Annotated in this window: 101 protein-coding genes and 1 pseudogene (2 of these 102 only partly in view); 58 read left to right on the forward strand and 44 right to left on the reverse strand. The window is 61.2% G+C overall.

Going from position 1 to position 114,655, the window contains the following annotated elements:
* A protein-coding gene (locus ACILSE_RS09095; protein ID WP_395717064.1) for an ATP-dependent 6-phosphofructokinase crosses the window boundary here: on the reverse strand, window positions 1-726 show its 5' portion. Its footprint begins 579 nt before the window's first position; only the first 726 of its 1,305 coding nucleotides appear in the window; its start codon is at window positions 724-726; the stop codon falls past the left edge of the window.
* An 85-nt stretch (window positions 727-811) separates the two neighbouring features.
* Here ACILSE_RS09095 and ACILSE_RS09100 point away from each other — a divergent pair, with 85 nt between their 5' ends.
* Genes ACILSE_RS09100 through ACILSE_RS09115 form a run of 4 tightly spaced genes read left to right on the forward strand, consistent with a single transcriptional unit; the run spans window position 812 to window position 5,460 of the window.
* Complete coding sequence (locus ACILSE_RS09100; RefSeq protein ID WP_395717065.1) at window positions 812-1,471, forward strand: bifunctional 4-hydroxy-2-oxoglutarate aldolase/2-dehydro-3-deoxy-phosphogluconate aldolase; 660 nt, start codon at window positions 812-814, stop codon at window positions 1,469-1,471.
* The gene (locus tag ACILSE_RS09105; RefSeq protein WP_395717066.1) at window positions 1,468-2,499 is read left to right on the forward strand and encodes a PfkB family carbohydrate kinase; all 1,032 of its coding nucleotides are present in this window, start codon (window positions 1,468-1,470) and stop codon (window positions 2,497-2,499) included. The genes ACILSE_RS09100 and ACILSE_RS09105 overlap by 4 nt, the downstream gene beginning before the upstream one ends.
* A gap of 11 nt (window positions 2,500-2,510) precedes the next feature.
* Window positions 2,511-3,629, forward strand: a complete 1,119-nt coding sequence (locus ACILSE_RS09110; RefSeq protein ID WP_395717067.1) for a hypothetical protein — start codon at window positions 2,511-2,513, stop codon at window positions 3,627-3,629.
* 34 nt (window positions 3,630-3,663) lie between these two features.
* Entirely contained in the window at window positions 3,664-5,460 is a 1,797-nt protein-coding gene (locus ACILSE_RS09115; protein ID WP_395717068.1) for a M3 family oligoendopeptidase, read from the forward strand.
* 121 nt (window positions 5,461-5,581) lie between these two features.
* Here ACILSE_RS09115 and ACILSE_RS09120 read toward each other — a convergent pair whose 3' ends face one another.
* On the reverse strand, window positions 5,582-6,736 hold the full coding sequence (locus ACILSE_RS09120; protein WP_395717069.1) for a M20 family metallopeptidase: 1,155 nt from the start codon (window positions 6,734-6,736) through the stop codon (window positions 5,582-5,584).
* A gap of 144 nt (window positions 6,737-6,880) precedes the next feature.
* On the opposite strand from ACILSE_RS09120, the gene ACILSE_RS09125 reads away from it, so the two are divergent.
* Window positions 6,881-7,657: a c-type cytochrome gene (locus ACILSE_RS09125; RefSeq protein WP_395717070.1), complete on the forward strand. Its 777-nt coding sequence runs from the start codon at window positions 6,881-6,883 to the stop codon at window positions 7,655-7,657.
* 13 nt (window positions 7,658-7,670) lie between these two features.
* On the opposite strand, the gene ACILSE_RS09130 is transcribed toward ACILSE_RS09125, so the two are convergent.
* Together ACILSE_RS09130 and ACILSE_RS09135 are read right to left on the reverse strand one after the other, a co-directional pair.
* Window positions 7,671-8,960, reverse strand: coding sequence for a DUF1501 domain-containing protein (locus ACILSE_RS09130; RefSeq protein ID WP_395717071.1), 1,290 nt, complete (start codon window positions 8,958-8,960; stop codon window positions 7,671-7,673).
* Between the two features lie 113 nt (window positions 8,961-9,073).
* On the reverse strand, window positions 9,074-10,735 hold the full coding sequence (locus ACILSE_RS09135; RefSeq protein WP_395717072.1) for a DUF1549 domain-containing protein: 1,662 nt from the start codon (window positions 10,733-10,735) through the stop codon (window positions 9,074-9,076).
* Window positions 10,736-10,841: 106 nt separating this feature from the next.
* On the opposite strand from ACILSE_RS09135, the gene ACILSE_RS09140 reads away from it, so the two are divergent.
* The 6 genes from ACILSE_RS09140 to ACILSE_RS09165 all read left to right on the forward strand — a co-directional run bounded on the left by ACILSE_RS09140 (window position 10,842) and on the right by ACILSE_RS09165 (window position 17,918).
* Window positions 10,842-12,005, forward strand: a complete 1,164-nt coding sequence (locus ACILSE_RS09140) for a hypothetical protein (RefSeq protein WP_395717073.1) — start codon at window positions 10,842-10,844, stop codon at window positions 12,003-12,005.
* A gap of 67 nt (window positions 12,006-12,072) precedes the next feature.
* The gene (locus ACILSE_RS09145; protein ID WP_395717074.1) at window positions 12,073-12,840 is read left to right on the forward strand and encodes a sulfite exporter TauE/SafE family protein; all 768 of its coding nucleotides are present in this window, start codon (window positions 12,073-12,075) and stop codon (window positions 12,838-12,840) included.
* A 21-nt stretch (window positions 12,841-12,861) separates the two neighbouring features.
* Complete coding sequence (locus ACILSE_RS09150; RefSeq protein ID WP_395717075.1) at window positions 12,862-15,633, forward strand: PVC-type heme-binding CxxCH protein; 2,772 nt, start codon at window positions 12,862-12,864, stop codon at window positions 15,631-15,633.
* A 127-nt stretch (window positions 15,634-15,760) separates the two neighbouring features.
* Window positions 15,761-16,765: a UDP-glucose 4-epimerase GalE gene (gene galE / locus ACILSE_RS09155; RefSeq protein ID WP_395717076.1), complete on the forward strand. Its 1,005-nt coding sequence runs from the start codon at window positions 15,761-15,763 to the stop codon at window positions 16,763-16,765.
* Between the two features lie 53 nt (window positions 16,766-16,818).
* Entirely contained in the window at window positions 16,819-17,559 is a 741-nt protein-coding gene (locus ACILSE_RS09160; protein WP_395717077.1) for a fibronectin type III domain-containing protein, read from the forward strand.
* Window positions 17,560-17,594: 35 nt separating this feature from the next.
* Window positions 17,595-17,918 carry a hypothetical protein gene (locus tag ACILSE_RS09165; RefSeq protein ID WP_395717078.1) on the forward strand — a complete coding sequence of 108 codons (324 nt, stop codon included), beginning with the start codon at window positions 17,595-17,597 and terminating at the stop codon, window positions 17,916-17,918.
* Window position 17,919: 1 nt separating this feature from the next.
* Here ACILSE_RS09165 and recN read toward each other — a convergent pair whose 3' ends face one another.
* Together recN and ACILSE_RS09175 are read right to left on the reverse strand one after the other, a co-directional pair.
* Complete coding sequence (recN, locus tag ACILSE_RS09170; protein ID WP_395717079.1) at window positions 17,920-19,581, reverse strand: DNA repair protein RecN; 1,662 nt, start codon at window positions 19,579-19,581, stop codon at window positions 17,920-17,922.
* Between the two features lie 48 nt (window positions 19,582-19,629).
* On the reverse strand, window positions 19,630-20,490 hold the full coding sequence (locus ACILSE_RS09175) for an AraC family transcriptional regulator (RefSeq protein ID WP_395717080.1): 861 nt from the start codon (window positions 20,488-20,490) through the stop codon (window positions 19,630-19,632).
* Window positions 20,491-20,593: 103 nt separating this feature from the next.
* On the opposite strand from ACILSE_RS09175, the gene ACILSE_RS09180 reads away from it, so the two are divergent.
* The 4 genes from ACILSE_RS09180 to ACILSE_RS09195 all read left to right on the forward strand — a co-directional run bounded on the left by ACILSE_RS09180 (window position 20,594) and on the right by ACILSE_RS09195 (window position 24,533).
* Window positions 20,594-21,499, forward strand: coding sequence for a dihydrodipicolinate synthase family protein (locus ACILSE_RS09180; protein WP_395717081.1), 906 nt, complete (start codon window positions 20,594-20,596; stop codon window positions 21,497-21,499).
* Between the two features lie 11 nt (window positions 21,500-21,510).
* Entirely contained in the window at window positions 21,511-22,566 is a 1,056-nt protein-coding gene (locus ACILSE_RS09185) for an exo-alpha-sialidase (RefSeq protein ID WP_395717082.1), read from the forward strand.
* 29 nt (window positions 22,567-22,595) lie between these two features.
* On the forward strand, window positions 22,596-23,030 hold the full coding sequence (locus ACILSE_RS09190; RefSeq protein WP_395717083.1) for a YybH family protein: 435 nt from the start codon (window positions 22,596-22,598) through the stop codon (window positions 23,028-23,030).
* Between the two features lie 63 nt (window positions 23,031-23,093).
* Window positions 23,094-24,533, forward strand: coding sequence for a Gfo/Idh/MocA family oxidoreductase (locus ACILSE_RS09195; RefSeq protein ID WP_395717084.1), 1,440 nt, complete (start codon window positions 23,094-23,096; stop codon window positions 24,531-24,533).
* 65 nt (window positions 24,534-24,598) lie between these two features.
* On the opposite strand, the gene ACILSE_RS09200 is transcribed toward ACILSE_RS09195, so the two are convergent.
* Window positions 24,599-25,624 (reverse strand): alpha/beta hydrolase, encoded by a 1,026-nt coding sequence (locus tag ACILSE_RS09200; RefSeq protein WP_395717085.1) that lies wholly within the window; start codon window positions 25,622-25,624, stop codon window positions 24,599-24,601.
* Between the two features lie 192 nt (window positions 25,625-25,816).
* Entirely contained in the window at window positions 25,817-26,932 is a 1,116-nt protein-coding gene (locus tag ACILSE_RS09205) for a serine hydrolase domain-containing protein (RefSeq protein ID WP_395717086.1), read from the reverse strand.
* A 133-nt stretch (window positions 26,933-27,065) separates the two neighbouring features.
* Between ACILSE_RS09205 and ACILSE_RS09210 the strand changes: the two genes are divergently transcribed.
* From ACILSE_RS09210 to ACILSE_RS09220, 3 genes are read left to right on the forward strand one after another with little or no spacing between them, the layout of a single operon-like run.
* Window positions 27,066-28,043, forward strand: coding sequence for an alpha/beta hydrolase family protein (locus tag ACILSE_RS09210; RefSeq protein ID WP_395717087.1), 978 nt, complete (start codon window positions 27,066-27,068; stop codon window positions 28,041-28,043).
* 22 nt (window positions 28,044-28,065) lie between these two features.
* Window positions 28,066-28,848 (forward strand): alpha/beta hydrolase family protein, encoded by a 783-nt coding sequence (locus ACILSE_RS09215; protein WP_395717088.1) that lies wholly within the window; start codon window positions 28,066-28,068, stop codon window positions 28,846-28,848.
* A gap of 8 nt (window positions 28,849-28,856) precedes the next feature.
* Window positions 28,857-29,300, forward strand: a complete 444-nt coding sequence (locus ACILSE_RS09220; RefSeq protein WP_395717089.1) for a nuclear transport factor 2 family protein — start codon at window positions 28,857-28,859, stop codon at window positions 29,298-29,300.
* Window positions 29,301-29,309: 9 nt separating this feature from the next.
* Here the strand turns inward: ACILSE_RS09220 and ACILSE_RS09225 are convergent, their stop codons facing one another.
* From ACILSE_RS09225 to ACILSE_RS09245, 5 genes are read right to left on the reverse strand one after another with little or no spacing between them, the layout of a single operon-like run.
* Window positions 29,310-30,818, reverse strand: a complete 1,509-nt coding sequence (locus ACILSE_RS09225) for a sulfatase-like hydrolase/transferase (RefSeq protein ID WP_395717090.1) — start codon at window positions 30,816-30,818, stop codon at window positions 29,310-29,312.
* A gap of 48 nt (window positions 30,819-30,866) precedes the next feature.
* Window positions 30,867-33,257 carry a hypothetical protein gene (locus ACILSE_RS09230; RefSeq protein WP_395717091.1) on the reverse strand — a complete coding sequence of 797 codons (2,391 nt, stop codon included), beginning with the start codon at window positions 33,255-33,257 and terminating at the stop codon, window positions 30,867-30,869.
* 33 nt (window positions 33,258-33,290) lie between these two features.
* Window positions 33,291-34,154, reverse strand: a complete 864-nt coding sequence (locus ACILSE_RS09235) for a hypothetical protein (RefSeq protein ID WP_395717092.1) — start codon at window positions 34,152-34,154, stop codon at window positions 33,291-33,293.
* 11 nt (window positions 34,155-34,165) lie between these two features.
* Window positions 34,166-35,125, reverse strand: coding sequence for an alpha/beta fold hydrolase (locus ACILSE_RS09240; RefSeq protein ID WP_395717093.1), 960 nt, complete (start codon window positions 35,123-35,125; stop codon window positions 34,166-34,168).
* Entirely contained in the window at window positions 35,122-35,880 is a 759-nt protein-coding gene (locus tag ACILSE_RS09245) for a M14 family metallocarboxypeptidase (protein WP_395717094.1), read from the reverse strand. Before ACILSE_RS09245 ends, ACILSE_RS09240 begins: the two co-directional genes overlap by 4 nt.
* A 284-nt stretch (window positions 35,881-36,164) precedes the next feature.
* Here ACILSE_RS09245 and ACILSE_RS09250 point away from each other — a divergent pair, with 284 nt between their 5' ends.
* The 9 genes from ACILSE_RS09250 (at window position 36,165) to ACILSE_RS09290 (ending at window position 46,964) form a co-directional block, all read left to right on the forward strand.
* On the forward strand, window positions 36,165-39,317 hold the full coding sequence (locus ACILSE_RS09250; protein WP_395717095.1) for a PSD1 and planctomycete cytochrome C domain-containing protein: 3,153 nt from the start codon (window positions 36,165-36,167) through the stop codon (window positions 39,315-39,317).
* A 66-nt stretch (window positions 39,318-39,383) separates the two neighbouring features.
* A complete protein-coding gene (locus ACILSE_RS09255; RefSeq protein ID WP_395717096.1) occupies window positions 39,384-39,704 on the forward strand; it encodes a nucleotidyltransferase domain-containing protein in 321 nt (106 codons plus the stop codon).
* Window positions 39,640-40,065 (forward strand): HEPN domain-containing protein, encoded by a 426-nt coding sequence (locus tag ACILSE_RS09260; protein WP_395717097.1) that lies wholly within the window; start codon window positions 39,640-39,642, stop codon window positions 40,063-40,065. The genes ACILSE_RS09255 and ACILSE_RS09260 overlap by 65 nt, the downstream gene beginning before the upstream one ends.
* A gap of 99 nt (window positions 40,066-40,164) precedes the next feature.
* Entirely contained in the window at window positions 40,165-41,571 is a 1,407-nt protein-coding gene (locus tag ACILSE_RS09265; protein WP_395717098.1) for a DUF1501 domain-containing protein, read from the forward strand.
* Window positions 41,572-41,637: 66 nt separating this feature from the next.
* A complete protein-coding gene (locus ACILSE_RS09270) occupies window positions 41,638-42,423 on the forward strand; it encodes a ThuA domain-containing protein (RefSeq protein WP_395717099.1) in 786 nt (261 codons plus the stop codon).
* A gap of 20 nt (window positions 42,424-42,443) precedes the next feature.
* Window positions 42,444-43,766, forward strand: a complete 1,323-nt coding sequence (locus ACILSE_RS09275; RefSeq protein ID WP_395717100.1) for a polysaccharide deacetylase family protein — start codon at window positions 42,444-42,446, stop codon at window positions 43,764-43,766.
* Window positions 43,763-45,217 (forward strand): hypothetical protein, encoded by a 1,455-nt coding sequence (locus ACILSE_RS09280; protein WP_395717101.1) that lies wholly within the window; start codon window positions 43,763-43,765, stop codon window positions 45,215-45,217. The genes ACILSE_RS09275 and ACILSE_RS09280 overlap by 4 nt, the downstream gene beginning before the upstream one ends.
* Before the next feature lie 55 nt (window positions 45,218-45,272).
* A complete protein-coding gene (locus ACILSE_RS09285) occupies window positions 45,273-46,061 on the forward strand; it encodes an SDR family NAD(P)-dependent oxidoreductase (protein WP_395717102.1) in 789 nt (262 codons plus the stop codon).
* A 45-nt stretch (window positions 46,062-46,106) separates the two neighbouring features.
* A complete protein-coding gene (locus tag ACILSE_RS09290; RefSeq protein ID WP_395717103.1) occupies window positions 46,107-46,964 on the forward strand; it encodes a fumarylacetoacetate hydrolase family protein in 858 nt (285 codons plus the stop codon).
* A 53-nt stretch (window positions 46,965-47,017) separates the two neighbouring features.
* Here the strand turns inward: ACILSE_RS09290 and ACILSE_RS09295 are convergent, their stop codons facing one another.
* The 5 genes from ACILSE_RS09295 to ACILSE_RS09315 all read right to left on the reverse strand — a co-directional run bounded on the left by ACILSE_RS09295 (window position 47,018) and on the right by ACILSE_RS09315 (window position 55,195).
* Complete coding sequence (locus ACILSE_RS09295; RefSeq protein ID WP_395717104.1) at window positions 47,018-50,953, reverse strand: LamG-like jellyroll fold domain-containing protein; 3,936 nt, start codon at window positions 50,951-50,953, stop codon at window positions 47,018-47,020.
* A 49-nt stretch (window positions 50,954-51,002) separates the two neighbouring features.
* Window positions 51,003-52,541 carry a sialate O-acetylesterase gene (locus ACILSE_RS09300; RefSeq protein WP_395717105.1) on the reverse strand — a complete coding sequence of 513 codons (1,539 nt, stop codon included), beginning with the start codon at window positions 52,539-52,541 and terminating at the stop codon, window positions 51,003-51,005.
* Window positions 52,542-52,650: 109 nt separating this feature from the next.
* Window positions 52,651-53,922, reverse strand: a complete 1,272-nt coding sequence (locus ACILSE_RS09305; protein ID WP_395717106.1) for an amidohydrolase family protein — start codon at window positions 53,920-53,922, stop codon at window positions 52,651-52,653.
* Window positions 53,923-53,934: 12 nt separating this feature from the next.
* Entirely contained in the window at window positions 53,935-54,726 is a 792-nt protein-coding gene (locus ACILSE_RS09310; protein WP_395717107.1) for a helix-turn-helix domain-containing protein, read from the reverse strand.
* A gap of 106 nt (window positions 54,727-54,832) precedes the next feature.
* Complete coding sequence (locus tag ACILSE_RS09315; RefSeq protein WP_395717108.1) at window positions 54,833-55,195, reverse strand: hypothetical protein; 363 nt, start codon at window positions 55,193-55,195, stop codon at window positions 54,833-54,835.
* A 195-nt stretch (window positions 55,196-55,390) separates the two neighbouring features.
* Between ACILSE_RS09315 and ACILSE_RS09320 the strand changes: the two genes are divergently transcribed.
* Window positions 55,391-55,528: a hypothetical protein gene (locus tag ACILSE_RS09320; RefSeq protein ID WP_395717109.1), complete on the forward strand. Its 138-nt coding sequence runs from the start codon at window positions 55,391-55,393 to the stop codon at window positions 55,526-55,528.
* On the opposite strand, the gene ACILSE_RS09325 is transcribed toward ACILSE_RS09320, so the two are convergent.
* From ACILSE_RS09325 to ACILSE_RS09340, 4 genes are all read right to left on the reverse strand, one after another.
* On the reverse strand, window positions 55,529-58,006 hold the full coding sequence (locus ACILSE_RS09325) for a tetratricopeptide repeat protein (RefSeq protein ID WP_395717110.1): 2,478 nt from the start codon (window positions 58,004-58,006) through the stop codon (window positions 55,529-55,531).
* 41 nt (window positions 58,007-58,047) lie between these two features.
* Window positions 58,048-58,491 (reverse strand): ExbD/TolR family protein, encoded by a 444-nt coding sequence (locus tag ACILSE_RS09330; RefSeq protein ID WP_395717111.1) that lies wholly within the window; start codon window positions 58,489-58,491, stop codon window positions 58,048-58,050.
* Window positions 58,492-58,630: 139 nt separating this feature from the next.
* Window positions 58,631-59,440: a MotA/TolQ/ExbB proton channel family protein gene (locus tag ACILSE_RS09335; RefSeq protein WP_395717112.1), complete on the reverse strand. Its 810-nt coding sequence runs from the start codon at window positions 59,438-59,440 to the stop codon at window positions 58,631-58,633.
* 64 nt (window positions 59,441-59,504) lie between these two features.
* Window positions 59,505-60,947, reverse strand: coding sequence for a DUF1501 domain-containing protein (locus tag ACILSE_RS09340; protein WP_395717113.1), 1,443 nt, complete (start codon window positions 60,945-60,947; stop codon window positions 59,505-59,507).
* 107 nt (window positions 60,948-61,054) lie between these two features.
* Here ACILSE_RS09340 and ACILSE_RS09345 point away from each other — a divergent pair, with 107 nt between their 5' ends.
* Window positions 61,055-61,855, forward strand: a complete 801-nt coding sequence (locus ACILSE_RS09345; protein ID WP_395717114.1) for a rhomboid family intramembrane serine protease — start codon at window positions 61,055-61,057, stop codon at window positions 61,853-61,855.
* On the opposite strand, the gene ACILSE_RS09350 is transcribed toward ACILSE_RS09345, so the two are convergent.
* Window positions 61,852-62,481 carry a cyclase family protein gene (locus ACILSE_RS09350; protein WP_395717115.1) on the reverse strand — a complete coding sequence of 210 codons (630 nt, stop codon included), beginning with the start codon at window positions 62,479-62,481 and terminating at the stop codon, window positions 61,852-61,854. The two genes, ACILSE_RS09345 and ACILSE_RS09350, sit on opposite strands and share 4 nt — an antisense overlap.
* A 70-nt stretch (window positions 62,482-62,551) precedes the next feature.
* On the opposite strand from ACILSE_RS09350, the gene ACILSE_RS09355 reads away from it, so the two are divergent.
* Window positions 62,552-63,898 (forward strand): Gfo/Idh/MocA family protein, encoded by a 1,347-nt coding sequence (locus ACILSE_RS09355; protein WP_395717116.1) that lies wholly within the window; start codon window positions 62,552-62,554, stop codon window positions 63,896-63,898.
* Here the strand turns inward: ACILSE_RS09355 and ACILSE_RS09360 are convergent, their stop codons facing one another.
* A complete protein-coding gene (locus ACILSE_RS09360; RefSeq protein ID WP_395717117.1) occupies window positions 63,899-65,320 on the reverse strand; it encodes a DUF1501 domain-containing protein in 1,422 nt (473 codons plus the stop codon).
* 143 nt (window positions 65,321-65,463) lie between these two features.
* Here ACILSE_RS09360 and ACILSE_RS09365 point away from each other — a divergent pair, with 143 nt between their 5' ends.
* On the forward strand, window positions 65,464-67,443 hold the full coding sequence (locus ACILSE_RS09365; protein WP_395717118.1) for a sulfatase-like hydrolase/transferase: 1,980 nt from the start codon (window positions 65,464-65,466) through the stop codon (window positions 67,441-67,443).
* A gap of 136 nt (window positions 67,444-67,579) precedes the next feature.
* Here ACILSE_RS09365 and ACILSE_RS09370 read toward each other — a convergent pair whose 3' ends face one another.
* Window positions 67,580-69,142 carry a sialate O-acetylesterase gene (locus ACILSE_RS09370; RefSeq protein ID WP_395717119.1) on the reverse strand — a complete coding sequence of 521 codons (1,563 nt, stop codon included), beginning with the start codon at window positions 69,140-69,142 and terminating at the stop codon, window positions 67,580-67,582.
* A gap of 85 nt (window positions 69,143-69,227) precedes the next feature.
* Here ACILSE_RS09370 and ACILSE_RS09375 point away from each other — a divergent pair, with 85 nt between their 5' ends.
* The 11 genes and pseudogenes from ACILSE_RS09375 to ACILSE_RS09425 all read left to right on the forward strand — a co-directional run bounded on the left by ACILSE_RS09375 (window position 69,228) and on the right by ACILSE_RS09425 (window position 79,497).
* Window positions 69,228-70,649 carry an alginate export family protein gene (locus ACILSE_RS09375; protein WP_395717120.1) on the forward strand — a complete coding sequence of 474 codons (1,422 nt, stop codon included), beginning with the start codon at window positions 69,228-69,230 and terminating at the stop codon, window positions 70,647-70,649.
* Between the two features lie 77 nt (window positions 70,650-70,726).
* The gene (locus tag ACILSE_RS09380; protein ID WP_395717121.1) at window positions 70,727-71,272 is read left to right on the forward strand and encodes an RrF2 family transcriptional regulator; all 546 of its coding nucleotides are present in this window, start codon (window positions 70,727-70,729) and stop codon (window positions 71,270-71,272) included.
* A gap of 6 nt (window positions 71,273-71,278) precedes the next feature.
* Window positions 71,279-71,470 (forward strand): YezD family protein, encoded by a 192-nt coding sequence (locus ACILSE_RS09385; protein ID WP_395717122.1) that lies wholly within the window; start codon window positions 71,279-71,281, stop codon window positions 71,468-71,470.
* Window positions 71,471-71,561: 91 nt separating this feature from the next.
* Window positions 71,562-73,007, forward strand: a complete 1,446-nt coding sequence (locus tag ACILSE_RS09390; RefSeq protein ID WP_395717123.1) for an alginate export family protein — start codon at window positions 71,562-71,564, stop codon at window positions 73,005-73,007.
* A 44-nt stretch (window positions 73,008-73,051) separates the two neighbouring features.
* Complete coding sequence (locus ACILSE_RS09395; RefSeq protein WP_395717124.1) at window positions 73,052-74,038, forward strand: sulfate ABC transporter substrate-binding protein; 987 nt, start codon at window positions 73,052-73,054, stop codon at window positions 74,036-74,038.
* A gap of 36 nt (window positions 74,039-74,074) precedes the next feature.
* Window positions 74,075-75,037 (forward strand): cysteine synthase A, encoded by a 963-nt coding sequence (cysK, locus tag ACILSE_RS09400; protein WP_395717125.1) that lies wholly within the window; start codon window positions 74,075-74,077, stop codon window positions 75,035-75,037.
* A gap of 4 nt (window positions 75,038-75,041) precedes the next feature.
* Complete coding sequence (locus ACILSE_RS09405; RefSeq protein ID WP_395717126.1) at window positions 75,042-75,821, forward strand: succinylglutamate desuccinylase/aspartoacylase family protein; 780 nt, start codon at window positions 75,042-75,044, stop codon at window positions 75,819-75,821.
* 76 nt (window positions 75,822-75,897) lie between these two features.
* The gene (gene cysT / locus ACILSE_RS09410; RefSeq protein WP_395717127.1) at window positions 75,898-76,722 is read left to right on the forward strand and encodes a sulfate ABC transporter permease subunit CysT; all 825 of its coding nucleotides are present in this window, start codon (window positions 75,898-75,900) and stop codon (window positions 76,720-76,722) included.
* A gap of 136 nt (window positions 76,723-76,858) precedes the next feature.
* Window positions 76,859-77,713: a sulfate ABC transporter permease subunit CysW gene (gene cysW / locus ACILSE_RS09415; protein WP_395717128.1), complete on the forward strand. Its 855-nt coding sequence runs from the start codon at window positions 76,859-76,861 to the stop codon at window positions 77,711-77,713.
* Window positions 77,710-78,426 (forward strand): annotated as a pseudogene (locus tag ACILSE_RS09420) (sulfate/molybdate ABC transporter ATP-binding protein); the annotation flags it as partial. The gene cysW and the pseudogene ACILSE_RS09420, both read left to right, overlap by 4 nt.
* A gap of 444 nt (window positions 78,427-78,870) precedes the next feature.
* Complete coding sequence (locus tag ACILSE_RS09425; RefSeq protein ID WP_395717129.1) at window positions 78,871-79,497, forward strand: HNH endonuclease; 627 nt, start codon at window positions 78,871-78,873, stop codon at window positions 79,495-79,497.
* Window positions 79,498-79,674: 177 nt separating this feature from the next.
* Here ACILSE_RS09425 and ACILSE_RS09430 read toward each other — a convergent pair whose 3' ends face one another.
* Window positions 79,675-80,829, reverse strand: coding sequence for a pyridoxal phosphate-dependent aminotransferase (locus ACILSE_RS09430; RefSeq protein ID WP_395717130.1), 1,155 nt, complete (start codon window positions 80,827-80,829; stop codon window positions 79,675-79,677).
* 58 nt (window positions 80,830-80,887) lie between these two features.
* Between ACILSE_RS09430 and ACILSE_RS09435 the strand changes: the two genes are divergently transcribed.
* Both ACILSE_RS09435 and ACILSE_RS09440 read left to right on the forward strand, forming a co-directional pair.
* Entirely contained in the window at window positions 80,888-81,718 is an 831-nt protein-coding gene (locus ACILSE_RS09435) for a hypothetical protein (RefSeq protein WP_395717131.1), read from the forward strand.
* Between the two features lie 12 nt (window positions 81,719-81,730).
* Entirely contained in the window at window positions 81,731-82,828 is a 1,098-nt protein-coding gene (locus tag ACILSE_RS09440) for a DNA alkylation repair protein (protein ID WP_395717132.1), read from the forward strand.
* Window positions 82,829-82,886: 58 nt separating this feature from the next.
* On the opposite strand, the gene ACILSE_RS09445 is transcribed toward ACILSE_RS09440, so the two are convergent.
* Together ACILSE_RS09445 and ACILSE_RS09450 are read right to left on the reverse strand one after the other, a co-directional pair.
* Window positions 82,887-83,474, reverse strand: coding sequence for a c-type cytochrome domain-containing protein (locus ACILSE_RS09445; protein ID WP_395717133.1), 588 nt, complete (start codon window positions 83,472-83,474; stop codon window positions 82,887-82,889).
* Window positions 83,475-83,539: 65 nt separating this feature from the next.
* Window positions 83,540-84,373 (reverse strand): hypothetical protein, encoded by an 834-nt coding sequence (locus ACILSE_RS09450; RefSeq protein WP_395717134.1) that lies wholly within the window; start codon window positions 84,371-84,373, stop codon window positions 83,540-83,542.
* A gap of 169 nt (window positions 84,374-84,542) precedes the next feature.
* On the opposite strand from ACILSE_RS09450, the gene ACILSE_RS09455 reads away from it, so the two are divergent.
* The gene (locus ACILSE_RS09455; protein WP_395717135.1) at window positions 84,543-86,339 is read left to right on the forward strand and encodes an NADPH-dependent assimilatory sulfite reductase hemoprotein subunit; all 1,797 of its coding nucleotides are present in this window, start codon (window positions 84,543-84,545) and stop codon (window positions 86,337-86,339) included.
* 70 nt (window positions 86,340-86,409) lie between these two features.
* On the forward strand, window positions 86,410-86,769 hold the full coding sequence (locus ACILSE_RS09460) for a hypothetical protein (protein WP_395717136.1): 360 nt from the start codon (window positions 86,410-86,412) through the stop codon (window positions 86,767-86,769).
* A 15-nt stretch (window positions 86,770-86,784) separates the two neighbouring features.
* Here the strand turns inward: ACILSE_RS09460 and proC are convergent, their stop codons facing one another.
* Window positions 86,785-87,588, reverse strand: a complete 804-nt coding sequence (proC, locus tag ACILSE_RS09465; RefSeq protein WP_395717137.1) for a pyrroline-5-carboxylate reductase — start codon at window positions 87,586-87,588, stop codon at window positions 86,785-86,787.
* Window positions 87,589-87,689: 101 nt separating this feature from the next.
* On the opposite strand from proC, the gene ACILSE_RS09470 reads away from it, so the two are divergent.
* Complete coding sequence (locus ACILSE_RS09470; protein ID WP_395717138.1) at window positions 87,690-89,273, forward strand: protein kinase domain-containing protein; 1,584 nt, start codon at window positions 87,690-87,692, stop codon at window positions 89,271-89,273.
* A 69-nt stretch (window positions 89,274-89,342) separates the two neighbouring features.
* Complete coding sequence (locus tag ACILSE_RS09475) at window positions 89,343-92,273, forward strand: PSD1 and planctomycete cytochrome C domain-containing protein (RefSeq protein WP_395717139.1); 2,931 nt, start codon at window positions 89,343-89,345, stop codon at window positions 92,271-92,273.
* 48 nt (window positions 92,274-92,321) lie between these two features.
* On the opposite strand, the gene ACILSE_RS09480 is transcribed toward ACILSE_RS09475, so the two are convergent.
* The 4 genes from ACILSE_RS09480 to ACILSE_RS09495 form a co-directional block, all read right to left on the reverse strand.
* Complete coding sequence (locus tag ACILSE_RS09480) at window positions 92,322-93,596, reverse strand: ATP-binding protein (protein ID WP_395717140.1); 1,275 nt, start codon at window positions 93,594-93,596, stop codon at window positions 92,322-92,324.
* Window positions 93,597-93,743: 147 nt separating this feature from the next.
* On the reverse strand, window positions 93,744-95,066 hold the full coding sequence (locus tag ACILSE_RS09485) for a DUF1552 domain-containing protein (RefSeq protein WP_395717141.1): 1,323 nt from the start codon (window positions 95,064-95,066) through the stop codon (window positions 93,744-93,746).
* A gap of 26 nt (window positions 95,067-95,092) precedes the next feature.
* A complete protein-coding gene (locus ACILSE_RS09490) occupies window positions 95,093-98,083 on the reverse strand; it encodes a DUF1592 domain-containing protein (protein WP_395717142.1) in 2,991 nt (996 codons plus the stop codon).
* A gap of 66 nt (window positions 98,084-98,149) precedes the next feature.
* Window positions 98,150-99,451 carry an ABC transporter permease gene (locus ACILSE_RS09495; RefSeq protein ID WP_395717143.1) on the reverse strand — a complete coding sequence of 434 codons (1,302 nt, stop codon included), beginning with the start codon at window positions 99,449-99,451 and terminating at the stop codon, window positions 98,150-98,152.
* 95 nt (window positions 99,452-99,546) lie between these two features.
* On the opposite strand from ACILSE_RS09495, the gene ACILSE_RS09500 reads away from it, so the two are divergent.
* A complete protein-coding gene (locus ACILSE_RS09500; RefSeq protein ID WP_395717144.1) occupies window positions 99,547-100,215 on the forward strand; it encodes a DUF4412 domain-containing protein in 669 nt (222 codons plus the stop codon).
* An 87-nt stretch (window positions 100,216-100,302) separates the two neighbouring features.
* On the opposite strand, the gene ACILSE_RS09505 is transcribed toward ACILSE_RS09500, so the two are convergent.
* Entirely contained in the window at window positions 100,303-101,058 is a 756-nt protein-coding gene (locus ACILSE_RS09505; RefSeq protein ID WP_395717145.1) for a phosphodiester glycosidase family protein, read from the reverse strand.
* Between the two features lie 49 nt (window positions 101,059-101,107).
* Here ACILSE_RS09505 and aroC point away from each other — a divergent pair, with 49 nt between their 5' ends.
* Both aroC and ACILSE_RS09515 read left to right on the forward strand, forming a co-directional pair.
* Complete coding sequence (gene aroC / locus ACILSE_RS09510; RefSeq protein ID WP_395717146.1) at window positions 101,108-102,193, forward strand: chorismate synthase; 1,086 nt, start codon at window positions 101,108-101,110, stop codon at window positions 102,191-102,193.
* A gap of 4 nt (window positions 102,194-102,197) precedes the next feature.
* The gene (locus tag ACILSE_RS09515) at window positions 102,198-102,896 is read left to right on the forward strand and encodes a hypothetical protein (RefSeq protein WP_395717147.1); all 699 of its coding nucleotides are present in this window, start codon (window positions 102,198-102,200) and stop codon (window positions 102,894-102,896) included.
* Here ACILSE_RS09515 and ACILSE_RS09520 read toward each other — a convergent pair.
* From ACILSE_RS09520 to ACILSE_RS09530, 3 genes are read right to left on the reverse strand one after another with little or no spacing between them, the layout of a single operon-like run.
* Complete coding sequence (locus tag ACILSE_RS09520; protein WP_395717148.1) at window positions 102,878-103,729, reverse strand: C39 family peptidase; 852 nt, start codon at window positions 103,727-103,729, stop codon at window positions 102,878-102,880. The two genes, ACILSE_RS09515 and ACILSE_RS09520, sit on opposite strands and share 19 nt — an antisense overlap.
* Window positions 103,730-103,744: 15 nt before the next feature.
* Complete coding sequence (locus ACILSE_RS09525) at window positions 103,745-104,347, reverse strand: hypothetical protein (protein WP_395717149.1); 603 nt, start codon at window positions 104,345-104,347, stop codon at window positions 103,745-103,747.
* 43 nt (window positions 104,348-104,390) lie between these two features.
* A complete protein-coding gene (locus ACILSE_RS09530) occupies window positions 104,391-105,701 on the reverse strand; it encodes a glucose-1-phosphate adenylyltransferase (RefSeq protein WP_395717150.1) in 1,311 nt (436 codons plus the stop codon).
* A 124-nt stretch (window positions 105,702-105,825) separates the two neighbouring features.
* Between ACILSE_RS09530 and ACILSE_RS09535 the strand changes: the two genes are divergently transcribed.
* The 6 genes from ACILSE_RS09535 (at window position 105,826) to ACILSE_RS09560 (ending at window position 109,829) form a co-directional block, all read left to right on the forward strand.
* A complete protein-coding gene (locus tag ACILSE_RS09535; protein ID WP_395717151.1) occupies window positions 105,826-106,791 on the forward strand; it encodes a c-type cytochrome domain-containing protein in 966 nt (321 codons plus the stop codon).
* A 20-nt stretch (window positions 106,792-106,811) separates the two neighbouring features.
* Window positions 106,812-107,339 carry a peroxiredoxin gene (locus ACILSE_RS09540; protein ID WP_395717152.1) on the forward strand — a complete coding sequence of 176 codons (528 nt, stop codon included), beginning with the start codon at window positions 106,812-106,814 and terminating at the stop codon, window positions 107,337-107,339.
* A gap of 92 nt (window positions 107,340-107,431) precedes the next feature.
* Window positions 107,432-107,866, forward strand: coding sequence for a hypothetical protein (locus ACILSE_RS09545; RefSeq protein ID WP_395717153.1), 435 nt, complete (start codon window positions 107,432-107,434; stop codon window positions 107,864-107,866).
* Between the two features lie 6 nt (window positions 107,867-107,872).
* Window positions 107,873-108,712 (forward strand): alpha/beta hydrolase, encoded by an 840-nt coding sequence (locus ACILSE_RS09550; RefSeq protein WP_395717154.1) that lies wholly within the window; start codon window positions 107,873-107,875, stop codon window positions 108,710-108,712.
* 68 nt (window positions 108,713-108,780) lie between these two features.
* Window positions 108,781-109,392: a plastocyanin/azurin family copper-binding protein gene (locus ACILSE_RS09555; RefSeq protein ID WP_395717155.1), complete on the forward strand. Its 612-nt coding sequence runs from the start codon at window positions 108,781-108,783 to the stop codon at window positions 109,390-109,392.
* A gap of 20 nt (window positions 109,393-109,412) precedes the next feature.
* On the forward strand, window positions 109,413-109,829 hold the full coding sequence (locus ACILSE_RS09560; RefSeq protein WP_395717156.1) for an OsmC family protein: 417 nt from the start codon (window positions 109,413-109,415) through the stop codon (window positions 109,827-109,829).
* A gap of 7 nt (window positions 109,830-109,836) precedes the next feature.
* Here the strand turns inward: ACILSE_RS09560 and ACILSE_RS09565 are convergent, their stop codons facing one another.
* Window positions 109,837-110,085, reverse strand: a complete 249-nt coding sequence (locus ACILSE_RS09565) for a hypothetical protein (RefSeq protein ID WP_395717157.1) — start codon at window positions 110,083-110,085, stop codon at window positions 109,837-109,839.
* A gap of 27 nt (window positions 110,086-110,112) precedes the next feature.
* Between ACILSE_RS09565 and ACILSE_RS09570 the strand changes: the two genes are divergently transcribed.
* Window positions 110,113-110,853 carry a dienelactone hydrolase family protein gene (locus ACILSE_RS09570; protein WP_395717158.1) on the forward strand — a complete coding sequence of 247 codons (741 nt, stop codon included), beginning with the start codon at window positions 110,113-110,115 and terminating at the stop codon, window positions 110,851-110,853.
* A 238-nt stretch (window positions 110,854-111,091) separates the two neighbouring features.
* Here ACILSE_RS09570 and ACILSE_RS09575 read toward each other — a convergent pair whose 3' ends face one another.
* The 6 genes from ACILSE_RS09575 to ACILSE_RS09600 form a co-directional block, all read right to left on the reverse strand.
* The gene (locus tag ACILSE_RS09575; RefSeq protein ID WP_395717159.1) at window positions 111,092-111,922 is read right to left on the reverse strand and encodes a hypothetical protein; all 831 of its coding nucleotides are present in this window, start codon (window positions 111,920-111,922) and stop codon (window positions 111,092-111,094) included.
* 142 nt (window positions 111,923-112,064) lie between these two features.
* Entirely contained in the window at window positions 112,065-113,354 is a 1,290-nt protein-coding gene (locus ACILSE_RS09580) for a DUF6602 domain-containing protein (protein ID WP_395717160.1), read from the reverse strand.
* Between the two features lie 66 nt (window positions 113,355-113,420).
* Window positions 113,421-113,636, reverse strand: coding sequence for a biotin/lipoyl-containing protein (locus ACILSE_RS09585; protein WP_395717191.1), 216 nt, complete (start codon window positions 113,634-113,636; stop codon window positions 113,421-113,423).
* Complete coding sequence (locus ACILSE_RS09590) at window positions 113,566-113,763, reverse strand: hypothetical protein (protein WP_395717161.1); 198 nt, start codon at window positions 113,761-113,763, stop codon at window positions 113,566-113,568. Before ACILSE_RS09590 ends, ACILSE_RS09585 begins: the two co-directional genes overlap by 71 nt.
* A gap of 17 nt (window positions 113,764-113,780) precedes the next feature.
* Window positions 113,781-114,449 (reverse strand): hypothetical protein, encoded by a 669-nt coding sequence (locus ACILSE_RS09595; RefSeq protein ID WP_395717162.1) that lies wholly within the window; start codon window positions 114,447-114,449, stop codon window positions 113,781-113,783.
* Window positions 114,450-114,462: 13 nt separating this feature from the next.
* A protein-coding gene (locus tag ACILSE_RS09600) for a pyruvate carboxylase (RefSeq protein WP_395717163.1) crosses the window boundary here: on the reverse strand, window positions 114,463-114,655 show its 3' portion. It continues 3,344 nt past the right edge of the window; 193 of the gene's 3,537 nt are visible here — the last part of the coding sequence; its start codon lies off the right edge, out of view — the gene reads right to left on this strand; the stop codon is at window positions 114,463-114,465.

The following is a 114,655-nucleotide window of genomic DNA, read 5'->3' on the forward strand; positions in this document are numbered from 1 at the left end:
CACGCCGTTCACCGCTCCGGTGGCCTCCACATAGGCGCACTTCACCGCCTGCACCGCCGCGTCGAAAGCGGTCTCGAAGCCGAAGCTCTTTTCCAGGTAGCGGATGTCGTTGTCGATGGTCTTCGGGATGCCTACGACGGCCTTTTTCAGTCCGCGCCGCTCCACCTCCTTCACGATCTCCGCGGCGCCGCGCAGTGTTCCATCACCGCCGATGACAAAGAGGATGTCCACGTTCATCTCCTCCAGCGTGTCCACCATCTCGCCGATGTCCTGCTTCCCGCGCGAACTGCCCAGCATCGTGCCGCCGAAATGATGCGCCTGCTCCACCGATGACGGCTTCAGCAGCAGCGGCGTGTGCCCGAAGCGCTGCACCAGCCCCTCGTAGCCGTAGCGGAAACCATAGACGCGGGACACGCCGTACTGCAGATGGCAGCGCATCACGATGCCGCGGATGATGTCGTTCAGGCCGGGGCACAGGCCTCCGCAGGTCACGATGCCCACGGTGGTCTTCGCCGGTTCAAAATAGATCATTTCACGCGGGCCGGCTTCCTCGTAGCTCGGCGTCGAGACATCCCGCCCGCCCTCCAGCAGATGACTGTGGTAGAGGATACGGTCCACGGCGTCTTCTTTGAAAGGCGCCTCCATCCCGCCGATGCGGTGCAGCGGCGAGGGAAAACGGCAGGGGCCGAGCGTCTGGATGCTCGTATCTGGCGGGGCTGGGGTCATGTGGGGATTTCCTCATAGCAGGACGGATGCCATCGCAGTCACACATGCCGGTTGCAAAAATGACCATCTCGTCCTGCTTGCCCTGATGACCAGCGCCTTCCCTGCCCTGCTTCGTGAAAAACTCCACCGCTCCGGCGTCATTGCCGTTTTGATGATCGACCGTATCGAGGACGCCGTGCCGCTGGCGCGAGCACTGCTGGCCGGGGGCGTGAATGGTATCGAACTCACCCTGCGCACGGCGGCCGCGCTCGACTGCGTGCGGCGCATCCGTGCGGAGGTGCCGGAAATGACCGTGGGCGTGGGCACCATCCTCACGCCAGGCCAGGCAAACGACGCGAAGGAGGCCGGGGCGAGCTTTGGTGTGGCTCCGGGCATGAATCCGCGTGTCGTGGCCGAGGCTCGGAGCATCGGCCTGCCCTTCGCGCCGGGCGTTTGCACGCCGACGGACATCGAGATGGCTCTCGAAGCCGATTGCCGCCTGCTCAAATTCTTCCCCTGCGAGCCCTGCGGCGGTCTGCCGTATCTGCGGACGATTGCCGCGCCCTTCATGCACCTCGGCGTGCAGTTCATCCCGCTCGGCGGTGTGAATGCCGCGAATGCCGCCACGTATTTGAAGGAGCCTTCCGTGCTCGCTCTCGGCGGTTCCTGGCTCGCACCGAAGGAACTCATCGCCAAAGGCGACTGGGCGGCGATCACCGCACTTGCGCGTGAGGCCACCAGCATCATTCAACAAGCCCGCCCATGAGCCGCGTTGTCACCGTTGGCGAAATCATGATGCGCGTCGCCACACCAGGGCATGCGCGCTTCCAGCAGGCCATGCCGGGCAGCGTCCATGCCACCTTTGCGGGCGCGGAGGCCTCGATTGCCGCCTCGTTGGCCTACCTGGGGGTCGATGCGGCGTTTGTGACCGCCTTGCCCGATCACGTCATCGCCGATGCCTGCGTGGCTGATCTGCGCAGCCTCGGCGTGGAGACCCAACACCTCTTGCGCACGTCGGAAGGCCGGCTGGGCATCTACTTTCTCGAACACGGTGCCAATCAACGCGGCGGCAACGTCATCTACGACCGCGACGGTTCAGCCATGGCCATCACACCGGCCTCGGCCTATGATTGGGAGGCCATTTTCGATGGCTGCGAGTGGTTCGTGATCTCTGGCATCACGCCCGCGATCTCGCGGAATGCCAGCGAGGTCGCCTTGTGTGCCGTGCAGGAGGCTCAAAAGCGCGGCATCAAAGTCGTGTGCGATATGAACTACCGCACCAAGCTCTGGCGCTGGGAGCCACCGCTTAGCGCTCGCGAGCTGGCCACCCGCACGATGCGCGAACTGCTGCGGCATGTGTCCCTCTTCGTCGGCGGCATCAACGATGCCACTGCCATGCTCGGCATCGAGTTCAACGGCGATTTGAAGGCGTTGGCGAAGCAAATCGTCGCTGAGTTCCCCCATCTTACGCATGCCGCCTTCACGCTGCGCGATGGCAGCACCTCCGCCGCTCAATGTTTCAGCGGCGCTCTTTACGAGGCCGCCACCGACACGCTGCACAGCGCCCCGGCCTACACCATCACGCAGGTCATCGACCGCCTCGGCGCAGGCGATGCCTTCACCGCCGGCCTCGTCTTTTCATTTCTCCAGCACTCCAATGCTCCAACGGCGATCTCCTTCGCCACCGCCGCCGGCTGCCTGGCCCACTCCATCGAGGGTGACTACAACTACAGCACACGTGCCGAGATTGAAGCCGTGATGCACGGCGATGGCGGCGGGCGTGTGAGCCGCTAAAGGCACGCCATATGAAGCATTTCCTCCTTTCACTCGCTCTGATCACACTGGGGGCCACGTTGGCGATCACTGGCCATCGCCAATGGAGCGCTGCTCCGGAGCGCGGCTATCAGAGAGTGAAGGCCAGGGTGCTGGGCCACGAGGTGCGGCTGAATCAACAGCGTTGGGATGACGATGTGCCTCTGGCCGTGGAATTGGTGACTCGCGTGAACGTTGAGCCCAGTGATGACGCTTCTCGCAGCGAGGCAATCGTGCAGTCTTTTTTCTCCAACAGCGATCAGGCGTGGAAGTCCGCCCTCTCACGACCCGAGGGCACCGTGGTGTCTTGTCTCGTGGCCCCCGACCTGAAGCAGGGTGTTTTCGATGGCTTCACACCCTCCGCAGACATGCTGACGGTCATCATCGGCAGTGTTCTCCTGCTCATCGGCATCACCCGGCTGCTGCCGATGCGTCCACCATCGTGGGCGCAATCCGCCGTCGTCATGGGCGTTCTGCTCCTGTTTTTCAGCGCGGGTGTATTCATGGCCTCTCAATTCTGGCCCGCCGTCGTCCAGCATGTCCAAGCGGCGGACTGGGATCTTGTGCCGTGTGAGGTGGCAGCCCATCGCAGTTTCCGGTCGAGAAAGTCCACCACCCGCGAGTTTCTGGTTCGCTACACTGCCGGAGGCAGACAACGCGAAGCCGTCTTGAACGGTGCCTTCTTCGGAATGGGCACGGAGAATGACGCCGCGCGTCAGTGCCGCGTGAATCCGGAAAAACCGTGGCAGATCACCTTGCGCTGGGGCTGGCGTCCGGGGCTCGGTGTGGCGTTGTTTCCGGTGCCGTTCATCGCTGTCGGTCTTTTGGGATTGTTGATGCCGTTTTCCCAGCAAATGCGGCATCAAGCTCAATCGGGACAGACCATCAAAACCCTGCCACGAAGTCGTTGGGGTGATTCGGCCGGGCTCGGACTGGTTCTTGTCTTCGTGGGCTCTATCGTCGGCGTGTTTGTGTCTTTCTGCGCCGAGATGTGGTTGGAAGCTCACGAGGCGCGCTGGTTCCTCACGCTTTTTCTCATCCCGTTTGTCGTCTGGACGTTGAAGATCGCCGTGACTTTCGTCGGCAGCATCCGCAAAGCCATGCGCTCGTGATTTGCACGGTGGTCAATCCATCGTATCGAGCTGCATGGCAGCCACCACCCCAAACACACCCGACCGCTGGTCCCTCGCATCCTGGTTCTCCGGCTTCGGAAAGCCTGATTACACTGATTTCAAAGCCACGCTGGCCCGTGACATCGAAACAATGAAGGCCCGGACGGGAGCCCTGGGCGCCGACACGGCACAGATCGCGAAGACGATCCACGACATCGAGGCTTTGAGCGATCGGCTCGGTCATCTGTCGGCTTATCTCGGCTGCTTGTCGGCGGACGATGCCAACAACGAGGCTGTCAAAGCGGATGAAGCCTGGCTTTCGACGCTCGAAGCCGAAAGCACCAAGCTGATGGCCTCCCTCCGCTCCACACTGGCCGCGTTGAGTGATGACGCGTTCGCTTCGATGCTCGCCGAGCCCTTGCTCAAGAACGCGACGCATGCTGTGAAGCGCCTGCGTTACGAAGGCCAGCATCAGATGAGCGCTGAGATGGAATCGCTGGCCGCGGATCTGAATGTGAACGGCCTCCATGCCTGGGGCCGCCTGTACGACACGCTCACGGGCAAGATGGAGTTCCAAATGACTTTCCCGGATGGTCACAAGGAAACGGTGCCCATGTCACGCCGCCGCGCCCTCATGTCCGAGCCAGACCGTCAGGTGCGTGAGGCCGCGTTTCACGACGGACAGAAGCCGTGGAACGATCACGCCACAACCCTCGCGGCAGCTTTGAACGGCATCGCGGGCACCCGCCACAGCCTATACGGCCGCCGCAACATCCCGCACTTCCTCGACACGCCACTGTTTGATGGCGGAATGAGCCGCCAGTCGCTCGATGCGATGCTGGAGGCCATCCATGCCAACATCGAACTGCCACGGCGTGCGCTGCGCAAAGCCGCGAAACTGCAGGGCACGTCGGCGTTGCACTACTTCGACCTCGAAGCCCCGCAAATCGCCGCGCCGGAGGAAAAACCTCTCGATTGGGACGAAGCCTGCAAAACGGTCGATCAAGCCTTCAGTGCTGCCTATCCGAAGCTCGGTGCCTACTTCCGCGAAATGCTCTCTAACCGCTGGATCGAGGCCCAACCACGTGCCGGCAAGCGTCCCGGTGCCTTCTGCACCGGATCGCAGTTCAAGCATGAAGAGCGCGTGTACATGACCTTCCACGAAACCGTGCACGACATGGTCACCCTCGCGCATGAAGTCGGCCACGCCTGGCATTCCTGCGTGCTGCGGCCCGCCCGCTCCTTCGCGGCGAACTATCCCATGACCCTCGCCGAGACCGCCTCGAACTTTGGCGAAATGATCCTCCTCTCCGGCCTCATGAACGACCCCGGCATCACCGAGGCCACGAAAGCCTACCTTCTCGACCAGGAAATGCTCCGCGCCCATGCCTACCTGATCAACATCCCCATGCGCTACGAGTTCGAGAAGGCCTTTTACACCGAGCGAGCCGCTGGCGAAGTGAGCGTGAGCCGCCTCAGCGAGCTCATGAGCCAGGCGCAGCGCCAAATGTATGGCGACACCCTGCTGCCCGATGGCACCGATCCGATGTTCTGGGCCTACAAGATGCACTTCTTCATCAGCGGCATCAGCTTTTACAACTTCCCCTACGTCTTCGGTTACCTGCTCAGCCAGGCCCTTTTCGCCCGCTTCAAAGCCGAAGGCCCATCCTTCCTCCCCCGCTACGAGGCCTTCCTTTCCATGACCGGCAGCGCCACCTGCGAAGAAGTCGTGAAGCAAACCCTCGGCGAAGACCTGACCCGCCCCGAGTTCTGGGCCACGGCAGTGAAGGCGATGGAACCGTCGCTGATCGCCTACGAGGCGATCAAGTGAGGGGCGAACCCATGCCTCCTTCTCGTTTGCAGGGCCGCCATCAAAGCCCTCACACGCACACTTGCCAGTTTGATGCAAACTTCACGGTGACGCCTGACATCTTGGCGGCAATGGATTCGATTCAGACCTTCAAGCTGCGCAGGAACCGCGTGAAAAATGACACGCCGTCCTCCAGATCGCTCACGGCGATGAATTCATCCTTCGTATGTGCTTGGGCGATGCTTCCAGGGCCGATGGCGATGGCTGGCGTGCCTGCGACAGCAAGGAACGCGGCATCGCAGAACCACGGGGCACCGGTCAGCTCTCCGCCGGTGGCGATGAGCTTCTGCACGAAGGGATTCTGCGGGTCGGTGTCGAGATGGAAGGCCTCGCTGGCAACGGTCACACTCGCGGTTTCATCGATGCGTTTCACGAAATCGTTCAGCAACTTCAGGGCACCTCCCGCCCGCTGCAATCCGGGCGTGGTGCGGATGTCCACGCGAAGTTTGCATGCGTCGGCGACGATGTTGCTGCGCGTGCCGCCTTGGATCATGCCGAGATTGATCGTGCTCACGCCGAGCCATTCGTCCGCTCCGCCTGCCTCGGCGAGAAGGTCGCGAAACTCCGTGTCGAGCGCGTCGATGAGCTTTCCCATCTTCACAATCGCATTCACGCCGAGCTCTGGCGTCGCTCCGTGAACCGCAACACCAGCCGTATGCACATCGGCCCACATGCAGCCTTTGTGACGGAACACAGTCTTCAAACTCGTCGGCTCGCCGATTATGGCGAGGTCGTAGCAGCCATGGTGCTTGGCAAAATGCTGTGAACCGAGCTGGGCGCTCTCCTCGGACATGAAACCGACAAAATGCACCTCGACCGGCAAGTTCGGGATTTCATGGCGCATCTCATGCAGAGCCCAGAGGAAGGACGCCATCGGTCCTTTCGTGTCGGAGGCACCTCGGCCCCAGATTTTGCCATCACGCAGTTCGCCACCGAAAGGATCAATCGTCATCCCGCCGACGCTCACGGTGTCGGTGTGTGGTCCAAACAGGATTCGCGGCTTCGGCTTGCCATCAACGCTCGGATTCGTGGGAAAACGGCCGATTACGTTCGGGCGGCCGGGCTCAACCTCGTCGAGTAAGGCCTCGGCACCGGAGGCTTCGAGAAACTCGGCGATGAAGCGCGCGCACTTCTCCTCGCCGATGCCATCGGTGCCGGGATCGCCGTCCGGATTGACCGACGGGATGCGCACGAGGGCCTGGGTGAGTTCGATGACGTTTTTCGGCAGCGCGGGCATGGATCAGAAAGGCACAAGCGGCGGCGGGACGCAAGCACGCGCCGGATTTGCGCTGCGGTGCGCGGATTTTGGCAAACGCAGCCGTCCGGCGCACAAGTGACGGCATTGTTGTAACCCGCATGCAACTTACCACGTTTCCCGGCCATGAATTTCATCCGCCAGCCTCTTGCGCTCCTGATCCTCGGACTCGGGGGAGCCGTGTCGCACGCTGCTGATCCGGTGCCGCCCGCGCATGCCGTGGACCCCGTGCATCCCGCCATCGCCGCCACGAAGGCCATGGATGGCAAAGCCATCTTCCAAGCCGTCTGCGCGCATTGCCATGGGGCCAATGGCGAGGGGAAGATCGAGTTGAAAACGCCGTCCATCGCGGGAATGCCGTCTTGGTATGTGACCACTCAGTTTGCGAACTTTCGCGAGGGTCGGCGTGGGCAGAACGCGGCGGATCCCCAGCCCTTCATGATGGCCGGCATCGCGAAAGCCCTCCAGCCTGAGCAAGTGAAGGCCGTGATCACCCATGTGGAAAAGATGCCCGTGGTCGTTCCCACCGGAAAAGATCGCGAGATGGCCGGCACGGACCCCAAGGAAGGCATGCAGCTCTTTCAGGAGCGCTGCATGGAGTGCCATCGCTACAACGCCAGCGGTGAGATGGCCTTTGGCAGCCCACCGCTCACCGGCCGTCAGGCATGGTATCTGGAGGAGCAGCTCAAACGCTTCAAGTCGGGCAAACGAGGTGCGATCAAGAACGACGTGAATGGCGCGAAGATGGTGCAGATGACGAGTCTTTTCATCGAAGACGAGCAGATGCTGCGCAACGTGGTGGCCTACATCATGACGCTCAATCCGGAGCCGGCGAATGAACCTTCAAAGCAGGCCGTCGAAGGAAGCCCGTTCAAGGATGATGTGAGGACGGTGGAGCGGTGAGTCATCCAAGCCTTCACACCTTCAGCGCCGCGACCACCTCGCCCTTGCTCAGCGCCATGGGGCGGCCGATGGGTGTCATGATTTCTTTCGTGTGATCTATGCCGAGCAGGTCCTGGATGGTGGCGTGCAGATCTTCGACGAAGACAGGGTTCTCCGGCTCTTTTTTCTCGCCCTGAGGGTCAGTGGCACCGATGACGCGGCCTCCGGCGAAACCGCCGCCCGCCACGAGCATGCTGAACGCATGCGGCCAGTGGTCGCGTCCGCCGACGTTGTTGATCTTCGGCGTGCGGCCGAATTCACCGCCGCAGACGACGATGGTGCTTTCCAGCAGGCCGAGCTTCTTCAAATCGCGGATCAATGAGGCGTAGGCGGCGTCGAGGATCTTCACCTGCGCGGCCTGGCCTTCGAGGTTGTTCGCGTGCGTGTCCCAGCCCGTGAGCGTGACCTCGACGCAGCGCACGCCAGCTTGGATCAACCTCACCGCCGCGAGGCAGCCGCGACCAAAGGGCGTCTCGCCATACGCGGCCAGTTCCTGCGCGGGAACATCGCTGACATTGAAGGCCTTCAACTGATCGGAGGTCATCATGCTGCGCGCCCGCTGCATGGAAACCTGATGCAACGTCTTGTCCTGGTCGAGATTGGGTGAGCGACCTTGCGCGAAGGCTTGCTCGACCACGGACAGGCCCTCCATGCGGCGGTCCATGCGTTTGTCATCGACGCGGGCCTTCACATCCGGTACGGGAAACTTCGGGTCATACATCTGAAACGCATCATACTTCGCGCCGAAGAAGCCGCCGCGTGCGGGCCACTGGTTCGGCAGGATGGAGACATGCGTGGGGATCTCGATCTTCGCCTCCGGCAGCTCATGGCAGACGATGGCACCGATGCTCGGATGAATGAGCGTGGGATCAGGGCGGTAGCCGGTCTTGATGTTGTAAAAGGCACGCTCGTGATCGCCTTCCTTGCTGACCATCGAACGGATCAGTGACACGTCCTGCATCACGCTGGCCGTTTGTTCGAGCCCGGAGGCAAATTCGACACCCTTGATCGCTGTGGGGATCGTTTTGACGCCGCCGCCGATCTTCGTGGTGGGATGTGGATCAAACGTATCAAGCTGGCTCGCAGCCCCACCGAGCCAGAGCAGGATCACGGAGCGCGCTGGCTTGCCTTTGGGTGCTTTTTCCGTCTCCACAGCAAGCAGATCCGCCAGCGGCGTGAGCCACGAGATGCCAGCGATGCCTGCGCCGCGAAGAAGCGAGCGACGCGTGTGGTGGGAGCGGCTTTGGCAGGGAGAGGTGTTCATGAAATGACGAAATCAGAATGGCGAATGACGAACCGGGAAATCAGATGGCGATTGGAGCTTGGGGCATTCATTCGTCATTCTAAATTCTGGTTTCGTCATTCCCGCGCAGCGGGCTAATGGTTCCAGGAAAACTCGGTGGCGTTCATGAGCGTCCAGTAGAGGTCGGACATCGCATTGCTGCGTGAGTTGGTGCTTTTGGCGGTGGCGAGGAGGCCGGTGAAATGATCCGCCTCCGCCGGTGTCGGGCGGCGGGTGAAGATGGAGAGGTAGGCGGCCTCGACAGCGGTGGCGTTGTCGGGCGCGAGCATGCCGATGCGCGTGCCCGCATTGATCAAAGGATTGCCGCGGGTGTTGTCGGTCACCATGTTGCCATTCATGAGCAGCAGACGCTGCGGGATGGTGCCGCCGCCATCGTCAAAGGTGTCCTCGCCGGAATCACCGTAGCGTTTGACGAAGTTCGCCACGTCGATGTCGCGTTTGATGCGGAAGAGGACATGCGCCTCCGAGTCGATGGTGCTCAGCGAGGCGGCCTGGATGACGCTGCCCGCCATCTGCTCCGGTCGCAGGCGTGTCACTGGAAACGCCGCCCAGCATTTCTCCGCTTCCTCGGTCACAGGATGCGCCGGGTCAGCGGAGCGGCTGGACTGCTGAAAGACACGCGTCGCGACAATGACGCGGATGAGCCGCTGCAGATCGAAGTTGTGCGCGATCAAATCATCCGCCAGCGCCTCCATGCCCGGCGGGAACGGCCCTTCGAGCGGAATGTCATCCACCGGTGTGATGAGCGGACGATTGAAGAGCAGCGCCCACAGGCGATTCACCAGCGTGCGAGCGAAAGGCTTGTTCTCCTTCGCGGTCACCCAGCGGGCCAGCCGCTCGCGAGGCGTGCCTTTTTGCGGCAGCAGCTCAGGCTTCCACGGGACCATGGCGGGAACGACTTCCTCGTCGGTCTTGCCGAGATAGCGCGTTTTGTATTTCTCCTTCGGATCATCGCGCAGGCCATTCAGCTCAACCTTCGCCTGGCCGAAGTAAGCGGCCAGCGTGTGGAAATCCGACTGCTTCCAGGTGCTGCCGAGCTTGCCATCGTGGCACTGCACGCAGTCCATCTGCACCCCGAGGAAGGCCCGGCTCACGCGGGCGGCCAGCTTCGCCTCGTCGGGACCTTTGTTGTTCATCTGGTTCGTCACCGTGACAAAGTTCACCTCCGGGTTCGTCGTCCAGATGCCTTGCGCATTGATCAATGAGCGGGCGATTTGATCATACGGACGGTTCTGCTGGATCGAGTCGCTCAGCCAGTCCACCAAGCGGCGGCGGCGATAGATGAGAAAGGGACCGTTCTCGATGCCGACATACACCCGCACGAGCCGCTCCGCGAGGTAGTCACTCGTGCGGCGATCTGGCAGCAGATGCGAAAGCCACCACTGCGTCGCATCGGTGCCCTTCAGCGACTCCAGCATGCGCACCTCCTGCAGCGACGGGATGCTCCCCGTCAGCGCCAGAGACAGACGACGCGCCACAGTGAGATCATCCGCAAGGGGCACCGGCTGAAGCTGCTTTTGCGCCCAATCCTGCTCAAATGAAGCATCAACGCTCCTGGCCGCCTTGTGAATGTCGTCCAGCGTCGTGCGGGATAAACCGGTGTCACTTTTCACAAGCATGACCGGCGGTCGTAGCAGCTCGCTCACGCCCCAGGCCACGCTTGCAGCTAGCGCCGTGACAATGACGGCATTGCGCAGCCAGATCAGCCAGCCAGAAGGTGTGGAGTCGGTAGTCATGGCGACGCGCTTCGTTTGAGCCGTGTCTTCAACACGCGGACGCATCATCGGTTTCCTCTCGAACTTTGCAACAATCCTCCAGCAGCCGACTTTCATAGCGCATCTGATGACCGAGCCCCCTCCGCTCCCACCACCACTGCCCGTGCCTGCTTTCGGGGAGCCTGCTGTCGTGAAAAAAGGTTTTGTCCACAGCTTGGCCTCCATCCTCGACTGGAGCTTCGGTTTCGTGGCCTTGCTCGCACTGCTGGCGGCCTGTTCGGTGGTGCCCGTGCTGAATTTCCTCAGCCTCGGCTACCTGCTGCATGTGAGCGGCACCATCGCACGCACGGGCCGCATCCGGGATGGATTCATCGGCGTGAGGAAAGCCTCCGTCATCGGCAGCATCGCCGCCGGCACGTGGCTCGTCGTGTGGCCTGCTCGACTCGTCTCCGGCATGTGGCGGGATGCCGAGCTTATCGCCCCTGGCAGCAGAGTGGCCAAAGCGTGGCATGCAGGCTTGATCGCCATCATCGTGATCGTGATCGCGCACATCGTGTGGGCCTGTGTGCGGGGTGGCAAGATCCGACACTTCCTGTGGCCGCAGCCGCTGCGTTTCATGCACTGGCTGCGCACGCCGGAGAAGTTTGGTAATCTCCAGCGCATCGTCACGGAATACGTCGTCGCGTTGCGACTGCCGTTTTACTTCTGGCTCGGCCTGCGTGGATTCGTCGGTGCGCTGGCATGGCTGATTGTGCCCGTGGGCATCCTGCTCATCGCCACCAAGTTGCCGCTGGGCTTCTCCATTCTCGTTTCGCTGCTCGGCGGCATTCTACTGCTGCTCGTCGCAATTCATCTGCCGTTCTTGCAAGCACGCTTCGCGCAAACCGATCGCTTCGGTGCCCTCTTCGAGCTGCGTGAGGTACGACTGCTTTTTCAGCGTGCTCCCCTGGCCTTCTGGGTGTCCTTGCTCGTCACGCTGCTCTTCGCCGTGCCGCTCTACTTGCTGAAGATCGAGCTCACGCCGCGTGAACTCGCCTGGCTGCCGAGCCTGCTCTTTGTCCTGTTCATTTTTCCCGCCCGTCTTCTCACCGGCTGGGCCATGAACCGCGCCACACGTCACGAGCGGCCGCGTCACTGGTTCTGGCGCTGGACAGCGCGTCTCGGCATCGTCCCCGTCGGACTCGCTTACGTGATCGTCGTTTACATCACGCCCTACCTCTCCTGGAATGGATCGCTCAGCCTGCTCGAACAGCATGCCTTCCTCGTACCCGCGCCGCTGATGGCGCTTTGACAAAAGCACCCTGGTCAAGAGTTCCCGCTTGTTCGTCATTCCTCATTCGCCATTCGTCATTCCACGAATGCCCTGGCTCACCGACCACACCCTGCTGCCCGCCGACACCTGGATGCTCGTGCTGGCCCTGCTCGGCTCCATGTGCATCGGCATGTCCAAGGCCGGACTCTCCGGCACCTCGACACTGAATGTCGTGCTGATGGCGAAGATCTTCGGAGCAAAGGAATCCGTCGGCGTCATCCTGCCCATGCTCATCGCAGCCGACTTCATGGGCTACTTCTTGAACCGCAAGGGCGGCACCTGGCGGCGCATTTTGCCGATCCTGCCGCCGGCCATCATCGGTGTGATTGTGGGCTGGGTACTGCTCGGCAAATTCGACAACGCCATGGCCCGCATCGTCATCGGCTGGATCATCATCGCGCTGCTCATCTTCAACTGGCTGCTCAGCAAGCGGCGGCAGGACTTCCTCGCGCTCACCGAGCACCAGGGCTTCACCTGGACGATGGGATTCCTCGCCGGCGTGGTCACCATGCTCGCCAATGCTGCCGGTCCGGTGATGACCGTTTACCTCCTCGCCCAGCACCTGGAGAAAAAAGAGCACCTCGGCGTCTTCAGCCGCTACTTCCTCTTTGTGAACCTCTTCAAGGTCCCGTTCAGCGCTGATCTCGGCATCATCAATCCGAAGTCGCTCATGACCAACCTCACGCTCATGCCCGGCGTCATTCTCGGTGTGTTCCTCGGCTGGTGGATCCTGAAAAAGCTGCCGCAGAAGCTCTTCGAAAACGTCCTCTTCTGGCTCACGGCCTTCGCAGCTGTGTGGCTGATTCGCGGGTGATTCACAGTCGAAGTTTTGTCCATGAAACCGATTCTCCTCAGTCTTTGCCTTCTGGGAAGTGCGCTCAGCGCCGACTTCCCCGCGCTCTACAACAGCGAGCCCGGAAATCCCTCTCCGATGTCGCCGCAGGAGGCGTTGAAGGCGCTGAAACTGCCCGCAGGCTTCAAGGCCACGCTCTTTGCCGCCGAGCCCGATGTGCAAAATCCCATCGCAATGGCTTGGGACGCCCGCGGACGCATGTGGGTCACCGAAAACTACACCTACGCTGAATCCAAGAAGCGTTTTGACCTCTCGCTGAAGGATCGTGTCATCATTTTGGAGGACAAGGACTGGGATGGCGTCGCCGAGAAGCGCAAGGTCTTCACCGAGGACGTGCAGATGCTCACGAGTGTCGAGGTCGGTCGCGGTGGTGTGTGGCTCATGTGCCCGCCGCAGGTCTTGTTCATCCCGGATGCCAATGGCGATGACATCCCCGACTCCGAGCCTCAGGTCGTTCTCGATGGCTTCACCGTTGCGCAGGCGAACTACCACAACTTCGCCAACGGCCTCCGCTTCGCGCCCGATGGCTGGCTCTATGGCCGCTGCGGCCACTCCTGCCCCGGCAAGCTAGGCGTTCCTGGCACGCCGGACGAACAACGCGTGCCCATGAAAGGCGGTATCTGGCGCTACCATCCCGGAAAGAAGATCGTCGAAGTGCTCACGCACGGCACCACGAACCCGTGGGGGCATGATTGGGATCAAAATGGCGAGCTGTTCTTCATCAACACCGTCACCGGCCATCTCTGGCATCTCATTCATGGGGCGCACCTCGTGGACTCGAACACGCCGAACCCGCTCATCTATGAAAAGCTCGACACCATCGCAGACCACTACCACTACGACCGCGGCGGCAAATGGAGCGACTCGCGCGATGGCAAAGCGGACGCCTTCGGCGGCGGCCATGCCCACATCGGCTGCATGATCTATCAGGCCGATCAATGGCCTGAAAAGTATCGCAACAAGCTCTTCACGCTGAACATGCACGGCCGCCGCGCCAATGTGGAGCGCCTGGAGCGCAACGGCAGCGGCTACGTCGGCAAACATGAGCCCGATGTCTTCCTGAGCGACGATCCGTGGTTCCGCGGCATCGAAATCAGCACCGGCCCCGATGGCAGCGCCTTCATCCTCGACTGGAGCGACACCGGCGAGTGCCACGAGCACACCGGCGTCCACCGCACCTCGGGCCGCATTTTCCGCATCAGTTATGGCGAGCCGAAGAAGCCCGAAACGCCCTTCGCCTGGCGCAAGCCGTGGCCGAAAGCCGACCTGTACGGCGACGAACATCAACGTGCCCTCGCTATTCGCGAACTCGTGCAGTTTTCGCCTCTCGATGCCATCACCGGCCCTCAAGCGCACGTGAAGTATCCCGAACTTGCCTTCGATCCCGTCCAAATGGCCGCGAACGAAAAGTCCGCCTTCGTGCGCCTTCAGCTAGCTTCCGTGCTTCAGCGTCTTCCCGTCGAAAAACGGGTGCTTCTCGCCAAAGCACTGCTTTCCCACGCCGAAGACGCCAACGACCCGTTTTTGTCGCACATGGTCTGGTATGGCATTTCGCCGCTGGCGAAGCATGAACCCGCCGGACTCGTCGCGCTCTCGAGGACTGGGAATTGGCCAAACGTTACTCGCTGGATAGCCCGCAGCCTTGCCATGCAGCCCGAAATGCTCGAGATGCTGATCTTGGCGAACCCATCCGACGATGTGCTCGAAGGCATGGCGGAAGCCTTCAAAGGCATCCGCAAGGCTCCGAAGCCTGCGAATTGGGATTTGTTCGTGGATCGGGTATCAGCGCGCGATTCGAGCGACCCAGAGCGGGCTAAAGCCCGAACTACGCACCTCCGCGACCTGAGCATCCTCTTCGGCGATGGCCGGGCTCTCGATGATGTGAAGAAGATCGCGCTCGACGGGAAGGCAGACCTCACAGCCCGTGAGTCCGCGCTCAAATCGCTCATCGAGGCCCGCCCGGATGATCTGCGTGAGATTTGCACAAAACTCCTCGACGTGCGTGGCCTCAACACGACGGCGGCGCGCGGCCTTGCGTTGTTTGATGATCCTGAGATCGGCAAGCAACTCGCGAAGAACTACCGCAAGTTCGCCGCCAGCATCATGGACACGCTTGTCGCACGTCCAGCCTTTGCGAAGGCCATGCTCGCAGAAATGGCCGCCGGACGTATTCCGCGCACCGAGCTGAGCGCCTTCCACGCCCGCCAGATAAGGGCCTTCAACGACGAAGAGCTCAAAAAGCAGCTCGCCGAAGCCTGGGGCGATCTGCGCGAGTCCGCCGCCGACAAAAAACAGCTCATCGCCAAGCTGAAGGCTGATTTGAAGCCCGACGTGCTAGCCAAGGCCAACCTCAGCAACGGCCGCGTGCTCTTCACCGCCGTCTGCGGTGCCTGCCACATGATGTATGGCCAGGGCGGCAAGATCGGCCCCGATCTGACAGGCAGCGGCCGTGCGAACCTCGACTACCTCCTCGAAAACATCGCCGATCCGAGCGGCATCGTCAGCGCCGACTACCGCATGAGCCTGCTCACGCTCAAAGACGGCCGCCAGCTCAGCGGTGTCATCGCGGAGAAGAGCGACCGCACGCTCACGCTGCGCACCTTGACCGATGCCCTGACGCTGGACAGCGCCGAGGTCGTCAAAGAGGAAGCCTCACCGCTCTCGATGATGCCAGAAGGCCTGCTCCTCGCCCTCCAGCCGGATCAGGTGCGTGATCTGATCGCCTACCTCATGCATCCGGTGCAGGTGAAGTAGCCTTGCGCCTGCGGAACAAGGTCATCCAGTTGCACAGCAACTGGTCAACTTTGCTTCCCCTCAATCACGGGGAGTTCCGATGGAAACTTTATTTGGCACGGCAGCCATCGCCTGCTGTATTCCCTCAATGTCTCAAGGACCCCTCCTCATCACCGGCGGCGCCGGTTACATCGGCTCGCACACCGTTCGTCATCTGCTCGACCAGCATGAACGCGTCATCGTGCTCGACAATCTCGTCTTCGGCCATCGTGGTGCGCTGCCCATGGATCGCGTGACCTTCATTGAAGGTGAAATGGCGGATGCCGCGCTCATCGAGCGTCTCTTTAGTGAGCACAAGCCGGAGGCTGTGCTGCATTTCGCCGCTTTTGCGTATGTGGGAGAGTCCGTTACCGATCCGCTCAAGTATTACCGCAACAACCTCGCCGCTCCTCTCACGTTGCTCGAGGCCATGCAGCGTCATGGTTGCAAGCGCTTCATCTTCTCCTCCACCTGCGCAACGTATGGTGATCCGGTGCGCATCCCGATCGATGAAACGCATCCGCAGGCGCCTGTGAACCCCTACGGTGCCTCGAAGTGGATGCTCGAACGCGTGCTGCGTGATTGCGAGCGTGCTTGGGGGCTGAAGTCCGTCTTCCTGCGCTACTTCAATGCCAGCGGCTGTCATCCCAGCGGAGAGATCGGCGAGGATCACACCCCCGAGACCCACCTGATTCCTCTTGTCCTGCAAGCCGCCACAGGACAACGGCCGCACATCACCGTCTTCGGCACGGACTACCCCACGCCGGACGGCACCTGCATCCGCGACTACATCCATGTGTGCGACCTCGCCAGTGCCCACGCCCTTGCCTTGAAGTATCTGCGCGAGGGAGGCGACACGATTGCGATCAATCTCGGCACCGGCCGCGGCTTCAGCGTGAAGGAGATCATTGCCACGGCCGAGTCCGTGACGGGCAGGGCGATTCCCATCGTTTATGGCGAACGTCGTGCCGGAGATCCCTCGGAACTCGTCGCCGATCCCGCGCTGGCCGCCAAAGTGATCGACTGGAAGGCCGCCCACCTCGATCCTCGTGAGCACATCGAGAGCGCGTGGAAGTGGATGAACGGACCGCGTGGAGGTCGATACCTTGATTGAACACTTCCGCCCTAAGACTGTCACAGAGTAACCCTGCTTTCTCCAACCCCTTCATGAGAGCTTTCAACCTGTGGTTCCTCAGCGCGTTCGTGTTCCTCGCCGGAGCTGTTTTGCATGCCGTGGAAATCATAGGCACGCCCCAGGTGCGGGCAGCCGCGAACACCGCCACGATCACCTGGAAGACTGATGTCGAGTGCGGCACGCGGCTGCAATACGGCCTCAACCCGGCACAGCTGAACAACAAAGTGGAAGGCAGTGTCGGCAGCGCGCACGAGGTCACGCTCGAAGGCCTCGCACCCGGCACGACCTATCATTACAGCCTCGGGAGCGCCCGCACGCGCCTCGCCACCGGGAGTTTCACCACGACGGGCGCTGCTCCAGCAGCCGCTCCACGTCCATCGGTCGTGCGACGCGTGCTAGATGTGCTGCAGCCGGACACAAACGCCGCGGCACCCGTCATCACGCCGCCACCGAGCCGTCAGACCTGGGCCCGTCTCGACTCCTTGCAGGACCACTATGAGCGGCATGGTCGCGACTTCAGCGCCAAGTCACCCGACGACTACGCCGCGCAGGCATGGCTCTTCCTCCAACGCGCATGTGCTGAAAAGCTACCAATGAAGCGCGATGACACCGACGGCACCCTGCGCGTCTTTGATCCGAAGACACGTGCCTTCGCCGCCTACAATGCGGATGGAAAGACAAAAACCTTTTTCAAGCCGGAAAGTCCCGGTTATTGGCAACGCCAACCCGGACGCGCGGTGACTCCCGCCGAACTTCGTTTTTCCAACCGTTGAACATGGCACGCAAATCCTCCTCTAAGTCACGCATGATGAAAACTTCCGCCAATATGTGCCCCGTGTGCGGTTTCGACCAGCTTGCGGAGCCTCCGCGCAATAAAACCGGCGGCGCCTCGATGGAGATCTGCGCCTGCTGCGGCTTCCAGTTCGGTGTCACTGACGACGACAAGGGTGTGAGTTATGATGCTTATCGTGAGCGATGGATCGCTGACGGCATGAAGTGGATGAGTTCGGGCAAAAAAGCTCCGAAGGGATGGAACCCGCAGACGCAACTCGCCTCCTTCGCTCTTCGCTCCACGCTTAGTCGCGTCAAAGGCCGTCCACCGCGCATGGCACTTTCCCCGCAAATGGCGTGAGTCACGCCGCGCCCTTGAGCAGGCTCTTCGCATGCTCCCGAGCACTGGCGGCACTTCCACCGAGCATCCTCGCCAGCTCTTCCACCCGTTCATCGCCCGCCACTTCGGCGATTTGGGACTTCGTGTGGCCGCCTTTGATCTCCTTCGTGACGACGAAGTGGCTCTTTGCCAGCGACGCCACCTGCGGGAAGTGCGTGATGGCGATCACCTGATGCGTGGCACCCAGCGCCGCCATCTTGCGGCCCACCGCCTCGGCGATGTTGCCGCCGACGTTCGCATCAATCTCATCAAACACGAGAAGCGGCACCGCATCCTGCTTCGCCAGGGCGCTTTTCACCGCCAGCAGCACGCGGGACATTTCCCCGCTGCTCGCCGTCATGCGCAGCGGCTTCGACGGCTCGCCCGGATTCGGCGCAAAATGGAAATCGACCTCCTCCAGGCCGCTTTTGGAGGGTTCGGAAAGGTTCGTGAGCTGCGCGGCAAAAACGCTCTGTTTGAAGCCGAGATCGGCGAGATGGCTGGCGACCTCTTTGGCGAGCTTCGGTGCCGCATCGGCCCGTTTCTTCGAGATTTGCCTCCCGAGCTTCAAAACATCCGCCTCGCGTTCTTGGACGAGCTTTTGCAGCTTCGCGATCTCCTCGCCGCGATTTTCGATGCGGCTCAGCTTGCGCTCCGTCTCGGCCAGGAACTCCAAAATCTCGCCAATCGTGCGGCCATACTTCCTCTTCAGCTTTTGAATCGTGTCGATGCGGCTTTCGAGCCTCACCAGCTCCGCCGGATCAATCTCCAGTTCCTCCGCATAATCTGCCACGCTGCTCTCCAGCTCCGTCAGCTCGATCTGCGCCGATTTGAAGCCCTCGAACATCTTCGCCGTGCCCGGATCGATCTTCTCCAGCTCGTGAATGCTGCGGCTGATCTCGCGCAAACCATCCACCACGCTGCCTTCGCCCTCGCTGAGGCGGCTCGTGATCGCTCCACAAAGCTCCGCCAGACGTGCGCCATTCGCGGCGATGCGATGCTTGGACTCGATCTCCTCTTCCTCGCCGTCCTTGAGGTTCGCGGAGGCGATTTCATTCGCTTGAAACTTCAGCATGTCGATCTGCTGGCTGCCCGCCCGCTCGGAATTTTCCAGATCGTCGAGTTCCGTCACGTCCGCCCGCCATTCCTTCCAGGCCGCTTCATACTTCGTGAGCGCTTCCTCGATGCCGGCAAACTTGTCCAGCATGTCGAGCTGCCGCTCCCGCGAGTTCAGCGACTGATGATCGTGCGGCCCGTGCAGATCGACCAAAAACTCGCCGAGGCCTTTGAGCACCTGGATCGTCACCGGCGAGCAGTTCACGAACTGCTTGTTCGCCCCGCTGGCGCTGATCGTGCGCTTCACGATCAGCTCGCCATCCTGGCACGGCTCCAATCCTGCCTCCTCCAGCACGGCATCAATGGCCCGCGTGTCCTTCAGATGAAAACTCGCCTCCACCGTGCAGGCATCCTGCCCCGTGCGGATCAGGCCACGGTCCGCCCGCTCGCCGAGGATGAGCTTCAAAGCGCCCACGATGATGGATTTGCCCGCGCCCGTCTCGCCCGTCACCCCCACCAGCCCCGCCGCGAGTTCCCAGGTCACGTCTTCGACGAGGGCGAGGTTGCGGATTTTGAGAATGGAAAGCATGCGGCGGCGGTTTGGAGGTCCGCGAAGATGGGAAGTCCCCGCCGCATTTCAACCACCACGCGGTGATCTTCCGCTCCAAGCTTTAAAAGCACGCGAAAAATGCGCGGCAGACTTGTAGCCGAGCTCGGCGGCCACGTTTTTCACCAGCGCATCGGGCTGGCGCAGCTTGATGGCGGCTTGAGACAGCTTCAGACGCGTCAGGCAGGCCAGCGGCGTCTCGGTGTCGTAACGTTGAAACAGACGCGTGAAGTAGGCGGCGGAGACGTGACAGGCCCGTGCAGCCTGCTCGATGCTGTTGAGCACCGGGTAATTGCGCAGCAGATGGCCGCGACAGCGCAGATACGTCGCGTAAGCAGGGTCCATCTTCGTCGTCGCCGGTTGGCGACTGTCCGCGCAGAGCACAAGCGCATGCTCCAGCGCCGCGCAGGCCGTTCGCAGGCCAAAACGCCCGCCCCGCAGTGCATGATCGATCACTTCTTCGAGCAGGCTCACTACCCGCGAGGCATCCGCCACACGCAGCACACTGCCTGCGCCGAGGTCAAGATGGCTCATCAAAGCAGCGGCCCGCGAGCCGGTGAAGTTAAAGAAGTATTTCACCATCGGCTCCTCCGCCGAGCTGGAGATCACATGCGGCACACTCGAGTCGTAAAAGAACGCGTGCCCGGCCTCGACCTCGTGTTTTCGATTCGCCAGCATCACGCTGCCTTTGCCGCGTGAGACGAATTCAAAGGCCAAGAATGGGAAATCCTGCCGGTCCACGACGAAATCCGGCGCGCACCATTCACAGCCACCGCCCACGAGGCAGAGCGTGGACTCGTCGCGCTGCCGCTGCTGCCACTCGGGCAGGAAGAAGCGACGCGTGCGCATCACTTGCGTGGAAAAATAGTCGGCCTGGTCGGTGGCGGGCATGCGTGGAGCATGTCAGCCTCATCAAGAATCGTCAAGCCGCTGCCAAACATGGTCAGCCGAAGCCTTTTTATCTTTGAGTCTTCCCCTTTTATCCTTTCAAGCCATGTCCCAACCTCTCCGCGGCATCATTCCGCCCCTCGTCTCCCCTTTGCGTGATCGCGACACCCTCGACGTCACCGGTTTGGAGCGTCTCATCGAGCATCTCATCGGTGGCGGCGTCAGTGGCCTCTTCATCCTCGGCACCACCGGCGAAGGGCCAAGCCTCAGCTACCGTCTGCGTCGTGAATTGATCGAAAAGACCTGCCAGGTCGCCAAAAATCGCGTTCCGGTGCTCGTGGGCATCACGGATACTTCCTTCACCGAAAGCGTGAACCTCGCCAAATACTCCGCCGAGGCCGGGGCGACGCATGTGGTGCTCGCGCCGCCGTATTACTTCCCCGCCGCGCCGCCGGAGATGCTGGAGTATGTGCAGGACCTCGTCGCTGAGATGCCGCTGCCGTTGTTTCTCTACAACATGCCCGGTTTGACGAAGGTGAGCTTCGAACTCGACCTCGTGCGCCGCGCTCTCGACATGCCGGGCATCTGCGGCGTCAAAGACAGCTCGTGTGACATGATCTACTTCCATCGCCTCATCGAGATCGCGAAGCAACGCGCCGACTGGAGCGTGCTCGTCGGCCCCGAGGAGCTCACCGCCGAGGCCGTGCTGCTCGGTGGTCACGGCGGCATCAATGGCGGGGCCAATCTGCATCCGAAACTCTATGTCGAGATGTATCAGGCCGCCGCCGCGCAGGATTTGCAACGCACGCGGGAGCTTCACGCGCAGGTCATGAAGCTCGCCGGAGCCATCTACACCGTCGGCAAGCACAAAAGCGCCATCATCAAAGGCATCAAATGCGGCCTCAGCCTCCTCGGCATCTGCGACGACCACATGGCCGAGCCCTTCCACCGTTTCCGCGAGCCGGAACGCGAGCTCATTCGTGAAAGACTCGCCGCTCTCGGAATCTTGTAACACACCACACCATGAAATCTGCCCTCTGCGCCCTTCTCGTCTCCGCGGTGTCACTCGCCGCTGCTGACCCCGCGATCCTGAAAACCGAATACATCTACGACACCGGCCCTTACCCGCAGATCCACGCCACCACGATCGTCGAGACGCCCACAGGCCTTGTCGCGGCATGGTTTGGCGGCACACACGAAAAACATCCAGACGTTTGCATCTGGGTCTCGCGCCAGCTTCCCGATGGCAAATGGACCGAGAGCGTCGAAACGGCGAATGGCGTACAAACCGATGGCACACGGCATCCCACATGGAACCCCGTGCTGTTTCAGCCGAAGGATGCTCCCTTGATGCTCTTCTACAAAGTCGGCCCATCACCTAGCACCTGGTGGGGCGAACTCAAAACCTCGACCGACGGCGGCAAAACATGGTCCGCAGCGCAAAAGCTGCCCAAAGGCATCTTCGGCCCCATCAAGAACAAGCCCGTGCAACTCTCGAATGGCGACATCCTCTGCCCGACGAGCAACGAGACCGACACAAAGCCCAGCGCCTGGGCGATCTACTTCGAGCGCACGAGTGATCTCGGCAAAACATGGTCCCGCACGGAGCTGCTGCACGATGGTCTCGCCATCAGTGCCATCCAGCCGAGCATTCTTTTCCTCGGCGGCGACAAGCTGCAGGCCATCGGCCGCTCGAAGAACAGCAAAGTCTTCCAGATCACCTCCGAAGATGCTGGCAAGACCTGGGGCGAAATTTCGCTCACCGAGCTACCAAACCCAAACTCCGGCACCGATGCCGTCACGCTCGCCGATGGCCGTCACCTGCTCATCTACAACCACACCGCCCGCGGCCGCAGCCCACTGAACCTCGCCGTGAGCAAGGACGGCAAGACCTGGGAAGCCGCGCTGGTCTTTGAAGACGAGCCAAAGAAGGAGTTCAGTTATCCCGCCATCATCCAGACCAAGGACGGCCTAGTCCACATCACCTACACTTGGCAGCGCAAGAAGGTGAAACACGTCGTCCTCGATCCCGCAAAGCTCACGACGAAGCCGATGCTGAACGGCCAGTGGCCGCAGTGACATAGATTCGAGTGACCCTCGAATACACCATGAAATCGATCACCTGCGCTCTCCTCTCACTGTTCATCCTAGTATCAGCCGCTGAAACCATCATGAACCACGAAACCGCTCTCACGACGTACGTTGAAAAACTCAACACGCACTCGTGGGATCAGATCGCGCCTTGTGTGGCCGACTTTGCCGTGTTCATCTTCACGGAGGACACCTTTGTCGGCAAAGCGGCAGCCAAGGCGTCTTTCGAGAAGACCTTCAAGCTGATCGAAAACGAGGTCTTTAGCCTTCACGACATCGTCTGGACGGTCGTCACCGCAGATGTGGCCGCCTGCCGCTACGAGTTTCGCTGGAAGGGCCTCATCAGCGGCCAGGAATCCTCCGGCGGCGGTCGTGGCACCAGCATTCTGCGCAAGGTCGATAGCCGCTGGCTCATCGCGCATGAGCATCTGGGGCCTTATCCTCGAAAGTGATGCCTCTTTCATTGTGTTATCTCTTTTGGTCTCCAACTCTGATTTTCCAACACGCTGATCCCCATGAAAACACCACAAGTTTCTCCCAACTCATCCCGCCGTCGATTCTTCCAAAACACCGTCGCGGCGGGTTTGAGCTTCAATTTCCTTCCGGCCTACCTGACCAGCGCACGTGCGGCGGACAATCCGAAGCTGCCGCCGAGCCGACGGATCAATCTGGGCTGCATCGGGATTGGTGGGCGTGCGGGCAGTGTCATTCCAGGGCTCACGGCGGGTGGCATCGCCACGCCGGTAGCTTTCACGGATGTGGACTTTGTCACGGCGAAGAGTTTGGAGAAGAATCTGACGGCTTTCCCGGACGTAAAGCGCTTCCACGACTTCCGCGAGATGCTCGACAAGATGGGCAAGGACATCGATGCCGTGAGCGTGGTGACGCCGGATCACACGCACTTCGTCGCCGCGATCAGCGCGATGGCACTCGGCAAGCATGTGTATGTGGAGAAGCCGCTGACGCACACTTTTGAAGAGGCGGAGATCCTCATGCGTGCGGAAAAGAAGTTCAAAGTGGTGACGCAGATGGGCAATCAAGGCCACACCTCGGCTGGCGCGGAGCAGTTCAAGCAAATGCTCGCGGCGGGCATCGTCGATGACATCGTGAAGATCGACGCGTGGAAGTCGCCCTCGCTGTGGTTCATGAACGCCGCCGAGCGTGCGCTCGTGAAGGGCTATCCAGCGGAGGAACCGAAGCCCGAAACGCTAAACTGGGACCTCTGGTGCGGCCCGCAGGAGGTGAAGCCCTACAGCAAGATGTATCACCCCTTCAACTGGCGTGGCTTCCACCTCTATGGCGGCGGCATGTTTGGCGACTGGGGCGCGCACATCATCGACTTTGCCCATGATCACCTGAAACTCGGCCTGCCAACGCGCATCACGCCGCTGGCGCTCGCGGATTACAATCGCGTGAGCTATCCGCTGAGTTCGGACATTCGATTCGAGTTCCCGGAGCGCAGTGAAAAGATGCCTGCCGTGGAGTTGCACTGGAAAGCTGGTGGCGACACGAAGATCGAGATCGCCGAGAAATACGGCGATCCAGGCCAAGACGGCAAAACCTTCATCCCGAACCCCGGCGCCACCGGATCACTCCTGCATCGCAAGCAAGGCGATTACCTCGTACAACGCGGCTCACATGATCGTCACTCGCTCGTCTATCCGCGTGCTAAGATGGTAGAGTTCAAAGACGCGATGGCCATCCATCCGCCGAAGCACAATCACTTCGAGAGCTTCATCCATGCCTGCATGGGCGAGGGCAAAACCGAGTCGCCCTTCAGCGTCTCCGGCTTGCTGACGCAGGTCCTGAACCTCGGCACCATCGCCGAGTATCTGAACGTCGATCTCCAGTTCGACCCGAAGACCAAAAGCTTCATCGGCAACGACGAGGCCAACGCACGTCTCGCAGGACCAGCGCCGCGTGCCGAGTGGGCGGATTGCTACAAGCTGGCGTAAGCGCATCGGCTGTTTTTAGCCGCAAAAGACAGATCAGTAGCTTCGATTGGCAATCGAAGCAGGACTCACCCCTCCCACCCGCGCCAGAGCCACACGAGCGTGTCCGCCAGCGTGTGCTCAAAGACGCGCTTGTCGCAGTGGCCGGTCTTTTTGCTGAAGACGTAGCGGTGGTGGTAACCTTTTTGATCGAGGGCGACGTTCGTGCGCATGCCGGCCATGACCCAGTTGTGGTAGGTTTCCTCGGGATCGTTGGCGCGGTTGTCGTTTTCGGAGACGTGGGTGAAGATGCGCAGCGGCTTCAGCTCGCTCGTTTCGATCAATTTCATGCCGGAGTGGTACTCCCACGCGCCGAGCGGGAATTTGGACTCCTCGGGCGCGTCGTCGTCCTGCTGGTCCACGAAGGTGCCAGAGTAGGCGATGATGCGGCGGAACCAATCGGGCCGGAACCAACCCATCGTCAGCGCTGCGGCCCCACCGGAGCTGCAACCTATCACCGCACGACCCCACGGGTTCTCCGTGAGCGCGAACTTTGGATACGCGGCGCGGATCTCGGCATTCGCGAGCACGGCGGGCAGCACCTCGTCGTGAATGAATCGCGCGAGGCGATCCGACATCGTGTCATACTCCAGGCCGCGCTGGCTGTTCTTGCCATCGTTCCCGCCATTCTGCACCGCGATGCAGACAAAGGCTGGCAGCTTGCGCTTCGCGTCCTTCGAGATGGTTAGATTGTCGAGCGCATGGCTGATGAGCTTCAACTGGCCCGGTCCATCGTGAATGACGAGCAGCGGAGCCTTCGTGCCATCTTGGTAAGCCGCAGGTACATACACGGTGATCTTGCGCTCTGTGTTCACCTTCTTCTTGTCCGGCTCCAGCGTCTTGTCCGTGCCGTCGAAGATCTTGCTATCGGCCAGCTTCATCGAAAACGTGAACGTCTTGCCCTTCGCGTTGCCTTTGTCGGTCAAATCGGGATCGAGTTTGTATTCTGGCCCGACCTCGAAAGCACCATCGCCCTGCTTGCCGGGTTTCTCGGTGTAGGTTTCAGCGGCTTGGAGCGAGGAGAAGCAGGCGAGAGCAAGGAAGAGGCGTTTCATGATGGATGAGTCGCGTAGCATTTTTCAGATATGGACCGTCAGGTTTTGGAAATTTAAAGATGTGCCGCAGAGGTAAAAACCGCTGATTTGACGCTGACCAGACACTAATTTCAAACCTCTAATATCAGCGTCAAATGAGCGTCGTATCAGTGGTTAAAAGATTCCTGATACTAATGGGAGGTCTGCACTCCATCACTTCGCCTTCTTCGGCGGTGCGGGATGCGCGGTGAGGTTCGCGGCGGCTTGCAGCAGTTTTTCGTGCTCGGCGGTGTTCGCAGGGAGGGTTTCTTTGGCGAAGGCGGGCAGCAGTTTCTCCCACACGAGATCGAGTTCGCTCTGCATCTGGCCGGTCTGCGCGGTGATGGCGATCACGGCGTCGTGCTCGGGGATCACGAGGCAGATTTGGCCGTCACGGCCGTCACCACGGAAGCAGTTGTGCTGGCAGCGCCAGAACTGGAAGCCGTAGCCTTGTTGCCAGTCGGACGTTTTGCCGCTGGGCGCTTTGGAATTGTCCACGTGCTTCGAGGTGGCTTCATCGACCCATTTTTCGGAGAGCAATTGCTGCCCGTTCCACTTGCCGCGTTGCAGGTAGAGCTGACCAAACTTCGCGATGTCTTCCGTGCGGATGTGCAGGCCGTAACCGCCGAGGCTGTAGCCCTCCGCGCTCGCATCCCAGACGGGACTCTCGATGCCGAGCGGCTCAAAGAGACGCGGCTTGAGGTAGTCGAGCACCGTTTGGCCCGTAGCCTTAGTGAGGATGGCGGAGAGCATGTAGGTGCCGGGCGTGTTGTAACGGAAAAAGGTGCCCGGCTTCTGAGTGACCGGATGCGCGAGGAAACCCTTCACCGACGGGCCGGTGTCGAAGCCAAACTTCGGCTCCACCTCGTGCCCGCCGCTCATCGAGAGCAGGTCGCGCGCTCGCATGGCCTTGAGGTTCTCGCTCGCTTCCGCAGGCGCATCGTTGGGGAAAAATTTCAGCACCGGATCATCGAGCGTCAGCTTGCCCTCCGCCACCGCGAGGCCGATGGCGGTGGAGGTGAAGCTCTTGCTCAGTGACCACATGACGTGGCGCTTCTCCGCCGACTCCGGCTTCCACCATGCCTCCGCGATAACATGACCGTGACGCACAAGCATGAAACTGTGCAGCGTGTTGATTTGCTTGTCCGCCGTCTCGATGAAGTCACGCACCGCAGCCGAGGAAATGCCCTGCTGCTCGGGGGTGCTGCGGGGCAGAGCTTTATCAGCGGAATGAGCAGCCAAGGTGCTGACGAGCAGCAGGAGTGGGAGAACGAAGAGTCGGTGAATCATGGAGGGGAGGCTTTTAGTGGAGATCGCACTTCAACTCGACCAATGCCTCCACTCTTTCGCTGAGGAACTTTTGCGACACCACGATGAACGCGACCACTTCCACGGCTCGGAGTTTCAAAAGTCTCCCAAAGCCATGAAGTCTCTCGTTTGCGCCTTTTTCACCTCTTTAGCCGTAACGGCCACTTTCGCCTATGATCCGCTGAAAGTGCCGGAGGCCGCTTTGGCGGCTCCACTCGACTTCACCGTGCAGGATGCCTCACGCGAGCGTGCCTTGCCGATCCGTGTGTATCTGCCTGCGGCGTCGAAAGCAGCCCCAGTCGTGCTTTTTAGCCATGGGCTGGGTGGTTCGCGGGAGAACAATCCGTATCTCGGCAAGCACTGGTCGGCTCGTGGTTATGCGGTCATCTTTGTGCAGCATCCGGGCAGCGATGAATCCGTGTGGAAGGGCCAGGGACCGGCTCGCATCCCGATGGCGATGAAGCAGGCGGCCAGCGTGCAGAACTTCATCCTGCGTGCGGCGGACATCCCAGCGGTGCTTGATCAACTCACGCACTGGAATGCCGAGGAGGCGCACGCCTTGCGCGGCAGGCTCGATCTCACCCGCGTGGGCATGTCCGGCCATTCGTTCGGCGCGGTGACCACGCAGGCGGTCAGCGGACAAACCATGCCCATCGGCCGCAGTCTCACCGATCCGCGCATCAAAGCCGCCGTGATGATGAGCCCCAGCGTGCCCGCCGCAGGCAATGCCGAGCGTGCGTTTGGCAGCGTGACGATGCCGTGGCTGCTCATGACCGGCACGAAGGACGTGGCCCGCATCGGCGGCATGACGCTCGGCGGAAACCTCGATTCGCGTCTCGGCGTCTATCCCGCACTGCCGCCCGGGGACAAATACGAACTCGTCCTCCACGAAGCCGAGCACGGAGCCTTCGGAGAACGCGCCCTGCCCGGCGAAGGCCGCCAGCAAAACCCGAATCACCACCGCGTCATCCTCGCCCTCAGCACCGCCTTTTGGGATGCCTTCCTCAAAGGCGATACCGAGGCCAAAGCGTGGCTGAATGGCGAAGGCACACGCTCGGTGCTGGAGAAAGAAGACAATTGGCAGCGGAAGTGAGCGTTCATAGCTCAAAGCTGCCATGAAACGACTCCTCACACTCACCACACTCACCACACTCCTCGCACTGCCCTCGCTCGCGCAGGAGCCTTTGCCCAAAGTCAAAGCCGAGATCTTTGATGTCAGCAGTCACAAAGCGGTGCTCCATGCCGCACCGAAGCCCGCCGAGGGCAAACCATGGGTTTGGTATGCGCCCACACTGAACGGCGGTGTGTCGCTGGCGGGACGCCCGATGTATTTCGAGGCCTTCATGAAGGCGGGCATCAGTCTCGCGGGCTTTGATCTGGGCGAGGTGCGCGGCTCTCCGGCGAGTTCAGCGAAGTTCACGCTGTTTTACGACGCGATGGTGAAGCGCGGTTTCTCGGCGAAGCCGATCCTGCTCGGCCAAAGTCGCGGCGGCATGATGACTCTCGCCTGGGCTTTTAGAAATCCCGACAAGTTGAAGGCCTGGGTCGGGATCTATCCCGTCTGCAATCTGGCGAGCTGGCCGTTGAAGAACTCGAAGCCGCAAACACTCGCCGACTACGCGCTGCCGGAAACAGACCTCGTGGCGCGACTGAAGGAGTTCAATCCCATCGACAACCTCGCCGGTCTGGCTGCGAACAAGGTGCCCATGTTTGCCGTGCATGGCGACAGCGACGTCGTGGTGCCCTACGACGACAACACCAAGCTCCTCAAAGAGCGCTACGAAGCCGCCGGCGGTTCCTTCAGTGTGAAGATCGTCCCCGGCGAAGGCCACAAGGTCGGTCCGTCGTTTTTCGAGTGCCAGGAACTGGTCGATTTTGTCCTCAAACACGCCAAATAATCGCCACCATGAAAACCCTGCTCGCCTCACTCGCTCTGCTGTTCGTCGTCCAAGCCTTCGCGGCCGAAAATCCGCAGCTCGCCGCTGTTCAGACGGCTGACAAAGCCCGCGTGGCCGCGATGCAATCGGGCGATCGTGCGAAGCTCGAAGACATCTTTTCTGATGAGCTGCGTTATGCGCACTCGAACGGCATCGTGGATACCAAAAAGTCGTTCATCGAGATCCTCAGCGCCGGGAAAACGAAGTATGTGGTCTATAATTATGAGGAGCAGAAGTTCACCTTCCCCGCGCCAGGTATCGCGCTCATGACGGGTCGTGCGCATGTCAAAGCGGAGTCTGAAGGCAAGGCGATGGATGCTGTCCTCAGCTTCCTGGCCGTGTGGCGCGAGGAAAAGGGCCAGTGGCGCTTTCTCGCGTGGCAGTCGTGCAAACTGCCGCCGAAGCAGCCTTGATCGTCGAAGCTACTTCACAAATTCGGTGAACCCGGCCTCTGTGCGCTTGAGTTCTGACTTCATCGCTTCGCGCAGCTTCGCGATGCGTTCGGCGTGCGATTCATCCCCAATGAGATTTTTCAACTCCTCGGGATCTGATTTCAGATCGTAGAGTTCCTCGCCGGATTGACCGTCGAGGTAATGCACGAGCTTGAAGTGATCCTGCACGAGTGCGGAGTAAAGCGGCACGCCTTGGAAGTTGTCCTGTTTGCCCTGGGTGAGAATGGTCTGGCTGACTTTGGAGCCGTATTCGTTCCCCATGTGCTCGTAGTAGCAGGCATGCGGCCAGACGTTGTCGGGCTTTTCGAGCAATGGAGTAAGGTCACGGCCATGCACGGGCCACGGCACTTTGACGCCGGTCATGGCGAGGAAGGTGGCAGAGAGGTCGGTGGCGTTGACGGACGCGTCAGAGACTTTGCCTTTCGGGAACCGCGAAGGCATGCTGACGATGAGTGGAGAGCGGTAGTTCGCATCGTAAGGCGCGAGCTTGGTGCGGAAGCCGTGCTCGCCCATGCTGAAGCCCTGGTCGGCGGTGTAGATGATGAGGGTGTTGTCGTATTGGCCGGTTTCCTTGAGCGCGGCGATGAGTTGACCAACACCTTCGTCGATGGCGGGCACGCATTCGTTCACTTGGCGGACCCAGTCATCGAAGCGCTTGGCTTTTTTCGTCTCGCCGAAGGCTTCGCCACCTTTTTTGGCGATGGGATGGCCGTCTTCACCTTTGGCCCAGGCCTGCATCTTGTTGAGATAATCAGGCTTGCCTTCGCGTGGTGGGAAGATGTCGGCAGGCACGGGCACTTCGGCATCTTTGTAGCTGCCAAGGTGACGCTTGGCAGGCTTCGACGGGCCATGGACGCTGCCGTAGCAGAGCCAGAGATACCAGGGTTTCGAAGCATCGCGATTTTTGCCACGAATGTAGTCGAGGGACCACTGGGTGTAATTGTCCGCGGGATAGCCGTCCACGGTCTGCTCCTTGCCGTCGATGCTAAGAATTTGTTTCTCGTAATACGCGCCGGCATTTTCAGGATGCAGCGGCCGGTTCCACACGATCTGATGATCCCAATCACGGCCCCAGCCAGAATCGGTACCGGTGTGCCACTTGCCGATCTGCGCGGTGTGATAGCCCTGCTGGCGCATTTGCGCAGGAATGAACGGGCACTGTTTCGGATCGTAGGTGCTGCCGGGATACTTGCCTTCCATCGACATCGACTCGATGCCATGCGGATGCCGACCGGTGAGCAACGTGGCGCGTGAAGGCATGCACCAGGAGCCGAGATACGCGGCGTGGAAGCGCACGCCGTTCTTTGCCAGCGCGTCGATGTTTGGCGTCTTCACCCAGGGCCAGGAACCTGGATAGCAGCCGACGGTTTTCGTCGATTGATCGTCCGCGTAGATGAAGAGGATGTTCGGACGCTTTGTTTCGGCCGCGAGGACTTGAATCGAGACAATGCCAAGCAGGATGAGAACGTGTGCTTTCATGAGGTGCGCGTTAAACGCCATGCACCGCGGCTTTGTAGCCGTGAAAACTCACGCGGCGGTGCCCTGCGAAGGCGGCGGCAGCTTTGCCACGGGCGGAGGACGCGGCACGCCGGGCGGAGGTTTGGCCACAGGCGGCGCAGGCGGGCGGGCGACAGGTTTGGCAACAACCGAAGGCGGAGAAGGCGGTCTGGCGGCCGGGAATCCCGGTGGTTTTGCAGCGGGTGGAGGCGGTGGCACGGCTGTGGGAACCGCAGGTGGTTTCACAACGGCCACGGGAGGTGGTTTGGCCGCGGGCGGTCGTGCGATGGTGGAGAGCACCGAGGGAGGTGGCGGCGCGGACACCGGCGCCGCTTTCGGCGCGTGGGTTTTCTGAATCATGTCCCACAAACGCAGGCCGCGAAGCTGCGGATGATTTCGCAGCGCGGCGAGCACGTTGTCCTTGGTCGCGGGCGGCTCGGTGGGGAGCTGGTCGTAGGAGCCTTCGCGCTGGGCGGCGAGCAGGCGGCCGAGTGCGTCGAGCACGGCGGTCTCGGAGGCGGGAATGTGATGGAAGGTGTTCTTCGCCTTGAAGGAGTTCAGAAGCTCGAGCGTGAGCTGGCCGGAGACCGGCGCGATGTCATGCCGCAGAAGCAGTGTGTCGCCACCCGCCTCCTTGAGGCGCTCCAGCACGGCGATGAAGCTGCCGCGCATCGAGTCGGTGGTGATGACGCGTGTCTTTCCACCGCCCCACTCGAACCAGCGGTCGGTGCCGTCGAAGTTGTCATACGATTTGCGGATGTCGCCGTCAGTGATCGTCACCGGCGGGGCGACCATGAGGCCGATGAGATCACGCACACGCTCACCGAGATCGATGGCACTGGACGCGGCGGTGTCGGCTTTCGCGGCCTCCACAGCCTGCTGGAGGAGTGCGTCGATTTTTTCCGCCAGCGATGGCTTGGAAACGGCCGCCGGAACGGACAAAGGAGCAGCTTCTGGCGCGGAAACGGCCGACACGGGAACTGCGACCGCCACGGGCGCGGCCGGCTGCTTTTCCTTCGGCTCTTCAACCACACGCACCGCCACAGGCGCGGTTTCAGGAGTCGTCGGCGGCACGGGTGGTGAAGGCGCGACCGCAGCAGGCGGCGCAATGATCGCGGCGAGGGCCGCCACGGCAGGAGGCGGTGGTGCGGGAGGAACTGCGGCAGCAGGAATGGGCGGTGGCGTGGCTGTAATGTTCACCACGGGCGCGCTGGCCATCGTGACGACATCCTTCGGCAAAGGCGGAGCCTCGCCGACGGCACGCATGGCATAAACTTCCGCCGCCGCCGCGAGCAAGTGGCGCGGGAAGATCGCTCCGCCGGCGGTGAGACGCGTGATGTCCTCCTCCAGCAGCGGATGGATGGCCGAGGTGATGCCGTCTTTCTTTCGCTGTGCTACGAGCTCCGGAGTTTCGAGGCGGCAGGCGAGCAGCAGGCGCTTCTGCTCGTTCGCGATGGGCAGCATGTCGATCACCGGCAGGCGGAAGCCGAGCGGCGCGTTGCTGTCCGGCACGCCGACGCGTCCGCGCAGCGCCTGGCTCAGCGCGGCGTCCCACATGGCAAAACGTTCCGCCACCAGGCCGATCAGCACGACCCAGTTCTCGCTTTGGTCGATCAGCGAGAAGAGCAGGCGCTGCATCTCGTCAAACTGCGGCTGGGTGATGATGAGGTCGAGCTGGTCGAGCACGAGCACCACGGGCGCGCCGGCCTGCGCGGCCAGTTTGCCGAAAAGCTGGATCACCACGCCCATCTCTCCGCGCTGCAGCGGCTCAGGCACGCCGAGATACTTCAATTCATTTTCCGTGAGGTAGGCCGCTCCTGAGAGCCACTGCGCGGCGAGGTGCTCCTTGTCCTCGCGCAAAATGTTCAGCAGGCAGCGCAGCACGCTGCGCGGCACCATCGGATGCTCCGCCTCCAGAAGCTGCACCGCTTGGTGGATCATCTCCTTGCGTGTTTCCAGCTCGATCTCCGCCCATGCCTCATGCAGCTCCGGGAAGGTGAACTGCTGCTCCACCACAGGCTTCAGCAGCGCGTAGGCCAGCAGACGGAGCTGGCTGTAGGGCGCCTGCTTTCCGTCCGCAGCACGAACCGGATGCCGCATGCTACTGATGAACCGCGTGAGGATGAAGTGCTCCAGCGCCTCCGGTTGCAGCGGCGGATTCGGCGCGTAGGCGTAGAAAATGCCGTCCGCGCATTCACGATGGAGGCGTGCGAAAATGTGCGACTTCCCGGAGCCGCCGGCACCGCGCACGAACCGCACCTGGCTGCGCTTTTGCGCGCGCACCTGATCGACGGCAATCTTCAGCGCGCCGAACGGCACCGAATGAATGTAGGGCACATCCGGCAGCAAAGAGGCGTTCCACAAGTCATTCTCACCGACACTCGTGACGGTGAACGGATTCAGGGCGACGTAGGGAGACATGGGCGGGAGAGGATCGAAACGGCAGCGCTGCGATCACGCGATCCAGCACCACGAGTAACCGGGAGGGCCGAGAGACATCGGCACGAGCATGGCACGCTCATGCTCGGGGAGGTCTTGCGGCCGTTCGCAGGGTTCTAGCAGGATGCGGCCATTGTTGTAAAGCTCCGTCATCAAATTTCGTAAAACCTGACTATCAGCCGCGCCTCCTTTTTCAGCCGCCCATGCGGCGTAGCGCTCAAAAGTTCGCGGGATCGCGATCATCATTGTCGAGGAGCGCAGACGGTCCTGCTCGTACCATTCGCGCAGCAGCGCATCTTCAGGCAGCGGCGCTGTTTTTGGAGTTTCGATCTCAAGCGGGCTCGGTTCAGCGCGCTCCTCATCATCGAGCCAAGCCGCGAAATCAGCCAGGGTCAGCGGCGTGCCGCGCAACGCGTTGATATCATCGAGCATATTCTGCAGGGCACGCCGTTTCGCCGTGTCGAGCAACTCGGAGGGCTTCGGACGGCGCGAATGCACCAACCGCTTCGCCCCAGGCATCACAAACGCCGCGCCTTGCGCGACAAGCGCACCCAAGGCGACCTCGAAATGCGGCTGCAGCACCACCGGCAGCTTCGCGCGCAGTTTCGCGGCCTGCGGCGGTTGTTTTGCCGCATGAATAAGCGGCCGCAGCATCGCCTCCGCGGCCTGTTCAAGGCCCAGCGTGGTGAACAATGCCGTTTTCCCAGCCGGGAGGCGGTTCAATCGTCCTGCCGCTGCCAGCGCATCAAGCGCCGTCGTCACCACTTTCGGCGTCGCAGCCCGTCCGGCCTGCGGTTTGACGAGTTTCACGACCTGCGCCGCCTTCAACGGCATCTCCGCGCTTGTCACGGCCTGCAGAATGAGATCGTCGAGGTTCATGTGGAAAATAATCAACGTTTGAGCGTTCGCGCGAGCCGGTCGAGCCATTTCGCGACATCATTCACCACCTCCTCGCGCTGCACATCATGCAGCAGCAGGTGATAGGAGCGCGTGTACCATAGCAGCTTCTTGTCGCGGCTGCGCACCTGCAGGAACAACGCCTGGATCTGATCCGCGGAGGAAAGCACGTCGTTCGGCGAGGCGACAAACAGCACAGGCATCTTCAGGCGGCGTACAGCGCCCGGATTTTCGTCCAACATGCCGCCCACTGTCGTGAGCAGCCGCAGCGAAAACGCGCTGACATGATGCGGTGTCACCGCCATCTGGCCGCCATGCGTCGAAGTCGAGGTCACCTGGATTTTTTTTTCGTCCACGCCCGCCAGATCCCCCAGCGTGAAGCGCGTGCGCGGCGAGAGCTTCGCGGCCGTTTCGAGCAGAAAGCGCTGAAAGCCGCTGATCGTCTGCCGCAGTCCGGCCACGGGCGAGGCCAGGATGATTGCTTCGGGGTCGCTGCGATTCCCAAGCAAATCCGCCGCCGTGTGCAGCGCGATGAGGCTGCCAAGGCTCTCGCCATACCAGAATACCGGCGTCTTCGGATGTCTGCGCCTCACCAGCGCGTGAAACGTCGCCAAGTCGCGCTTCCACACCTTCTCGCCAGAAATGTCGCCGCGCTCAGCCACCACCGGGTCGTTGCCCTGCCCGCGCAAATCATACGCATACACGGTGTAGCCGCGCTTTGGCAGTTCCTGGCCCAGATACCAGAAATCCGACTTCGCGCCGCTCAGGCCATGCACCGCGATAACCACGCCGCGCGGTTTGCTGCCCGCCGGCACCATCCACGACTGCACCGGCATCACTTTGCCATCGTAGCTAACCCACTCGTCCTTGCGCAGCTCACCGCGTCCGCCGAGGGGCGTGAACGTCGAGCAGCCGGCCAGCGCCAGCATCATGATGAGCAAGAACAGCCTCATGACGTTGTGAACGCCTCCATCGCCACCTCGATGAACATCACCTGCGCGCGCACACGCTTTTCGAGATCAAACTCCGACGGCGTTTCAAATGTCAGCGTCACCGGGCAGCCGCGCACATGCAGTTCGATCGCCTCCGGCATGCCGGGCAGATGCGTCGGAAGTGTGCGACGGCGGATCACACCGTTTTTGGCCCGCTGCCCGTCGATTTTCGTTCGCAAATCGGGCGCGATCACACGCGAGCAACGATCAATAATGCTGTGACCGGTTGTCTGTCGCGCATGATTGAGCTCATAGAGGTAGATGCCTTGCGCGTCATAATCCTCGTGCAGGCACAAACCGAAACGCATCGCTCTTCCGGTGATCCAGCGCTGCCACGGCCCGCAGATCACATCCTCCGCATCGTGAAAACGGCGGTTGATGTCGATGCCGCGATGATCCACCCGCGTGTTCAGCGTTAAACCAACTGGATTGAGGCACGGCGCGATCAGAAACGCGCCGCTTTTCAATTCGCGCGCATGCTTCTCCGCCCATGCCAGCAATCCCCACGCCGCCCCCGGCTCGTCGCCATGCACGCCGCTGGACAAATAAGCCGCCGCCACGCCCTCTCGCGCCGCCGCCGACTCAATGGCGAGCACAGGCACTCCCTCCACCTCGCAGAGCGTCCGCACCTTGCATCCGGTCTTGCGTGCAAGCACACGCCAGCGCTGGATGAGATGCCGCGCGTCGTGCGCGCGATGGTTGGGGAGCAGCTTCACGTGCGTGAGAATGGCCGGGCTTCTTCATTCGTCATTCTGATTTCGCTATTTCACCCTCCTGACATCACCTAAACACGGCCTGCCCGGTCTAAAAATTCCTTTTCATGGCAAAAGCATCGCCCAACACCCTCCTGAGACCTAACTCGACTGGTCGAACAACTTGGGCATCGTTGCGAGCGCGGATGCGCTGGTGCATACGACCGCTCATGAAGAGGGCGAGAACCGGGAGCATTTTTGCCAATTTTGGCGTCCAAAAGCGTTCTTCTCTAGCCTAATTAAGCCAGATGAACCGCTCCAGCATTTTCCGCCCCCTTTTCTTGCTCTCCAGCCTTGCCGTCGGCCATTGGTCCGCTGCGGCGGATGATGATGCGCAGCGGGCGGCGATGACGTTTTTCGAGAAGGAGGTTCGGCCGATCCTGGTGACCCGCTGCTACGAGTGCCACAGCAACACGAAGCAGAAGGGCGGCCTGCGGGTGGACCACATCGGCTACCTCAAGACGGGCGGTGACACGGGCCCGGCGGTGGTGCCGGGGCAGCCATCGAAGTCGCCGCTGATGGAGGCGATTCGCTGGACGAATGAGGATTTCCAAATGCCGCCGAAGAACAATGGCGGGAAGATGCCGGACGCGGAGATCGCGATCCTGGAGAAGTGGATTCAAATCGGTGCGCCGTGGCCGGAGGATGGCTCGAAGAAGGTGGTGGTGACGGAGGGAGGCTTCACGGAGGAGCAGCGGAATTACTGGTTCTTCCAGCCGGTGAAAAAGGTGTCGCCACCCGATGCGGGAGGCAAATGGGTGCGCAATGACATCGACCGCTTCATCGCGGCGAAGCAGGCGGAGATGAAGCTGAAACCCGCGCCGGAGGCCGATCGGCATGAACTAGCCCGTCGCGTGTATTTTGACCTGCACGGACTGCCGCCGACGAAGGAACAGATCGATGCCTTTGTGAACGACAAGGACCCGAAGGCCTATGAGAAGCTCGTGGATGAGCTGCTGGCTTCGCCACGCTATGGTGAGCGCTGGGCGCAGCACTGGCTGGACCTCGTGCGCTATGCGGAGAGCGATGGTTACAACGCGGACGAGTATCGCCCGTCGGTGTGGCCGTATCGCGACTACGTCATCAAGTCGCTCAACGACGACAAGCCCTACAACCAGTTCGTCAAAGAGCAGCTCGCGGGTGATGAGATCGCGCCGAATGATCCGAACGTGCTCATCGCCACCGCTTTCCTGCGTCATCCGGTGTATGAATGGAACCAGCGCGATGCCCGCGGCCAGTGGGACATCATTCTCACCGACATGACGGACACCACGGGCGAGCTGTTCCTCGGCCTGAGCATGGGCTGTGCGCACTGCCACAATCACAAGTTCGATCCCATCCTGCAAAAGGACTACTACCGCCTGCGGGCCTTCCTGGCACCGGTGCAATGGCGCGATGACATGACGCTGGCGACGACGGCAGAGAAGAAAGCTTTTGCCGAGCAGCAGACGAAGTGGGAGGCCGCCACGGCGGAGATTCGCGCGAAGATGGACGCGCTGACGAAGCCGCTGATCGAACCGAAGGTCGAGCGGGCACTCACACGCTTCACCGATGACCTGCAGGTGATGACGCGGAAGCCCGCGGACAAACGCGATGCACTGGAAAAGCAGCTCGCGGGTCTCGTCGAGCGCCAGATGACGGTGGAGCGCAAGCGCTTTGACCCGATGAAGAGCCTCAAAACGGACGAGCAGAAAGCGGAATACAAAGCGCTGGAAGAGGAACTCAAAAAGTTCGATCACCTGAAGCCAAAGCCGCTGATGGAGGCCTTTGTGGCGACGGATGCGAGCCCGGTGGCGCCACCCGTTGCGATCAAGACACGCAAAGGCGAGCAGCAGATCGAGCCGGGCTTCCTCTCGATCATCGACACCAGCCTGCCGAAGATCAAAGCCACCAAGACCTCGACTGGTCGTCGCACCGCGCTGGCGGAGTGGATCACGCGACCTGACAACCAGCTCTCGACTCGCGTGATCGTGAACCGCGTTTGGCAGTATCACTTCGGGCGCGGCATCGTGGCCACCGCGAGCGATTTCGGCAAGCTGGGCGAGGCACCGACGCATCCTGAGCTGCTCGATTACCTCACGACGAAGTTTGTGAAGGGCGGTTGGCATCTGAAGCCTCTGCATCGCGAGATCATGCTCTCCGCTGCTTATCGTCAAACGGCCCGCCAGGAGCCTGATGAGGTCGCTTCGAAGGTCGATCCATCGAACCGCTATCTCTGGCGCTTCAATCCGCGCCGTCTGGATGCCGAGCAGGTGCGCGATGCGTTGCTCGCGGTCAGCGGCGAACTCGATGCCGCTGCCGGTGGACCTGCTGGCGATGGCAACAGCACCCGTCGCTCGGTTTACACGATGAAGAAGCGCAACAATCCGAACGAGCTTCTTCGTGCGCTCGACATGCCAGCCGGCTTTGCGAGCACCGCCGAGCGTCAAAGCACCACCACGCCGACGCAGGCGCTGCAATTGCTCAATGGCGACTGGTTGCTCGCCCGTGCTCGGAAGCTCGCCTCCCGCGTGGAAGGTATCGACGATGCGTGGATGGCCGTTTTGGGCCGTCCGCCGACTCCGAAGGAAAAAGCCACCGCCGAGGCCTTTTTGAAGAAACGGGCCGGAACGACCTCAGCGAAGGCTTCCGAGGCCGCTGACAACGGCGAAGGCTCCGAGGCCTTCAAAGAAAACAGCGCCCACGAGCGCCTGCTGATTAATACGAGCGAGAAAGAGGGCGATGAGTTCAGCGTGGAAGCCGTCGCGAAGCTTAACAGCGTCGATGTGAATGCCTCCGTGCGCACCTTGGTGTCCCGCTGGAACGGCGGCAAAGACAGTCTTGAAGCCTTCGGCTGGAGCCTCGGCGTCACCGGCGAAAAGTCGCGCTACAAGCCGCGCAATGTGATCGTGCAGGTGGTGGGCGAGGATGAAAACTCGAACATCGGTTATCAGGTCGTGGCATCGAACATCCACATCGAGTTGGGGCGTCGCTATCACTTCGCGGCCCGTGTTTCCTGCACCGGCAAGAACATCACCTTCACCGTGCGCGATCTCGACACGCCCGGCGCTGCCGTGCAATCCGCCGTAGTGCCGATGGACATCCGCTCGAAGCTCAGCCTCGGCTCCTCGCAGCTCGTCATTGGCGGCCTGAACAAGCGCTCGCCCACGCATCAATGGGACGGCAACATCGAGGCCGTGCGCATCGCCACCGGCTATCTCGCCGACAAGACGCTGAACGCCGATCCGGAGAAATGGAGCGCTGGTTTCGTCATCTGGCGTGCCGCCGATGCGCTGAACTCGCAATACGCCTGGAGCGGTAGCGACGTGAAGAGCGTCGAAGAGGCCGATCCCTTCCGCCGGGCGATGAACGACCTCTGCCAGGTGCTGCTGAACACGAACGAATTCTTTTACCTGCATTGAGAACGTCATGCCTGCGAGGGATTTCCCCCGCTTGACCGTTGGGGGCCGTGTCGTTAGTCTCGCCCCATGATCTCCCGGAAAGCCATCCAGCAATACTGCGACGCCATCGCGGCCGCGTTCAAGCCACGGAAGATCATTCTTTTTGGCTCCTATGCCTATGGCACGCCTGATGAGGACTCTGATGTGGATGTGATGGTGGTGATGCCCAAGAATCGCTTCCGGCGGGACCTGGGCTTCAAGATGCGGATGAAAGTGCCTGCCTCATTTCCCGTGGATGTGCTCGTGGAGCCTGAAGACCGGCTTCATGCGCGCATCCTGGACCGTGAATCCTTCATCCTCGACATTACCGAAAAGGGGAGGGTTATGTATGAAGGCGTCCACGCGTGAGTGGATCAAAAAAGCGGAATCTGACTGGCTGCTGGCAGTCTCTTTGATGCGGCGGCGCAAGCCTCCCGTCAGGGACCAGGTTTGTTTCCACTTCCAGCAGTCGGCGGAGAAGTATGTGAAGGCACGCATGGAGGAAGCAGGCATCCGAATCCCGCGAATCCACCAGATCGACCAACTCATCCAGCTGGTGTTGGGTATCGAACCACTCTGGTCTGCCCTCATGTCGGCGGCCAGCCGCATCAGTGACTACGCGGTGCGCATCCGCTACCCCGGAAATGAGGCCACGGCAGCCGAGATGAAGCGATGCCATGCGGACGCGAAAGCCATTCGGGCGGAAGCACGAACGGCTTTGGGACTGTGATCGGAAGCTTGGATGCGATTTTTTGTGTCAAAAAACGGGTCGTGACGGCCTTTAGGTGAGGAAGAGAGCTTCCATACCCCGTTTAAACCCACCACCACCATGCGCTGCAATCGTTACGACCACCCCACGTCGCGTCGCGACTTCCTGCAAACGGCCGGCTGCGGCTTTGGCTCGGTCGCTTTGGCAGCGCTCATGGGTCAGGAGCAGGCCAGCGCGGCGCCGCTGCGTGTCGCGCATCGCCCGGCGAAGGCGAAGAGCGTCATCTTCCTCTTCATGGAAGGCGGCCCGAGCCATCTCGACACCTTCGACTACAAGCCTCTGCTGAACAAACTCGCCGGCCAGTCGCTGCCCGCCAGCTTCAAGGCACCCATCACCGCGATGGGCGAGACGAAATCGCCGATCCTCGAGTGCAAGCGCACCTGGAAGCAGCATGGGCAGGGCGGTTTGTGGATCTCCGATTGGTTCAGCAACGTCGCGATGCATGCCGATGACCTCGCGGTGATTCACTCGTGTGCCTCCAGCGGTATCAATCATGCCGGCGGCGTGTGCTCGATGAACACCGGCTCCGTCTTCGGAGGTCGTCCCTCGCTCGGTGCGTGGGCGCAGTATGGGCTCGGCACCACGAACAGCAATTTGCCCGGCTTTGTCGTCATCAAGGACAGCGAAGGCACCGTGGTTAATGGCGTGCGCAACTGGGGCAACGGCTTCATGCCTGCCGTGTATCAAGGCGTGGAGTTCAGCTCCGAAGGCACGCCGATCAAATACCTCGACAACCCCAAAGGCGTCGATCGCGTGCGCCAGCGCGACAAGCTGGACCTGCTCGGTGCTTTGAACCGCGACTACAACGCGTCACGTGCGAGCAACACCGAGCTCGATGCCCGCATCAAAGGCTACGAACTTGCCTATCAAATGCAGGCTGAGGCACCTGAAGCCGTCGATTTGAGCAAAGAGAGTGAAGCCACGAAGAAGCTCTACGGCATGGACAACGAGGCCACGGCCGTTTTTGGCCGCAACTGCCTCCTCGCGCGTCGTCTCGTCGAAAATGGCGTGCGCTTTGTGCAGCTCTACAGCGGTGCAGGCAGCAAGTGGGATGCTCACAAAGGCATCGAGGTGAATCACGGCAAATATTGCAACTCCGTCGATAAACCGATCGCGGGCTTGCTCTCCGATTTGAAGGCCCGCGGCCTGCTCGATGAGACGCTCGTCATCTGGGGTGGTGAATTCGGTCGCACGCCGATGTCCGAGCAGGGCGACGGACGCGACCACAATCCCACGGGCTTCACCATGTGGATGGCCGGCGGCGGCGTGAAAGGCGGTCAGACCTACGGCGCGACCGACGACCTCGGCTTGTATGCCGTCGAGGACCGTCTGCATGTCCACTCGATCCACGCGACGATCCTTTACCTGCTCGGCATCGATCACACCAAGCTCACCTACAACCACAAAGGCCTCCCCGAACGCATCGACCAGAACGAAGGGCATCCTTTGACGCGGTTGTTGGGGTGATATCGTTTCGTTGTCGTTTCAGGTTCAGCACGGCTAAAACGCTGCTCCAAGTTCGTATGCTCATACATGCGACCCTCGAACAAACGTCTGTTATTGCTGCTTGCCTGCCTCTGCACATTCACCGCAGGCACTTACGCGGCCAACATTGTCATCATGGTCGTCGAGGACCCGAATAACTACGAAGCACCGCGCACCATGCGCGACTTCGCCGAGAAGCAGCTCCGGCCGCTCGGTCATCAGGTCACGATCATCGATGGCGACAAGCCGCAGCCGCATCACTTTGCCGGACTCGTCGAAGCGCTGAAGGACGCGGATTTGCTCGTGCTGTTCTCACGCCGTCGTTTCCCGCCGAAGGATCAAATGGCCGCCATCCGCGCTCATCTCGATGCAGGGAAACCACTTCTCGGCATCCGCACCGCAAACCACGCCTTCATCCCGAAGCCCAAGGAGGTCATCGATCCCAGCCTCGTGCCCTGGCCGGAGTTCACCGACGAAGTCCTCGGCGCTCCGAATACCGGCTACGAAACCAAAGGCCTACCCTACACGGTCAGCATCGCCCTAGGAGCTGAAAACAGCCCGCTGCTCGTCGGAGTGAATCCCGCGAACATCCTCGGTGCCCAATCCCTCTACAAAGTGCTCCCGCTCGTCGCTGATGTTACCCCGCTACTCATCGGCAAAGCCAAGACGGACACCAGCCCGCCCATGCCCATCGCTTGGACACGCACTTATGGCGAAAAGAAGGCTCCCGTCTTCTACACCAGCCTCGGTGCGCCGGAAGACATGCAGATCGCGGATGTGCGTCGTTTGCTTGTCAATGCCGTGAAGTGGACTCTGAACCCCAAAGCTCGATGAAGGCCTTTTGTTACTTGATATTGATCTACTCCCTCGTCACCCGGCTTGGTGCGCAAACACTCGATCTGGGCGGAGTGAAAGTCGCGTTGGAAAGCTATTCAGGTCCGGCGAAGGTCAGCGCGACGAACTTGGACAAGTTCAAGCTGCGGGTGCAGGTCGAGCGCATGGGGGAATCGCAGCCGCTGAGTGTGCGGGTCGAGCTGCCGAATTCAGGACGCAACGTCTGGCCTGCGAATGATGTGGAGGTGCGTGACGAGGCTGGCGACGCGATGCTGGTGCGGCGCTCTGGCATCGAATGGGAAATTCTCCTCGTGTCTGTGGCTGACAAGATCAGCGCGTTCGTCTTGCAGGCCGTTCCGCCGGCGGTGCCGCTGCCACGCAGCACGTCGGACAAGGAACGCGTCATCCAGGATGCCACGAGCGGTGCGCAGGTGCGCATCGCGAACTGGCCACAGGGCCGCACCGCCGCGCTGAGCATCCGTTTTGACGACTCGCATCCCACGCACCTCCGCAAAGCCATCCCGATCCTGCGCGAATACGGCTTCAAAGGCACTTTCATGGTCAATCCCGGTCCGAAAGAACCTGGAAGCCGTCAAAACTACTCATTCGAAACGCAGCACGCCGAATGGGAGGCCGTGATGAAGCAGGGCGACATGGAGCTGGCAAACCACTCCGCGCATCATCGCGGCGCGAAGGGTGATGACGACATGGATCGCGAGATCGGCGGTGCCGCGGAGGCGATTTGGAAACTCACGCCGGGCAAGAGCAAGCTCACGGCTCTCAATCTCGGCGGCGGCACACTCTGGGAGACGACACGCACGCTTCGGCACTACCTTGACAAGTATCATCAGTTTGACGCCTCCAGCGGCTCGCTCGGCATGGATGACAGCTATGGCGGACGTGTGGAGGCTTTTCGCAAGGCGCTCGAAACCCATCTCCAGCGCGGCCTCTGGTGCCGCGTGCATTACCACTACATCGGCGAGGGACTCAGCAGCAGCGAGGCACACTTCCGCGCCGCGCTCGACATCGCCAAAGAGCATCAGGACAAGCTCTGGATCGCCGGCATGGCGGACATCCACAAGTATCAAACCGAACGCAGCAGTTCGAAGCTCACGCTGGTGAAATCAGATTCAAACAGCCTCGCCTTCCAGCTCGATTGCCCCACCGACGCGGCGCTCTACGACCAGCCGCTGACCCTCGAACTCAGCCCGCCTGAGTCATGGAAGTCCGCTCAGATCCTCCTCCGTGATGCCAAAGGACAAACGATCAACGCAGCCGACAGTCATCTGCGCTTCGAGGTCTCTCCACACTCATCGTCCTTTGTCATTCAGGCCACGCCATGAAACACCTGCTCGCTCTTCTTCTCCTCAGTCTCCCGCTGCATGCCGAGATCCTCGCCGGCATCGCCAAAGTGGACATCACCGACCGCACGGTGCCGGTGAATGATCCGTGTTTTGCCAAGGCGCTCGTCTTGAAGAGCGGCGAGACGACCGCCGTGCTCGTCACGGTCGATGCGGTGGCGATTGGTGGCATCGGACGCATCGGAAATGGCTTCCTCGCGAATGTGCGGCAGGAACTCGGCGATCTTGCCGACGAGGTCATCATCAATGCCAGCCACTGCCACGGCATCGTGCGCACGGATTTGCAGCAGCTCGTTGTGCAGGCCATCAAAGAGGCCGCGAAGAACTTCGTGCCGGTCAAAGTGAGCGCCGGAACTGGCAGCGAGAGCCGCATCAGCGAAAACCGCCGCATGTTTCTCAAGGACGGTACGCAGACGGACATGCGCCGCGCTTACTCGATGCCGCGCGATGAGGACGTGGTCAGCACCGGTCCGATTGATCCGCAGATCGGTCTGCTGAGGCTGGATCGAGCGGACGGCACGCCGCTCGCGGTCGTGTATCAGTTCGCCTGCCATCCGATCATGAACCCGCCGAGCAAGGGCAACTCGGCCGATTACCCCGGCTTTGCCTCCAAAGTCATCGAAGAAGCCACCGGCGCGATGGCGTTCTTCGTTCAAGGCTGCGGCGGCGACATCAATCCCGTTCATTACAAAGAAGTGAGCCGTCCCGCCGATGCCGAGCCGCTCGGCACGATGCTCGGCGCGAGTGTTTTGGCGGCGCTGCGCCGTTTTGAGCCGCAAAACGATGCCACACTGAAAATCAGCCGCGAAGTGCTCCAATTGCCCCGCGCCGCCGATTTCGAAAAACGCATCGCCAGCATCGAAACCGAGCAAAAGGCCCTCGTGGCGGCTTTGAAGCCCACGAACATCAATTTCAAGACCTTCCTCCCACTGCTCATGCAGCACAAAATCTTCCCGGACATGCCCTCGCACTATGCCCAGGGCTATCTCGACAACGCCAAGCCGCTCCAGCAGCTCGACGCCGACAACAAGGCGCTCGTCGAAGCCTACCTCAGCAACCTCGCGATCATGGAAAAGCTCACGCGGCTGAATGCGAACCTCGCTTTGCTCAAAAAGCACCTCGCTGACACAAAAGCCGCGAACAGCGCCACCCTCGATTCCGAGGTGTGTGGTTTGCGGGTCGGCGCTTTCAAGCTCGTGACCTTCCCCGGTGAAGTCACCGTTCAGGTCGGTCTGAACATCAAGAAAGCCGCCGCCGATGCCAACGCGCACGTTTCCGGCTACACGAACGGCTACATCTGGTACACCGCCACCGAGCAGCAACGCCGGAACACCGGCTACGCGCAGGAGGATTGCGACGTGGTCGTGGCCCCCGAGTGGCAGAAGCTGTTTGAGACGAAGGCCGCGGAAGTTTTGCGACAGCTTGCAAGGTGAGGTCTTGAGCATCTGCTTGCCCTCGCCATAGAAACCAGCCAACCCAAACCCAATCATGCGACTTAAAGACCAGGTCATCCTCATCACCGGCAGCACTACAGGAATCGGCGAGCACATGGCGCGCCGCTTCATCCAAGAAGGCGCGAAGGTGATCCTGCATGGCCGCGATGCCGTGCGCGGCCAGGCGCTGCGCAAGGAGCTCGGCGAGGACAAGGCCGCGTTTTGTCAAGGGAGCCTCGAAGATGCCGCGTATCCCGAAAAACTCGCCGCAGACGCCATCGTGGCCTTTGGAAAGGTCGATGCGCTGGTGAACAACGCCGCGCTCACCATCCGCGGACGCATCGACACGACGGACGCGGCCTTCTTTGACCGCATGATGGCTGTGAACGCCCGTGCGCCCATGTTGCTGATCCGCGCGCTGCTGCCGGAGTTGAAGAAAAACACCGGCGTCGTGCTGAACATCGGCTCCGTGCTCGCTCACTGCGGTCAGGCGAACATGCTGGCCTATTCCATGTCCAAAGGCGCGCTCATGACCATGACGCGCAATCTCGCTGACTCGCTGGGCATGGACCGCGTGCGCGTGAACCAGCTCAACGTCGGCTGGACGCTCTCGGACAACGAATACCAGGTCAAAATCGGCGATGGACTCGGCGAAGGCTGGCCGGAGCGCCTGCCGCCCAGCGTCGTGCCGATGGGCCGGCTTTTGATGCCTGAGGACATTGCTGCCGCTTGTGTTTACTGGGTCGGCCGCGAAAGCTACCCGGTCACCGGCACCGTCGCGGAGCTGGAGCAGTATCCGATCATCGGCCGCTACGCGAATGCGGAAGGCGACGAGAAGAAATGAGTCTCTGAAACGAAGAACCAAGAACAACGAACCAAGAACAACCGCATGAAACTGATCCGCTTTGGAAACCCTGGAGAAGAAAAACCCGGCCTGCAGCTTGAAGACGGCCGCCGCATCGACGCGAGCGCCTTTGGCAGCGACTACGATGAAAAATTCTTCGGTGGTGATGATCTGGAGCGTCTCGCTGCCTGGGCGAAGGCCAACGCGGCCTCTGCGCCCACCGTCGATGCCAGCGTACGTCTCGGGCCGTGCATCGCGCGTCCTAGCAAGATCATCTGCATCGGCTTGAACTACGTCGATCACGCCAAGGAGAGCGGCATGCCCATTCCGGCGGAACCGATCGTCTTTTTCAAGGCCACCTCGGCCATCTGCGGCCCGAATGACAACGTCGTGATCCCGAAGAACTCGAAGAAGAGCGATTGGGAGGTCGAACTGGCTTTTGTCATAGGCAAAAAGGCCAGCTACGTCAGCGAAGACAACGCCATGAGCCATGTAGCCGGTTACTGCGTGCACAACGATTACAGCGAACGCGAATGGCAGCTCGAGCGCGGCGGCCAGTGGGTCAAAGGCAAGAGCTGCGACACCTTCGCGCCGATCGGGCCCTTCCTCGCCACGAGAGATGAGATCCCTGATCCGCAGAATTTGAAGCTCTGGCTCAAGCTGAACGGCAAAACGATCCAGAACAGCAGCACCGCGCAGATGATTTTCGGCGTGAAGAAGCTGGTCGGCTACCTCAGCCAGTTCATGAGCCTCCTGCCCGGCGATCTCATCACCACCGGCACACCTCCTGGCGTCGGCCTCGGCTTCAAACCGGACCCCGTCTTCATGAAGCCCGGCGACGTCATCGAACTCGGCGTCGAAGGCCTCGGCGAGCAAGGCCAGACGGCTGTGGCGTGTGCCTGATCTGAATCGACTAGGATTGAAATGGAAATGCCGGGCCAAAAGCCCGGCATTTTTTATTCCACCTTCATCACGCCATTCATGACCATCCAGTGGCCAGGGAAGGTGCAGAGATAAGGGTAATCGCCTTTTTCCTTCGGCGCGGTGAGGTGGATGACGAACTCGGCCTTCGGATTGGTCATGTCGGTGTAGGCGATGACGTCGTCGCTGTCGGGGACGTAGTGCTTTTGCATGCCTTGCGGGTCGGTGATCATGAGGTTGACCTTCTCGCCGAGCTTTTGCAGTGAGCCGGGCTTCGCGAGCAGCCAGTTGTGCGGCACGACGTCCGGGTTCTTGAAGCGAATGGTGAGTTTTTCGCCCGCTTTGGCCAAAAGCTGCTTTTGGACGAATTGCAGGCCCAAAGCGGCCTCGACGATGATTTCGCGTCCGGGCTCGCCTTTGGCCCACGGGTTCGGTTTGGCCGGTTTGGGGGCTTCGAGGCCGATTTGCGCTGCGTGGTTCGTTTTGGCGATCTTCGTGTAGCCAGCGAACTCCGTGAACGGCTCCGCCAAGGCATGCGCCGTCATGAAAACATCATGCCCGGTGCTCAGATGCAGGTGAATCTGGCCTGCGGGCACGATCTGCGGGATTTCGAGGAAGAGCGTCTTGCCGCCATCGAGCTTTTGCACGCTGCGCACCTCCAACGGATCATGGCCGGGCGTGTCCGCATACTTCACGGAATACTCCGGCGAGCCGTATTGCGGCCCGTATTTGTAGTTCCAGCACTGCGCGAAGCAGGTGGCGGCATCGGCGTCTTTCACGGGCTGGTTGAAACGGATGATCACGCCGTTATCGCGTGCTTCAAAGCCAACGGGCACGGGTTTATCGCCACCGGTGAAGCGCACTCGCTGAAAACAGCCGTCCTTCGGCGTGTAAGTGCCCCAGCCCTGCATGCCATTCACATAGAGATGCCCGTCCTTCGGATTGAATCGCGCACACTGCGGGCCGGAATCAAAGTTCCCGCTGATTTTGACCGCCGCGGCTTGCCAGCGACCTTTCACCTGCTGTCGCATCATCAACCACGCGCTGCCACCGCCCGAGGAGAGATGAATGAGGTTGTTATCACCCTTCAACGCAGCCCAAGAGTGTGGTGCAGCCGTCCCGGCTGCGTCTGGAATAAACACCTGCGAACTCGCCGAGTTGTCCTCGCCACGCGGCAGATACATCAGCACCGGCTCCGGCACCTTCCCATCCTTCGGACCACCCGCGCCAAAGTGCGCACCGAGGTTCTGATCGAGCTCGATCTGGAAGATGGAGGTGGCGGGTGTCCAATCGCCCTCCTGGCCGCTCGTGGTGATAAAGCGACCATCCGGTGAGAGACCGAGCCCGTTCGGATTGCGGAAGCCGGTGGCGAGGATTTGAAGTGATGCGGGCACTCTTGCCCGCAATGGAGCGCTTTCGGCGGGCAAGAGTGCCCGCCCCACTTCGATCCGGCATACGCCTTGATTTCCGGAAGCGAAATACCAGCGGCCTTCTTTGTCCGTTTCGAGTCCGACGATGAAATCGTGGCCGCCGGGCGAGGTCTGCATCGCGTTCGTCACGCACTCGTAGAAATCGGCTTCGTCATCGCCATTCAGATCGTGCAGGCAGGTGATTTGATCGCGACCAAGCACGTAGAGCTTGTCCTTCACGATCTTCATGCCCAGCGGCTGATGCAGACCAGTGGCGAAGCGTTTCCAGCGCAGTTTTTCCAGCTTCTCGTCGATGTCCTTCACCAGCCACACCTCGCCGGTCATCGTCGCGATAGCTGCGGTGCCATCGCTGAAGAAATCATGCGCGGTAATAAAGAAGAGCGTGCCATACCGATTCTCGAACGGAATCGTGATGCGGTCCGTGGCGAATGGCGCTTGGGCGCCGAGCTCGCCTTTGGTTTCGATCCATTGAGGCCATTGAGCGGGGCCTGGAGTAGGTAAGGGTGATTCACTGGTGACAATGTTGACTTCATTGACGCGGCGGAAAAAGCCGCGGTAGGTGCCGGAGAGCTTCTTTTCTTCTTTGGAGGTCACTTTGCCATCCATCGGCGCACCGGCCATGAATCCGTGGCGGGCGTCGTTGAGCTTGAGAAAGCCTCCGGACCATTCCAAGCGCCACGCCATGCGTTCGGGATCAAAGACGGCTGCTTTGTCATCGAAGCGCACGCACACGGCCTTCGGAATGGCGAGTCCTGCTCCTTTGAAAACCCCGCTAAACACATTCCCAAGATCACTCGCGGCCCAGCGACCATCCTTCCACGTGGTTTGGTCATTTTGATTGCCCCAGTGGCCTTGCTGGCCGCCGTCCATGCCGGGGAACTGCGGGATCAGTTCGGGCAGCGGCTTCTGCTTCATGAAGTGCAGCGCCTGCTTGCCGTAGAAGTCGAACACGCGCTCGCGGTTCACGAAGTGCTGCCAGTGCTGGTTGTCGGCTTGGTTCAACGGTGGCAGTTCGGGTTTGAACTCGGCGGCTTTTGGCGCGGGCGGCGGCAGCAGTGCATCGAGGTTGTCAAAGCTCCACAAGCCCAGCGTGTTGTCCATGCGCTGGCGTGGCGAGGTCGTTTTGCGCGGCTTCATCACGCCGCGCGTGATGCGCACATCATCCACGACGCCATCGCAACCAATCGTGCCTTCGACGAGGCGGCCAAAGGCGAGCTGCCCAAGCTGCGGTTTTTCGGTGAGCGGCTGCACAGGTTTCTCGAAGACCTGCTTCCCATCGATCCACAGCATCACGCCCTTGTCATCGGCGCTGGCGAGGAGGTCGTGCCACTTCCCATCGCACACATCGATCTTCGAATCGTAGTTCCCGCCGCGACCGGGCATGTAAAGCGCCAGCGTGCCGCTCTTCGCCATCGTGTAGAGTTCCCAATGCGTGGCCGAGGCCTTCATCTCGGACGCGACGAGGATGTTGAAGCCGTTTTTGCCATCCAGCCTCGCGCGACACTCGACCGTGAACGGCAGCTTCGAGTATTCCGCATCCCCCTCCACCATCCAGCCGCCCTTCAGCGCCTTGCCAAACTCTTCATTCCACGATGCCACCGTCTCGGCTTTGCCGACCTCTGAATTCTGACTTCTCACTTCTGACTTCTCACTCCAGGTGCGATACGACGGCCTCGCTCTAGGCTTGGCATCATCAAGCTGTGGCACGAGCCACTTCAACCCATCGAGGTTGTCGAGCAGCCGACCTTCGGCGTCCTCGTTGGTGTGGTTGAGGATGCCAATCGGGCCGCTGTAGCCGCTGGCGCGAATTTGGCGCAGCACGGTCACATCCTGCGTGCCCACGCCGAGCGGCAGGATCTTGCGGCCCTTCGTGTCGCCCGCGATGTCCATGCCGTTGAGGTTGAGGCAAAGGAGATGCGGCTTCATGGCCTCGATGGCTTTGGGCAGGCGGTCGAGGTGGCTGTGGCCGTGGTGGAGGTTGTAAACGATGCCGATGTTGTCGGTGCGGTGGTTCTTCTTCAGGAACTCGCACACGGCGACCATGTTTTCCGGCTCGCCGCCCCAGCCACCGTGGTTGTAGATGCCGACGCTGCTGCCGATGGCCTTCGCTTTGGCCAAGATGGGCAACAGACCTTCTGCGGCCGACTTGACCTGTGCCTCCTGCGTCTCGCCAGAGCCCTTCATCATGATCCAGAGCTGCGGATGGAGCTTGTACTTCTCAAACAGCCGGAAGGCCTCATCATGCGTGCCCCAGAACGCGAACATCTCGATGCCGTGCTGCTGATACGCGAGGATCTCTCGCTCAAATTCCACCACATGCTCCGGCCGCCAGTCATACGCGACTTTCTTGATCCCCATCTTCGCCACCATCTCGGCACGTGCTTCGGGCGTTCGTTTGGCCTTATCAAACGGCACAATGCACCACGCGGCGAGGTTTTGTTTGTCGAAGAGATCGGCAGCGGAGATTTGGCCTACAGAACACGCGGAATACGCGGAAAGGAGCAGAAGGCAGAGGTGTCGTAGGGCGATGCTAGGTGTCATAAAATCAGTATTCCGGATGTGTCGTGTGTTCTGTAGGCCTTCACAAATTTTACTTCTTCACCACAGGCCAGTCATCCGTGCGGAAGGGCGAGGCGGGCAATCCAGCGCCATTGGCGAGGCTGTAATCAGGCCAATCTTTCCAGGCGTAACGAACGGCCACGGGTTGGGAGACCTCGGGGCTGCTGACGACAACCGTCTCGCCGACGATCTTGGCTTCAGCAGGTTTCCACTGCTGATCGGCGGCGGCGATTTGGAAGCCGGTGAGGGGGCCGCCGGTGATGGATTTCAGGCCGCCGTTGGCATGTTTAAAGGAGATGGTGATGGCGTTGCCGGTGATTTTCGAGTCTGCGGGCAGTGGGCCGCTGGTGGCGGGGACGTCTTTGCCATACACGGTGCCGAGAGCCCAGAAGGAGAGACGCTTGCCGACGTCTTGTTTGTTCTTCGGATGGATGTCCTTCGCATCGCCGAGGTCGATGGTGATGGCCATGCCGGTCTTGGGCAGCGCGAGCGTCTTCAGCATGGATTCGCGCACACGCGGCCAGCCTTCACCGGGCGAGGTGAAGTTCGGGAGCTGCACCCACGCGAAGGGCACCTCGTCCTGCCAAAGCGTGCGCCAGCTTGTGACGAGCTGCGTGAGCTGCTTGTGGTAGAGGCCGGGATTGCTGTTGGCATTGCCTTCGCCTTGATACCAAAGCATTCCACGCAGCGTGTAAGGCAAGAGATTGACCACTTTGCCGTTGAAGAGGCCGCTGGGGCCGCCTTTGAGCTTCCACATCGCCAGCGGATCTTTGGGCGGCGGGACGACGAAGGGAGTGCCGTCGGCTTTCGCCTTCTCGGAGGCCTTCTTCCAAATGGCGAGCTGCTTCTCATGCAACGCGGGCGCTTGCGCGGGATCGAACTTCCGGTGCGCGTCCAGCCGCGTGTCGTAGTTCGCCTTTGTCTCGGGATCGGAGGACTGCGCCTCGGCGGCGACCCACGACTCGATGGGCGTGCCGCCGACGGAGGTGTTGATGAGGCCGACAGGCACGCCGACTTCCCGGTGAATCTCGCGACCAAAGAAATACAGCGCTGCGGAGAAGCCACCGACGGTGTCCGGTGTGCAGATTTGCCATGCGCCTTTGCCCTCGGCCTGCGGTGTGTCGGAGGGGCCGGAGCTTTCGCGATAATGGCGGATGAGCGGATACTTCGCGGCGGCTTTTTCGGCATCGAAGTGGTAACAACCCGCCACGGTCATCGCCATGTTCGACTGCCCGGAACCGAGCCAGACCTCGCCCACGAGCACGTCCTTCACCTCGACCTTGCGCCCTTCGTTGCCGGTCACGAGCAGCGCACGCGGCTCTGCGGAAGCAGCGATGGCATCGAGCTTCAGCGACCACTTGCCATCCGTGCCGGTGGTGGCGGTCTTCGACTGCCCTGCAAAGGAAACGGTCACGGACTCTCCCGCATCCGCCCAGCCCCACAGCGCGACGGGCTTTTCGCGTTGCAGCACCATGTGATCGGAGAAGGGCGAGCCAAGGCGCAATTCAGCGGCGTGCTGGAGTGAAGTGCCAGCAACGAGAATGGCGAGAATGGTTAACAAGGGTTTCATCGGTGGATGGAAAGACGGTGAGGGATGCGGATGGGTGTCAGGATCAGGGAGTCGCCGGAGCGGAATCAAAAAACGCGAATATCTCGGTGTGTTTGCTTCCCAGTCCCGATCATGAAAGCGGCTGTGTCAGCGTGCCCGCCTTCACCACGCCGCCTTGCATCACGGCGAGGAGGTTGTCGCGGTTTTCGAGGATGCGGATGTCCTTCATCACATCGCCATCGACGACGAGGACATCGGCGAGTTTGCCCTTTTCCAGCGTTCCGAGCTCGTGGGCGCGGCCCATCATCTTCGCGCCGCCTAGGGTGGCGCATTTGATCGTATCGAGCACGCTGAAGCCGACGTAGTTCACGAAGAAGGTCAGTTCCTGCGCGTAAGTGCCGTGCGGGGTCCAGCCAAAGCCGTAATCACCGCCGAGGCCGAGCGTGCCGCCGGCTTTGAGCACCATTCGGGCGCTTTCGGCTCCAGCTTCGAGCGTTTCTTGATGGCCGTCGAGCACTCGCTGCGAGAGGCCGAAGTCTTTGCCGCGCTCCACGCTGAAAAGCTCAAAGCCGAGACCGGGGCACATCGGCACGTTGCGCTTGAGCAGGAGTTCGAGGCATTCGTCGTCCATGAAGGTGCCGTGCTCGATGGCATCGTAACCGGCCTTGAGAGCGTTGTAGATGCCATCGCGGGCACGGCAGTGGCCGGTGACTTTGAGGCCGTGATTGTGCGCGGTGGCGACCACGGCATGCATTTCATCAAAGGTCATGCACAGCGTGTGGTGATCATTGATGTCGGGAGAGGCCGCATCGCCTGTGGGATAGGTTTTAACCCACTCGATGCCGTCTTTGACCAGTTTGCGCACAGCCGTGCGGGCCTGCTCGGGGCCGTTCACGATGAAGACAATGCCTTCCATGCCGATTTTCCGATAGTCGGGGTTCCAATCCATCAAGCCGCCCGCACCGCAGATCTCGCGACCACTCGCGCTGAGTCGCGGACCGGGGATCATGTCCTCCTCGATGGCCTTTTTCATCCATACGTCGATGTTGTGAAGGCAACCGCCACTGCGGGCGCTGGTGTAGCCGCATTCGAGCGCCGTATTCGCATTCACCGCCGATTGCAACGTGACGTATTCGACCGGGAACTTGATGTCGAGGTCCTGCAGCTCGGTGACATTGAAATAAGTCAGGTGAATGTGCGCCTCAATGAGCCCTGGCATGATGGTGCCGCCCTTCGCGTCGATGACGCGGGCATCGGGTGCTGGCGGTGCCGCGGCGGCAGGACCCGCATAAGTAATGAGGCCATCCGTGACGATGACGGCGGCATTCGGGACCGGCGCGGCGCCGGTCCCGTCGATGAGCTGGCCGTTGGTGATGAGAGTGGAGCCGGGTTGGAGCTTCATGGTGCTCCGAGGCTATCTTTTGGGCCTGGCCTTGGATAGAACAGAAGCGGCAGCGCTTGGAACATTCGCGGCGGCGTATTCGGCGCGGTAAGCCGATGGCGTGGAGCCGGTAACGCGTCGAAATTCACGCGTGAGGTGGCTTTGATCCGCGAAACCGCAGCGCTGCGCGATGGCGGCAATCGATTCACGCGTGTCCACCAGCAGGCGACAAGCAGTCTGGATGCGCAGGCGTTTGAGGTATTGCTGCGGCGGCAGGCCGTATTCACGCACAAAGGCCCGCTCGAAGGCCCGCGATGACATGCCGGCGGCCTTCGCCATCTCCGCATTCGTCACCGCCCTGCCAAGCCGCTGCGTCATCATGGAAATGACCACGCCGAGGCGGATGTCCTCCCGTTGATCAATCTGCGCGGCATCCAGCACGCGCGTGATGCCCGCGGTGCCGACTGAGCGGCCTTTCGCGTCGCGCACCTGGCGCTTCGTGGTGAAGCTCCACGAGGCCGTGTGGTCGAAACGTCCGATCAACTCCAGGCGGCCCTGCACCGTCTGCCCGGCGAGCACCGCCTCGTCTCCGGCGAGGAATTGCGCCGCGAGATGCGGTGGCGAGAGATCGTGATCCGTCTTCCCCAACACCTCGTCGAGCTGATGCAGGCCGTAGTTGAGCAAAAAGGTGCGGTTGACCCACAAGTAGCGATGCCTGGCATCCTTGATCCAGGCCTGCACCTCCGGCAGCAGGTCAAAAAGCTCGCAAAGCGCGTCGTCAGGCGAGACGGAGATTCCGGATGTTCTGTGACGACGGCGTTTCATGCGGCAGCTAACAACGTGCCGCGCGGACATGCTGCATCATGCGTGCATAAAAAAGGCGGAGCCAAATGAGCGGCTCCGCCTGGCGCTTAATCCGGGGTTAGCAAGATCACTGGCGCACTTCCTTGATGTGCTTGTCGGGAGCGGCATCGAAGGCGGCCTTGCTGGCGGCGTCGGCGAAGGCGACCTGGCGGCTGTAGCTGACGGTGATGGCGGGGTCGGACTTCTTCTTGCTGAGCGGGCACTGGCCGCTAACGGCGCCGAGGATGTTGTTGAGGTAGGCCTTCGGGGTGGCGGTGAACTGGGCTTTGCACCTGTTGCAGCAGACGGCAACGGTCTTGGTGTAGGTGCTGATGATGGCCGGGTTGGCCGGCTTACCGGAGATGGGGCAGACGGTGTTCAGGGGCTCGGCGGCAGAGGAAAAACCTGCCGAGAGGCCGAGGGCAACAACGAGGGTGAGGATGTGTTTCATGGGGTGAAATGGAAGCGGCCTTGGGATACGAATTCGCGCCCTTTTTCGCAACTGAAACTTTGACTGCGCCGGACTCGGCAGGGGTGGCGGCCTGCCAAGCGTTGATTGACACCTCCGGGCACGGACCTGGGCTCACGGGCATCAACCTCTACGTCAGCAATCTGCCTTACACCCTGACGGACGAGGAGTTCCAAGGTGTCTTTTGCCGCCCATGGCCAGGTGGCCTCCGCACGCGTCGTCAAAGACCCCGAATCCGGCCGCTCGCGTGTGGTCGAGGCGCGTCCGAAGGAAGACCACCCGCCGCGTGACTCTCGTGGCAGTCGGCATCCGTGATCAGTTTTTCGGCTGATACTTCGGATAACGTTGCTGAAGCTGCTGGAGCATCTGCTTCGACTGCGCTGCATCTCCTGCTTTTTCCAGGGCCTTGGCGGCTTTGTAGAGCGCGTCGGGCGTGACATCGGGATCCTCGTAAAACTGGCTGGGCACGGCGTATTTCGCGGCGCCGGCCTTCCATTTCTCGATAGCGGCGGCCTGCTGGCCATCGGCGGCCAGCTTGTCGCCCTGGGCGGAGAAGATGTCTCCCTCAAGGATGAGCAGCTCGGCCTGAAGCTTGCCGTCCTTGACGACCTGCAGCGCCTGCTGGGCGACTTGATCGGCCTGGGTGAAATCGCCTTTGCCGAGCAGGGCCTTGCCCTTGGTGAGCTGGGCACGGGCGGTGGCTGCGGCGTCAGGGCTGGATTTGAGGAAGTTTTCAGTGGCCTGGATGCTGGCGTCGAATTTTCCGTTCTGGAGCTGCGCCATGCCAAGGACATTCCATACGACGGACTCGGTGTTTTCCGGGATCTGTGGCGTGACGGCGAGTTCGAGGAAGCGTGCGGCACGTTTGAAGTCGTCGCTGCTGTAAAGTTTGAGGCCGAGCCATTTCAGGATGTTCGGGGGCACCACGCCGTCGGATTTGGCCTGCAAATAACTGTCGATGGCCTTGGCGAGGTCGTCGGCATTTTGGCGTGCGTAGTGGCAGAGGATGATGAGCTGGCTGGATTTTTCGAGGTAAGTCTTGCTATCGATCTCGATGGAGCGTTGGAGGGCGGGGACGGCCTTGTCGTAGATTTTCTGGTCGAGGTTGCCACGCCCGATGCCGTAGTAGGCTTGCGCAGCGGCGGCGGTGGTGGGGAATTTTTTCAGCAGCGTCTCGAACGCGGTGACGGTGGCCTTCGGATCCTTCTGCTCCATGGCGATGAAGCCGAGTTGCAGCCAGGACAACTCACAGGCGTCAGATTTCGGAAATTCCTTGGCGACATGCTCGAAGTCCGCCTTCGCCTTCGGCAGGTCGCGTGCGTCGCGGTTGGCGAGGCCGCGGCGGGCGTAGGCCTTCGGGATAAACTCGTGCTGGGGGAACTCGTTGATGAAGCGGGTGAAGGTGCCGACGGCCTCCTGGTGGCGTCCGGCCTCGCCTTGGGCCCAGCCGGTGTTGAAGAGCGTGCCGGGTCGCAGCTTCTCGGGAAGTTTTTCGAGGTTGACCTCATTGTAGCTCAACGCCGCCTGCTGGAAGTCGCCCTTGTTGAAGTAAAAGTCCGCGCGGATGAGGCGTGCGAGCGAGAGATACTCGTGATCCGCGTGTTTTTGCGCGTGACGGGTGATGAAGGCGGTGGCGAACTCGCCGAGGTCCTTGTCACTGAGAAGATAGAAGCAGTAAAGCTTCCAATAGCCCGCCTCGAAGGCCTCGTCGGAGTCGGCGTGGTACTGCTCGATGAGTAGATAAACCTCCACGGCGCGGGCATAGCTTTTGCGCATGCGGTGCGAGTGACCGACGAGCAGGAGCATCTTCGCGCGCGAAGGGCCGGGCGGCAGCACTTCGGAGTTCTTGTTGTAGTAGTCGATGACACCGTCGTAGTCTCCCTTCGTGAAGAGAGCCTGAATGACGCCGACAAGGGCGATGCCGCGGTTCGCCTCGCTGGTCTCGGCCATTTGCAGCGCCTTCTGGAACATGGCGATGGACTCGTCCGGCTTTTTCAGCTCGGCGTAGAGAACGGCGGCGCGGATGACCGCCTCGGCCACGATGGCGCGGTCGGCGCTGGTTTTGACGAGCTCGTCAAAGATCGGCAGCGCCTCGGCCTTCTTGTCCTGGCCGAGGTAGATGCTGCCGAGCGTGAGGAGCGCGGTTTCGCGGTAAGGGTTGTCCGTTTTGACCGCGATCACGCTGCTCAGAGCGGCGGTTTGCTTCTCCTTGTCGCCCGCCATTTCGAAGGCGCGGCTTTTGTTGTAGGCGGAGGCCAGCCTGACCTGCGGGTTCTTGTGCTTGGTCTCGCTGAAGGCGAAATGTTTGGCCGCGTCGGCGAATTTGGAGTCGTTGAAGCGCATCGCGCCGAGTCGGTAGGCGGCGGAGGGCGCGCCATCGCTGGCAGGATAGCGGTTCACAACCTCCTCGTAATAGCCGGCGGCCTGCTTGAGCTGGTTCTGCTTCATGTAGCACTCGCCTATGCGGAAGAGCGCGTCCGACACCTGCCTGCCGCTCGGATATTGCTGGAGATACTTGGCGTAGCTCTGCGCGGCCATGCCCCACTCCTGGCGATCATAGGCCAGCGTGGCGAAGTCGAACATGTCATCATCCGGCCCTTTCGTTTTCGGCGGGGCGGGGCGGTCCTTCGGATCATCGAGCACGGGCTGCGCCTTTGGCGGCTGCGGCGGACGCACGGGGATTGCTTTCGGGATGGGCGCGTCATCCTCCACGGGCAGGGCGCGTTTCGGGGCCTCCTGCGCCGCGACGGAAAGCGTGGCGGAAATACAAAGCGTTGAAACGAGGCGGCGCATGCGGAGGCGTGAGACGGTTGGAGGCTGGGGGAAAGTCAATCTCACTTCGGCGTGGCGGCGGGTTGGTCGGCCTCCGGCTTGCGTGTGGCGAAGGCGATGTTCCAGATGCCGGCCTTCTGGCAGGTGTCCAGCACCTTGATGACGTGGGCGTAGTCTGTCACTTCGTCACCGCGCAGGATCACGGCCTGGTCCTTGTAGAGGGCGACGATGTTCTTCAACTTCACCAGGAGCTCATCAGTGGTGAATTTCTGGCCGTTCACGATGACCTCGCCGTCTTTTTTGATGTTGATGATGATCTCGCCGACGTTGCGTGACTCTTTTTCCTTCCCTTCGTCCGCGGCAGGCACGCTCACGTCCATCACCTGCTCCTCCTTCGCGTATTGGAAGGTCACGGCGAAGAAAATGACCAGCAGAAACAGCACGTCCACCAGCGGGGCGAGTTGCATCGGCGTCGGCTCGATGGAGTGTTGCTTTCTGAAATTCATGATTGGGAACGTTGCGAAGCGGGCAAATGATGAAATCAGAATGACGACTGACGAGCCTCACGGTGGAAGACAGCGGTATTGATCAATCGGGCTTGGTCATTCATTCGTCATTCCTCATTCAGGTTTCGACATTTCAAGCTCATTGTCCTGCCACGGCTCTCGCAGCCCGTTTATACTGCACCGCGAGGAGCGCCATCAGATGCGTCGTCGCAGCCTCCATTTCCGAGATCAGACGGTTCACCTTCCCGCGGAAGATGGCGTAGAAAATCAGCGCCGGAATGCCGATCACGAGACCGGAGGCAGTGCAGAGCAGGGCCTCGGACACGCCTTGCGCGAGACCGAGCTGGTTCGAGCCGCCGACGCCCTTGCCGGAGATTTCGTGGAAGGTCGTGATCATGCCCAGCGTCGTGCCGAGCAGACCGAGCATCGGTGCGACAGCACCCACGTCGCCGAGATAGGCAATGCGTGCCAGCAGCAGACTGGACTGTCGGTTGCCCTCGGCCTCAGTAACTTCCTTCACCTCTTCGAAACTCGCGGTCGGGTTGCGTGTGGCGAAGTCGAGCGTCTTTGCCGTGATGCGGGCGATGCACTCGTTGCGGCGGTTGCACACCGCGAGCAAACCCAGGTAATCCTGCTTGCGGATGAGCGCGTCGGCGGAGTTCATGAACGCATCGCTCACCACGGTGCCCTGGCGCACCGTGAAGGCAAATAGCACGATCATGAAAAACGCCACCATCGACAGGCCGATGAGCGGGTAGGCCATGACGCCCGTGCGGCGGACGAAACCGTCAAATGTCAGCGCGTCCGCATACGGGTTCTCCTCCAGGGCGGCGGCTTGTGCGGCAGCAGCGGACGGTGCGGGCGCGGGCTGCTGGGCCTGGGCGGGGACATTCATCGTGACGATGAGAGCCGCCAGCACGGCCAGGGCGAGGAGGATTTTTCGATGCATGAGGGGGCGATTGTAAACGTGAGCGACAGCCTTGCAAGCGGGCGGGTGGCTGGCTTTCGTTCACTTATGCCAGCAATTCCTGCACCACCTTGCACTCGTTCACGCCAGTCAGACGGAAATCGAGGCCCGCGTAGCGGTAGGTGAACTTTTCGTGGTCGAAGCCGAGGATTTTCAAGATCGTGGCGTGCAGGTCATGCACATGCACGGGCTTTTCCACGGCCTGGAAGCCGAATTCGTCCGTCGCACCATGCGTGTAGCCACCGCGCACTCCGCCGCCGGCCAGCCACATCGTGAAACCGTAGTGATTGTGGTCGCGGCCATGCTGCTTGCCCGCGTTTGCGCCGGGCGTCGGCAGTTCCACCGCAGGCGTCCGGCCGAATTCACCGCCCCACATCATCAGCGTCTCGTCCCACAAGCCGCGTTGCTTCAAATCGCTCATGAACGCTGCGATCGCGCCATCGGTCTGCTGGCCGAGCTTCCGGTGCTCGAGGATTTCGTCGTGATTGTCCCACGGCTGGCCCGCGCCGGTCCACAGCTGGATGAAACGCACGCCGCGCTCCAGCAAACGACGGGCGATGAGGCACTGGCGGCCGAAGGCGTGGTCGCCATACATCTTCCGCACCCACTCCGGCTCCTTCATTATGTCGAAGGCATCCGTGGCCTCCATCTGCATGCGGTAGGCCAGTTCGTAGCTCTGGACGCGTGCCTCGAGCTGCTGGTCGCGCTCACGTTCGACGAGATGCTTCTGGTTCAAAGCCTGAAGCAGGTCGAGCTGCCGGCGCTGCTGCTTCAAGTCGAGCGAGCCGTTCTTGATGAACTCCACGAGTTTTTCGACCCGCGTGTCCTCCGTGTTGATGTAGGCGCCTTGATATGCGCTCGGCAGGAAGGCTGACTGCCAGTTTTTCGTGCGCCGCGTCGGCATGCCGCCGGGGCACATCGAAATGTAGCCCGGCAGATTGTGATTCTCGCTGCCGAGCCCGTAGGTGATCCACGATCCCATCGTCGGGCGATTCAGACGGCTCTCACCGCTGTTCATCAGGCCGAGCGACGGCTCGTGGTTCGGCACGTCCGCATACATCGAGCGGATCACGCACAGGTCGTCGGCGAACTCGCCGGTCTTCTCGAAGATCTCGCTCACCTCCAGGCCGCACTGGCCGCGCTTGCGGAACTGGAAGGGCGATTTGAAGCCCGCTCCTGTCGGACGCTCGGTTTTGAGCACGTTCGGCAGTGGTTTGCCGTCGTATTTGTCCAGCATCGGCTTCGGGTCGAACGTATCCACATGCGACGGGCCGCCATTCATGAAGAAATGCACCACCCGCTTCGCCTTCGGCTCAAAATGCGGCTTTTTCAGCGCCATCGGGTCCAGCGTTGCCGCCCGGGCGGGCGCCTGGAACAACGAGCCGAGCGCCATCGAGCCAAAGCCCATGCCTGCGCGGCTGAGCAACTGACGACGGGTCAGGAACGCATGCTCCAGGTTTGGAGCATGATGTGAGATGAGGGAGTTCATTGGGGGGTGATGAAACAACGCGGACAGGTCGCGGCTGCTTTCGCACGGAAATTCGCCGGCCGACAGTCCGAGGTTGCCATTTCACGCCCCTCCTTTTCTATCCAGCCATGTTCAACTCCTGGTTCCCCGAATCGCAAGACCGCCTCCCGCTGACGTGGTGGAAGCAGCATCCCGTCTATCTCGCGGCCGTCGTCGCCCTCGCCGGCGCGGCCAGCATGGTTGTGTTCGCGGTCTTGGGGCCGGGGCTCATGGGCCATCTGGTATTCAGCTTTGATGCCGCCTTCCAGGAATGGCATCTCTGGACGCCGCTGACCTACGTTCTCGTCAATCCACCCGGGTTGTTCCTGCTGCTCGGGTGCTACTTGCTTTGGAATTTCGGCGAGGCCGTCGAGCGCCACCTGGGCCGCCGTGTGTTTGTGCGTCTTCTGCTGCTCCTGCTGGCCTCGTCGCCGCTGTTTGTCTGCTTGTTCCATCTGGCCGGTGTGCGCGGCATGGCCTGCGCGGGCATCATGCAGCTCGAGTTCGGCGTCTTCATCGCCTTCGCCACGCTTTATCCGCGGGCGAAGATCAGCATCATCATCCTCACCCTCGACGCCTGGGTCATGGCCGCCATTTTTGTCGGCATCAACGCGCTCCAATGCCTCGCCGCGCGGGATTGGGTCTCGCTGATCCTCCTCGCCGCCAACGTCGGCACCGCCTACGCCTTCATCCGTTATGAAACGGGCGCGTTCAAGCTGCCCTCCTTCCCGAAACCGGCCCCGAAAGCTCCAAAGCCCGCGAAAAGCGCCGCGCCGGCCGTCGATGACATCCTCGACAAAATAAGCCGCCACGGCATGCAAAGCCTCACCGCCGAAGAGCGTCGCATTCTCGACAAGGCGAGCGATGAAATGAAGCGCCGCGCCGGTTAACGCAGCACCACGCGGCACGGCGCTCCGTCCGCACCCTCGAGTTTGATCGGCAGGCAGATCAGTTCGTAGTAGCCGGCCTTGATCTCGGCGAGGTTCAGCCCCTCGATCACCCAGATGCCAGCGCCGAGCATGATCTGATGCGTTTCGACGACGTCCTTGCCGTAGCCGCCGATGCTGAGATAATCGACGCCGACGGTCATCACTTGTTGATCCACGAGATACTGCGCGGCGTCAGCGCGGATGGAGATGAAGTCCTTGTCGAACTCGTTCATCGCCCAGCTTCGCGTTGAGTTGCGCGTTTTGAAAAGCACGCGCTGTTTGGGTGAGAATTTGAGCTTCTTCAAATCATCCGCGGTGATCTGGTCCTCGCAGTCGAGCTCAAACACGCGGCAGCGCCCGATCACGGCTTCGAAAGGCATCTTCTCCATCGTCAGGCCGTCCGCGATGAAGTGACGCGGCGCGTCCATGTGCGTGCCGGTGTGCGCGCTCATCGTGAGGTGCGTCAGATTGCACACCGCACCGTCTTCCATGCGGTTCACGCGCTTGATGTGGCACTCGGGGTCACCGGGCCAGTGCACCATGCCGTCGCGGAGAGGCACTGAGACGTCTTTCCAGGGGCGTTTCATGATGGGAAGACGTTGACGGGCTGAACCAGCGACGCAAGAGCCGTTTCAGGCAACCCGTTTGCTCACAAGCATGAGCACCCCAGCCACCTCCCGCCGTCGATTCGTCAAAGCTGCCGCAGCAACGGCCTTCGGTTTCCAAATCGTCCCTCGTCACGTCCTCGGCGGCCCCGGATTCACGCCGCCGAGTGAAAAGGTGAACCTCGGCTGCATCGGCATCGGTGGTCAGGGCGGCGGTGACATCCGCGATCTCGATTCCACCGGCCTGGCGAACATCGTCGCGCTTTGCGATGTCGATCTCGATCACGCCGCCGGGACGATCAAAAAATACCCCGGAGCGAAGCTTTATCGCGATTACCGCGAATTGATCGAAAAGCAGAAGGACATCGACGCCGTGCTCGTCGCCACGCCGGATCATGTGCATGCGCCCGCCAGTATCATGGCCATGCGTGCCGGTCGTCATGTCTATGTCGAGAAGCCGCTCGCCCACACCATCGCCGAGGCGCGTGCGATGCGCGATGTGGCAAAGGAAACCAACCGCGTCACGCAGATGGGCAACCAGGGCCACGCCAGCGAAGGCATCCGCCTCACCCGCGAGTGGATTCAGGCCGGTGCCATCGGCAAGGTGACCGAAGTGCATGTGTGGTCCGACCGTCCCGGCAAATTTTGGGATTCGCAGGGCAAAGCCTATCCCACCGACACGCCGCCGTTGCCGAAGAACCTCGATTGGAACCTCTGGCTCGGCCCCGCGAAGGAGCGCCCGTATCATCCCGACTTCTGCCCACGCAAATGGCGTGGCTGGTGGGACTTCGGCTGCGGCGCTCTCGGTGACATGGCCGTGCATAACGCCGATCCCGCCTTCTACGCGCTCGATCTCGACGCACCCGACTGGGTCGAGGCTGAAAATGGCCCGAACAACAATCAGTCCTTCCCGGTTTGGAGCATCATCACCTACCACTTTCCCGCGAAAGGCAATCGTGGACCGGTGAAAATGGTCTGGTATGACGGCGGCAAGCTTCCGCCGCGCCCCGAGGGTCTCGAAGACACCCGCAATCTCGGCGACAACGGCATCTACTTCGTCGGCGACAACGGCTGCATCCTCGCCGGCGGGTGGTCCGGTACGCCGCGCATCGTGCCCGAGACGAAGATGCAGCAGTTTGTTTTGCCTGCGAAAACCATCCCGCGCTGCAAGAACGGCCACCGTCAGGAATTCCTCGAAGCCTGCAAAACCGGCCACCCGCAGGACGCGAAGAGCGGCTTCTGGTACTCCGCCCCCTTCACCGAATCGCTGCTCGTCGGCCTCCTCGCCGTGCGTTTCGGGAAACGCGTCGAATGGGACACCAACGCCCTCAAATCACCCAACACGCCCGAAGCCGACGCGATCATTCACAAGGCATATCGCGCCGAGTATGGCATTTGATCACGCCAGCAGCTTCGGCACCAGCTCTCCGGCGACTCCCGTGAGGCGCATGTCGAGGCCCTGGAAGCGCTGGCTGAGCTTCGTGTGATCAAAACCGAGCAGATGCAGCAGCGTGGCGTGGAGATCATGCACATGCACGACATCCTCGGTCGCATTGAAGCCGAATTCGTCGCTCTGGCCGAGCGTGAGGCCCGGCTTCATGCCGCCACCGGCAAACCACATGCTGAAGCAGTTCGGATGATGATCACGGCCATCGCTGCCCCCCTGCACCATCGGCGTGCGGCCGAACTCACCGCCCCAGATGACGAGCGTGTCCTCCAAAAGGCCGCGCTGCTTCAAATCGCGCACCAAGGCCGCGCAAGGCTGGTCCGTGAGGCCGCACTGCTGCTTCAAACCGCCGACGAGACCGCCGTGGTGATCCCAGGCCTCATGGAAGAGCTGCACAAAGCGCACGCCGCTTTCGATGAGGCGACGCGCCAGCAGGCAGTTGTTCGCAAACGATGCCTCGCCGGGCTTCGCGCCATACATGTCGAGGATGTGTTTAGGCTCCTTCGAGATGTCCATCAGTTCCGGTGCCGTCTGCTGCATGCGATAGGCCAGCTCGAAGCTGTTGATGCGGCTGGCGATCTCCGGATCGCCCACGACGTTGAGGCGCTCTTCGTTGAGCTGTTTCAACACATCCAGCGTGTCACGCTGCGTCGCATCATCGACACCTTGCGGGTTGTTCAGGAACAACACCGGCTCGCCGCTGCTGCGGAAGGGCACGCCTTGATACACGGTGGGCAGGAAGCCGCAGCCGAAGTTGCTCATGCCGCCGCTGGGGCCTTTCTGGCCGCTTTGCATCACGACGTACCCGGGAATGTCCTGGTTCTCGGTGCCGAGGCCGTAGAGCGTCCACGCGCCAAAGCTCGGCCGTCCGAAAATCTGCGAGCCGGTGCTCATCAGTATCTGTCCCGGAGCGTGATTAAAGGCGTCCGTCTTCATCGAGCGCACGATCGTCAGGTCATCGGCAATCTTCGCCGTGTGTGGCAGCAGTTCGCTCAATTCCGCGCCGCAATCGCCATGACGCGCAAACTTGAACTTCGGCCCAAGCAGCTTGCTGTTTGGATTGATGAACGCAGCGCGGTAGCCTTTGAGCAGATCGGCCGGCGGCAGCTTGCCATCCCACTTCGAAAGTTCTGGTTTGTTATCAAACAACTCCAAATGGCTCGGCGCACCGCCCATGAAGAGGTAGATCACGCGCTTCGCCTTGGCACCGTAATGCGGTTTCTTGACCGCCAGCGGATTCACCACCGCCGGAGCCGCTTTCGCCGCCAAATCCATCGCCGCGATGCTCGCCAAGCCCACGCCACACTCTTTGAAAAACCAGCGACGGGTGCGGTAGCGGGCATATTCGGCCTGGAGTTCGTGGCGGAGGTTCATGCGTTCGGATTGACGCACAGGAATCGGTTTTCCGCGAGTGTGTCTATCGCGGCGGCTGCGAAGCACAATGCCAGCGGCGGCTTTGTCCATACAGACGCATTCGAGTGAAGGATCACAAAGCCTGCCGTCGTTCCTCACGACCCATGAAGCTCCTGAGCATCGTCCTTTCGTCATTCGCCATTGCCTCACTTCGTTCGCTCCTGCGGAGCAGCACACGCTCTGCGGTGCTGGCTGTCTCGCTGTGCTCGGCTCTGGTTTCGTCATTCGCTGCGGAGCAGCGTCCCAACATCCTCTGGCTCACCAGCGAGGACCACGGACCACACATGGGCTGCTACGGCGACACCTATGCCACCACGCCGAACATCGATGCGCTCGCGGCGAAGGGCATGCTGTTCAAGCATGCGTGGTCCTGCGGCCCGGTGTGCGCCGCGGCGCGCACGACAATCATCATGGGCATGTATCCCCCCTCCACCGGAGGTGAGCACATGCGCAGCATGGCAGCGATCCCAAAGGGCACGAAGATGTATCCGCAGTTCCTCCGCGAAGCTGGCTACTACTGCACGAACAACAGCAAAGAGGACTACAACCTCACCAAACCCGAAGGCGTGTGGGACGAGTCCTCCGGCAAAGCGACATGGAGGAACCGCAAGGACGGCCAGCCCTTCTTCGCCATCTTCAACGAGCAGTGCAGCCATGAGAGCCAGCTGCGCAAACGCCCCCACGAGGCGATTCACGATCCCGCAAAGGTGCGCGTGCCTGCCTATCACCCCGACACACCGGAAGTGCGGCAGGATTGGGCGCAGTATTATGACAAAGTGACCGAAGCCGACGCCTCAGCCGGCAAGCGCCTCAAAGAACTCGAAGAAGCCGGGCTGGCCGCCGACACGATCGTGTTTTACTACGCCGACCACGGCAGCGGTATGCCGCGCAACAAGCGCTGGCCCTGCAACTCGGGTCTTCAGGTGCCGATGGTAGTCTATTTCCCGCCAAAGTGGAAACACCTCGCGCCGAAGGAATACGCGGCCGGTGCGAAGTCCGACCGCCTCGTGAGCTTCGTCGATCTCGCACCCACATTGCTCAGCATCATCGGCGTGCAGCCGCCGGAGTGGATGCAGGGCCACGCCTTCGCCGGCAAGTTCCAAACTGAGCCACAGCCCTTCATTTACGGCTTCCGCGGTCGCATGGACGAGCGCTATGACTGCGTGCGCAGCGTCACCGACGGTCGTTTCGTCTATGTGCGCAACTACATGCCACATCTCTCGCAGGCGCAGCATGTCAGCTATCAATTTGAAACACCGACCACCCGTGTCTGGCGCAAGACCTTCGACGACGGCAAGGCCACACCCGAGCAATCCATCTTCTGGCAGGAACCGAAGGCCGCCGAAGAACTCTACGACCTGCAAAGCGACCCCGACGAGGTCCACAACCTCGCCGCCAAGCCCGAGCACGCCGAAACCCTCGCCAAGATGCGTGCCGCACAGGAAAACCTCGCGCTGAAGATCCGCGATGTCGGCCTGCTGCCCGAAGGCGAGATGCATCAGCGCGCCGAAGGCACCACGCCCTACGACATGGGCCACGACGACAAGCTCTATCCCGTCGCCCGCATCTTGAAGGCCGCCGGCAGTGCCTCGTCGATGAAAGCCGACGCCATCGCCGACCTCAAAGCCGCTTTCAGTGACAAAGACAATGCCATCCGCTACTGGAGCGCCATGGGCATCCTGATGCGCGGCAAGGACGGACTCGCCGCCGCGCACGACGAGATGGTGAAAGCCGCCTCCGACAGCTCGACCTATGTGCAGGTCGTCGCCAACTGGTCGCTGGCCAAACATGGGAGTGATGCGGATCGCGCCGCCGCCTTGCCCAGGCTCGTCAATCTCGCGAACTGGAGCCAGCACAACGTCTTCACCACCATCAGCGCCCTAAACGCCATCGGCGACCTCGGCGACAAGGCGAAGCTCATCGCCGAGGAACTCAAAAAACTGCCCGCCAAAGGCGAATCACCCGACGGCCGCTTCGCAGGCTACGCCGCACGCCTTCTCGCGGACTTGAACGGCACCAAGCCCGCCTTTGAAGACGCCGGTGAGCCGCCTGCGAAGAAAAAGAAGGGCAAGGGGAAGAAATAGGCGGCGTCCATGACAAGGAGCGGGACTTGCCAAGTCCCGCCCGAACATGCGGCACTTGGCAAGTGCCACTCCTTGATTGAGCAAAAAGGCACGACCTCGCGGTCGTGCCTTTCGTGTTTCTAAATGTGGAGCCGATTTACTGCTTCGGCTTGGTGAGCATCTCGAAGTCGTCGCTGCGGAACGGCGTCACCGGCAGGCCGTCGGTGCTGAAAAGATTGCAGACCGGATTGTCGGCCCAGGCATAGCGGACGGCGACGGGTTTGGCGACGCCTGCGGCGCTGACTTCGACTTTGTCTTTGCCAATGATCTTTGCGGTGGCCCAGGCCCACTTCTTGTCCTCGCCGCAGATGACAAAGCCCTTCACCTCGCTGACATCGACAGTGCGCAGCGTGCTGCCGAAGGTATCGAGGGTGACGATCGCTTTGCCGTCCTTGAACTCGGCGGATTTGAACTCAGGGCTGCGATACGGAAGCTTCATGCCGTAGTCCTTGACGAGCGCCCAGCGGGCGAGACGCTCGGCCACATCGCGCTTGTTCTTCGGGTGGATGTCGTTCGCCTCGCCGAGGTCAATGATGACAGCCTGGCCGCCGTTTTTGATGACGTTCTGTGTTTTCGTCTGGCTCTCACGCAGTTCGGCCCACTGGCTGGCGGTGGCCTGCTCGGCATCGGTTTTTTCAGCCATGAAGTCGGCGAGCTGCACCCAGTAGAAGGGGAAATCGCCCTGCTGCCATTCCTTGCGCCAGTTCTGGATCATGAAGGGGAAGAGGCTGGCGTATTCGTAAGCGCGTCCGGCGTTGCTTTCGCCCTGATACCAGATCGCGCCCTTGATCCCGTAGCCGATGGTGGGCAGCAGCGCGCCGTTGTAGATGTTGCCGGGGCGGGCGTTGCCACGCAGCCAGCCATCGGGGGCCTGCGGAGCGCGTGCGGTGAAGGGTTTGCCGGCGGCCTTGGCTTCGTCAGCCTGCTTCTTCCACGCGGCGAGATCCGCCTCGTATTTTTGTTTGGCGGCAGGAGAGGTCAGGCGCGCCTCATTGGCCTTGGTGTTTTCCATCAGCAGCTTGAAGCGCGGATCTTTCGCCAGTTCGCCACGATTCACCCACGCCTCGGCGGCGCTGCCCCCCCAGGCGTTGTTGATGAGACCAATGGGAATGTCGAGCGTCTTGTGCAGCACACGACCGAAGAAGAAACCCACAGCGCTGAAGCCGCCGACGTTCTGCGGCGAGCACTCGGCCCACGCGCCTTTGAAATCGCTCTGCGGCTCCTGCGTGCCGACATTCGGCACCGTGATGAGGCGGATGTTGGGATGCTTGGCGGAGGCGATCTCCAAATCCGCATCCCAGGAGGCCTGCACGCTCCACTGCATGTTCGACTGGCCGGAGCAGATCCACACCTCGCCGACGAGCACGTTTTTCAGCTCCTTCGCGCTGCTGCCCTTGATTGAAATCGTCGCGGGTTGGGCGTTCGCGGGCACGGGATCGAGCTTCACGGTCCATTTGCCATCGGCGCCGGCCTTCGCGGTCTTGGTCTGGCCGGAGAACTTCACGGTGACTTCAGTTCCGGGAGCATCCCAGCCCCAGATCGGATTCGCAAGCTGCTGCTGCAGCACCATGTTGTCGCCGATGATGGCGGGGAGTTTCAATTCTGCGCGCGCGGTGAGAGCCAGCGCGGCCAGGAGGGTGGTCAGGGTCGTGAGTTTCATGGTCGGAATGACGGAGCGTGAACAAACGCGGGCCGCCCCGGCTTTTCCATCAAACTTTCGCCAACACGCTTGAACTCGCCGCCAGATGAGGCCACGCAGGGCCTTCACCGCCTCTGCAATGTCGGCCCCTTCGTCATTCGCCATTTTGGTTTCGTCATTTCTGCTCTGCCCCTTACTCCTGGCGGAGAGTTTTTACCGTGCTCCGCTCAGTTACAGCACGACCCGCGATCCTGATCCGCCGAAGTATGCGCGGCATGCGCCGGAGACCGGCATCGACTTCCTCAAAAGCGCCGCCTGGCTCGATCTCGGGCTCGATTACCGTTTTCGTTACGAATATCGCGACGATGACATCCGCCGCGCACAGGCCGGATTGGATGATCCCTTCCTGCATCGCACGCGGGCCTACGTCGGCATTCACGACATCCTCGATCCCTTCCGCTTTGCGGTCGAGATGCAGGACTCGCGCCGCTACCACAGCCGCTATCCGCGTGATAACCGCGATGTGAACGAGTTCGAGGTCATCCGGCTCTACGCGGAACTGCACTTCAAAGAACTGCTCGGCCGTGATGCGCGTGGAAATGCCCGCCCGTTCTTCATTCGCTACGGCATTCACAATTTCGAGTTCCTCGACCGCCGCCTCATCGGCAACAACCAATGGCGCAACACGGCGAACACCTTCCAAGGCTTCCACTCCTCCCTCGGGCAGGAAAACAACGACTGGCAGGTCGATCTCCTCGCCGTTCAGCCGCTGAGCCGCAGCCTCTATGATTGGGACCGGCCCGTCGAGCAGCAGTGGATGTATGCCGCCATCGGTCACTGGCGCGGCTGGGCGGAGATCATCACGCTGGAGCCTTACTACCTCGCCCTGCACCAGTCCGCGCACGCCGGAGTGCGGGAGCGCATGGTTCACAATCCCGGCCTGCGTGGCTACGGCATCATCGCAGGCACCGGCTTCGACTACGATGCCAGCTTCAACTACCAGTTCGGCCAGAACGGCCCGCGCAAAGTGCGTGCGTGGTCGGCCACCACCGAACTGGGCTACAGCTTCAAGCTGCCGTGGAAGCCGCGCCTCAGCCTCTTCTACGGCCATGCAAGCGGCGATCGCGATCCGAACGACGGCACCGACAACCGCTTCGAAAAATTCTTTGGCTTCGGCCGTCCTTGGTCGGCGAACGACTACATCGTCTATGAGAACATCCGCGCGCCGAAGCTCCGCCTCGAATGCGCTCCGTCCAAAACCTTCCGCTTCGACCTCGGCTACAGTTGGTACTGGCTCGACAGCGCCAGCGACCGCTTCGCCGGCGCGAACAACGTGCGCGATGTCACCGGCTCCAGCGGCAGCTTCATCGGCCACGAGTTCGACATCCGCACCCGCTTCAATCTTGGCGACAAAACCGAGCTGATCCTCGGCTACGCCCATTTCACGGCCGGAAACTTCACCACGAGCATGGTCCGCAGTGGCGACACCGATTTCGGCTACATCGAGTTCAGCCGACCGTTTTTTTGAGGACGGGGAGCGAGCCCTTCTTTAAAAATCCTTAATTCCTACTTGCTGAGTGTATATTCATCGTGCATGGGTTTTGCATGAAACTCACCAAACGAGGAGAATACGCGCTTCGCACCCTGATCCGACTCGGTATTGCCGACCGGCAGGGTGAGGGGGTCATTTCCGTGTCCACGCTCGCCGACCAGGAGAGGCTGCCGTTCAAGTTCCTCGAGGCCATCCTGTTTGAGCTGCGTCAGGCCGGTTACGTGGAAAGCCTGCGCGGCAAGCACGGCGGCGCACGCCTCGCGAAGCCGGCGAAGTCCATCAAGATGGGTGATGTCGTGCGGCTCATCGACGGCAAGCTCGCGCCCATCGGCTGCGCCAGCGAGACGGAGTATGAAAAGTGCTCCTGTCCTGATGAGGAGCACTGCGGGCTGCGGATGCTGATGATCGATGTGCGCAATGCCATCGCGAACATCCTCGACCGCTACACGCTCGACCACGTCGTCGAGGTCACGCTGCGAAAACAAGAACAGCAGGCCGCCGCGACACGAAAGACAACCGCCAAGAAAAAGACCTCCAAAACCCTCCACGCTGATCCCGCCGACGGCTTCCTCGCCGCGCTGCTCTCACCCGCCATCTGACGTGCCATGAGCCAGACCCTTGCCCCATCTTCCATCGAGCCCTGGCTCGAAATCGTCCGCCAGAAAGTCGCCGCCATGCGCTTCGGCTCCGTGCAGATCGTCGTCCATGAAGGACGCGTCACGCAGGTCGAAAGCACGGAAAAGACCCGCTTCGCCGCGGATGAAGCACCCGCCCCACGCCGCTCTTCGCGGCCTTGATTCCCTTTCCGCCTACTGCACCCGCAGGGGCCTCCGAAAACACTCTTGCTGACGCCGACCGGACCACCGGAAGCCGACGCCCGCAAGAACCATGCACCTCAACGCCAAGCACCTCCCGCACCGAACCCTACCCAGCCTCGCACTCCTCCTTCTCGGCCTCAGCAGCGCCTTCGCGCAGCCTTTTGAAGAGGATCATCCGCGCACGACACGGGGCACTTACTACCTCAATCCGCTCAGCTACAGCACCACGCGTGATCCTGATCCGCCGAAGTATGTGCGCAATGTGAGCGAGCTCGGCATCGACTCGCTGCTGAATGTGAACTGGCTCGATGTGGGCCTCGATTACCGCTTCCGCTACGAATATCGCGACGACGACATCCGCCGTGCCCGCGCAGGCCGTGACGAGCCCTGGCTGCACCGCACACGAGCCTACATCGGCATCAAGGAGATCATCGATCCCTTCCGCTTCGCGGCGGAGATGCAGGACGCCCGCCGCTACAACTCGAACTACCCTCGCGACAACCGCGATGTGAACGAGTTCGAGTTCATCCGGCTCTACGGCGAGCTGTACTTCAAGGATCTGCTCGGCCATGACGACATTGGCAATCCACGCCCACTCAGCATCCGCTACGGCATTCACAACTTCGAGTTCCTCGACCGCCGTCTGCTCGGCAACAACCAGTGGCGCAACACGGCGAACACCTTCCAGGGCTTCCACGCCAGCCTGGGGCAGGAAAGCAATGACTGGCAGCTCGATCTGCTCGCCGTGCAGCCGCTGTATCGCAGCCAGTATCGCTGGGATCGTCCCGTGGAGCAGCAGTGGCTCTATGGCGTCATCGGACACTGGCGGAAATGGCCGGAAATCGTCACGCTGGAGCCTTACTACCTCGCGCTGAGCCAGAGTGCTCATGCGGGCGTCGCGGAGCGGCTCGTGCATTCGCCGGGGATTCGCGCTTACGGCATCGTCGGCAGCACGGGCTTCGATTACGACACCAGTTTCACCTATCAATTTGGCCGCAATGGCTCGCGCTCCGTCCGCGCCTTCGCCTATGTGGGTGAGGTCGGCTACACCTGGGCCACGAACCCATGGAAGCCGCGCTTCAGCCTCTTTTACGGCCACGCCAGCGGCGATCGCGATCCCACTGACGCGGAGGACAACCGCTTCGAGCGCTTCTTCGGCTTCGGACGGCCCTGGTCGGCGAACGACTACATCGTTTATGAGAACATCAGCACGCCAAAGGCCCGCGTCGAGTTCAAGCCGCGGCATGATCTGCGCGTCGATTTCGGTTACAGTTGGTATTGGCTCGCTAGTGACAAAGACCGCTTCGCCGGTGCCAACAACGTCCGCGACGTGACCGGTCGCAGCGGCGGCTACCTCGGCAGCGAGTTCGACATCCGCGCCCGCTACGCCTGGAGCCCGAAGACCGAGATCATCGTCGGTTATGCCCACTTCACGAACGGCGGCTTCATCGAAAACAACGTCCGCCGCGGCGACACCGACTTCGCCTACTTCGAATTCAACCACCGCTTCTTCTGATCCCAACCTCTCACCACTCCAACTCTCCACCACTCCATCTCATCATGAAACTCTCTCTCATCCTCACCACCGCTCTTCTGAGCCTCTCCGCCCACGCCGCCGACTTTGAGCTGCTCAATGTCTCCTACGACCCGACTCGCGAACTCTACGCCGAGTTCAACAAAGCCTTCGCGAAGCACTACAAGGCCACCGCTGGCAAAAAAGTCAGCATCGACCAGTCTCACGGCGGATCAGGCAAACAGGCTCGTGCGGTCATCGACGGCCTCGAAGCCGATGTCGTCACGCTGGCGCTCGCCGGTGACATCGACGTGATCGGCCAGCAGGCTGGTTTGATCGCGAAGGATTGGCAAAAGCGCCTGCCAAACAGCAGCGCACCTTACACGAGCACCATCGTGTTCGTCGTGCGGAAGGACAATCCCAAGAACATCCAGGACTGGGACGACCTCGTGAAGCCTGGCGTGAATGTCGTCACGCCGAATCCGAAGACGTCCGGCGGCGCGCGATGGAATTACCTCGCCGCGTGGGCCTACGCGTTGAAGAAATACGGCAGCGAAGCGAAGGCGAAGGACTTCATCGCCGCACTCTTCAAGAACGTGCCCGTGCTCGATACTGGCGCTCGTGCTTCGACGACGACGTTTGCACAGCGGGGCATCGGTGATGTGTTTCTCTCCTGGGAAAACGAGGCCTGGCTCATCCAGCGTGAGTTTCCCGGCCAGACAAAGATCGTCATCCCCTCGCTGAGCATCCTCGCCGAGCCCACCGTGGCCGTCGTGGACAAGAACGCCGAGAAAAAAGGCACCACCGAGGTCGCGAAGGCCTACCTCGAATACCTCTACACACCCGAGGCGCAGGACATCATCGGCAAGCACTACTACCGTCCGCGTGATCCCGCCGCTGCCGCGAAATACAGCGCCCGCTTCCCGAAACTCACGCTTGTCACCATCGACGGCGACTTCGGCGGCTGGGGCAAGGCGCAGAAGAAGCACTTCGATGAAGGCGGCATCTTTGACCAGATCTACTCCGCGAAGTGAAACGCGGCTGACACACTCAAACCACCTCCACACGCCATGTCCTACTTCACCACCATCATCGAAGCCGTCGGCCGCACGCCGCTTGTGAAGCTCAACCGCATCTCGGCGGGCCTTCCGGCCACCATCGCGCTCAAAGGCGAGTTCAAGAACCCGCTCGGCAGTGTCAAAGACCGCATCGGTCGCGCCATGATCGAGGCGGCGGAGCAGAGCGGCGTGCTGCAGCCCGGTGGGCACATCATCGAGCCCACCAGCGGCAATACCGGCATTGCGCTCGCCTTTGTCGCCGCCGCGAAGGGTTATCCGCTCACGCTGACGATGCCGGAGAGCATGAGTTTGGAACGCCGCACGCTGCTGGCACTTCTCGGTGCCAATCTCGTGCTCACACCTGCGAAGGAAGGCATGAAGGGCGCGATCAAACGTGCTGAAGAACTCATCGCCGAGACACCCGGCGCATGGATGCCGCAGCAGTTTGAAAATCCGGCAAACCCGGAGATCCATCGCAAAACGACCGCCAACGAGATCTGGCACGACACTGGTGGTCAGATCGACATCTTCGTCGCCGCCGTGGGCACGGGCGGCACGATCACGGGCGTGAGCGAGGTCATCAAATCTCGCAAACCCTCGCTGCAATCCATCGCCGTCGAGCCTGCGGCATCGCCTGTCATTTCACAGACGCGTGCCGGACAGCCAGTGCAGCCTGGTCCGCACAAGATTCAAGGCACGGGCGCTGGTTTCGTGCCGAAAAACCTCAACCTCGGCATCGTCGATGAGGTCCTCCAGGTCACGAATGAGGACGCCATCGCCACCGCGCAGCGTCTCGCTCGCGAGGAAGGCCTGCTCGTCGGCATTTCCACCGGGGCGAATGTGTGGGCCGCGCTGCAAGTGGCCGCACGTCCCGCGAATGCCGGGAAGCTCATTGTCACCGTCGGTTGCAGCACCGGCGAGCGCTATCTCTCCACCGCCCTCGCCGATGAGGCACGCAGCAAAGTCACCGCTTGAAACCATGACACTCCCATCTCATTTGCAATTCACCGGCAGGCACGCGTTTCAGCGCGGCACCATCCCACTGCCATCCTCACGACTGATGACTGAAATCCACCCGAGCGAGCAACAAGGCATCTTCATTCCGAAGATCGTCAGCAAGCCGCTCAAACCGGGTTACGGCATCAAAATCGGCATCTTCGCCGGCATTCACGGCGATGAGGAGGCGGGCACGCTCGCCACGCAGGAGCTCATCCGCTGGGCCGCGGAGAAGCCGGAGGAACTGCACGACTACGAGCTGCATTTTTATCCGATTTGCAATCCCACCGGCCTCGCGCTCGGCACGCGTCACAGCCACAGCGGCCTCGATTTGAACCGCGAGTTCTGGTTTGGCTCTACCGAGCCGGAGATCGTCTATTTGGAGAGCGAACTGCGCCGCGAAAAATACGACGGCATCGTCTCGCTGCACTCCGATGACACCTCCGACGGCTGCTACGGCTTCGTCAGCGGCGATCTCCTCAGCGAGCACCTGCTGGAGCCTGCACTACAAGCCGCGAGCGAATTCCTCCCGCGCAACGAAGCGCCCATCATCGATGGCTTCCTCGCCTCACGAGGCATCATCAAGGAAGGCTACCTCGGCATCCTCAGCGCTCCGCCGGAGCAGAGGCCGCGTGCGCTGGAGATCGTCTTCGAGACTCCCGCGCTCGCGCCGATGCCGCAGCAGGTCAAAGCCACCGTCGCCGCCGTGAAGCGCATCCTCGCCGAATACCGCGAACTCCAGGCCTACGCCGCGAACTTGTAAAACGAGTTTTCCAACTCGTTCCACCGCGTCGCTCACTCCCAAACCCAACGAGTTAGAAAACTCGTTTTACGCTTCGATGTCCCGTCCACGTCACGTCTTGCCTGGCTTCAGGCTCTCCCTCGGCTTCACCGTCACCTACTTGAGCCTCCTCGTGCTCTTTCCGCTCTCCATGCTCGCGTGGAAAGCGGCAAGCGGCGGCTGGGAGCACTTCATCGAGACACTCACGCACGAGCGCGTGCTTGCCTCGCTCAAACTCAGCTTCAGCACCGCCTTCGTCGCTGCGCTGGTGAATGGGGTCTTCGGTCTGCTCACGGCCTGGGCGCTGGAACGCTACGCCTTTCCAGGTCGTCGCTTGCTCGATGCGATGGTCGATCTGCCGTTTGCACTGCCCACTGCCGTCGCAGGCATCGCGCTCGTCACGCTGTATGCTCCGAATGGCTGGATCGGCTCGTTTTTGGCCCAGCACGACATCAAGGCCGCGTATGCGCCGCTCGGTATCACCATCGCTTTGACCTTCGTCGGCTTTCCATTCGTCGTGCGCACTTTGCAGCCGGTGATCGCTGATCTCTCGATGGATGTCGAAGAAGCCGCCGCCTGCCTCGGCGCGAATCGTTGGCAGACGCTCACTCGCGTCGTCTTTCCTGCGCTGCTGCCTTCCACGCTCGCGGGCATGACTCTCGCCTTCGGCCGTGCTGTCGGCGAATACGGCAGCGTCGTCTTCATCTCCGGCAATCTCCCCTTTAAGACCGAGATCGCCCCGCTGCTCATCACCATGCGCCTCGAAGAATACGACTACGCCGGAGCCGCGACCATCGGCGTCGTCATGCTGGCCGCCAGCTTCGGCATTCTTCTCGTTTCAAACTTCCTCACCAACTGGAGCCGCAGCCGCACGGGCCGCTGACGCGGCAATGACGAAACCAGAATGGCGAATGACGAATGAAATCCCAATTCCGAATTCCCCAAACCTCCCACCCTTCGTCATTCGAGCTTCGACATTCATTCGTCATTCCTCATTCGCCGTTCGTCATTTTCCAATCATGGCCGCCATCATCCTCCATCAAACTCACACCCGGCCTCGCAAAGCCACCTCCGAGTCTCCTTTCTCTCGTTGGCTCATCATCGGCATCGCCGTGGCGTTCATGGGCTTGATGTTCGTGCTGCCGCTGGTCGTCATTTTTCAGGAAGCGTTCCGAAAAGGCTGGGAAGGCTATGTGGAGGCCTTTGATGATCGTGCGACGACACACGCCATCTGGCTCACGTTGCAAGTCGCGGCCATCACGGTGCCGTTGAACACGCTTTTTGGCCTCGCGGCGGCCTGGTGCGTGTCGCGCTTCCAGTTTCGTGGCAAACGTTTCCTCACCGCACTCATCGAGCTGCCGCTGTGGGTCTCGCCGGTCATCGCGGGCATGGTTTATGTGCTGCTGTTTGGGGCGCAGGGCCTTTTCGGGCCGTCGTTGAAGGAGCACGGCATCAAAATCATCTTCGCGCTGCCTGGCATCGTGCTCAGCACCATCTTCGTCACTTTCACATTCGTCGCGCGAGTGCTCGCGCCGCAGATGGAGGCGCAGGGCCAGGCCGAGGAAGAGGCCGCGATGACACTCGGCGCGAACGGCTGGCAGATGTTCTGGCGCGTCACACTGCCAAAGATCAAATGGGGCCTGCTCTACGGCATCATCTTGTGCAATGCCCGCAGCATGGGCGAATTCGGCGCGGTGTCCGTCGTCAGCGGCCACATCCGCAACAAGACCAACACCGTGCCTCTGCACATCGAAGTTTTATACAACGAATACCAGTTCGTCCCTGCCTTTGCCGTCGCGTCCGTGCTCGCACTGCTCGCGCTGGTGACCCTGATTTTGAAAACTCTCACGACCACCAAACGAGGAGCAGCATGAGCATCCACATCCACAACATCTCCAAATCCTTCGGCAGCTTCAACGCACTGAAGAACGTCGATCTCGAAGTCAAAACGGGCGAACTCGTCGCCCTGCTCGGCCCCAGTGGCAGCGGCAAGACCACGCTCCTGCGCATCATCGCCGGTCTCGAATTCGCCGATGAAGGCGCAGGCAGCATCGAGTTTCACGGCAGCGATGTCACCAACCGCACCGCCTACGAACGCAAGGCTGGTTTCGTCTTCCAAAACTACGCCCTCTTCAATCACATGACCGTCGCCGAAAACATCGCCTTCGGCCTCCGCGTCATGAAACGGCCCGATCGGCCCTCGCGTGAGGACATCGACCGCAGCGTCACTGAACTGCTGCGCCGCATCGCCCTCGAAGGCTACGGCGACCGCTACCCCACGCAACTCAGCGGCGGCCAGCGACAACGCGTCGCGCTCGCCCGCGCCCTCGCCGTCGGTCCGCAGGTCCTGCTGCTTGATGAACCCTTCGGCGCGCTCGACGCCAAAGTGCGCAAAACACTGCGCAAATGGCTCCGCCAGTTCCACGACGAGACCCGCGTCACCACGCTCTTCGTCACGCATGACCAAGACGAAGCCTTCGAACTCGCCGACCGCGTCGTCATCCTCCACGAAGGCCATATCCAGCAAGTCGGCTCGCCTTCCCAACTCCGCGAGAACCCGAAAAACGAGTTCGTCGCCGACTTCCTCGACTGCGTGATGATTTGAGGACGAAAGGCGGCGGGAGCGCGTGCGTTGGAGATCGTGTTCAAAACTCCCGCGCTCGCTCCGATGGACGCGCAGGTGAATGCGACTGTTGCTACCGTGAAACGCATCCTGGCGGAATACCACGAACTGCAAGCGTATGCGGCGAACTTGTAGCGGTCTCGCCCTGCCCCCGCTTTAGGGAAGTCAGATGGTCGCCGCCGAGTTTGGGAGAACGTACAGGTAATTATCCTCTGCGTTGTGCGAAGCATTTATCAACAGCGCATGATGCCCCGTGCACGTGTGAAGACCGACGGTTTTGTTGATTATGAAGCGCCTGCACGTCAAAATCGACACCTATGAACTAAGAAACACGTTGGCACTCGACAAAACTGTTGCCCATAACGCTGTTGTCGAACTCGAAATAATTGCCTCTTATTAACCAGACCTATGGAACCGCTCGCAAGAAGCCGTCACTGCCTGCGCGAACCGATCCCGGAGATCGCAGATGCGGCGCGTCTGCTGGACGCAGCAGTTACTGCGCATCTCCTCGGTAGGCGGGATGTCGCCGAGCAGCTTATCCGCCTGGCGAATATGCCTTTGCTCCGCGAATACACTGAATCGCTTTGGGGCGCCAAGAGTCCTCACCTCCAGTTTCGCGCTGTCGCCGGTGCGCCGGCACATTTGGACCATGAGAGCCGCGCAAAAGAGCGGATGCCCACCCGAGCCGAGGAGACCGTGCTGTTCAAACGCGACGGTTACCACTGTAGATTCTGCGGCATTCCGGTCATCCGCAAAGAGATCAGAGAACGCATCCGGAAGGTATATTCTGATGCACTGCCTTGGGGTCGAAAGAACATTGAACAGCATGCTGCATTTCAACTTATGTGGGCGGTGCCCGATCACGTTCTACCTCACTCGCGGGGCGGGTCCAGTGATTTACAGAACACTGTGATCGTGTGTCAGCCGTGCAACTGCGCGCGGATGCACTACACACTCGAAGAGCTTGGCCTCGCTGATCCTCGACTTCGCGAACCCGCTCGATCATCATGGGATGGTCTTGAACGCTTTCATTGAAGCCACGCCAATGCGAACCATTTGATGAAGAGAAGCGCGGCCACCGTCGGCGCCACTTTTGAGATGGCTACCACTCTTTCACTCCTGGCGAGGCGTGGCCCCGCCAGCAGTCGATCATTTTGTTCTCTTTATCTGAAAAAATGAATCGCTGAAGAGCGCATCGGTTTGAGCAGCAGCTTACCGTCCTTCCTTCAAACGCAGCAACCTCTCCCCCGCCGCATTCAGTGTCTCGACCTGCTTTGCGAAGTGAAAACGGATGAATCGGTGCTCGGGTTCGCGGAAGCTTGAGCCGGGGACGCCGGCGACGCCGATCTCGCGCACGAACCATTCGGCGGCCTCGGTATCGGTGGCGAAGCCGAGCGATGAGATGTCGAGGAGGACGTAATAGGCACCCTGTGGTTCGGTGAAGTGCAGGCCGGTGGAGCGGAGGTGATTGAGGAAGACATCGCGCTTCGCGGTGTAGAGATCGCGCAGGCCGTGGTAGTAGCTGTCCGGAAGTTCCAGACCGGCGACGGCGGCCTCCTGCAACGGCGCGGCGGCGCCGACAGTGAGGAAGTCATGCACCTTCCGCGCCTGCGCGATGATGTGCGGCGCGGCCTGCACGTAACCGAGCCGCCAGCCGGTGATGGAGTAGGTCTTGGAGAGCGAATTGCACACGATCACGCGCTCCGCAGCTCCGGGCAGCGAATGCATGTAAACGTGCTCATGCGGCGCATAGACGATGTGCTCGTAGGGTTCGTCAGTGATGACGAAGGCGTCGTGTTTTTCGGCGAGATCGAGGATGAGCTGCAATTCCTCGCGCGTGAAGACCTTGCCGGTGGGATTCGAGGGATTGCAGACGATGATGGCCTTCGCGCCTTGAGCAAAAGCACGGGCGAGTTCATCGGGATCGAAGCCGAACTGCGGTGGCAGCAGCGGCACGTAGATCGGCTGCGCGCCGGAGAGGATGGCGTCCGCGCCGTAGTTCTCGTAGAAGGGCGAGAAGACGATGACTTTGTCCCCCGGCTCGCAGCAGGTCATCATGGCGCACATCATCGCCTCCGTGCTGCCGCAGGTGACGACGAGGTTTTGATCCGGATCGACCGGCGTGCCGGAGAAATGCGTGATCTTCCGCGCCAGCGCCTGCCGGAAGCGCGGCGCGCCCCAAGTCACGGCATATTGATGAAACGGGCCGCGAGTCGCACGCTCAAGCGCGGCAAGCAGCTCCTCCGGCGGAGAGAAATCGGGGAAGCCCTGGGAGAGGTTGATCGCGCCATGCTGGTTCGACAGCCGCGTCATCGCGCGGATGACGGATTCGGTGAACGCATGAAGTCGGCGGGAGGTCGCGGGCATGCTTGCGCATTTGGCGAGATGCCGCGAGGCTGCAAGTGCTGGCCTTCAATTGCACCCCATGTCATCCAATCGCTTCATCCGCTTCCTGACGCTGCTCCTGCTACCCCTGACAGGCATGGCGGCTGAAAACTGGGTGTTCCTCGACAACGGCCACGTCCGTCTCGGTGTGAACCTCAGCGCCGGAGCCTGCCTCGGTTGGTTTTCGCACTCGCACTCCTCGGACAATGTCCTCAACGCCTATGATGTCGGGCGCTATGTGCAGCAGTCGTATTACGGCGGGAAGGACGGCAGCGATTGGAATGGCAAACCCTGGCGCTACAATCCCGTCCAGGGCGGAAGCTGGAAAAACGAGCCCGCAGAGGTGCTCGATTCCAAGGCGGACGCGAACAGCTTCTACGCCAAGATCAAACCCCGCCACTGGGCCACCGGTGCCTTCACGCCGGAGTGCGTCATGGAGGAGTGGCTGCGGTTGGACGGCGGGCTCGCACGCCTGAAGTTCAAAATGACCTACACGGGGGAAAAGGAGCATCCGCCGACGCATCAGGAGCTGCCGGCGTTGTTTGTGACGCCGAAACTCGACATGCTGGTGTTCATGGATGCGGAAAAGAAGCTCACGCGCAAACAGCCCGGCTTTCCGAACGAAACGATCCGAGTCAGCGAGCCGTGGTGCGCCTGGGTCGGCAAAAACGACGGCGGCCTCGGCCTTTTCATGCCGCACACCGATCAAGCGACGTGCTACCGCGTGCGCGAAGGCAACCAGGCTGACTGCAGCTACATCGCCCCCATTCAAACCTTCGCGCTCAAGCCCGGCCTCGTCTTTGAATACGAAGTCGTGCTGGCGCTCGGCAGCGTGGAGCAGATTCGCGCCGTGTTTGCGAAGTTAAAGTGACTCGATCCCCCCATGCCCTCCGAACCCGGCCCGCCGCCGCAGCTCAAAGACTGGTTTGATGAAGCCCGCTACCGTGCCATCGCGGCCGAGCTGACGGCCATCGCACCGAAGTTTGACGCGCGGGTCTTCCTGCGACTCGTGCTCGACGGACTGGAGGAGCGGACGCTCATGCAGCGGCTGATCCAGTGCGCGGCGGCGGTGAACGAGGCGCTGCCGGGCTCGTTCCAGCAAAAGGTACGCGTTTTGCAAAAGCTGGCGCCGAAGCTCGGACATGAGTTCGTGGCGATCTTTCTCTGCGATTTCGTCGCTGTGTTTGGCCGCGAGCATTTCGATTTTTCGATGGAGGCGTTGCGTTTTTTCACCGTCTTCGGCTCGGCGGAGTTCGCGGTGCGGCCGTTCATCCTCGCGGATCAGGAGCTTGCGTTGAAAACACTGCTCCAATGGGCCAGGCACCCAGATGAGAAGGTGCGCCGTCTCGCCAGCGAAGGTTCGCGGCCAAGACTGCCGTGGGGCATGCGTTTGCAGGCGCTGGTGCGTGATCCGAGGCCGACGTTCGCGATCCTCGAGGCGCTGAAGGACGATGAATCGCTGTTTGTGCGTCGTTCGGTGGCGAATCATCTCAATGACATCACGAAAGATCATCCTGAGCTCGTGTTGCAGCTTCTCGAGGGTTGGGACCTCGAACGCGAGCACCTGCGCTGGATCGCGAAGCACGCGTGCCGAACGCTGATCAAGCGCGGGCACGCGGGTGCGTTGAGGCTGTTCGGTTTTGGCAAACAGGCGGAGGTCAGCGCGAAGCTGACAGCGTCACCGACGCAGTTGCGGCTCGGCGAACGGCTCACGCTGGCTGCGAGCATCGTTTCAACGACCCGCAGGCCGCAGCGTCTCGTCGTGGATTACATCGTTCACTATGTGAAAGCCCGCGGCGTGAGCACCGAAAAGGTCTTCAAATGGACCGAGGTTGATCTTCCAGAACGCGGCACGCTCGAATTGATCAAAAGCCAGGTGATCCGAGATTTTACCACGCGGAAGCATCATCCGGGCAGACATCGCGTCGAGTTGCAGATCAACGGCCAGCGGGTGGCCGAGGCTGCGTTTGTGATCGAATGATAAAAACGCCACCAGGGTTGAGCCGGGTGGCGTTTTCGCGGGTAAATGATGGGGCGGCTTACTTCGTGGCCGTTTTCGCCTGCGTCTGGCTCTCAGGAGACAGTTTGCTGAGGGGCAGGATGTGCGTGACCCCGGTGGAGGGGATTTTCAGCAGGACGCCGTCGCCCTGCAGGCCCATGAAGTGGGCCTCGATGGTTTTGCCCTCGGTGTTGGTCCATTTCAGGAGCGGGCCGTCGCCGCCTGCGGCGGGCATTGTGGTGGCCGCGGCAGGTGCCGCAGGTGCGGGAGCCGCGCCGCCGCCGGTGAGGCTGGCGCCCTCGTCAATCCATGCCTTGAGAAGATCGAGCTCGGGCTGGGTGAGGCGGTTTTTGCCGTCCGGAGGCATCACGTCGGCGTCATCGTCAGGAAGCGTGCAGTTGATGTACATCGTACTTTTCATCGCCTCCCCGGGGATGATGTTTTTGCCGGCGCCGATCTGATTGGGAAGCTCGGCAAGGTCGAGTGCGAGCTTGCCCTTGACCTTTTTGGTCACGCTGTGACAGGCGAAGCACTTTTGCTCGAAGATCTTGGCGATCTGGGTTTTGTAATCAACGGCAGAGGCGGCGCCGGTGGTCAGGACGAGGGCGAGGAGGAGGCGTTGGGTCATGGTGGTAGTGTGGAGGAAACGATCAAATCACGATTTGCCTAGCTGAATTTGTTGTTTGAGGATTTTCAGCGGGCGGCAGGGTCTACCTCTTGCAACTGGCGCAGCGTGGCGTTGATCGTGTCGCGCATGGATTGCAGGCGGCTGAGGCCAAGCACAGCGCGACTTCCGGAGACGCTATTGAGCAGCGGACTGGCCTCCGGCCGCGTGCTGTCCCAGACCGGCCCTTGCAGGGCGCCCGGATTTTTCGCGGCGAGCGCCTGGAACTCGGCGTTAAGTTGCTGGCGCTGCGCGGCGAGCTGCTGGCGCAGGACCGTTGCTGCGTTGACCGTTGACGTGGCCGCTTCAGGCGCCGGGGTGCTTCTGTCGCGGGCGAGTTTTTCCTCCAAGCGCCTTCCCTCCGCCAGCAGGCGGTCATGGGCCGCTTTTTGCTCCTCCTGGGGATCGTAGCAGGCTTCCCAGCGCAGATCGTCGGTGGTTTTTGCGAGCGCCACTTTCATGAATCCTCCGTCGTGCCGGAAGGACACCTCCTCGGCCGTGATCGCGGTGATTTGGGCGTCACGCAGCACCTTGCCGTCCTCCAAGCTGAGCTGGGGATATTTCTTCCCCACCATCGCGGTCCGGCGTTGCGTGCGAAACTTGTCAAACTCCACCTTCAATGCATCCATCTGCGCCTGGGTCTGGCGGAGCTGCTCCTGGCTCTTTTCCAGCTTTGACTGGACTTCGAGCAGTTGCTCCGAGCGCGCCTGCTGCGCGCTCAATTCAAGCTGGGTCAGACGCAACTGCTCGTTTGTCTGGTCCAGGCGCATCTGGAGCTGCTGATTCTCCTTCTGCAGAATCTCGTAGTCGCTTTGTTTCACGCAACCGGCCAGCAGCACCGCGATCAAGGCGGGCAGCAGCATTTGGTGAACTGTGCGTGGACTGCTCATCGACAACAGAGGCAGTTTAAGCCCGCCCGCGCGGGTTTGTCACGCGCACCCTTCCAGGATTTTGAACCGGCCCGAAGCGCTGCGGGGGCTTGCAATTAACCCATCATCGCCGACTCTGCCCTCCCCAAAACCTCAAAAATCCATGTCCAAAGCCTCCGTTGAAGAAATCAAGCTCGCCTCCGCCGGCCTCCGTGGCCAGCTCGCCGAGCTTTTCGCTGACACCAGCACCCCCAGCATCCCGGAGGACAGCAACATCCTCATGAAGCACCACGGCTCCTACCAGCAGGATGACCGCGACCTGCGTGCCCAGCTTTCCAAAGAGAAGAAGGAAAAGGCCTGGAGCTTCATGATCCGCAGCAAGATGCCCGGCGGCCGCATCACCGCCGAGCAATGGATGATCCACGACGCTCTTTGCACCAAGGCGATGGGCAACATGCGCCTCACCAACCGCCAGGGCATCCAGCTCCACGGCGTGCTTAAAGGCGGCGTGAAGGAAGTCATCAGCAACGTCTGCCACAGCGGCCTCTCGACGATGGGTGCCTGCGGCGATGTCGTGCGCAATACCATGGGCCCTGCCGCGCCGATCAAGGACGCCGTGCATGCCGACACGCAAAAGCTCACCGAAGAGATCAGCCAGCGCTTCCTGTGGCGCTCCACGGCTTATGCCGACATCTGGCTCGATGGCGAAAAGATCGACCCGAACTGGATCAAGGACCCCGAGGTCAATCCCGCCGTCCGCGAGCAAACGAAGGCTCCCGAAGGCGACGATCCCATCTACGGCAAAGTCTATCTCCCTCGCAAATTCAAGATCGGCGTGGCCATCGCTCCGATCAATGATTCGGACATCTACTCTCAGGATGTGGGCCTCGTGCCGCACGTCGTGAATGGCGAGGTCGAAGGCTACACCATCACCGTCGGCGGCGGCTTTGGCATGAGCCACGGCCAGCTCACCACACGACCCTTCCTCGGTCAGCCGCTGCTTTACGCGAAGCGTGCCAATGTCGTCGATGCCATCGAAGCCATCGTCACCACCCAGCGTGACCACGGCAACCGCACCGAGCGCAAAAACGCCCGCCTCAAATACACCGTGCAAACGATGGGCCTTGATGGTTTCCGCGCCGAAGTCGTGCGCCGCCTTCCCGGCATCACCACTGAGCCGCCGAAGCCACTCAGCTTTGACAGCGTCGAAGACAACATGGGCTGGCATGAGCAAGGCGACGGCAAGCTCTACTGCTGCGTTTACGTGAACATGGGCCGCATCGTCGATCGCGACAACGGTCCGAAGTATCGCTCTTGCTTTGCCGAGATCGCCACCACGCTGAAGCTGCCCTTTATCGTCACGGCCAACACGAACCTCATCATCGCGGATGTCGCCCGCGAGCAAAAAGCCGCCGTGGACGCCATCCTCGCCAAACACGGCGTCGTGCATGCCAATGAGGCCGGCTTCACCCGCGCCCGCAAGGTCGCCCACGCCTGCGTCGCCCTGCCGACCTGCGGTTTGAGCCTCAGCGAGTCCGAACGCGCCCTTCCCGGCATCCTCGACAAGATCGATCCGATCCTCAAGGAACTCGGCCTCGAAGACGAACCCATCCTCTTCCGCATGACCGGCTGCCCGAACGGCTGCGGCCGCCCCTACAACGCCGATTTCGGCTTCGTGGGTCGTGCGCCGAACAAATACGCCATGTTCGTCGGCGGCAGCATCCGTGGCAACGCCCTCGCCGGCCTCGAATTCAAGTCCGTCCTCGGCGATGAGATCCCCGCCAAGGTTCGCACCTTCCTCGAAGCCTTCAAAGCCGAGCGCCAGCCCGGCGAAATCTTCGCCGATTGGTTCGCCCGCACCCGCACCAAAGGCGCCGAGCCCACGCCCGAGCAATTCCACATCGAACTCGCCGAACGCGCTGCGAAGCTCGCGGGTGAGAAGGTGGAAGCGGCAGGCTGATTCGCTCCCGGCTTCAAAACTTCGCATCCTAGCGCTTGTCCGGCTCGTTCCCTTGCGCCACTGAATCACCATGCTCACGCTTCAAACCTACCACTTCCTCCATCTTATCGGCCTGATCCTCGTTTTCGTCGGCTTCGGTGGCCTGCTTTCCAGCGAAGGTGCTAAGAAGTCTATGAAGTGGCACGGCATCGGTCTAGTGATCAGCCTGGTGTCCGGCTTCGGCATGCTGGCCAAAATGGGCATCACCTGGCCCTGGCCCATGTGGGTGTGGATCAAGTTCGCCCTCTGGCTTGTGCTCGGCTTCCTGCCCGTGCTGTCAAAGCGCCGCGTGCTGGCTGCTCCGGTGGTGGTGCTGATCGCGATCCTTGTTGGCGTTGCGCTGGCTTACATTGGCTACACCTACAAGTTCGGCTTCAAGTTGAGCGCATAACTTCTAGGCCGCCACTCAAGCGCCCAGCGCCTTGCTTTTCTCCGCCGCTGAGCGCACGGCTTGGATGAGCGCGTTGCGCAAGCCATTCTGCTCCAGCTTTTCGAGACCTGCGATGGTCGTGCCGCCTGGACTGGTGACCTCATCACGCAACGACGCGGGATGTTTGCCGGTGGTGAGCACCATTTCAGCAGCTCCGGCGACAGTTTGCGCGGCGAGACGCAGCGCCGTGGCCCGCGGCAGGCCCATCAGCACGCCGCCATCGGCCAGCGCCTCGATCACCGTGTAAATATAGGCTGGTCCGCTGCCGGAGAGGCCGGTGACGGCATCGAGCAGTTTTTCAGAGACCTCATCCGCCGTGCCGACGGCTCCAAGAATCTTCGTGGCGAGCGCCGCGTCCTTTGCCGTGGCCTTGCTGCCGCGTGCGAAGGCCGCCGCGCCGATGCCGACGAGCGCGGGCGTGTTCGGCATGCTGCGGATCACGCGCTGACGCGTGCCAAGCCACAGTTCCAGATGCGCGAGATTGATGCCTGCCGCGATGCTGAGGTAAAGTCGCGTGCCTTTGACTGCGGCGAGCGTTTCGCACAGCGCTTTCATGTCCGCCGGCTTCACAGCGAGGATGACCACATCCGATGCGGCGGCCACCTCCGCGGGCGAGCCCGTGATGGTTTTGCAAGTCAGGCACTTGCGCAGGCTGCTCACCGCCTCCGGCACCACGTCGCTGAGCGCGACATTGAGGCTGCTTTTGCCAAGCGCCTGCTCCACGCCGCGCAAGAGCGCGCCGCCCATTTTCCCGCAGCCGATGAGTCCGAGTTTCAACATGCCGCGACTGTGGGGCGGATGTGTGAATGCGCAAGTCCGCCAATCTTCCCTTGCATCACTCGCTGTTTTTTTGCCATGCTCCGGCAAATCACCGGCAAAAAATGTCCGCTGAGCAATTTCATCCCGAAAAACTTCTCGCCGCAGGGCCTGCGGCCAAGGTCTATCGCGGCGTGGAGGTGGCCACAGGGCGCAAGGTGCTGCTCAAGTCGCTGCTGAACGAGCATGAGACGCCGCATGCGCTGGATCGTGAGCAACTACAGCTTCTCGCGCCTTCGCTCATGCAGATCCGTCATCCGCAGATCGCAGGTCTCATCACCTTGGTGCCCACCGAGGACGAGTTCGCGCTGATCTACGATTTCATGCCCGGGATGAACGTCCGCGTCTTTGCCGCGGAGCGTCAGACCACCCCCACCGATCTTCGCGCGCTCGCGGTGCAGCTCATGCACGCGTTGATTGTCGGCGAGCAATTGCGCCAGCCGCACGGCGATCCGAAGCCGAGCAATTTGATCGTCGCCGATCATCCGGGCGGAGGATTGTTTGTGCAGGTGCAGGATTGGGGGCTTACCCAGGCGCGTGCGGTGCAGTCGCCGGAGACGCTGTGGTTTCGCGCGCCCGAATTGCACGCCTGCGGCCAGCCCACGAGCCAAAGCGATCTTTTCACCGCAGCCGGGAGCTTGTTCTGCCTGGCCACCAACTCCGCGCCGGCGCAGGGTGACGATCCCGCCGACCTTGTGCAGCAATGGCAGGCATTCGACGCTGGTGCCACGCTCCGTCACATGCGTCCCGATCTCGACCAGCCCTTGATCGACTGGATCGCCTGGTTGTTGCGTCCTGATCCGGCCCTCCGCCCGCATTCCGTCGCACAGGCATTGGAAGCACTGATGCCGACGATGCAGACCGGTTTCATTTACATGCCGCAGCAGGCTCCCCAGATGCCTCCCGGCACGCAAACCACGCCGCTCGGGGCCGCCGCGCATCCAAACGCGCCCAGGCCGAAACCCATCACGCCCAAGTCCGCGCCGGACGCGGCGAAAAGCAGCGGCGCTCAGCCCTCGAAGCCGCCTGCCAAATCGTCTTCCGGCAGCCGCACCGCCATCGCCGTGGTCCTAAACCTCATCGCGATTGTCCTCGTGGGTTTCTTTGCCTGGCCGTTTGTGCGGGAGGGCGTTTCTGGATGGAGCATAAGCACAGATGAGGGCAACAGCGTCTCAACGGAAGGGACCGGAGCAAAAAAAAGCGCGCCGGAGGCCACTGCCGGACCAGGCCTCAAAGGCCGCTATGTCCGCATCGAAATCCCGGGCAAGGCTGTGCTGAATCTCGCCGAGGTTCAGGTCTTCAGCGGCGACGCCAATATCGCCCTCCAGGGAAACGCCACGCAGAGCAGCGTTGACTGGGGCGGCAAGCCGGAGTTTGCCATCGACGGCAACACCGATGGCGACAACAGCAAGGGCGGCAAAGTGTCCCACACGGACGGCAAGGCGCGCCGCAGCCCCTGGTGGCAGGTTGACCTCGGCCGCGAGGCTCCGCTGCAATCCATCATCATCTGGAACCGCACTGACAAGGACTTCGGCGAACGCACCAAAAACCTCACTGTGAAGGTCCTCGACGCGCAGCAGAAGGTGGTGTGGGAGAAAAAAGGGCTGCCGAAGCCGGACCCGCGCCTGAAGATCGAGGTCGGAGGATGACCGCGGCCGCAGCATTCTCCATGCGTCTGGAGATGATTTCGCATCACTAGTCTGCGTTTGAATCCCGTCGTGAAAAACACCGCCGTCCTATTCTCACTGCTCTTCGCCACGCAAATCGCGACCGGGGTGGATTTCGTCAAAGACATACAGCCCATCTTCAGCCAGCACTGCTACCAGTGTCACGGCCCGCACAAGCAGGAGGCCGCCTTCCGGCTCGACCACAAGCCCACCGCTCTCAAAGGCGGAGATTTCGGTATCGCCATCGTCCCGGGCAAGGCGGATGAAAGCCGCCTCATGCACGCCGTCCTGGGCACGAACCCGAAGATGCGCATGCCGCGCAAAGGTGATCCGCTCACGACGGATCAAATCGCGAAGCTCAAAGCATGGATCGACGCCGGAGCCGTGTGGCCGGACAGCGCCAGCGTGAAGCTCGAGCAGAAGACCGACCACTGGGCCTTCAAGCCGCCGGTGAAGCCGAAGGTGCCCGCCAACGCGAAGCATCCCATCGATGCGTTCATTCGTGAGCGTCTTGAAAAGGAAGGCCTGCGTCCTTCGCTGAAAGCCGCGCCCGAAACGCTGCGTCGTCGGCTTTACCTCGATATCGTCGGCCTGCCCCCTGCCCCCTCGGACACGTCCGACCTTTCGGACCTGCCAGCGAAACTCCTGCAATCCCCGCATTTCGGTGAACGCTGGGCCCGTCACTGGCTCGACGCGGCGCACTACGCCGACAGCAACGGCTACGAAAAGGATCCGATGCGCTTCATCTGGTTCTATCGCGACTGGGTCATCAACGCCTACAACCGCGACATGCCCTACAACCAGTTCGTCATCGAACAGATCGCCGGCGACCAGCTTCCGAAGGCCACGCAGGATCAGATCGTCGCCACCGGATTCCTGCGCAATTCGATGATCAACGAGGAAGGCGGCGTCGATCCCGAGCAGTTCCGCATGGAGGCGATGTTCGACCACATGGACGTCATCGGCAAAAGCATCCTCGGCCTCTCCATCGGCTGCGCGCAATGCCACAACCACAAGTACGACCCCATATCGCAGGAGGAGTACTACCGGATGTTCGCCTACCTGAACAACGACAACGAGCCCTGGCGCGTCGTTTACACCTCCGGCGAGCAGATGCGGCGCTCGCAGTTGCTCTCGCGCATCACAGAGCTCGAAAACAAGCTCAAGCACGAGCACCCCGAATGGCAGCAGCGCATGAACGCATGGGTAGCGAAGATCAAATCCGCGCAGCCGCAGTGGCGCGCCATGCACTTTGAAGACGATCCCTCCGGCGGCGAAAAAGCCCTGCGCCAGCCCGATGGCAGCATTCTCGCGCAAGGCTACGCGCCCACGAAAAGCGAGGTGAAGTTCATCGCGAAGCTCGATGGACCGCAAACAATCAACGCCTTCCGATTGGAGCTCATGAACGATCCCAACCTGCCCGCCTACGGCCCCGGACGTTCGCAGAAAGGCACCGCCGCGCTCACTGAGTTCAACGTCACAATGAAAATCGACGGCAAGGTGACCAAGCTGAAGTTTGTCAAAGCCACCTCCGACTTCGGCGAGCCTAAGAACACGCCGCTGGCTCCCTTTGCCCGCGACAAGGAGATCGAGAAGGACAAACGCGTCACCGGTCCGATCAGCTACGCCATCGATGGCGACGACAAGACCGCCTGGGGCATCGACGCCGGCCCTGGACGTCGCAACGTGCCACGCAATGCCGTCTTCGTGCTCGAAAACCCCGTCGAGGTGAAGCCCGACTCTGAACTCACCATCGGCCTCAGCATGAAGCACGGCGGCTGGAACAGCGACGACCTGCAAACGATGAACCTCGGCCGCTACCGCATCAGCAGCACCGATGCCGCGAATGCCGAGGCCGACCCTCTTTACGGCAAGAACAACGCCTTCGCCGTCTTCCGCGCCACCGTTCCCGAGTGGAAGACCGTGAACGACGAAATCGAGTCGTTGTGGAAGCAGCATCCCGAAGGCGCGACGACGCTTGTGCTCGACGCCCGCGAGCAGCCCCGCATGACCACCGTGCTGAAACGCGGGGACTTCACCAAGCCCGGCGACAAAGTCAGCGCCGGCGTGCCCGCAGTGCTCAATCCGCTGCCGAAGAACGCCGATGCATCGCGGCTCACCTTCGCCAAGTGGCTTGCCAACAAAAACTCGCCCACCACCGCACGCGCTTACGTGAACCGCGTGTGGCAGGCCGTCTTCGGCACCGGTTTGGTCGAAACCGCCGAGGACTTCGGCACGCAGGGCTCGCCCCCGAGCCATCCCGAGCTGCTCGATTGGCTCGCCGTCGATTTCATGGAGCACAACTGGAGCACCAAGCACCTGCTCAAACTCATCGTCACCAGCGAGACCTACCAGCAGTCCAGCAACGTCACACCGCAACTCCTCGAACGCGATCCCTACAATCGCCTGCTCGCCCGCGGACCACGCTTCCGCGTCGAAGGCGAAGTCGTGCGCGACATCCAGCTCGCCGCCAGCGGATTGCTCAATCCCGAAGTCGGCGGGCGCCCCGTCATGCCGCCCGCACCAGCGCATCTCTTCGAAAAACCCGCCAGCTACGCGCCCTTCCCGTGGCATGTCGAAGAAGGCGCCGAGAAGTACCGCCGCAGCATCTACGTCTTCCGCCGCCGCAGCACACCGTATCCATTTTTGAGCACCTTCGACGTGCCGAACGGCGAATCTTCCTGCATCCGCCGCTCCAAGAGCAACACGCCCCTGCAGGCGCTCATGACGCTCAACGAAACGATGAGCCTGGAGGCCGCCAAAGCCCTCGGTGAACGCATGTGGAAGGAAGGCGGCACCGACGATGCCTCCCGCATCGCCCACGGCTTCAAACTCTGCACCGGCCGCGCCCCGACGCCGAAGGAAAGCAACGTCCTGCTCGCCATGCTTCACCGCCACGAGCAGAAAAAGGGCGAAGTCGCGCCGCAGACACTCGTCGCTCGCGTCCTGCTGAATCTCGACGAGACGATCACGAAAGAGTGATCCTTCATCGCGAATGCTTGGTGCGCCACAAGACGGCCTGGATTTGGATCACATCCCTTTGATCTCTGCCGCATCAAAGACCTCAAACCGAACCTTGGGGTGCTTTTGACTGAGGGAGCAACGATGCCATTTGCCTTCGAGCTGGGCCAGCACATGGCGGCGCTCGGCGGCGCTGAGTTTGCACCATTTCACTTCGGCGACGAGCAGGCGTTTCGCGTCCTCGGGATCAGGGGCGACGAGGTCGAGTTCGATGTCTTTTTCCCAATAACGGGTGGCGGCGGGAAAACGGGCGCGGCAGGCGTCTTCAAAGACGGTGGAGGCGTGGTCGTGGATGAGTTTCTGCTTTTCCTCCACCGAGTAGGTCATCCAGCGGCTCTGGTGGGGTGAATAGACACGAAACCAGAAGCGCATCGTGGGATCGGCGATGCGGTAGAGAATCTTCTTCGTGGTGCGCACGCTTTCGCCATACGGCAGCTCGCGCTCGAGCACGGAGGCGTCGAGGAGCTGCTGGAGCAGGCGGGAGAGATTCGTCTGCGCGGTGCCGAGGCGTGTGGCTATCTCTGACGGACGCTCGGCACCACGGCCAACGGCTTCGAGGACGGAGACGGCGTTCGCGCCGATGACGCCCTCGTCACGCAAGATGCGCTGCGGCTCCTGCTCCATGTAAGGGGCGAAGTCGAAGTACAATGCCTCGGCCAAGGCGATGGCATCCGCGCCTTTTTCGACGAACTCCCAATACTTCGGGATGCCACCGACGAGCGAAAACTGCTCGAAGGAGGCCATGTCCGCTGGTTTGAGGCTACAAGCCTGGCAAAAGGCGGCGTAGTCCATCGGCTTCACATGCAGGAGCTTGTGCGCCCGGCCATAGAGCGGCGCGGCGCGGTTCAGGAAGAGATCGTTCATCATCCGCGTGCTCGATCCGGCTAGGATGAGGAGGCAGCCCTTCGGGATGGGCTGGTCGATCCAGCGCTGGAGCTGGCTTGGCAGCGAGGCATCCACCGCCGTGAGGTAGGGAAACTCGTCGATGCACAGCGTCCAGGGCTTCTTTTGGAGTGAAAGCACCTCCAGCAGCTCCGGCCAGGTTTTCGGCGTGATCTGCGTGCCGATACGACCTTTAATGTCCTCAAAAACCTGCCTGATCTGCATGTCCTGCGGACCTTCGATGGCCTGGCTGTACATGCCGCCATTCTGCGCGATCCAATGGCGCAGCAGGCGGCTTTTCCCCACGCGCCTGCGCCCAAAAATGACCAGCAACCCTCCTTTGCGAGCTGCGGAGGCCAGTTCAGCCTGCTCTTTGATGCGATTGACGAAGTCCAGGTTCATGCGGCGAAGTGTAGCCGCCCGCCTGCATCATCGCAAACATTATGTCTCAGGATCATAATGTTTGCGGATCACCGTCTTGCTAGAGCGGGTGTGATGCCAACCCAACAAAAGCGAGCTCCTGTGAATCCAGAAGCATCTAATCAAAGCTCAAATCGCCAGCGCGTTCTCCGCATCGCCGAAGTGGGCGGTTTTCACGCCCATGCGGTCCATGAGGGCGATGTGGAGGCGGCAGAGTTTGCGGTTTTCGTCCTTGCTGAGGTCGTGGAAGCGGCCGCCTTGGATGGTGCCACCACCGCCGCCAGCGAGGACGACAGGAAGCTGTCTCGAATCGTGCGCGTTACCATCCATGAGGCTGCTGGTGAGCAGGATCATGCTGTTTTCGAGCAGGGTGCGCTCGCCTTCGTTCGTGGCTTGCATCTTGGCGAGGAACTCGGCCCAGAGTTTGACCTGATGCTCGTTCACGCGCTGGTACATGCTGAGGCGATGCTCGTCGCCAGCGTGATGCGAGAGCTCGTGAATGCCGCCGCTGATGCCGTCGAGGCTGGGGAAGCGCATGTTCGAGAGGTCGTTGTTCATCATGAAGGTGGCGACGCGCGTGCGGTCCATCTGGAAAGCGAGGAGCATGATGTCGAACATGAGGCGCAGGTGGTCCTCGCTGCTGGCGGGGATGCCGGCGGCGGGGCGGCCGAGCGTGACGGTCTTCACGGTGGGCTGCCAGCCCTGGCCATTCGTCTCGGCCTGGCTGATCTTCTCGGCGAGCTCGACGCGCTGCTCGATCTCGCGCACGGAGGTCAGATACTCGTCGAGCTTTTGCTTGTCGCGGCTGCTGAGCTTCGGTTTGAGGCTGCTGGCGTCTTCGAGCACGAGGTCGAGGATGCTTTTGTCGCGCTTGCGGCGGCTGCCGTCGTCAAAGAGTTGGTCGAAGGCCTGCTGGGGGAAGATTTCCTTCGGTGCGGGTGTGGTGGGCGTGCTCCATGAAATGTAAGCGGAGTAAATCGAGGTGAAGCCGCTGTCGGTGCTGTAGCTGGGCCGCTCGGTGCCGAGCACGACGCTGGGCACAGGCGTGAATTTGCCGGTGTGCGCGGCGATGAGCTGGTCCATCGTGGTGCCGACCTCGACATCGGTGGTGGTCTTTTTCACCTTCAGGCCGCAAAGCACGTTCATCTTCGGGTAGTGGCCGCCTTCGCCTTCCACGGTGGTGGGATTCCAGAGGCCTTGGAAGACGTTCACGTGCTTCTTGAGCCCTTCGAGCGGGCTGAGCGACTTCATCAATTCCATGCCGCCAGCGCCCATTTTGGCACCCCAGTGATGCGGGTTCACGCCATTGCCGGTGAAGCACACGGCGAGCCGGCGCGGCGCGGTGTTGTTTTTGACCGATTCGGCTCCGAAAGCGCAGAACGACTCCAGCCACGGCAGGCCGAGGGCCACGCCGGTGCCACGGAGAAAGTGACGACGGGAAGATTTCATCATGTTTGGGGGGAGAAGGAGTTAAAGAATTACGGATTGGTGGCGACGGTTGCTTCAGCGCGTCGATTCAGGAATTGGCGGCTCTTCACGATCTCGAGCACGGCGGCGGAGAATTTGCCGTTGTTCGCTTTGAGCGAGGCCTGCATCTGCTGGAGGAGTTTTTTGTCGCTGGGCAGGGTTTGGCGTCCCAAAGCGTAGCCGAGGAGTTTGCGGGTGAGCTGGGTGAGGAATTGAGGCTCGTTCTTTTTGAGGTAGTCGCGCAGGCCGGTGAAACCGGTGAATTTGCTGCCGTCGGTCATTTCACCGGTGTCGTCGATCTTGCCGCCGGTCTCATCCGTGGCGCGGAAGCGGCCGATGGGATCAAAACTCTCCAGCGCGAAGCCGAGCGGGTCGATGCGTTCATGACAAACAGCGCAGGCGGAGTCGGTGCGGTGCTGCATGAGGGCCTCGCGCAGGCTGGAGGGCTTGCTGGTTTCTTTGAGCTCCGGCACGTTCGGCGGCGGCGGTGGTGAGGCGATGCCGAGGACGACTTGATACAAATAATCGCCGCGCACGACGGGGCTGGTGCGGTGCGGGCGCGAGGTCTTGGTCAAAATGGCTGCCATGCCGAGCAAGCCGCCGCGATGATGCTGCGCGATGCCTTTCACCTCGCGGAAGTCGCCGCCGGTGACGCCGGGGATGCCGTAGTGCTTCGCGAGGCGTTCGTTGAGGAAGGTGTAGTCGCCGCCGATGATGTCGGAAACGCTGCGGTCATCGCGCACGAGGTGGGTGAAGAACTCCACGGCCTCGCGCTGCATGTCGTTTCGCAGCTCAGGCGTGAACTGCGGAAACTTCTTCTCATCGACGGTGCTCTTCTCGTCGAAGCCGTTGAACTTCAGCCACTGCCCCGCGTATTCCTTGGCGAGCGCGGCGGCCTTTGGATCACGCAGCATGCGTTGGGTCTGCGCGGCGAGCACTTCGGGCTTCAGCAAACTGCCATCATCAGCGGCTTTGCGGAGCTGCCAGTCGGGCAGCGAAGCCCAGAGAAAGTAGCTGAGGCGCGAGGCGAGCTCGTGGGCGTTCAGCGGCACCTCGCTGGTCTTTGCGTCGGCGATGGGCGGCAGCGTTTCGGCTTTGAAGAGGAAATTCGGCGAAACGAGCACGCGCACGAGCACTTCACGAGCAGCGGATTCGCGGTCGAGTTCTTTGGCGCGGCTGGCGAAGTAGAGCGCGTCGAGCTTTTTGATCTCCTCGTCAGTGATCGGCCGACGCCAGGCACGCTTCGTGAACTCATGCAGGTGCCAGAGCAAAGCGCCGTCGTATTCCTGCTGCTGTTGCTTGTTGAGGTTCGGATTCGCGTTGTAGCCCCAGTCCTTCTTCATCGCAGCGAGGTAGTTCTTGTCATTCTGGCCGAGGAGCTGGCCGAGTTGATCATCGCTGAAGTAATAGACCGTGTAGTTGGGCCGGCCGCCGCGGTAGAGGTTGTTTGCGACCTCCTCCAGTCGGCGCTCGAACATGTCCGGGAACGCGGTCTTCATCTTGTTGAAGTCGTTCATGGTCTCGCCGGACTTCTTCGTGCTGCGTTTCCAGATGGTGAGCACGCCAGGGATGATCTTTGTCACGTCGCGTGGCGTCTCGGTGGTCATCGTCCACTGGATGGAGGCCTCATCGACCTCGGCATTTTGCATGTCGAGACGTGCATGAACCAGGAGCCAGTTCGCCCCTTCGGGCAACGGCAGCTTGAAGACCTGCGGCGCGGCAAAGGCGAGCACGTTCGGCTCAATGCTGCGACCGGGCTGCGGATGCTTCCCGTAAAGCGCCCGCACGTTTTCCAATTCGGCGAGGTTTGGCGGCGGCGGCGTTTGTTTGCGCTTTTCAGCGATCGTTTTGTCGAGCCACGTCAGGTAATTGAGCTTCTGCTTGCCGATGTGGTAGTCGATTTGCGTCACGAGGGCGATGTCGCCTTTGTTGCCATCGCCAGTATCGCCAAAGCAGAGGTTCACGTGCGTTTTGCCGTTCACCGGCCCCTGCATCACATAGGGACGAATGCCGTCGCTGTCCTGCTGCTGACGCTGCACGCCGCTGCCGGGCTTTTTCGGATTGTTCCAGCTCAGCATGTCGGCCTCGATGGACTTGATGCGCTCGTGCGCAGCTTTTTCATCGGCAGGCAACTCGCGCCACGGCACGCGCACGAGGTCGAGGTAGCGGCTTTTTGGCTCCGTGGAGTTCACGAGGTTCCACCAGTTGCTCAGGAAGTGAACGCTGAGCTTCATGTCCTTCGCGAGCTGATCGAGCGGCGTCTTGGCATGCTTGTGTTTCCAGCAGGCGAGCATGTAATCGGCCTCGCGCATGTTTTCGTCATCCTTCGGCAGGTGCGGCGCGGCTTTCTGCTGATACCACACATAGAGGCCCTGCTGCGCCTGCGCCTTCACCTGCTCCGGCCCGCGAAGGCCGATGCGGTTCGGATGAAACACGACGCCGGTGCCCGGCATGATCGTGGCATGATCCGCGAGCTTCCGCGCGGCAGCGAAATACTTGTCGATGGCCGCCGGGCTCATGAAAAGCACGTCGCCCGTGTTGGTGAAGCCTTCGCCACCACCGCCGTCGGTTTGGAACTCCTTCGCCAGCGCGTAGTCGCGGCCGGTGAGGTCACGGAGGGTGTTGTCATACTCCGCATTCGTGAGCCGACGCATCGTCACCGGGCCTGGGTCGCCGGATTTCGCCTCGGCGAGCACGTCGAGGCCGTTTTGCACCCAGCCGGTGATGGCGGCTTTTTCATCGGACGTAAGCTGCTTGGCCTTCCGCGGCGGCATGTCGCCGTTGTCGATGGTGTCTTTGACCTTGGTCCAGATCTCGAATTCTTCGGCGAGCTTCGGATCCGCGGCGAACTGCTTCAAATCGACATCGCCCTTCATTTTGTCGGCGTTGTGGCATTCGTAGCACTTCGCGGCGAGCATGGGCTCAACGGCCTTCCAGTCGGCGGAGCGGGCTGGAAGGACGAAAAGGACAGAAGGGACGAAAAAGACGGCGAAACGGCGCATTAGGGGGCTAATGAATACTACGTTCGAACGAGCCATTTCCATGCCTGAATTGCTCCTGACAGAGCTTCATTTGGCTCGCAGCCGGTCCACCAGCACCGCGCCGAGGATCACGAGCCCGAGGACCATCTTCTGAGTGTTGCTTTCGACGTTGGTGAGGTTCATGCCGTTCTGGATCACTGCGATGATGAACGCGCCGACCAGGGTGCCCGGCATGGTGCCTTTGCCGCCGCTGAGGCTCGTGCCGCCGACCACGACGGCGGCAATCACATAGAGCTCATACATCTGGCCGTAGGTGGGTGATCCGCTTTTCAAAAGCGAGGCCGTCACGACGCCGCCGAGTCCCGCGAGCAACCCACAAAGCAAATAAGCGATGAGAATGACGCGTTTCACCGGCACGCCGGAGACGAACGCGGCCTCGGTGTTGCCGCCGACGGCGTAAAGATGGCGACCGAACGTGGTTTGCGTCATCACGACATGCGCGGCGGCGTAAAGCAGCAGCATGAGCACGACGGCGTTCGGCAGTCCGAACAAATCCGCCCCGCGTCCGAGCCAGACGAAGGAATCCGGCACCTGATAGACGGATTGATTCTCCGCAAAACGATATGCAAGCCCGCTGCACACCAGCATCATCGCAAGCGTGACGATGAAAGGCGGCATGCGCAAACGTGTGATGAACGCGCCGGAGATCAAACCGCACACGCCGCACAAGGCGATGCCGCAGAGGCCTGCGGCGAACATTCCCGCAGCGCCCGCGCTCGTTCCGCCGCAGAAATCCCGCACGATCATTGCCGTGACGACAGCAGAAAGCGCGATCAGGCTACCAACGCTCAAGTCGATGCCGCCGGTGATGATGACCAGCGTCATGCCGATGGCGAGAATGGCGATGACGGCGATTTGATTGGCGATGTTGAGCAGATTGTCGGCCTTCAGGAATACCGGCCACGACTGCGACCGTGGTTTGAGCACGCGTGTGTCTTTGAGCGCTGGGAAGTCGGTGGCGAGATCGCTGAAAACGAGCCAGGAGGCGGTGGCGTGGTTGCAGGCAATGACATCGAGCCCGCCGGCGGCCACGGCACGTTGCAGCGCCGCGCGGGCGTCCTTGGGCTCGCCTGTCACGATTTCGGCGCGTGAGCCTAGCTCGGCGTTCAACGCTTGGGCGAAGGCATTATCTTCCGTTTGCGGCCGCACGACGATGAGAACTTTGGCGTTTGGTGCAATCCGCGCGGCCAGTTCCTGCGCGGCGGCGGTGTCCTGCGGGTGCTGATCGGTCCACGTGACGATGCTGAAGAAGACGCACAGCAGCAACAACGCGACGAGCATGCCGGACCCGGCGAGATGATGGCGGATGAAGACAAAAAGGCGGCTCATGCGGCGGGACGAAGGATGAGGAGCGATTGAACGCGGTTCAAGGCCGGAGACGTTCGAGATTGACCGCGAAGGTGGTTTCGGGCTAGCCTTAAGGCATGAAATTGTTCGCCCGCTCGCTCCTTGTTCTTCTGTTGACCGCAACGTGCGCCAGCGCCGACTGGGTCATCGTGCAGAAGACCACCACCGAGGGGCAGGACAAAGAAACAGTCACCAAGATCAAGGGCGAGCAGGCACGGGTGGACGTGGGCGCGGAGATGAGTGTGATCGCGGGCGCGGAGGGCATGGTGGTGCTCATGCACACGCAAAAAATGCTGATGAAGATGGATCTCGCGACGATGAGGACGGCGCTGGAGATGGCGGCGAAGGCCGCAGCTCCGCTCGGCAATCAGCCTGCCGCAAAACCAGTCGCCACCGGGCAAAAAGAGAAGGTGGGCGAGTGGGAGGCCGAAATCTACACTTGGGAGGGCCAGATGGGCAAAGGCCGCTTCTGGGTGGCGAAGGATTTCCCGAAGTTCGCTGAGATCAACGCGATCAATGACAAGCTGGGCAAAACCATGGGCAACGCGATGGCCGGCCTCGCACCGCAAGCCGCGGACTTCAACGGTATGGTGGTGAAGTCGGAGATGACAATGATGGGCAAAAATGTGAGCACCCTGCTCGTCTCCGCGAAGGAGCAGGAAGTGGACGCAAAGGAGTTCACCGCGCCGGCAGGCTACAACGAAATGAAAATGCCAATGCTGCCCGGCGGCGCGCCGCCGAAGTGAACTGGCCAACTTTTCCATTGGATTGATGGCTGCACCCAGGTGGTGCCGAAAAAGCCTGCGAAAATCGGATAGCCTTGGTTTTTTGCTTCACTCCGCGACGAAAAACATCGCTGCGAAGGTGTTCGACACGAATTTGGCATCCGGCTTCGGATCAATGAGCATCGTGGAGATGTCGCCGTCGAGATAGAGCACGTCCTCGCAGCCGAGATGGAGAAAGAAGCGGGTGAGCTGGTGAAATGTGACGCGGCCTTTGACCGCGTCGTCACGGTCGCTCATCGCAAAGATGATCTGTCCGTCCGTCTTTCGCACGCCGACGGCGTTGCGCAGGCGTTTGTTCGGCGAGTTCGCGTTGAAAGCCGGATGAATGACACCGCGCCGCAGCATGAGCGGGCCGGATTGCGTGGCGATGCGCGGTTTGAGGCCGCTTTTCGCGAATTCGGCGGCTTCCATCACGCCGGGGCCGGTTTGGTCGTCGAGATAGAAGACGCCGTTCGGCTTGAGGAAGAAATTGCCCTCGCCATCGCGCAGATTGAGCGGCACCAGCTCGCGTCCGGCGCAGATCGTCAGCCCGCAGGGCTTCGGGCCGCGCTCGTAGATGCCCGCGTTCGTCGCGAAGACGATTTTCTTGTTCTGCGCGGCGAGATGGGAGCGCAGGCCGTTGAAATCCATCAGCGGCTTGCCATCCGCACCCTGCCACACCAGTTCCAGCCGCGACCAGTCCGCCTTGTCCACACGGTAGAGGTGATAGCGCCCTCCCTCGTGATCGACCGCCTCCGCGCCATGCAGATGCGAGGTGACGGTGGCGCAGCCGAAGACGGTGAGAAGCCAGCGCGGGAGTTTCATGGGGCGAACCATTTGCAGCATCTTCATCCCCGTCCATGATGAAAAACACATGTCCAGCAGTCTTGGCACACTCTTCCGCATCAGCACCTGGGGCGAATCGCACGGCCCCGGCGTCGGCGTCGTCATCGACGGCTGCCCGCCGCGCATTCCGCTCACAGTCGAGGACATTCAGCATGAGCTGAACCGCCGCCGCCCCGGCCAGAGCAAGATCGTGACGCCGCGCAAGGAGGACGACACCGCTGAAATTCTTTCCGGCGTGATCGACGGCCAGACCCTTGGCACGCCCATCGGCATTTTCGTGCGGAACACGGACCAGCGCCCTTCCGCCTACACGGAAATGCAGCAGGCGTATCGCCCCAGCCACGCGGACTACACTTACGATGCCAAATACGGCATCCGGGCCGTCTCCGGCGGCGGCAGATCAAGCGCGAGAGAGACGATCGGCCGCGTGGCCGCCGGCGCTATCGCGCGGAAGGTGCTGCAGCACTCGCTCAGCGGATATGAATGCCTCGCCTACGTGAAAACGGTGCAGAACATCAGCGCCGAGGTGCCGGCGGGCGCCGCTTTGAACTCCGATGTCATTGAGTCCAACATTGTGCGCACCTGCGATCCCGTGGCGGCGGAGAAAATGATCGCCCTCATCGAAAAAATCCGCAGCGAAGGCAACAGCGTCGGCGGCGTGATCGAGTGTGTCGTGCGCGGCGTGCCGCCGGGGCTTGGCGAGCCGGTTTTCGATCGTCTGGAGGCCGATCTGGCCAAGGCGATGCTCAGCCTGCCTGCCACGAAGGGTTTTGAGATCGGCAGCGGTTTTTCCGGCACGACGATGACCGGGCTGGAGCATAACGACGAGTTCTTCATGGACGGCAAAAACATCCGCACGCGAACCAACCGCAGCGGTGGCGTGCAAGGCGGCATCAGCAACGGTGAGGAGATCGTCTTCCGCGTGGCCTTCAAGCCGACAGCGACCGTTTTGCGCGAGCAGAAGACCATCACCAACACCGGCGAGGACACGACCCTCTCCGCACGCGGCCGTCACGATCCGTGCGTGCTGCCACGCGCCGTGCCGATGGTGGAGGCGATGGTGCATCTCGTGCTCGCCGACCACTTCCTGCGCCAGCGGGCGATGCGAGGATAAGGCCATGCGCCGTTTGATCCTGCTTTTCGCCACAGCGGCATGCATGCATGCGCGCGGAGAGCCCTTGCCGGAGATTAAAACCGGCAAAGGTGGCAAGGAGATCGAGATTCCGATGACGCCGTGGTATCCCGGCTTCGTTTCGACTTCCAAGGCGTTTGTCGCGGGAAAAGTGATCGACGTTGCGTCTGAAGTGCGGACATCACCGCAGCAAACATGGCTGTCGGAATCATGTGTTCTTCGTGTGGAGCGTGCCTTCGGGCATTTGCGGCCGCTTGAAGGTGTTTCGACGTTGAGGCTGTCTGCTGGATACGACCACTCGCCTTACACGGCGGTGGAGCCGCAGTGGGGCAGGCTACGGCATTTGAAAAAGGACCAGCGAGTCCTCGTGCTACTGCATGAGTACGAAGGGGAGCCTTGTTTTGGCTCGGAGGCCGTGATCGAGATCGCGTATGGCATCGAGGACCTGCCGCGCATCCTGCGCCAGACGGGGTTCGATCCAGCGCGTTTCACGGACACGGATCTCGCGGTGGTGAAGCTGGCGAGTCCACTTTTCCATGAACAACTGGCCGTCGAGGCGGAAATCCGGCGGGAACTCCGTCAAGATGACGTCGCGTGGCTGAACCGGCTGGTTCTCGGCATCGCGTGCGGTTTTCTGACGCTGCTGCTGTTGCTTCAGGCGATTGCTCAGAAGCCGATCACATAAAAACGCTGCTGCGAGACCTGCTCGGCCTCGGGGAGGGTGATCCAGCGTTCCTTGAAACGTTCGCCCCAACTGTCGCTGAAGGCGATCTCACTGGTGTCCTTGTTGTAGCCGATGATGAGGACGACATGGCCGGCGCTGCGATCCTTGGAGAGAGGGCTGGCGGCGGCCTCCTGCGCGACCTTGGTTTTCCACATGGACCAGTCCGTCACACTTTTGCGCGCCTCGGTGCGTTTGTTGGCGGCTTCGTTGAACTTGTCCGAGCTGTAGAGCGCCCAGATGACAGGCACGCCCTTGTCAATCTGACGGCTTATGTCACGAAGCTTCAGCTCACCATCCCAAGAGTCGAAGGAACGCCCTTTGTTGCGAATGTGGCGGCCGATCCCCTGCAGCAGCAAGTCCACGCTGGTGCCGCCGCCGAAGCCTGTCTCCCCGGCATTGGCGAGGATGTACATGTCCGCCGGAACGCCGAGGTAACGCATGGCGCGCTCGGCGGTGGCGGGCACGCAGTAGCCTTTGGGGCCCTGATCGACCATGGGAATGTCCGTGACCACGACGTCGCCGTTCTTGCGCGTTTCGAGATTGGAAAGGGCCTGGGCGCGGATGATGGTGTCGGAGGTGCGCGCGACTTTTCCGCCGGCGTCGGCAAATGCGCTGGGGACGACCTGCAGGCCGACATACTCGCCCTCGGCCTCCGCGAGGAGGATTGAGTGACCGCGCCAGTCCCAGCGGCGCATGTTCATGCGGCCGACCTTGCCTTCACCAAAACGTTCCTTGAGCGGCTCGCCGAGAGTTTTGGAGAGTTGCGCGGTGATGGCTTCCAAATCCTTGTCCATGGCCTTCTTGACGATCTACGCGGCCTTGGCGGGCGGCGTGTCTTTGTCGAAGTGCATCTCAGCGCCGCCCTTCGCGCTAAAGAGGTCGCCCTTGTTGGCAAAAACGAGCGAAAAGCTGGTGACCTTGTCATTCTCCGCATACATCGCCACGGAGAAGGGATGCGCGCCGAACATCTGGTAGTCGTCCTTGGTGTAGGAGCGGAAGCTGCTGGACTTTTTGGTCTTCGACTCGGAGGGAATGCCGAGTTTCTTCGCAACTTCCTCAGCGGAGGATTCCCAGAGCGATGTCTGTCCGAACAACGGCTGGCCGACGGCCTCGTTGACGGCCTCGGGCTCGAGCTTGTCATTCGGGCCGGGTTTGTAGGACGGCCGGGCGGCTGGAGTCGCGGGAGCAGACTTGATGTACTGCTGGTCGGCGGCGGACAGGGAAGCGATGGGGAGATTGAAAGTCTGGCCGTTCGCCATCTCGATGGTGACGTTGGGACCGTTCACATTGACGAGTTTTGCCTGGATGCTTTTACCCGCGGTGTTGGTGAAGGTGCGGAGTTCGCCGGTTTGCGCCCAAGCCTGGGAAAACGAGAGCAGGAGGGCGAAGAGAAGGCAGGGTTGGTGCTTCATGGTTGCGCGTGAAACGTTTGGGCCTGGCAAAAATTGGCCTGATCTAGATCCATGTCCCGGCCGGGATGACGGCGTCCTTTGGCACGCAGACGATGCCGTCGCGGATGTACCAGTTCGGGCCGTCCATGTTCTCAGGCTTGCCCTCGGGAGTGATGACGGCGTTGTCGCCGATGTGGACGTTTTTGTCGATGATCGCGCGCTCGATGCGGCAGTTGCGGCCGATGCCGGGCGGGAGGCGGGCAGGGTCGGTGCCAGCGGCGCCGGCGTAAAAGTCCGCGCCCATGATGATGCTCTCACGGATCGTAGTTCCAGCCTCGATGCGCGAACGCACGCCGATGACGGCGGTCTCGATGTGCGCGTCGGTGAGGATGCAGCCGTCGGCGAGCAGGGCTTCTCGGATGGTGCCGCCATTGATCTTCGTGGCCGGGAGGGCGCGGGTGTGGGAGAAAATGGGCGCGACGCTGTCAAAGAAGTCGAACTGCGGCACGACGCGGCAGAGGTCCAGATTCGCCTGGAAGAAGGAGCGGATGGTGCCGATGTCCTCCCAGTAGCCTTGGAAATCGAAGGCATGGACGCGGCGCTCCTTGATCGCAGCGGGAATGATGTGCTTGCCGAAGTCGTTGTGCGTGTTGTCGAGGCAGTCGATGAGCACGTCACGGTTGAAAAGGTAGATGCCCATCGAAGCCTGGTAGCATGGCGCGTCGGTGCTGAGGCCCAGGGTGCGCAGGGTCTGCTCCGGCATGCGCAGTTTTTTGAGCACGGCTGGATCCTTCGGCTTCTCGACAAACTGATAAATGCGGCCGCTCTCATCGGAGTGCATAATGCCGAAACCCGTGGCGTCGCGCTCGTTGACCGGCAGCGTGGCGATGGTGAGGTCGGCCTCGGTGGCGAGGTGCTGGCGCATGAGCTTGCGGAAGTCCATGCGATAGAGCTGGTCGCCGCTGAGGATGAGGAAATACTCGTGCCCGCCTTCCAGGAAGTAGCGCAGATTTTTGCGCACGGCGTCGGCGGTGCCCTCATACCAGCGCTCCCCTTCCGGCGTCTGCTGCGCGGCGAGCACCTCGACGAAGCCGCGGTTGAACTGGTCGAAGCGGTAGGTGCGCGAGAGGTGGCGGTTGAGCGAGGCGCTGTTGTACTGCGTGAGGACGTAGATCTGGCGCAGGCCGGAGTTGATGCAGTTGCTGATCGGAATGTCCACGAGACGGTATTTGCCCGCGAGCGGCACGGCGGGCTTCGCACGGTCCTTGGTCAGCGGAAACAGACGTGTGCCCGCGCCACCTCCCATGACGATCGCCAGAGTGCTGCGGCGGAGAAATGAGTCGGCCTCGGTTTGGGCGGTGCGTGGTATGCTCATGGTGTGTGATGGTGTTGGGCTATTTCCCTGAAACAAGACGGAGAGGCAATCGTTATTCCTGCTCCAATTTTGGCGGGCGAGGCCCCCGCCCCGTTCAATGAACCACCAACCCTGTCGCAACTTCATGTCCATCACCGCGTTCCGCTCCGTCTGCTTTGTCGTCAGTTGCATGGCCGCCACCACGGCGTCTGCCGCGGTGAATTTCGAGCAGGAAATCCTGCCCTTCCTCACCAAGAAGTGCATCGACTGCCACAAGGCGCCTTTTGAGGAAAACGGCAAAAAAAAGGAGCCGAAGGCCGGTCTGCGCCTCGACGCCTCCTGGGCCATCGTCAAAGGCAGCGAGAACGGTCCCGTGCTCACCGCGGGCGCGCCGGACAAGAGCGCCATCTACGAGTCGGTCATGCTGCCGAAGGATGATGACGGCCACATGCCGCCGAAGGGCGATGATTTGACGAAGGAGGAGATCGCCCTGCTGAAAAAGTGGATCGAGGAAGGCGCGAACTTCGGCGGCTGGATCGGCAGCACGCTTGGCATGCCCGCCGGCGCCGCCACCGAACTGGCGAAGCCCTTCAAGCCGCGCCCGCACGATCTCTTCTATGCCTCGCTGGAAAAAGAAGTGAAGCCCCTCGGCGATGACGTGATCGCCAAGGTAAAGGCCGGCGGCGCGCAGGTGTCCCCGGTGAAAGTGGAAAGCCCGCTGGTCCGCGTCGATTTCCTCACCGGCGTCTCGAAGTGCGACGACGCGAAAGTGGAGGGCATTTTGTCCATCAAGGAAAACATCGTACAGCTCGATCTCGGCCGCACGGTCATCACGGATGGCGCCTTGAAGACCGTGGGGCAGCTTCCGCGTCTTGTTTCCCTCGACCTCCGCCAGACCAAGATCACCGATGCCGGACTTGAGGCGCTCTCCGGCCTCAAAAAGCTCCAAACGATCAATCTCTACGGCACGGAGATCACCGACTCCGGGCTGAAGCACCTCGCCAAAATCAAGAGCCTCAAAAACGTCTATCTCTGGCAGTCCAAGGCCACCAAGGCCGGCGTAAAACAGCTCACCGCCGCCATTCCCGGCGTGAAAGCCAGCGTCGAATAATCCCAACCCCTCGTATCCAGATGAAAACGCGCCTCCTCATGCTCACCGCCCTCTTCAACGCCCTTTTCGGAACCGCCGCCATCGCTGGCGAAGGTGAAAAGGTCAGCTACGACGCCCCAGCCGTCTCCGGCATCAATCAAGACGGCGCCACCGTCAATTTCGCCGACGTTTACAAGAAGGGACCCACCGTGGTGTTCTTCTACCCGAAGGCCGACACCCCCGGCTGCACGAAGCAGGCCTGCTCGCTGCGTGATGCGTTCGCTGACTTCTCAAAGCAAGGCGTGCAGGTGCTCGGCGTGAGCTTCGACCAGGCGGAAGCGCAGAAGAAGTTCAAGGACAAGTTCACCCTGCCCTACGACCTCATCGCCGATCCCGAGGGCAAGATCGCGGCCGCCTTCAAGGTGGAAAAGATGGTGAAAGGCCTCCTGAACCTCGCCAAGCGCAGTTGCTTCCTGATCAAAGACGGCAAGGTCATCTGGCAGGACTACGCTGCCAGCACCGACAAGCAGGCCGAGGACATCAAGCGCGTGCTGGCCGAGGCGAAGTAAGCCGAAATCACACACCGATTCCGACGGCGGCCGATTCAGGCCGCCGTTTTTTGTGTTCGCCTTCCCATCCCTGTTCAGCCAAAGTTCAACACATGAGCACCACACATTCCATCTTTGTGCTGGCCGCGCTAGGTGTCATGGCGTCCCTGATCCTGCTGGTCACGGTGTTCCGGGTGCGCAGCGCTGGATTGAAAGTCCTGCTGTTGCTGGTTGCGATTGTGACGCTCACGCCGGCCGGTTTGGTGGTGCTGGCCGCTTTTCCTGAGTGGGTGGACGCGCGTTTCCGCAGCTACAAGGCCTTCTACGCTGAAATCCAGCCCGGGATGACGCGGGAGGAGGTCATGGCCTTGCAGGCACGGGTTTATCCCGAAGGCGGACCGCGCCAGAAGCCGCGCATCGCCATCGAGGACGACACCAGCCTGACTTTCTTCATGCACCCGGAGGATTCGACCGAGCCGAACTGCGAAGGGATCTTTCTCGCCTTCAAAGACGGCAAAGTGACCTCCAAAACCTATTCACCCGACTGATCCGCCATGCCGCTGTGGAAAAACCTGCTGCGTCTTCTGGCGATTGCCCTCCTCACGCCCGTGATCTTCCTGCTCGGCTGCCAGTCCAGCCTCATCTATCACCCGCATCCATATCGTGCGGAATTTGAGACGATGCTGCGCGGGGCCAGAGGGCAGCGCGTGACATTCACGACCTCGCAGGGACGGCAGACCGCGTTTTACATCCCGCCGAAAAACGTGCCGGGAGGCCTGCCACGAGCGGTCTGGCTCTGTTTCGGCGGCAACGGCTCGCTGGCGCTCGACTGGCTGCATTTCATAGGCGCGTGGGACGAAAACTTCGCCTATCTCCTCGTCGATTACCCCGGCTACGGCGACTGTGAGGGCAAACCCACGCCGGGTCGGATCCGCGAGTCGGGCAACGCCGCGTTTGAGGCGCTGGCGCGGCATTTGCAGGCGCCACCACAGGACTTGCAGCCCCGTCTGGCCGTGCTGGGCCACTCGCTCGGTTCCGCAGCAGCGCTGATGGCGGCGGAGGATCTCGATGTGCGGCGCGGCGTGCTGCTTTCCCCGTTCACCTCCATGACCGACATGGGACGCATCATGCTTGGCTGGCCCCTGTGCCACCTGAACCTGCACCGCTTCGACAATCGCAAAACGCTGCGCCGCGTCGCAGCGCGGGAAGGCGTGAAGTTCGTCATTTTCCATGGAGTGGCGGATGAAGTCATCCCGGTGCGGATGGGCCGTGATCTCGCGGCGGCACATCCGAAGGCGACGACATTTCACGAGGTGCCGGGAGCGCATCACAACGACATCTTGAGCCTCACACGCGGTCAAATCGGCCAGGCCATGACGGCGCTCGTACCGTGAGGCACACGGCGGTTGCTTTCAGGCGGCGCTGTGCTCTGATGCGCGCGCAAACTCCCCCTTCCAAAACCATGTCCGCCCACACTTCCACGGAAAAATCCTCCATCTGGTCTTTGTTCAACATCATCATCGGCGCCGTCATGGGCGGCATCACCCTGCTCTGGGTGCTGGCCTTTGTGTTTGAAGGGCTCGGCTCGCTTGTCCCGAAACCCAAGCAAGAAGCTCCGGCTGCAGCGGCCGCGCCAGCCGCAGCCCCGGCGGCAACCGCAGCAGCAGCTCCTGCCGCACCTGCCGCGAACCTCCCGGTCCTCGAAGTCACCATCAAACCTGATTCCGCCAACCCGCTGGCCTACGACACCAAGACCATCAGCGCCAAGGCCGGCCAGAAGGTGAAGCTCACCTTCAACAACACCCATCCCACCCTGCCGCAGCCGCACAACTTCGTCCTCGGCAAGCTTGGCGTGGACAAGGGCAAGATGCTCAACATCGCCATGGCCGCCATGACCCTCGTGGACAAAGGCTACATCCCCGAATCCGCAGACATCCTCGCCAACACGAAGCTCCTCCAGCCCGGCCAGAGCGAGACCATCGAGTTCACCCTGCCCACTGCCGGCGAATACAACTACATCTGCACCTTCCCCGGCCACGGCGCCATCATGAACGGCGTCATCACCGCGCAGTAACCCCTTCCCCGCCCGCAGCCATGGCCGTCTCCATCAGCGTTGACTACGAAGGCGGCCTGCGCTGCAAGGCGACGCATGGTCCGTCGAAAAACCAGCTCCTCACCGACGCGCCCGTGGACAACCACGGCAAGGGCGAGTCCTTCAGCCCCACCGACCTCGTCGCCACCGCCCTCGCCACCTGCATGGCCACGGTCATTGGCATCAAGGCGAAGCAAAAGGGCTACGACATCCCCGGCCTCAAGGTCAGTGTGGAGAAGCACATGAGCGAGGACAGCCCGCGCCGCATCGTCCGCCTGCCCATCACCATCGAAATTCCCCTGCCGGAGGATCATCCCGACCGCAAGGTGCTCGAAGCCACCGCTCTCGGCTGCCCCGTGCATCACAGCGTGCACGCGGACATCGACAAGCCGGTCACGTTTGTGTGGGGCGGGAAGTAAGCGCGCATCACTGCGCCGGGTATTTCTCCAACAGCACCTGCTCCACTTCATCGACCGACAGCCAGCGATATTTGCGGCCAAGCAAATCGCTCAGGGCACGGATTACATCGTCCATTGATTCGCCCGCGCTTTCTGGAGCGTCACCACACCCTGCGTCCGTAAGGCTCTGCACCTCGTGTCGGAGAAAGCCTTCTGCATCCGCGTAAACGGTGGGATTCTCTTGTCTGCCCGGCTCGCCAAGAAACGGTTGCTGCAACTGCGCGCCTCCATACATCCAGGTTCCATGACTCTCCGCGAACCTGAAATTGTCGAACTCGAAACGCCCACAGGCACTATGCGCACGATGGTGCTGCGGCCTGCGGCGGCGGGGCGGTATCCGGGGCTGCTGTTTCACTCGGAGATTTTTCAGATCACCGGCCCCATTCATCGCACGGCGGCGTTTCTGGCGGGTCATGGCTTTGTCGTCGCGCTGCCGGAGATTTATCATGAATACCTGCCCGCAGGCACCGTGCTCGCGTATGACCAGGCCGGTTCCGATGTCGGCAATCGTTTGAAGACCACCAAGCCCGTCGCCGCCTACGATGCGGACAATCGCGCCGTGCTCGACTTCTTGAAGCAGCACGAGGCCTGCACCGGCCGCCTCGGCTCGTTCGGACCGTGCATAGGCGGTCATCTGACCTACCGCGCGGCCTTGCAGCCGGATATCGGTGCCGCCGCCTGCTTTTATCCGACGGATCTGCACAAGCGCAGCCTCGGTGCTGGCATGAACGACGACTCGCTCGCCCGCGCAGCGGACATTCGCGGCGAATTGATGCTCGTCTTCGGTCGCCAGGACCCGCATGTGCCCGTCGAAGGCCGCGAACTCATCTACAAAACGCTCACCGCCGCTGGGGTGAACTTCACCTGGCACGAAGTGAACGCCGCTCACGCCTTCCTCCGCGACGAAGGCCTCCGCTACGACGCCGAACTCGCCCGCCAGATGCTCGGGATGACGGTGGATTTCTTTCGAAGGGTACTGAGTTAAGAAAACACTTGTTTGAAACCGCTGATGGGACGCTGACACGACGCTAATCTCAAACCTCAGTCATCAGCGTGTAATCAGCGGTCATTCGCGACCATCGCCAAACTAACTTGGCAGGTTGTTTTCCCACAGATTCAAGGAGGCCAACAGATTCCTTCAGAAGGGAACCAGAAAATCTGTGGGCCTCCTTGAATCTGTGGAAGATCAAAATTCGGCGTCTTGTAGATGAGCTTGGCGGAGGCTATTTCTCATCTCCCGGCATCGGTGGCACGTCGGGAACCATGTCGAGGATGCGGCGGAGATCGCCGGGACGGCCACGTTGGGCACGTTCTTCGAGGCTCGGGCTGAGGAGGCCGAGGGTTTTGAGGGCGGCGAGGCGGGCGGGGCGGTTGTCGAAGTAGAAATGGGCGTCGATGGGGTGCAGCCAGCCGGTGGCGTCTTGAATGACGTTGTTGGGGTGCAGGTCGAAGACATCGACTTCGCCGAGGAGGTCGTGATCGAGGATAAAATTGCCGCCGAGGGCTCGTGGAGCGGGATCGCGCAGGTTTTGGCGGGTGAGGCCGGTTTTGAGGGCTGCCCACTCGGGATGGATACCGTCGATGTAGGGCTGCGTGAGGACGACTTGAAGCCGTCCGCCCTCCATCATGCCGCCGAGCAGTTGGATTTCGTCGTCGAAGAAGTGGTTGGAGAGCAGTTGATCGCTCAGGTAGTCGAAAAGGGACTCCGTGGCGAGTTTTCGGGCATCGGCGACCTTGAGGACGAGGTTCCGGTCAGGCAGAAGGGCCACGCGATGCTCCTTGCCGCCCTTCAGGGCATCGTCTCTCAGGACCTGCTCCACTTCATCGACTGAGAGCCAGCGGCGTTTGCGGGTGAGCAGATCGCTCAGGGCACGGATTTCATCGTCAATTGATTCGCCCGCGCTTTCTGGAGCGTCACCACGCCCTGCGTCCGCAAGGCTCTGCGCCGCGCGTCGGAGAAAGCCTGCCGCACGACTGTGAACGATTGGATCACAGGCTTGCCCGAGGGCTTGGGTGATGGAGGTGAACTGCTCAATGGCGAAACGATGCTGCAACAGGCCCCAACTGTCAAAACCGGAGTCAGGAGGCGATATGTGGTCGCTGGGACATTCGGGTGACGGAACCTCGTTGGGCTTGGAACGAAAGAGAACAGTTCGAGAATGAGAGATATGAAGGCATACATGCTGGCAACAACCCTTACATCGTCTGCCTGCGGTTTAGATATTCATCAACATACTGCGTAGCCCTCCCCGACTTGTTCTCCGCGGCAGCAAAGCGACCATCCGGCAGGATAAAACACACACACTTGTCCGTCAGTAATTCTAACCTGCCATCTTTGGCATGAGCGAGACGTCTCGCTTTTAGAGATTTAGCAACCTCGCCAAAACTCGAATTCCTCTGTCTAAAAAGTTTGGCGATTTCAACACAATCAGCGCGAACTTGAAGCCCAGCACACAGCAAGTTCATAACGTCAAACTCCACTTCCGAAAGGAACTCAGGCTCCCATGAACCAAGGCCTGAACTAGCTTTAAGGTACTCCTTCTCCATTAGCACGGGAAAATATTCCCAGCCATCGCCGTATGGCGATGCAACCGCACGGCACCAGAGAAGTGGATTGGGCTGTTCAACCCGCAAATCGTCACCAAAAACTTCAGGAGGCAGTTTGAGGAGGTATGCGAGGCGGGTCCAAAGGATCTCCAAAAGATAAACCAAAGGGTTGTATGAACTTGAAGCAAACCAAGCATACCAATCATTCGGATTGGCTTTGGCTGAGAAAGGAAAACCGTCGAGCTTAATGATCGAAGCTTGGCCACACACAACCAAGTTTGGAAAAGCACTTATGCTGAACCGCCTTTGATTTGGTTCGGGATTATCGAACGCTGCATCAAGCAAATCCAACACGCCCTTTCTTAAGCTGGCCTCGTCACAGAAACCTTCGAAGCCAACAACAATCCTCGCGGGTGAAACCGCCTCAACAATCAGATGCTCTAGAATTACGCGTCGAGAAACTGGCAATAACTTCATCTCCTCCTCGGATGGCAAGGACTCTCCAAAGATCCCACGCCAAGCGTCATCAAGCAGCCCGACGCGACGCTTTCCACCTTCTGCGACATTTTGTCGAAAATGAGTGAACCAATCGATCGAATCACTCAACGCACTGGAATAAAGGGTCTTCTTGACCTCACAAATTGCTACAACTTGGGATAGGGGATAAACATAATGGGTTGTGAAAGGAAGCTGCTGCCCTTCCCCCACCACAATCATGCAATCGACCTGCCTGCTAAGAATGCCTTTCGAGTTAACAACTTTCCCCGAAACCACTCGTAAATCACAGCCATCAAACAACCCGCGCTCCAGCAATTCTCGTGTGAGGCCTTCATACATGTCACCAAACATTCCCGTATGACCTACTTCGTCATAAGACGGCATTGATGATGCAGACTTTTGGCGAAACGCCTCCAGCAAGCCTGCAACATTTCGGATCATACAGAATAAACAAATTGGTTTTGTTCGGCGAACTCATGCGTGAAGCAGCAATTCAGCGGTCCCCCATCACTTCACCAGCCTCACCAGCAGATCCTTGCTCTCGACGCTTTCGCCGATTTTGACGCAGATCTCGGTGACGGTGCCGGCTCCGGGGGAGGAGACGGCAGCGAACGCTTTCATGGCTTCGAGGGGGAGGATGACTCGAAAGAGATCAAGCGACCACTTTGGCCCGCTTGGCGGTTTTGCGGCGGCGGGGCTCGGGCTTGGCGATGAAGAAGCTATTTTTGTTGCCGAGGTAGCCGGGGAAGAGGTGATCGGACTCAGCGAGCTTCGTGAGGCGCTTCTTGAGAGCTGCTTGAGCGGCTGGACTGAGGTGAGCGAATTCTTTCGACAATTTGAGGTCTTTCATAACGCGCAGATGCTAGTTCACGAGGCGGGTAGCTTCAACCCGTGTTTGGGGTCGAGGTCCAGTTCCATCGCCAGCTCATGGAGCTGGCGATTCCCAATGAAGAAGTGATCCTCAACCTTCCTTCGAAGTTGGTATTGGTAGAAAGGCGCGGAGTCTTTGGTGGCCTCGCCCCAGACGCGTTTGCATCCCAGCTCGCGAGCGATGAGGCAGATCGACTGCAATATCTGAACTCCGACAGTTTTGATGGGCAGCAGGCGTCCGCTAATGTCAGGATGCACGAACAGGAAGTCGATCATGATGTGATGACACCAAGTGCGTCGAATCATGGCGGCACCCATGATTTCGGGAAACCAACTGGCGGTCACTTTGAGATGAAAACTGAACTCGCCCTGCGGATCGGCGGCGATGAGCGCTCTCAAATGTTCCATGCTGGTCGCGAAGGTGCGGCTGTCGCGATAGTAACGCCAGCGTTTGGCTGCGAGTTGAGCGAGATCACAGGCTTCCTGAGCGCGGTATCTCATGTCAGGCTGTTTCGCCAATCGAGGCGAAACAGACCACTTTTTGACGGCTTGGACGTCCTGGCCGTTGGCAAAATCAAGGTGAGCCACATCAATCACACCGGCTCTCACCACACCGAGAGAGAGCGGCAGATGAAACGGTGTGGAAGATGGCTTGTTCGAGGCCATGAGCGGCTCCTGGCTATTTGGTAAGCCTCACCAGCAGATCCTTGCTCTCGACGCTTTCGCCGATTTTGCAGCAGATCTCGCTGACGGTGCCGGCGCCGGGTGAGGCGACGGCGGCGAACATTTTCATGGCCTCTAGGGTGAGCAGGGTTTCGCCTTCTTTGACCTTTTGACCGACGCTGACGGCGATGCTGGCGACCATGCCGGGC

The organism is Prosthecobacter sp. (assembly GCF_044236155.1).
GTDB lineage: Bacteria > Verrucomicrobiota > Verrucomicrobiia > Verrucomicrobiales > Verrucomicrobiaceae > Prosthecobacter.

Coding starts and splice junctions, on each gene's coding strand:
- ACILSE_RS09100 (WP_395717065.1), top strand. CDS start 812: ATGACCAGCGCCTTCCCTGCCCTGCTTCGTGAAAAACTCCACCGCTCC.
- ACILSE_RS09105 (WP_395717066.1), top strand. CDS start 1,468: ATGAGCCGCGTTGTCACCGTTGGCGAAATCATGATGCGCGTCGCCACA.
- ACILSE_RS09110 (WP_395717067.1), top strand. CDS start 2,511: ATGAAGCATTTCCTCCTTTCACTCGCTCTGATCACACTGGGGGCCACG.
- ACILSE_RS09115 (WP_395717068.1), top strand. CDS start 3,664: ATGGCAGCCACCACCCCAAACACACCCGACCGCTGGTCCCTCGCATCC.
- ACILSE_RS09120 (WP_395717069.1), bottom strand. CDS start 6,736: ATGCCCGCGCTGCCGAAAAACGTCATCGAACTCACCCAGGCCCTCGTG.
- ACILSE_RS09125 (WP_395717070.1), top strand. CDS start 6,881: ATGAATTTCATCCGCCAGCCTCTTGCGCTCCTGATCCTCGGACTCGGG.
- ACILSE_RS09130 (WP_395717071.1), bottom strand. CDS start 8,960: ATGAACACCTCTCCCTGCCAAAGCCGCTCCCACCACACGCGTCGCTCG.
- ACILSE_RS09135 (WP_395717072.1), bottom strand. CDS start 10,735: ATGACTACCGACTCCACACCTTCTGGCTGGCTGATCTGGCTGCGCAAT.
- ACILSE_RS09140 (WP_395717073.1), top strand. CDS start 10,842: ATGACCGAGCCCCCTCCGCTCCCACCACCACTGCCCGTGCCTGCTTTC.
- ACILSE_RS09145 (WP_395717074.1), top strand. CDS start 12,073: ATGCCCTGGCTCACCGACCACACCCTGCTGCCCGCCGACACCTGGATG.
- ACILSE_RS09150 (WP_395717075.1), top strand. CDS start 12,862: ATGAAACCGATTCTCCTCAGTCTTTGCCTTCTGGGAAGTGCGCTCAGC.
- galE (WP_395717076.1), top strand. CDS start 15,761: ATGTCTCAAGGACCCCTCCTCATCACCGGCGGCGCCGGTTACATCGGC.
- ACILSE_RS09160 (WP_395717077.1), top strand. CDS start 16,819: ATGAGAGCTTTCAACCTGTGGTTCCTCAGCGCGTTCGTGTTCCTCGCC.
- ACILSE_RS09165 (WP_395717078.1), top strand. CDS start 17,595: ATGAAAACTTCCGCCAATATGTGCCCCGTGTGCGGTTTCGACCAGCTT.
- recN (WP_395717079.1), bottom strand. CDS start 19,581: ATGCTTTCCATTCTCAAAATCCGCAACCTCGCCCTCGTCGAAGACGTG.
- ACILSE_RS09175 (WP_395717080.1), bottom strand. CDS start 20,490: ATGCCCGCCACCGACCAGGCCGACTATTTTTCCACGCAAGTGATGCGC.
- ACILSE_RS09180 (WP_395717081.1), top strand. CDS start 20,594: ATGTCCCAACCTCTCCGCGGCATCATTCCGCCCCTCGTCTCCCCTTTG.
- ACILSE_RS09185 (WP_395717082.1), top strand. CDS start 21,511: ATGAAATCTGCCCTCTGCGCCCTTCTCGTCTCCGCGGTGTCACTCGCC.
- ACILSE_RS09190 (WP_395717083.1), top strand. CDS start 22,596: ATGAAATCGATCACCTGCGCTCTCCTCTCACTGTTCATCCTAGTATCA.
- ACILSE_RS09195 (WP_395717084.1), top strand. CDS start 23,094: ATGAAAACACCACAAGTTTCTCCCAACTCATCCCGCCGTCGATTCTTC.
- ACILSE_RS09200 (WP_395717085.1), bottom strand. CDS start 25,624: ATGAAACGCCTCTTCCTTGCTCTCGCCTGCTTCTCCTCGCTCCAAGCC.
- ACILSE_RS09205 (WP_395717086.1), bottom strand. CDS start 26,932: ATGATTCACCGACTCTTCGTTCTCCCACTCCTGCTGCTCGTCAGCACC.
- ACILSE_RS09210 (WP_395717087.1), top strand. CDS start 27,066: ATGAAGTCTCTCGTTTGCGCCTTTTTCACCTCTTTAGCCGTAACGGCC.
- ACILSE_RS09215 (WP_395717088.1), top strand. CDS start 28,066: ATGAAACGACTCCTCACACTCACCACACTCACCACACTCCTCGCACTG.
- ACILSE_RS09220 (WP_395717089.1), top strand. CDS start 28,857: ATGAAAACCCTGCTCGCCTCACTCGCTCTGCTGTTCGTCGTCCAAGCC.
- ACILSE_RS09225 (WP_395717090.1), bottom strand. CDS start 30,818: ATGAAAGCACACGTTCTCATCCTGCTTGGCATTGTCTCGATTCAAGTC.
- ACILSE_RS09230 (WP_395717091.1), bottom strand. CDS start 33,257: ATGTCTCCCTACGTCGCCCTGAATCCGTTCACCGTCACGAGTGTCGGT.
- ACILSE_RS09235 (WP_395717092.1), bottom strand. CDS start 34,154: ATGAACCTCGACGATCTCATTCTGCAGGCCGTGACAAGCGCGGAGATG.
- ACILSE_RS09240 (WP_395717093.1), bottom strand. CDS start 35,125: ATGAGGCTGTTCTTGCTCATCATGATGCTGGCGCTGGCCGGCTGCTCG.
- ACILSE_RS09250 (WP_395717095.1), top strand. CDS start 36,165: ATGAACCGCTCCAGCATTTTCCGCCCCCTTTTCTTGCTCTCCAGCCTT.
- ACILSE_RS09255 (WP_395717096.1), top strand. CDS start 39,384: ATGATCTCCCGGAAAGCCATCCAGCAATACTGCGACGCCATCGCGGCC.
- ACILSE_RS09265 (WP_395717098.1), top strand. CDS start 40,165: ATGCGCTGCAATCGTTACGACCACCCCACGTCGCGTCGCGACTTCCTG.
- ACILSE_RS09270 (WP_395717099.1), top strand. CDS start 41,638: ATGCGACCCTCGAACAAACGTCTGTTATTGCTGCTTGCCTGCCTCTGC.
- ACILSE_RS09280 (WP_395717101.1), top strand. CDS start 43,763: ATGAAACACCTGCTCGCTCTTCTTCTCCTCAGTCTCCCGCTGCATGCC.
- ACILSE_RS09285 (WP_395717102.1), top strand. CDS start 45,273: ATGCGACTTAAAGACCAGGTCATCCTCATCACCGGCAGCACTACAGGA.
- ACILSE_RS09290 (WP_395717103.1), top strand. CDS start 46,107: ATGAAACTGATCCGCTTTGGAAACCCTGGAGAAGAAAAACCCGGCCTG.
- ACILSE_RS09295 (WP_395717104.1), bottom strand. CDS start 50,953: ATGACACCTAGCATCGCCCTACGACACCTCTGCCTTCTGCTCCTTTCC.
- ACILSE_RS09300 (WP_395717105.1), bottom strand. CDS start 52,541: ATGAAACCCTTGTTAACCATTCTCGCCATTCTCGTTGCTGGCACTTCA.
- ACILSE_RS09305 (WP_395717106.1), bottom strand. CDS start 53,922: ATGAAGCTCCAACCCGGCTCCACTCTCATCACCAACGGCCAGCTCATC.
- ACILSE_RS09310 (WP_395717107.1), bottom strand. CDS start 54,726: ATGAAACGCCGTCGTCACAGAACATCCGGAATCTCCGTCTCGCCTGAC.
- ACILSE_RS09315 (WP_395717108.1), bottom strand. CDS start 55,195: ATGAAACACATCCTCACCCTCGTTGTTGCCCTCGGCCTCTCGGCAGGT.
- ACILSE_RS09325 (WP_395717110.1), bottom strand. CDS start 58,006: ATGCGCCGCCTCGTTTCAACGCTTTGTATTTCCGCCACGCTTTCCGTC.
- ACILSE_RS09330 (WP_395717111.1), bottom strand. CDS start 58,491: ATGAATTTCAGAAAGCAACACTCCATCGAGCCGACGCCGATGCAACTC.
- ACILSE_RS09335 (WP_395717112.1), bottom strand. CDS start 59,440: ATGCATCGAAAAATCCTCCTCGCCCTGGCCGTGCTGGCGGCTCTCATC.
- ACILSE_RS09340 (WP_395717113.1), bottom strand. CDS start 60,947: ATGAACTCCCTCATCTCACATCATGCTCCAAACCTGGAGCATGCGTTC.
- ACILSE_RS09345 (WP_395717114.1), top strand. CDS start 61,055: ATGTTCAACTCCTGGTTCCCCGAATCGCAAGACCGCCTCCCGCTGACG.
- ACILSE_RS09350 (WP_395717115.1), bottom strand. CDS start 62,481: ATGAAACGCCCCTGGAAAGACGTCTCAGTGCCTCTCCGCGACGGCATG.
- ACILSE_RS09355 (WP_395717116.1), top strand. CDS start 62,552: ATGAGCACCCCAGCCACCTCCCGCCGTCGATTCGTCAAAGCTGCCGCA.
- ACILSE_RS09360 (WP_395717117.1), bottom strand. CDS start 65,320: ATGAACCTCCGCCACGAACTCCAGGCCGAATATGCCCGCTACCGCACC.
- ACILSE_RS09365 (WP_395717118.1), top strand. CDS start 65,464: ATGAAGCTCCTGAGCATCGTCCTTTCGTCATTCGCCATTGCCTCACTT.
- ACILSE_RS09370 (WP_395717119.1), bottom strand. CDS start 69,142: ATGAAACTCACGACCCTGACCACCCTCCTGGCCGCGCTGGCTCTCACC.
- ACILSE_RS09375 (WP_395717120.1), top strand. CDS start 69,228: ATGAGGCCACGCAGGGCCTTCACCGCCTCTGCAATGTCGGCCCCTTCG.
- ACILSE_RS09380 (WP_395717121.1), top strand. CDS start 70,727: ATGAAACTCACCAAACGAGGAGAATACGCGCTTCGCACCCTGATCCGA.
- ACILSE_RS09385 (WP_395717122.1), top strand. CDS start 71,279: ATGAGCCAGACCCTTGCCCCATCTTCCATCGAGCCCTGGCTCGAAATC.
- ACILSE_RS09390 (WP_395717123.1), top strand. CDS start 71,562: ATGCACCTCAACGCCAAGCACCTCCCGCACCGAACCCTACCCAGCCTC.
- ACILSE_RS09395 (WP_395717124.1), top strand. CDS start 73,052: ATGAAACTCTCTCTCATCCTCACCACCGCTCTTCTGAGCCTCTCCGCC.
- cysK (WP_395717125.1), top strand. CDS start 74,075: ATGTCCTACTTCACCACCATCATCGAAGCCGTCGGCCGCACGCCGCTT.
- ACILSE_RS09405 (WP_395717126.1), top strand. CDS start 75,042: ATGACACTCCCATCTCATTTGCAATTCACCGGCAGGCACGCGTTTCAG.
- cysT (WP_395717127.1), top strand. CDS start 75,898: ATGTCCCGTCCACGTCACGTCTTGCCTGGCTTCAGGCTCTCCCTCGGC.
- cysW (WP_395717128.1), top strand. CDS start 76,859: ATGGCCGCCATCATCCTCCATCAAACTCACACCCGGCCTCGCAAAGCC.
- ACILSE_RS09425 (WP_395717129.1), top strand. CDS start 78,871: ATGGAACCGCTCGCAAGAAGCCGTCACTGCCTGCGCGAACCGATCCCG.
- ACILSE_RS09430 (WP_395717130.1), bottom strand. CDS start 80,829: ATGCCCGCGACCTCCCGCCGACTTCATGCGTTCACCGAATCCGTCATC.
- ACILSE_RS09435 (WP_395717131.1), top strand. CDS start 80,888: ATGTCATCCAATCGCTTCATCCGCTTCCTGACGCTGCTCCTGCTACCC.
- ACILSE_RS09440 (WP_395717132.1), top strand. CDS start 81,731: ATGCCCTCCGAACCCGGCCCGCCGCCGCAGCTCAAAGACTGGTTTGAT.
- ACILSE_RS09445 (WP_395717133.1), bottom strand. CDS start 83,474: ATGACCCAACGCCTCCTCCTCGCCCTCGTCCTGACCACCGGCGCCGCC.
- ACILSE_RS09450 (WP_395717134.1), bottom strand. CDS start 84,373: ATGCTGCTGCCCGCCTTGATCGCGGTGCTGCTGGCCGGTTGCGTGAAA.
- ACILSE_RS09455 (WP_395717135.1), top strand. CDS start 84,543: ATGTCCAAAGCCTCCGTTGAAGAAATCAAGCTCGCCTCCGCCGGCCTC.
- ACILSE_RS09460 (WP_395717136.1), top strand. CDS start 86,410: ATGCTCACGCTTCAAACCTACCACTTCCTCCATCTTATCGGCCTGATC.
- proC (WP_395717137.1), bottom strand. CDS start 87,588: ATGTTGAAACTCGGACTCATCGGCTGCGGGAAAATGGGCGGCGCGCTC.
- ACILSE_RS09470 (WP_395717138.1), top strand. CDS start 87,690: ATGTCCGCTGAGCAATTTCATCCCGAAAAACTTCTCGCCGCAGGGCCT.
- ACILSE_RS09480 (WP_395717140.1), bottom strand. CDS start 93,596: ATGAACCTGGACTTCGTCAATCGCATCAAAGAGCAGGCTGAACTGGCC.
- ACILSE_RS09485 (WP_395717141.1), bottom strand. CDS start 95,066: ATGATGAAATCTTCCCGTCGTCACTTTCTCCGTGGCACCGGCGTGGCC.
- ACILSE_RS09490 (WP_395717142.1), bottom strand. CDS start 98,083: ATGCGCCGTTTCGCCGTCTTTTTCGTCCCTTCTGTCCTTTTCGTCCTT.
- ACILSE_RS09495 (WP_395717143.1), bottom strand. CDS start 99,451: ATGAGCCGCCTTTTTGTCTTCATCCGCCATCATCTCGCCGGGTCCGGC.
- ACILSE_RS09500 (WP_395717144.1), top strand. CDS start 99,547: ATGAAATTGTTCGCCCGCTCGCTCCTTGTTCTTCTGTTGACCGCAACG.
- ACILSE_RS09505 (WP_395717145.1), bottom strand. CDS start 101,058: ATGAAACTCCCGCGCTGGCTTCTCACCGTCTTCGGCTGCGCCACCGTC.
- aroC (WP_395717146.1), top strand. CDS start 101,108: ATGTCCAGCAGTCTTGGCACACTCTTCCGCATCAGCACCTGGGGCGAA.
- ACILSE_RS09515 (WP_395717147.1), top strand. CDS start 102,198: ATGCGCCGTTTGATCCTGCTTTTCGCCACAGCGGCATGCATGCATGCG.
- ACILSE_RS09520 (WP_395717148.1), bottom strand. CDS start 103,729: ATGGACAAGGATTTGGAAGCCATCACCGCGCAACTCTCCAAAACTCTC.
- ACILSE_RS09525 (WP_395717149.1), bottom strand. CDS start 104,347: ATGAAGCACCAACCCTGCCTTCTCTTCGCCCTCCTGCTCTCGTTTTCC.
- ACILSE_RS09530 (WP_395717150.1), bottom strand. CDS start 105,701: ATGAGCATACCACGCACCGCCCAAACCGAGGCCGACTCATTTCTCCGC.
- ACILSE_RS09535 (WP_395717151.1), top strand. CDS start 105,826: ATGTCCATCACCGCGTTCCGCTCCGTCTGCTTTGTCGTCAGTTGCATG.
- ACILSE_RS09540 (WP_395717152.1), top strand. CDS start 106,812: ATGAAAACGCGCCTCCTCATGCTCACCGCCCTCTTCAACGCCCTTTTC.
- ACILSE_RS09545 (WP_395717153.1), top strand. CDS start 107,432: ATGAGCACCACACATTCCATCTTTGTGCTGGCCGCGCTAGGTGTCATG.
- ACILSE_RS09550 (WP_395717154.1), top strand. CDS start 107,873: ATGCCGCTGTGGAAAAACCTGCTGCGTCTTCTGGCGATTGCCCTCCTC.
- ACILSE_RS09555 (WP_395717155.1), top strand. CDS start 108,781: ATGTCCGCCCACACTTCCACGGAAAAATCCTCCATCTGGTCTTTGTTC.
- ACILSE_RS09560 (WP_395717156.1), top strand. CDS start 109,413: ATGGCCGTCTCCATCAGCGTTGACTACGAAGGCGGCCTGCGCTGCAAG.
- ACILSE_RS09570 (WP_395717158.1), top strand. CDS start 110,113: ATGACTCTCCGCGAACCTGAAATTGTCGAACTCGAAACGCCCACAGGC.
- ACILSE_RS09580 (WP_395717160.1), bottom strand. CDS start 113,354: ATGATCCGAAATGTTGCAGGCTTGCTGGAGGCGTTTCGCCAAAAGTCT.
- ACILSE_RS09590 (WP_395717161.1), bottom strand. CDS start 113,763: ATGAAAGACCTCAAATTGTCGAAAGAATTCGCTCACCTCAGTCCAGCC.
- ACILSE_RS09595 (WP_395717162.1), bottom strand. CDS start 114,449: ATGGCCTCGAACAAGCCATCTTCCACACCGTTTCATCTGCCGCTCTCT.